This window comes from Falsiroseomonas bella (assembly GCF_003173615.1).
In the GTDB taxonomy this organism is placed as follows: Bacteria; Pseudomonadota; Alphaproteobacteria; order Acetobacterales; family Acetobacteraceae; genus Falsiroseomonas; species Falsiroseomonas bella.
Window position 1 is genome coordinate 1,445,893 of the sequence record NZ_QGNA01000001.1, and the last position, 113,161, is coordinate 1,559,053.

The window sequence follows — 113,161 nt, forward strand, 5'->3', positions numbered from 1 at the left end:
CGGGAAGCCGGCCTCCACCAGCCCGAAGATGGCGGCGGGCGGAATCGGGTGCAGCAGGCTGCGGGTGAAGCGATCCCCGCTCATCGGCGTGTAGGAGATCGTCGGGCGGTCGATGATGCCGGCGCCTGCACCGATCGTGCCGAGCCTGAAGGGCACGGCGGTGGTGCGGTCCGAACTGATGGCGGCCCCCGCCGAGACCTGGCCCTGCAGGGTATAGCCGCTGATGATCGAGGAGACGTCGAGAAAGGTCGGCGCGTCGCTGTAGCGCAGCCGCACGATGTTCAGCAGCGTCTGCTCCTTCCAGGACTCCCCGATCGCGGAAAGGTAGTCCGCCCGGTCGCGCACGATGGTCGCCGGGCCGATCGAGCCACATCCGGCAGCCCCGAGCACGCCGGCTGCGCCGGCGAGGCCACGGACGACGGCCCGCCGCCCGACGGCCGAAGGCGCCGGGCTGCGCGGTGCTCCGGTTCGGCTCCGCACGCTCAGGCCTCCTGCATCACGTCCGCACGGCTCGATGTCCTGGCACCAGGCATGGCATGCCTCTCGTTGCCGGATCGGTCACATCAGGCCGTCACGATAATGCAGCACCTCCTCGACCGACCTTGACCTGCAGCAAGCGTTGCGCCTCCCGGCAGCGACGGCCGGTGTCGCCGCGCACTTATTCCGTTGCGCAGGCGAAGCTTGCCGCGTTGTTCGGATCGCCGCCACGATACCGTGGCCAGGTCGGGTAGGCGCAGAGCGGGCGGGTGCGGCCGCGTGTCTCGCCGCGCGTGCCGTCGGTCACCGCCGCGCCGTCAGGCGGCGTGCCCTGCTCCACCCAGGCATCCAGGGCGGCGAGGCTTTCCCAGGTCGGCGAGAAGCGACCGCCGCCATGCGCCAGGCCCGCAAGCTCGTAGTACCGCATGAAGCGGTCCGTCGCCGCCTGGCCCATCCGCGCCACGACCGCCGCGTAGTTGCGCCGGTTCTCCAGCGGGCTGACGGAGGGATCGTCATGGCCCTGCAGCCAGATGATCCTGCCGCCCCGCGCGGCGAAGGCGGAGAAGTCCGTCGCCGTCGCGTCGAACAGCGCGGAGATCTCCCGGATGCGCTCCCGCAGCGGGCCGGGTGCCATCACGTCGAGCGTGCGGATGTCGAAGTCGCGGCCGTCATTCACGAAGTAGCGGAAGAACTGGTAGGCGCGATCCACGTGGTGCGCGTTCGGCCCGGAGCGCGGCGGGGCGAGCAGCTCCCGCTGGCTGCCGAGCTGCATCGCGATCCCCTCCAGGCTGTTGTAGCCGAGGTAGTCGGTCGCGCCGTTGGCGAAGGCGAAGGGCAGGCGATAGCCTTCGTGATACACGCGCATGGTGCGCTCGATCTGCGCCCCGGTCAGGCAGGCCTCCGGATTGCCGGTCTCGCCACCGCGGCAGCGCAGCGCCTCGAGCGCGGCGGCGGAGCCGCGCCGGCACGCATCGGGGTTGCTGACCAGCCCGTCCGCCACGCCGTCCAGCGCATCGCAGCGCGCAAGGGATTCGCGCGCGATGCGGCTGACCATCGCCGGCGGGATCCATCCGGCGGAACCGTCCTCGTAGACCGCCCGCGCCAGCATGGCGCCCCAGAGCCGCAGGCCCATGAAGCTCGCTGTCGGATACCAGGTGATCACGCCGTCATAGGCCTCGGGCCAGCGGATGGCGGCCGTCAGCCCTTCGCGCCCGCCGGTGGAGCCGCCGTTGAAGTAGACGCGCCGCGGCGCACGCCCGTAATGCGCGATTGCCACCTGGCGCACGGCATCGAGCGTCTTGCGGATGTGCTGGTAGCCGAAGTTGCGCAGCGCCTCCGCGTTCAGCGCGAAGGAGGCGTCGTCGGCGCTGGCGGATTGATGACCGGAATCGCCGGCAAAGGTCAGGAAGCCGCGCGCGAGCGGCGTCGGCGTGCCCGCCAGTCCGTGCCGCTCGAGGCCGGTCGTGGCGGGGATGCGGCCGTTGTAGCCGCCGCCGCCGAACTGCAGCGCCTTGCCGTTCCACTGCGCGGGCAGGTTGGCCTGGAACAGGATGGCCGGCGCGGCGGGATCCACCGGCCGGATCGCGCCCATGACACGGCAATAGGCTCCGTTCGCATCCGCGACGGCCGCCGCTTCCGTCACCTCCGCGCCGCCGGTCGGCAGGGTGATGTCGGCCGCCGCGATGCGCAGCCCGGCAAGGCCGGCGCAATCCGTGGTCTGCGCCGCCGCGCCCTGTGTCAGCAGGAAGGCCAGGGCCGCGCCCGCAAGCATCGTCCTCATCGCGTTTCCTCCTGTCCTTCGTGGCGTCAGTCGAGCAGCGGCAGCATCAGGCGACTTGCGCGGCCGGCATCGAGGAAGATCGTGTTCGTCGCGCAGCGCAGCCCGCGCGCCTCGCCCTCCGGCTCGCCGGTATTCGGGTTCACGTCGAAGCGCGGGAAGTTGGAGGAGGAGACGTCGAGCCGGATGCGGTGGCCAGCCAGGAACAGGTTGGCGATCGGCAGCGAGAGCCGCACGCGCCGCACCTCGCCCGGCTGCGAAAGGCGCGGTCGCGCGGGGTCCTCTGCATAGCGCAGGCGCATGATGGTGTCGCCGAGCAGCATCGCGTAGCCGCGCGGGTAGTCCGCCGAGGGCGGATGGACATCCACCAGCTTGACCGTGAAGTCCGTGTCCGGTGCGTCGGTGGCGACGAAGAGCTCGATCTCGACCGGGCCAACCACCTGCAGCGGCGCCGCGAGCGGCGGCGTCTGGAACACCACCACGTCGGCCCGCGACGCAAGCGGCAGATAGGGCGGCCGGCATCCGAAGAAGCCCGGCGCCTCCACCTGATCCTGGCTGCCGGGCGAGGCGATCGGCTCCAGGGAGGAGAAGCCTCCGCCGATGGTCGGCACCGGGTTCGCCGGATCGAAGCGGAAGCTGACCGGTGCGGCGCCCGCCGCCGGCGCGTCGCGGCGCAGCGCGCCGTCGCGGTGCAGGTGAAAGACGGTCGGCATCGCCCCGGGCAGCGGCCAGTCGGCCACGCTGATCCAGCGTCCGCCATGGTCGAGATGCCCCGCCGGCGTGCGTCTTCCGCTGCCGCCGCCCATGACGAAGACGCGCACCGTGGGTTCGCCGTCTGCCACGCCGCGCACGGCGTGGTCGAGGAAGCGCACGCGGTGCCGGTTCCAGTCTCCGGCCCAGGAATCGATCGGCGCATCCGGCCCGAAATCCACGTCGCCGAAGACGCGTGCGCTGCGCTCGCCATGCGTCCAGGGGCCGAGGATCAGGCGCTGCGGCCCTCGGCCCGCCTGCTTCAGGCCGCGATAGTTGCACGTCGCCGTCGCAGGATAGGGATCGAACCAGGAGGACATGTGCAGCAGGGCGGCGCGGCTGTAGGTTTCGTAGTACCCCTCGGCCCAGAGGCCGTTGCGCCGCCAGCCATCGTCGAAGGTGCCCGCGCGCCACTGGTCCAGCAGCACGCGCTCATAGGCCGGATGGTGGCGCAGCGGAGAATGGCCTTCGCGCCAGGGCGTGCGGGTGAACCAGGCGGCGAGGTCCTCGGCTTCCAGCGCCGCGCGCAGCACGGGATCGGCGGCGGCTTCGGGGGAGCGCCGCGCTTCGTTGAAGGCCCAGCTCGCCTGCTTCAGCTCGAAGGCGCCGTTTTGGCGGATGGCGTTGCGCCAGCCATTGTCGAAGCCGCCGGAATCCAGGATCTGCGCGACGAGGCCCGGCGGGTCGAGGCAGCCGAGCGCGGCGGCGGAATGCGCGCCATAGGACATGCCGATGGTCGCGATGCGGCCGTCGCACCAGGGCTGGCGCAGCAGCCACGCGCAGCTGTCGAAGCCGTCGGCGCCTTCGTTCAGGTATTTCTCGAAGACGCCGCCGGACTCGCCGCGCCCGCGGCAATCCTGCAGCACCACGGCATAGCCGGCGCGGGTGAAATGCGCGGCGAGGCGCGGCCCGTCCATCGGGTTCGGATCGGCCGCCGTGACCTCGACGCGGCGCGGCGCGTCGCGGCCATAGGGCGTGCGCTCCAGCACCACCGGGAAGGGGCCGCCGCCCTCGGGCAGGTAGAGGCTGGCCGCCAGATGCGCGCCGTCGCGCATCGGCATCCGCAACATGCGGTTCACCGCGCGACCCGCAGTCATGTCACCGCGCTACCCGCGCGAAGCGCACCGAGGTCTCGTCGAGCATGTTGGCGTCGTAGGCGACCTCTCCGCGCGACGCCCAGAAGGATTTCTGCCAGAGCAGCGGGATGATGCCCTGGTCCTCCATCCCGATCCGCGTCGCCGCCGCGAGCAACCGGTTGCGCTCGCCCTCGTCGAAGACCTCCAACGCCTTGGCGAGCGCCGCGTCGAACTCCGGGTTGGAATAGCGACCGCGATTCACGCCACCCATGCCTCGCGGCAGGTCGCGCGTGGCGAGCAGCCCGCGCAGGCCGTCTGCGGAATGCGGGCTCGCGCTGTTGTAGGCGAAGAGGAAGGCGGAGAAGCGCTGGTCGGTCGCCTGGCCGATATAGACGTTGAATGGCATGGTCACCACGCCGTTCACGCGGATGCCGCCGCGCGCCAGCATCTGCCCGATGGCTTGCGCCATCGCCGCATCCTGCGGGAAGCGGTTGTTGGAGGAATGGATGGTCAGGCCGAAGCCGTTGGGCCAGCCGGCTTCGGCCAGCAGCGCGCGGGCGCGCGCCGGATCATACGGCGTGGGCTGCAACGATGGATCGTAGCCGCCTTGGCCTTCCGGCACGATCTGCCCGGCTGGCACGCCGCCCCCGGACAGCAGGTTGTTCGCCAGCGCCTCGCGGTTGATCAGGTGCGAGATGGCCCGCCGCACCCGCGCGTCGCGCAGCGGGTTGCGCGTCATCGGCCGGCCTTCCGCATCGGTGACGAAGGGGCTTTCGTCGCGCGCGGAATCGAGCGCCATGTAGGCCATGCGGGGCGTCACGGTGGAGCTCACGCGGACGTTCCGGTCGCGCTGCAGCCGCGCCACGTCGCCGGAAGGCACGCCGTCAATCACCTCCACGTCCCCCGACAGCAGCGCGGAGATGCGCGCCGCGGGGTTGCTGATGAAGCGCACCGTCACGCGCTCGAAGTCGGAGGCGCCGCGCCAGTGCTGATCGTAGCGCCGGAGCTCCATCCGGTCGCCCGGCGTCCAGGAGACGAAGCGCATCGGACCGGTCCCGATAGCGGCCCGGCCGGCGTTGAAGTCCGAGGTGGACGCGCCCTGCGCCACGCCGCGGGAGACGATGTAGACTTGCCCGATCTGCTCGAGCAGCAGCGGCGTCGGCTGACGCGAGGTGACGCGGATGGTGTGCGCGTCCACCACGGTCATGCTCGCGACATCGCCCACGTTGCGCGCCCAGGAGGAGGGGCTGTTGGGCACGTCCTTCGCGCGCGTGAGCGAGAACACGACGTCCTCCGCCGTGAAGGGGGTGCCGTCGTGGAAGCGCACCCCCTCGCGCAGCCGGATCTCCCAGGTCAGCGGATCCAGCACGCGCCATGAGACGGCGAGGGAGGGGCCGATCGCCTGGTTCACGTCGAAGTTCAGCAGGCTGTCGTAGATGTTGCGCATGGTGGAGGCGTCGTTGCCCGCATTGTTGAAATGCGGGTCGATCGCGGCGTGCTCGGCCACGCGCGCCATGGTCAGGTCGCGCGACTGCCCCGGCGCCGGGACCAGTGCGAGCGAGGCTGCCAGCAGCCAGGGCGCCGCGCGCAGCGATGCGTTCATGGTCGTTCCTCCTTCCTCTCCCCGCTCGCTGGCGGAGGTCGTTCTTCCCAAATCGGATCAGCGCGTGGCGCGGCGCGCGGCCTCCTGCGGTGCCTGCGCGAAGCCGCCGTCGCGAACCAGTTCGTGCATCGCCCAGGCCAGCGCCGGGCGCGGATCGGTGCCGAGCGAGGCGGGCAGGATCCGCAGCGGCACGGAGGCCGCGGCGAGCCCGCCGAAGAGGCTGGAATCCATCCCTTCCCCGATCGCCGCCTGCAGGTCCGGCGGCAGCGCCGCCGGCCAGCCCGACAGGACCACGAGCGAGACGGGCATCACGTTCAGCACGTTACCGATCACCAGGCCGACGCCGTGCAGCGCATCGCGCAGCAGCGCCGTGCGGCGTGGCGTCATGCGCACCAGTGCCGGCCAGTCGTCGCCGGCCGCGATGAGCGCCGGCTCCGCGATGCCGCAGATGGCGGCCGCCGCGGTGGCGGAGGCGATCGCCTCCAGGCAGCCGAGATGGCCGCAGCGGCAGCGCGGCCCGTTCCGGTCCACCACGATGTGCCCGAATTCGATCGGCCGGATCGGCAGCGCCGCCGTGACCGGCTCGACCCAGGCCCCGCCGACGCCATGGCCGAGATGGACATAGAGGTGCCGCGTCTCGACCGGCGGGTTGCCCGGACCGCGCAACTGCATGGCGGCGCGCGCGGCGACCGAGTTGGCCAGCGCGACCGGCACCCCCGGGAAGGCCGATTGCAGCCGCGCCGTCAGCCAGGCGCTGTCGAGGGCCACGATCGGGTTGGGCGCTCCTGCCGGTTCGCGCAGGCCCGGTATGGAGGCCGCGACGCGCAGCGGCGCCGCGCCACGCTCGCGGAACCATGCCGCGAGCGCCGCGATGCCCGCTTCGAAGGCGCCGGTGATCGCAACGCAATCGGAGAGGGCGGGCAGGGGCAGGCGCTGATGGAACGCCACCTCCCCGGCGATGGAGGCGATGCCGAGGGCGAGACGCTCATTGGCGAGGTCGAGGCCCGCGACCCACTGGTCGGCGCGCAGCGAAACCATCTGGCTGGGGCCGCCGTGATAGGGCGCGGGGCGGCGGATCTCCTCCACCAGACCTTCGTCGCGCAGCTCCGCCACGATGCGGGAGATGCTCGCTTCGGTGAGGTGGCAGTCGGCCGCGAGCTGCGGACGGAACAGGCCGCCGGTCGCCAGAAGCCGCTCCAGCACCGCCGCGCGTGTCTGCCGCCTGGTCCGGAGCCGCTCCATCACCGCCTATTCTTACACAGAGTAAGAATGCTAGGTCTGGGCTCCGAGCGGAGTCAAGGACGCCGGCCAGGGGCCAGCGGCGGCCTCAGCCTTCCGCCGCGGCCCGCGCGTGATCCATCAGGCGGCGCGTCCGGTCGGCATCCCAGCGCAACAGCTCGTCGGATGCGGCGCCGCGCCGCATGAGCGAGGAGGAGACGATCACCCCCTGTGCCACGCCCAGGGCCTCGGTGACGTTCTGCTCCGTCACGCCGCCGCCGAGCAGGATCGGCACGCGCACTCCGGCGGCGCGGGCTGCGCGGATGCGGGCGAGACTGTCGGCGAAATCCGCGCCGGTCAGCACCAGCCCGTCGGCGCCGAGCGATTCGGCCCACAGGGCAGCGCGTTCCGGCTCGGTCGGCGCAAGCGGCAGGGTGGTGCGGTCGAAGACATCCGCCAGGATCGCGACACCGGGCGCCCGCGTCGCGCGATACGCGCGCGCCGCGACGGCCAGCGCGTGCTTCGGTCCCTCCGCGCCGACCACCGAGGCGACATAGACCTTGAGGCGCACGAAGCAGGCGCCCCCTGCGGCGGCGACGGCGAGCGGCGCTTCGGCGTCATGCGCCTGCAGGATGATCCCGAGGCGGAGTGCCGGGAATTCTGCGCGCAGCAGGCGGGCGAGGGAGGCCATGCGTGCCACCGTCTCCACCGTCGCGGTGCCGGATGCGCGAGTCTGGTCCTGCAGCTTGATGGCGGGCACGCCGGCATCGGCAAAGACGCGCGCATTCGCCAGCACATAGTCCTCGAGCCAGGCCTGCGACCGCGGCTCGACCACCGGGTCCGGCAGGTGCAGCGCGGCGACGACGAGCGGAGCGTGGCTGAAGAACGTGGCGGTCACGGCAGGCTCCTGGTGATCAGCTGTTCGATACGGGCGCGCCGCGCGGCGATCTGCTCCGGCGGCAGGGCGAGCGGCGCGAGCGCGCCCATGGCTTCGACCGCGCAGGCCCCTGCCACGAGACCGCGCGCCGCGGCCCGCGCGACCGGCTCGCCGGCAACGAGACCCGCCAGAACGCCGCCCGCGAAGGCGTCGCCGGCGCCGGTCGGATCAATCGCGGAGACCGGCAGGGCGGGCAGGGGCTGCGGCAGGCCATCCCGCGGATCGAGCAGCAGCGCGCCGGCAGCGCCAAGCTTCGCGAGCAGCACGGGCCCGTCCGGACGCGCCAGGCTCGCCAGCGCGGATGCCGGCGACAAGCCGGGCCGCAACGCCTGCAACTCGGCCTCGCTTGGCAGGAAGACATGGCAGGCGCCGAGCAGCGCCTCGAGCTGATCGGGCGACAGGCTGCGGGCCGTGAAGCCCGGGTCGAGCGTGACGATCAGGCCCCGCTGCCGTGCCGCACGTGCAAGCGCGAGTTGCGCCGCGGTGACACCGGGGGCGACATGCAGGCCCCGGGCGGACCACCAGATTGGCGGCACATGCTCGGGCAGCACCGGATGCGCGGCGCGGAAGGCGGCGTAGCCGGGGCGGTCGGGACGGGCTCTGAGATGGCACTCCCAGGCCTTGGCCGCGGCCGGGCTCACGCTTGCGCCGCGGATGCCGAAGGCGTCGGCCTCACGCAGGGATGCGTGCAGCCGGTCCACGCGGCTGCCGTCCGGGCGGTGAAAGAACCACTCGGGATCGGGCAGCGCCGCAGGTTCGATGCGGATGCCCGTGGCGTCCAGCGGCGTGCCGATGAGTTGATGCACCGGCCAGCCCTGCGGCACACGCGCGACGATGCCAGCCCGCGCGCCCATCAGCGTCGCACCGACCGCCGAATGGATCGCGTTTCCGCCGATCTGCGCCAGCGCCAGCGCGCCGTCCGCAGCGACGATGCAGTCGAGCGTCGCGCCGCCTGCGGTGAAGAGCTGCGGCGTCACGCGCCGGGATAGCCGAGCCCGGCCTCCGCCCGCGCGACCGCATAGGCGTGGGCCAGGTGATGCAGCGGAATGGTGGCGAGCAGCGGCATCAGCAGCGGATGCGCGGCGGGCAGAATCAGGTGGCGCTCGACGAGGCTCGCGATCTCCGCATCCGCGCTGCCGAGCAGCGCCAGCGTACGCCCGCCGACACCGGCGCCGACGATCGCCGCATCCAGCGCGCGCGAGCGCGAGGCGACGTCGGGCGCGATCAGCACAAGCGGATCGCCGTGCTTCTGCGCACGGTAGTGGTGCAGTTCCTCGAGCGGCCAGGCGACGGCATGGACAGGGCCGAGTTCACGGATCTTCGCCGCGCCGATCTCGGCTGTCGCATGGAAGGGGCCGGCGCCGCTGAAGGCGAGGAAGCCGGCGCGCGCGAAGGCGGCACCCGCTTCCTGCATCGGGGCGGCCGCGATCGCGCCCAGCCGGTCAGCCTGTTCCGGCAGCGCCGCGAGGGCGGTGCGCAGCGACGCATCGGGGCGGATCGCCTCGGCGGCGGCGACCAGCAGCGCGATGGTCGCGGTGGTCGCCTGGGTAGGCCAGCCGCGGCGCGTCGCCTGCACCAGCAGCGCCGCGTCGAAGCGCTGGTGCAGCGGCGAGCCGGCGCTGTTCGTGACGCCGACGGCCAGCGCGCCGCGCGCATGCGCGCGGTCCAGCGCCTCCAGGACGGCAGGCGTCGTGCCGCTGGAGGAGATGCCGAAGACCAGCGTGCCGGGCCCGGCATGCGCCGCCTCGTAGAGCGCCCAGTCCAGCGCCTGCACGCCGCAGGCTGGCACGCCGAGCCGCGCGCGGAAGGCCGCCGCGGCGATCCGCCCGGCCTGCCACGAATCGCCGCAGCCGGCGATCACCACCTCGGTGACCGGGCGCGCCGCGACGCGCGCGGCCAGCGCGCCGAGCGCCGGCGCCGCCTGGGCGAGCGTCGCGGCGATGGCCTCGCCCTGCGCCAGCATCTCGACCCGCGTGCGCTCGACGCGCGCGAGCCGCGCGGGGTCGCGCGGCGCATCGGTGGAGGGCTCGGCGCGCAGCTTCGCGAAGCGGGGATCCGGGCTCATCGGCCGAGCCGCTCCAGCCCGACGGTGCGGGCGATCACCAGCATCACGACGAAGGAGAGCATGATCTCCATCGCCGAGATCGCAGCGATGGCGGGCGTCGAATCGTTTTGCACGAGGTAGTAGAGCTCCACGGGAAGCGGCCTGCCGCGCACGTCGGAGGTGAAGAGCGCGACGGTGACGTTGTCGAAGGCCTCGATGAAGGTGAAGGCGGCCGCGGCGAGCAGCGCCGGGCCGAGCTGCGGCACGGTGACGCGCAGGAAGGTCTCGGCCGGCCCGGCGCCGAGATTGGCCGAGGCCTCGTCCAGCCGCGGATCGAGCCCCGCAAGCCGCGCCATGACGATGCGGATGGTGAAGGGGATGCAGAAGACGGTCAGCGCCACGACCAGCATGAGGTCGGAGGCGCGGAAGCCGACATAGGCACCGAAGAACAGCATCGCGATCCCGATCACCATCCCCGGCATCATCTGCGGCGCGAGCAGGAAGGCGTTGGCGCCGGCCTTGCCGGGAAAGGTGCCGCGCACCGAGGCGAAGGCGGCCGGCACGCCGAGCAGCAGCGCCGCCAGCATCACCAAGGTCGCGACCTCCAGGCTGACCAGGATGGAATCGGTCAGCTGCCGGTTCTCGAACACCGCCCAGTACCAGCGCAGCGAGAAGCCCGAGGGCGGGAAGCTGATGAAGGCCCGCGGCTCGAAGCTGATGGCGATGACGATGAGGCTCGGCGCGACCAGCAACAGCAGCGCGAATCCCGCGACCAGCCCCAGCAGCAGACCGCCGAGCCGGTCGATGGCGGGAATGGTGCGGCGGCGCTTCGTCGCGCCGGAGGCGCGCGGGCTCATGGCTTTGCCACCTCGTTCCAGCGCGCGAGCCGGTTGCCTAGGGCGACGATCGCGAGGACGAAGGCGAAGCAGGTGGACAGCAGGATCGTCGCCAGCACCGCGCCGCGCGTCCAGTCGAGCACCACCACCGTCTGCTCGTAGACCTGCACTGCGAGCGTGGAATAGGCGCCGCCGCCGAGCAGCTGGGGGACGATGAAGTTGGTGTAGGAGACGGCGAAGACCAGCGCCAAGCCGGCGAAGATGGCCGGCACGCTCATCGGCACGGTGACGCGGAAGAAGGTGCCGGTGCGGCTGGCGCCGAGGTTCAGCGACGCCTCCTCCAGCCGCCGGTCGCGCTCCGCCAGCACGGCCAGCAGCGGCAGCACCATGAAGGGCAGGTGAATCTGCGTCATGCCGATCAGCACCGCCCAGTCCGTGTTGAGAATGCGCAGCGGCTCTTCGATGAGACCGAGCGACAGCAGCGCCTGGTTGAGCATGCCGCGCCGTCCGCCGAGGATCACGATCCAGGCATAGGCGCGCACCAGCGCGCTGGTCAGCAGCGGCGAGATCACCGCCACCAGGATCAGCGTGCGCCAGATGCCTTTCGTCTCGGCGAAGAGGTAGGCGACCGGATAGGCGAGCAGCAGGCACAGCACCGAGGACACCACGGCCACCCAGAAGCTGCGCCACATCAGGCGCCAGACCAGGTCGTCCTGTAGTGCATGCAGCAGATGCGCGACGGTGAAGCTGTCGGGCTGGATGCGGCCGCGCTCGATGGTGAGGAAGCCGAAGGCCAGCAGCGTGACCATCGGCAGCAGGAGGAAGACGAACAGGAACACCAGCGCAGGGACGGCTGGCCAGATGCCACCGCCGTGCAGGATGCGGCGCAGCGGCGCCGGCCGGCGCGCGAGGGTCTCAGCCGGCATGCGGGATCACCGCGCAGCCCGCCGGATCGGCGATGCCGAGGCCGAGCAGCGTGCCCGCGGCAGGGGCCGCCTCTCCGGCGCGGCGTGGCAGCACGGCCCGCAGCGGCTCGGCGAGGCCCGCATCGAGCTCGAGTTCCATGGTCGGTCCATCGGCGGTCGCGAAGGCGACGCGACCATTCCAGACGACGCCAGGTGCGCCCGCAGCAAGCAGCCGGAGGTTCTCAGGCCGCAGCACCAGCGCGGCGGGGCCATCTGCGCGCGCCGCGGCCACGCCCGGCACGCCCTCCACGGCGCCGCCACGCACCGTCACCGGCACGACATTCGCGCGGCCGATGAAGGTTGCGACATAGGGCGTCGCGGGCCGGTCGTAGAGGTCGAGCGGTGCGGCGAGCTGCTCGATCCGCCCCTCCCGCATGACCGCGACCTGATCCGACAGCGTCATCGCCTCGGCCTGGTCATGGGTGACGAAGATGGAGGTGATGCCGACGCGCGAGATCAGCTTGCGCAGCTCCACCTGCATCGCCAGCCGCAGCTTGGCATCGAGCGCGTTGAAGGGTTCGTCCAGCAGCAGCACCTCCGGCTCCAGCACCAGCGCACGGGCGATCGCGACCCGCTGCTGCTGGCCGCCCGAGAGCCGCGCGGGGTAGCGGTCGGCGAAGCCGGCCAGCGCCACCGTCTCGAGCGCGGCGCGGACCCGATCAGCGATCTCGGCGCGCGGGCGGCGGCGCACCTTGAGGCCGTAGGCGACGTTCTCGGCCACCGTCAGGTGCGGGAACAGCGCGTAGTTCTGGAAGACGTAGCCCACCTGGCGGCGATTCGGCGGCAGCGTCGTGATGTCGCGGCCCTGGATGCGCACTTCGCCCTCATCCGGGTCGAGGAAGCCGGCGATGATGCGCAGCAGCGTGGTCTTGCCGCAGCCCGAGGCGCCGAGCAGCGTCAGCACCTGGCCACGCGCGATGGAGAGCGTGCAGTCCCGCAGCACCTGGTGTGCGCCGAAGCGCTTGCCGACGCCGGCGATCTCGATCTGTGTCATGGTTGGAACCCGAGCGCGGCAGGGCCCTGGGCGGTGACGGCGCGCGCACCGATGGCGACCGCGGCGCCGAGCGCCGCGTCCAGATCCTGCCCATTTGCAAGGCCGCCGGCGATTGCGCCGACCGTGGCGTCGCCCGCGCCGGTCGGGTCGACCACGGCGACCGGGGGCGGTGGGAATCGGCGCGGCGCCGCGCCGTCGGCGGGGAACAGCGCCAGACCTTCGGCGCCGCGCTTCTCCACCACGGCGCAACCGGAAAGCGGGCCGAGCAGCGCGATCTCCTCGCGGCTCGGCGCGAAGAGGAAGAGGCGCGGCAGCAGGGCGCGCAGCGCCTCGGGCTCGCGCCGCGCGAAGGCCTCACTGGTGTCCACGACGGCGCGCGCCGGCCCCGCTGCATCCAGCGCACGCGATGCCTGCCCGGATGGCATCGGGCAAAGGACGAGGACGTCGTCCGGTGCGAGTGGCCCCGGCGGGAGCGGCGGCGCCAGCGCCGCGGTGCGTTCCCACCAGGCGGCTTCCGCATGGTGCGCGGAGTCGCGCGTGCCATCGGCCGCGTAGTCGAGGCGCGCGCGCCGCGTCGGTCCCGCGCGCCGGATGCGCTGCGACAGGTCCACGCCGAGGCGTTGCGCTTCCGTATCCCAGGCCTCCGGCCAGTCCTCCCCGGCGGCGGCGAGCAGGGCGGTTTCCGCGCCGACGGCGCGCGCGCCGAGCGCGGCGTAGAGCGCGGCGCCGCCCGGCTGCTCACGCGCCACGCCATCCGGCCCGCGCACGCGGTCGATGGAGAGGTAGCCCATCACGAAGACGCGCCCCATGCGATCACTGGCCCGTGCCGATCAGGGAGCGGCGGGTCAGCATCCGGCTGACGCGGAAACGCGCCGCGTCGCCCTTCAGATGCGTGCGCGTGTCGGGATCGAGCCCGCCGGCCCGCGCCAGCCCATGCGCCAGCGCCTGCAGCGGGATCGCGGTGGCGAGCGGCGCGAGCGCCGGCGGGATGGCGGGCAGCGTCCACCGTCGTGTGGCCGTGGCCACGGGCGTCGCTTCGGTGTCCATCGCGAGGCAGCGCATGCCGAGTTCGGCCAGCGCCTCGCAGCTTTCCGTCGCGAGACGAGCGAGCGCTGGCTCGGCGGCGACGACGACAATGAGGTCCGTCACCGGGGTCGCCCAGTACTGGCTATGGGCGAATTCCTCGAGATCGGCGGACCAGGCCGGCACGCCGGTGAGTTCCACCAGCTTCGCCGCGCCGTACCGCACCGTGCCGGCATCGGCGCCGGCCGAGAGCAGGCGCACGCCGCTCGGTACGGCTTCCGTCACTTCGAAGGCGATGGCGGCGCGGATGGCCGGCAGCGCGGCGTGCAGCGCCTCCGCCGCCTCCGGTCGCCCGGCCGCGCCGGCTGCCAGCAGCATCAGCGCGGCGACCGTCGCCGTGTAGCTCGACGTGCCGCAGAGGAAGGGCGCGATGTCGGCGATGTCGAGCGAGATGCGGGCACCGGCGACCTCGCCCAACCGCCCGCCCTTGCCGTTGACCAGCGCGAGCAGTCGCGCGCCCATCCCCGAAGCAGCCTCTGCGGCGGCAACGGTGCGATCCACATTGCCGGACATCGAGATGGCGATCACGCGATCCGCCGCCGCCAACCGACGCGCCGACAGCAGCAGGTCGAGCGCGCCGAGCGGGCGCCAGTCCAGGCCGAGCTCGCGCGCGAACTCCGCCGCCGCTTCGGCGGCAAAGGCCCCGTCGCCGCAGCCTGCCACGAACAGGCGCCCGCCCGCGCCTGGTGCGAGCGTCGCACCGGCGGCGAGGAACTCCGGCGCGCGGGCCAGCAGGCCCGCGATCACCTCAGGCTGGCGCGCCATGTCGGCGCGCATCGGTCCCTGCATTGTCAGCTGAAGGTCCTGTCGAACTGTTCCAGGATGCGGCCGCGCACCGGAGCGATCTTGGACCAGTCCACGGACTGCAGCCGCGCAACCTCCGCCGGAGTCGAGGGCGTGTAGGGCTTCGCCGCGTCCGGCACCGCCACGCCGCGCACCGTTGGCCCGAAGAAGTAAGGCTCGTTCGCCGCGCGCTGCTGGTACTCGGGCGACAGGATCTCGTTCATCCACTCATGCACCAGCTCGGGATGCCGTGTGTTGGCGATCTCCGACATGAAGGAGAGCAGCGAAACCGGGCCGGGCGCGGGCTGGATGAAGCGGATCGGCAGCCCCCGCGCGGCCGCGCCGGCGACATCGTTGTTCCAGATCGGCGCGACGCCGATCTCCTCGCGCTCGAGCAGCTGCAGCAGGGCGGTGGGCGAGCGGCCGACCACCGGGCGCAGCGCGGCCAGCCTCTCCCAGGCCGGCGCGAGGTTGTCCTCGGACCCGCCGAACACCTTGGCGATGATCGCCAGGACCGCGAGGCCGAGGTTGGAGGAGGCGCGCGGGATCGCGACCTTGCCGCGGTAGTCGGCGTGCCAGAGATCCTCCCAGGAGGTAGGCTCGCGCCGCACCACGCGAGTGTTCCAGGCGATGCCCACCAGCGAATAGCTCGCCGGCACGCCGAAGCCGCCGGACTTCGCCATGAACTCCGGCACGACATTGGCCGCATTCGGCACCTTCGCCGGATCGAGGCGCGTGATGTAGCCCTCGCGCTGGGCGATCAGGTGCGGCGGCTCGCCATTCGGCATGGCGTCGAAGGGCGAATGGCCCTGCGCGGCCTTGATCTGCGCGACGATGTCCTGCGCCTCGCTCGGCACCAGGCGGATGCGCAGGCCGGGGTGGCGCGCCTCCATCCGGCGCGCGAGCCACTGGTGCGGCTCCTGCAGCTGGCCCGCGAAGGAGACGATGACGAGTTCGCGCGATTGCGCGCGCGCGACCTGCGGCGTGGCGAGCGCGGCCAGGGCGAGACCGCCGAGCGAGCGGCGGCCGAGAAGCGTGGTCATGTTCGGATGCCTCCTTGTTGGTTCAGCCGGCGAAGACGCGGTCGAATCGCTCGACCAGGCCGCCGCGCTGCGGCGCGATCGCGCCCCAGTCGATGGTCTGCAGGGCCAGCACCTCGGCCGGCGTCGAGGGGGTGTAGGGCCGCGCGGCCTCCGGCACCGTCACGCCGCGCACGGTCGGGCCGAAGAAATACGGCGCCCCGGCGGCGCGGGCCTGGTACTCGGCGGAAAGGATGCCATCGAGCCACTCGTTCACGAGGTCCGGATGCCGCGTCTGCGCGATGGCGGAGAAGAAGGAGAGGATCGCGATCGCGCCGGGCGCGGGCATCAGGAAGCGGATCGGCAGGCCCTTGTCGGCGGCCGAGGCCGTGTTGTTGTTCCAGAGCGGGGCGATCGCGATCTCCTCGCGTTCCAGCATCTGCGTCAGGATGGCCGGCGAGCGCGCGGCGCGCGGCTGCAGCTCGCGCAGCTTCTCCCAGCCCACGTCGAGGTTTCGCTCGCTGCCACCATGCGTCTTGGCGGCGATGGCGAGCGTCGCCAGGCCGAGATTGGAGGAGGTGCGCGCGATGCCGACCTTGCCGCGGTACTCGGGTCGCCAGAGATCGGCCCAGCTGGTTGGCGCGTTGCGCACCATCTGGCTGTTGTAGGCGATGCCGACCAGCGAATAGGTCGCCGGCACGCCGAAGCCGCCGGATCGCGCGAGAAGATCGGGGAAGACGTTGCCCAGGTTGGCGAGCGCGGCGTCGCTGCGCCGTGCGATGTAGCCCTCGGTCATCGCCGTGATGTGCGGCGGCTCGTCGTTCGGCATGGCGTCGAAGGGCGAATGGCCCTGCGCTGCCTTGATCTGCGCGACGATGTCCTGGCTGTCGGAGGGAACGAGCCGGATGCGCAGGCCGCGATGCCGGGCCTCCATCCGGTCGGCGAGCCAGCGATGCGGCTCGGAGAGGCGGCCGGGATAGGTGACGATCACCAGCTCGCGTGCGGCCTGGGCGTGGACGAGGCGGGAGACGGCGAGAAGGCCCGCGGCGGCGGCGCCGAGGCGGGCAAGCGAACGACGGGAGACGGACATCGGAACCTCCTGCGGTGACGACGTGTCGGCGCCGCGCAGGCGCGCGGCATCGTCCGGGCCCGACGGCCCGGCAACGTCATCAGGCCGTTCGGCGGGAGGCGGCGATCAGTGCCACATAGGCACGGCAGGAACGGGACGGCGCGGACCAAGCGCGGGCACGGCGGCGCCGTCCGCTTGGCTTGCTCCGATTCAGGGTGAAACGCCCGCGCGTCATCCTGTCATTCTTGTCATCCCGTTTGCGCCGGCGCAAGCATGCGCCTGCCTCGCACGGCGCCGCCGGGCGCGCCCTTGCCTGCGAGGCGAGCAGGAGCGTGCCAACCATGCCCGGAACGACGGCAGACGAGCCGGTCTCTCTCATCCTGCGCGGTGCGGCGCTGCTGGAAAGCTTCGGGCCGGACGACTCGCCCATCCTGCACCGCGACGCCGGGCTCGCCGTCGCGGCAGGGCGTGTCGCCGCCATCGCGCCCTTCGTCGAGCTCGCCGCCCGGCATCCCGGCGCGCAGGTGGTCGGCGACGCCGACACGGTCGTCATCCCGGGTCTCGTCAACGCGCATCACCATGTCGGGCTGACGCCGCTGCAACTCGGCTCGCCGGATCATCCGCTGGAGCTGTGGTTCGCGAGCCGGCTGGCGCTGCGCGACGTGGATCTGCGCCTCGACACGCTGTTCTCCGCCTTCGAGATGATCGCCTCCGGCGTCACCACCGTGCAGCACCTGCACAGTCGCGCGCCGGGCGGGCCGGAGCGGATCCTGGCGGCGGCGCAGGGCGTGATCGGCGCGTATCGCGAGGTGGGCATGCGCGCCTCCTACTCCATGGCGCTGCGCGACCAGAACCGGCTGGTGTACGAGGATGACGCCGCCTTCACCGCGCGCCTGCCGGAGGCGCTGCAACCCGCGATGCGCGACTATTTCGCGCGCTTCACCCTGCCGCTGTCCGAGCAGGTGGCGCTGTTCGAGGACATCCGCGCGCTGGCCGCGGGCGATCCGCGCATCGCCGTGCAGGTCGCGCCGGCGAACCTGCACTGGCTTTCGGATGCGGCGCTGGGCGCGGCGGCGGAGCTGTCGGCGAAGCACGACCTGCCGATGCACATGCACCTGCTGGAGACGCCCTACCAGAAAGCCTATGCGAAGCGGCGGACGGGTGGATCGGCGCTGGCCTTCCTGCATCGGCTCGGCCTGACGGGACCGCGGCTCACGATCGGCCACGGCGTCTGGATGACGGAGGCCGACATCGAGCTCTGCGCGCATGCGGGCACGCGCATCTGCCACAACTGCTCCTCCAACCTGCGCCTGAAATCCGGGACCGCGCCGGTGAACCGCTTCCTCGCGGCGGGGATCCCCGTTGCGCTCGGCATGGACGAGGCCGGCATCAACGACGACCGCGACATGCTGCAGGAGATGCGCCTGGCCCTACGTATGCACCGCGAGCCCGGGATCCACGCGCCGCATCCCTCGCCGGCGCAGGTGCTGCGCATGGCGACCGAGCACGGCGCCGGCACCACGCCCTTCGGTGCGACGATCGGGCGGCTTTCCGTCGGCTGCCATGCCGATGCCGTGCTGTTCGACTGGCCGCGCGTGACGCGGCCCTGGCAGAGCCCCGACATCCCGCTGGTCGATGTGCTGGTGCAGCGGGCGAAGACGGATGCGGTGAAGACCGTGCTGGTGGGCGGCGAGGTGGTGTATCGCGACGGCCGGTTCACGCGCGTGGATCGTGACGCCGTGCTCGCCGAGATCGCCGCGCGGATGGCCCGTCCGCTGACGGCGGAGGAGGAGGCGCGGCGGGACCTGGCACGCGCGGTCTTCCCGCATGTCAGCGCCTTCTACGACGGATGGCTGGACGGGCTCGGCGACGATCCGCACTACCGGCCGAGCGGGCGACGCTAACCCCCCGCGGCGATCCAGGCGCGCGCGATCTCGTCGCGCCGCGCCACCCAGATGCGGTCGCCGAGCGCGGCGAGCTTTTCGAGCACGCCCTCGAAGGCGGGGAAGCGGCCAGGGCGCCCGGCGATGCGGAGGTGGTAGCCGATGTTGAGCAGCCGCGGCTTGCCGCGCTCCGCCTCGGCCAGCAGCGTGGCCAGCGCGTCCTCGACATACTCCACCATCTCCCGCGCGCGGACGAAGCCGTTCGGGTGGAAGAACTTCATGTCGTTGCTGTCCAGCGCATAGGGCAGCACGACCAGGCCGCGATGTGCCCGGTCGCGATAGGGCAGGTCGTCGTCGAAGGCGTTGGATGTGTAGAGGAAGCCGCGTTCCTCCAGCAGCGCGCGCGTCCAGGCGCTCTCGCTGCCGCGGCAGAAGAAGCCGGCGGGCCGCACGCCGCAGGCCGCGTCGATCGCGTCGATGCAGCGATCGAGATCGTGCGCTTCCTCCGCCCGGTCGCGGTAGTCGGCATGCGGGCGCCAGCGCCAGCCATGCACGGCGGCCTCATGCCCGCGCGCCACCACCTCGCGCGCCTGCCGGGGCGCGCGCTCCACGGCGCGGCCGCACATCAGGAAGGTCGCGCGGATGCGGTGCCGGTCGAGCGCGTCCAGCATGCGCCAGAGCCCGGCGCGCATGCCATAGGCGAAGATCTGCTCCTGCCCGAGGTCGCGCACGCCGGGCTCGACGACGCTGATCACCTCGCCGATTCGCTCGCTCTGTGGGTCGCCGTCTCCAACCTGCTGCTCGGCGCCTTCCTCGAAGTTCACCACGACCGAGACGGCAAGCCGGGCGCCGTTCGGCCAGGCGATGTCAGGGTCCGACCCTCCGCGACCGACGAGATCGCGCATGATGCCTCCTGCTGCTGGCCGGCGTGCTGTAGCGCGCAGCGTGCAGGGCCGGAAGTGGCGGCGGCACCGGTCGCGTCAGGCGGTGCCGGCCATCTCCTTGAAATGCGCCATCATCCGGTCGGCATCCGCCTCCAGCCCGGTGAAGAGGCGGAACGCGCCCACGGCCTGGAAGACGGCCATGCCGCTGCCGTCGAGCGTGCGGCACCCGATCCGGCGCGCGGCGCGCAGCAGCTCGGTCTCCATGGGGAAATAGATGATCTCGGCCACCCAGAGCGAGGGGCGCAGCAGGCCGGGATCCAACGGCATGCCGGGCAACTTCGCCATCCCGACGGGCGTGCAGTTCACCAGCCCGTCCGCGGCGGCCAGGCTGGCGCCGAGGTCGGCCGCGGCCTCTGCGCGGCCGGCGCCGAAGCGCGTGCAGAGGCTGGCAGCCAAGGCTTCCGCGCGCGAAGCCTCCACGTCGTGCAGGCTGAGCCGGGCGATGCCCGCGCCGAGTAGCGCGTGGGCGACCGCGGCGCCGGCGCCGCCGGCGCCGAGCTGCACCACCGCACCGCGCGCCGCGTCCGGCAATCCACGACGGAAGCCCTCCGCGAAGCCCGAGCAATCGGTGTTGTGCCCGATCCTGCGGCCCTCTCGCAGAACCACCGTGTTCACCGCCCCGAGCGCCTCCGCATCACGGGACAGCTCGTGCAGCAACGGGATCACGGCCTGCTTGCAGGGATAGGTGATGTTGAGCCCCGCGAAGCCCATCCATTCCGCGGCGGTCAGCAGCGCGTCGAGCGAGTCCGGCCCCAGGCGGAGCCGGTCGAGATCGATCAGCCGGTAGACCAGGCGCAGCCCCTGAACCTCGCCCTCGCGTTCGTGCATGGCAGGCGTCAGGGAGGCCTGGATGCCGCTGCCGATCAGCCCGAGCAGTACGGAGCGCTGCCGCTGGGCACGCATCGCGCGCTGCACCATTCCGCTCAGCCCGCCGCCGCGTCGTCGAGTATCTCGCGCAGCGCGCGGATCGCAGTCGGGTAGCCGCGTGCGCCGAGCCCCGCGATGACCGCGGTGGCGACCGGAGAGACGAGCGAGCGATGATAGATCGGCTCCCGTCGGTGGATGTTGGAGATATGCAGCTCGATCACCGGGCCCTTGAACATCTTGAGCGCGTCGAGCAGCGGGATGGAGCTGAAGGTCAGGCCGGCCGGGTTGATGACGATGCCCGCGACCTCCTGGTCGGTCGCCTCGTGGATCCACTCGACCAGCTGGCCTTCGTAGTTGGTCTGGCGGAACACGATCGTGTCGTCGCCGGCCGCATGTCGGCACATCGCCTCGATTTCGACCAAGGTCGTGCGGCCGTAGATCTCGGGCTCGCGCTTGCCGAGGCGATTGAGGTTGGGGCCGTTCAGCATATGGATGGCTCGGGTCATGAGGCTACCTCGTCGGCATGCGGGCGAAGGCGGGGGGCGGCCGTCAGCCCTGGTAGCCGAGCTGCCGCGGCAGCCAGAGCACCAGCTCCGGCACGAAAGTGATCAGCATCAGCGCGGCGAGCAGGGCGGCGATGAAGGGCAGCGTGTCGCGCACCACGGCGCCGAGCGTGCTGTCGGACAGCTTGGCGACGATGAACAGCAGCAGGCCGTAGGGCGGCGTGATGAGACCGATCATCAGGTTCACCACCACGACGACGCCGAAATGCACCATGTCCACGCCCAGCGCCTGCGCGGTCGGGATCAGCACCGGCACCACGACCAGCAGGATCGTGCTGCCTTCCAGCAGGCAGCCCAGCACCAGCAGCAGAAGGTTCACCGCCAGCAGGAACTGCCAGTCCGCCATCTCCCATCCCGCTAGCAGGTTGCGCACCGCGGCGGGGATGTTCTCGCTCGCGATCACGTAGTTGAAGGCCAGCGCGCCGGCGATCAGCATGCCGATCGCGGCGGTGGATCGCGCGCTGCCCAGCACCGTTCGATACACCTCGCGCGCCGAGATGCTGCGATACAGCAGGGTCGAGACGAGGAAGGCATAGGCGGCGGCGACGGCGGCCGCCTCGGTCGGCGTCATCACCCCGCCATAGATGCCGCCCAGCAGGATCGCCGGCATCAGCAGCGCCGGAAGGGCTTCCCAGGTCAGGCGCGGCAGTTCGCGCAGCGGCACGCGCTCGGCCACCGGGAAGCCGTGCCGGTGCGCCATCCAGCTGTTGATGCCCATCATCGCCAACGCCATCAGCAGGCCTGGCACGACGCCGCCGAGGAACAGGTAGCCGATCGAGGAATCCGAGATCAGCGCGTAGAGCACCATGGGGATGGATGGCGGGATGATCGGGCCGATCACCGCCGTCGCCGCGGTGATCGCGCCGGCATAGCTCGCCGGATAGGCGCCGCCGCGCTTCATCATGTCGATCAGGATCTTGCCGCTGCCCGCGGCGTCCGCGATGGCGGAGCCCGACATGCCGGCGAAGATCACGCTCTGCACCACGTTCACATGGCCGAGGCCGCCGCGGAAACGGCCGACGAGCAGGTTGCAGAAGCGCAGCAGACGGTCGGTCATGGTGCCGGCGTTCATCAGACCCGCGGAGAAGATGAACAGCGGAACGGCCAGCAGGATGTAGCTGCCGTTCAGCCCGTTCAGCAGCTGCTCCGCCGCGATGGACATGTCCTGCCCCGAGGCGGCGAGGTAGATGATCGAGCCGGTGATCATGGACAGGCCGATCGGCAGGCCGAGCAGCGACAGGCCGATGATCGCCATCAGGGCGAGCGCGAAGGGGCTGTCGAGGCTCACGCGCCCGCACCCGTGGCACGCGCCCTGCCGGTGACGGCGCGCCAGACGATCCAGCCATGGCGAATGATCATGGCGACCGCGAAGACCAGATAGACGGAGAAGAGCAGGTCCATCCGGATGGCGAGATAGGTGGAGCGCTCCACCTTCATGAAGGTGACGTAGTCGTAGACGGCCGGCAGCGACCAGGCGAACACCGCCACCACGACCGCGCCGGTGATCGCATCGAACAGGCGGCGCACGCCCGCGGGCACGGCGCCGTGGATCAGGTCGAAGCGGATCTCCTCCTCCTCGGTGAGGACCAGGGCCGCTCCCCACAGGATGCCCCAGAACCAGGCGAGCGTGGAAACCTCGGTCGTCCAGCCGACCGGGGCGTTCATCGCATAGCGCATGAAGATCTGGACGACGAAGGCGATGAACATCGCCGCCAGCAGCGCGGCGAGCACGTCCTCGGCGCGCCGGCGGCCCCAGGCGAGGACGCGTCTTGCAAGGGAGGTCATCGGCGCGCCCCGGGGAACGGCGCGACCCGGAACGCCGGCGGCGCTCCGGGTCGGGTGGCGTCAGCGGACCGCGTTGATGCGCTCGAGGATGCCGCGCGGCCAGCTCTGCGACAGGGACGAGGCCAGGTAGCGGCGCTGCGCCTCCGCCCGGAAGGCATCGACGTTCGGCGCGTAGACCTCGAGGCCCTGGCCGCGGAAGAAGGTCACCATCTCCTGCTCCTGCTCGAGATGGCGCCGCGTGCTGAGGTCGATCGCCTTGTCCGCCGCGGCCTGCAGCGCCTGCTGCTGCGCGGGGGCGAGCCCGTCCCAGAAGCGGGCGGAGACGGAGAGCAGGTCGTAGGCGACGAGGTGGCTGGTCAGCACGAACTGCGTCGTGACCTCGTAGAAGCGCATGGTGCGGCTGGTCGGCAGCGGGTTGTCCTGCCCGTCCACCGCGCCGGTCTGCAGCGCCGTGTAGAGTTCGGCGAAGGCGACCGGCGTCGGGTTGGCGCCGAGCGCCTCGCCCAGGAACTGCCACGCCTCGCCCGGCGGCATGCGTAGCTTCATCCCGGCCATGTCCGCCGGCGTGGCGATGCGCTTGCGCGGCTTCAGGTTCACGTGCCGCGTGCCGAAGTAGAGCGGGCCGAGGATCTGCACGTTCAGCTGGTCGCGCACCATCTTCTTGAAGTCGGCGCCCACGTCGCCGGCGAAGACCTTGCGCATGTGATCGGCGTCGCGGAACAGGTAGGCCGAGGTCATCACGGACCAGGCGGGGATCTGCCGCGAGAAATCCTGCGGCGCGATGTTGGCCATCTCCAGGTTGCCGCGCTGCAGCGCGACCAGCTCCGTGCCCTGGCGGAAGAGCGAGGCGTTGAGATGCAGCTCGACCTCGAACTCGCCCTGCAGGTCGGTTGCAAAGCCGCGCATCGCCTCGGCGCGGATGTCCTGGTCCGAGAAGACGGCGGCGAAGCGCAGGCGACGGCGCGCCTGGGCGCCGGCCGGCAGCGCGGCCCCTGCCGCAAGCGCCGCCGCGCCCGTGATGGCTGCACGACGTCCGATGAGCGCTCGCATGCGCGTCCTCCCCTTGCGAGACATGCTTGGTCGCGCCGGCAGCGCGGCCGGGCGACTGCCGCGGACGCTAGTCGCAGCGGATCGCGTGATCAATAGTCATTCCAGGGAATGTCCGCTATTTTGCAATTCGTTGGATGAACCGGGCGCCGCCCGCCCGGCGAAACAGGAGGAAACATCGCTTGCCCGCACGGCAGGACGGCCATCCGGCGCAAGAAGTCGGCAGCAGCAGCGAGGCGGCGTATCGCCGCATCCGCGCCGATGTCGTGCTCGGGCGCCTGGCGCCGGGCAGCAAGCTCGGGCTCGACGGGTTGCGCCGCATCTACGGCGTCGGCATCGGCACGCTGCGCGAGGTGCTGAACCGGCTGGTCTCCGAAGGACTCGTGGTGGCCGAAGGACAGCGCGGATTCGCGGTGGCGCCGGTATCCCCCCAGGAATTCCGCGAGGTTGCGGCGCTGCGCCTGCTTCTGGAACGCCACGCCATCGCGCTGTCCTTCGCCGCCGGCGACCTGGACTGGGAAGGGCAGGTCGTCGGCGCACATCACAAACTGGCGGTGCTGGAGCGGCGCCTGCTGGCGGGCGAGTCCACCGATCCCGCCCTGTGGAAGCGGCATGACCGCGAGTTCCACGCGCTGCTGATCGCCGCCTGCGGCTCCACGGCACTGCTCGACACCTACGCGGCGGCCTACGACCTGTTCCTGCGCTACCAGATGGTCGCGGTGGTGTTCCGCGGCGCCGTCGCGGCCGACCAGCATGCCGCGCTGCTCGCCTGCGCCCTGGCGCGCGACAGCGCGGGCGCCTGCCGCGTGTTGGAGGACCATGTGCAGGGCTGCGTGGATCACGTCATCCGAAGCGGCGCCCTTGCGCCCTTTTCGGGCGGCCGAAGGCGGCGGACGCCGACCGGCGCCGGTGTTCCGCGACGCGTCGCCCGCCCATGAGCGCGTCCCCGAGCCGCACCGACATGCAAGCGGCATCCGAGCAGGCCGGCGAGCGCGCCTATCGGCTGATCCGCGCGGACATCCTTTCCGGCGTGCTGGCACCCGGGCGCAAGCTGAAGCTCGACAGGCTGCGCGACCTTTACGGCGCCGGCATCAGCACGCTGCGGGAAGCGCTGAGCCGGCTGGCCGCCGAGCGGCTGATCCTCGCCGAGGGCCAGCGCGGCTTCGAGGTGGCGCCCTTCTCGGCGACGGACCTGCGCGAACTCGCCGGCCTGCGGCGGCTGCTGGAGGGCCATGCGCTCGAACACGCCTTCCGCGCCGGCGACGTGGAGTGGGAGGCGCGCATCGTCGCTGTTCATCACAAGCTGTCGCAGATGGAGGATAAGCTGCGTGGAGGCGACGACGGCGCCATCGAGCCCTGGCGTCGCTTCGATTCGCAATTCCACCAGACGCTCATCTCCGCCTGCGGCTCCCGCACGCTGATGGCGACCCATGCGGCCGTGTTCGACCGCTACCTGCGCTACCAGAACCTGGCCCTCGGCTTCCGCGGCGACATCGCCATGCGCGAGCACCAGGCGCTGCGCGACTGCGCGTTGCGGCGGGATGCGGCGGCCGCGCGCAAGGTCCTCGCCGAGCACATCCTCGGCGGGGTGGAGCACGCGCTGGCCAGCGGCGCGCTGTAGCGCCGACGAGAGCGCGGCGGCCGCCGCGGCACGCGGGCAGGTCTGTATGCAGCCGCACACAATTGCGCTAAAAGACCCCCGGAGCGCGACGACACGACCGCGCCCGGAAGGGGGAAACCGCATGTCCAGCACTGCGGCGCAGACGGAGCGTGGCGCCAGGACGGAATATGGCGTCGCCGCACTCGGGCTCGGCGTGACAAGGGCGCTCGGCGGCTTCATCGCCGGGCTGCGTTTCGAGGATCTGCCGCCGGCCGTGGTGCATGAGGCGCGGCGCGGGGTGCTGGACTGGATCGGCTGCGCGCTCGCGGCAAGCCGGCATCCCACCATCCGCATCCTTCTGGACACTTTCGAAGCGACGGGCTCGCCCGCGGTCGCGACCGTGCTGGGTCAGGGCGGCCAGGGCGGGAAACGGCTCGGGCTGCTGGATGCGCCGGTGGCGAACGGCCAGATGGGCCATCTGCTGGACTTCGACGACACGCATATGGGCGGCGTCGTGCTGCACACCTCCTCCCCGCTGCTGGCCGCGCTGCTGGCGCTGGCCGAGCACCGTCCGGTGAGCGGGCGCGACCTGGTCACGGCCTATGTCGCCGGCTTCGAGGCCGGGGTGCGCGCCGGGCAGGGGGCGCCCGCGCATCACGACGGCGGATGGCACCTGACGGGCACGCTCGGCGCAATCGCAGCCGGGGCCGGCAGTGCGCGGCTGCTCGGGCTGGATGCAACGCAGGTGACGCATGCGATCGGCATTGCGACGACGCAGGCCGCCGGCATGCAGCAGAACCGCGGCACGATGTGCAAGTCGTTCCATGCCGGCAAGGCGGCGGCCTCCGGCGCGCTCGCGGCGCTGCTGGCCGCGCGCGGCTTCAACAGCTCCGACGAGATCCTGGAAGGCAAGCGCGGCTTCATCCGCATCTACAGCACGAGCTCGGCGCCGGAGCGCATCACGGATGGCCTCGGCGAGCGCTTCGAGATCGCGCGCAACGGCTACAAGCCCTATGCCTGCGGCATCGTGCTGCACCCACTGATCGACGCCATGATCGCGCTGCACGACAGCGCCGGCATCCCGGCCGCGCAGGTCGCGCGCGTGGAACTTCAGGTGCATCCGCATGCGGTGAAGATCACCGGGGTGGACGATCCGAAATCGGGACTGATGTCGAAGTTCAGCATCAACCACTCGGCATCCGTCGCCTATCTCGACGGCACGGCGGGCATCGCGCAGTACAGCGATGCGCGCGCTGGCGCGGCTGATGTGCTCGCCTTCCGGCCGAAGATCGAGGTTCGCACCGTCGAGACGTTCCGCAAGGACCAGGCGCATGCGACGCTGGTCGCCACCGACGGGCGCCGCTTCGAATCGCCCGTCGCCCACGCCTCCGGCACGGTGGACAACTCGATGTCGGACGCCGCACTGGAGCGCAAGTTCCTGGGCAATGCGACGGAAGCGCTCGGCGAGGATCGCGCGCGCGCCGTCGCGGCGCGGGTCTGGACGCTCGACGAGGCCGCGGACATCCGCGACCTGCTCGCGCTCTGCGCCTGAACATGGCCCGCCGCTTGGACCGCGACGTGCTGGCCGGCGTCGTCCTGGCCGGGCTCGGCGGCTACGTCGCCTGGCGGGCGCTCGGATGGGACATCCTGACCGAGGACGGACCGGGGCCGGGCTTCTTCCCGCTCGGCTACGGGACGCTGATGGTGGCGCTCTCCGCCCTTCTGGTGCTGCGCGCGCTGCTGCAGCCGCGCCCCGCCGAAGAGGAAGCGGATCCCGGCGGCCACTGGCGCGCGCTCGCAACCTGGGCGGCCTTCGCGGGCGCGGCCTTCGTGATGCAGTGGATCGGCTTCGTCGCCGGCTTCGCCCTGCTCTCCGCCTTCGTCGTGGTTTTCGTCTTCGAGCGCGGCTGGGTGCGTGGCGCGGTGGTCGGGTTCTCCGCCGCCGCCGTCTTCTGGCTGGTCTTCGAGCGGCTGATGGGTGTCGGCCTGCCGGCCGGCCCTTGGGGCTTCTGAGCGATGGAGACCTTCGCAGCCCTCGGGCATGGCTTCGCCGTCGCGCTGCAGCCGGTCAACCTGTTCTGGTGCTTCGTCGGCTGCTTCCTCGGCACCATCGTCGGCGTGCTGCCCGGCCTCGGCCCCGCGGCGACCATCGCGCTGCTGCTGCCGCTGACCTTCGGCATGGATCCGACCGGCGGGGTCATCATGCTGGCGGGCATCTATTTCGGCGCGAAATACGGCGGCTCCACCACCTCGATCCTGCTGAACATCCCGGGCGAGGCGTCTTCCGTCGTCACCTGCCTCGACGGCTACCAGATGGCGCGGAAGGGGCGCGGCGGGGCGGCGCTCGGGATCGCGGCGATCGCCTCCTTCGTCGCGGGAACCTTCGGCATCGTGGCGCTGACGCTGCTCGCGCCGCCCATCGCGGAGTTCGCGCTCAGCTTCTCCTCGCCCGAGTATTTTGCGCTGATGGTCCTCGGCCTCTCGCTGGTCGTGGTGCTTGGCGGGTCGTCGCTCCTGAAGGCGCTGCTGTCGCTGCTCTTCGGGCTGTGGCTGACCAGCATCGGCACCGACCTCTTCACCTCGCAGAGCCGCTTCACCTTCGGATCCTCCTTCCTGCTTGGCGGCATCGACTTCATGGTCATCGCGGTCGGCGTCTTCGCCATCGCCGGCGTGATGGAGAGCATCCGCGCGCGGGAGGAGAACACGCCGATCCCGGTGCCGAACCGGCTGCGCGAGCTGATGCCCTCCTGGGCGGAGCTGAAGGCCTGTCGCTTCGCCTTCCTCAACGGCTCGGTCACCGGCTTCATCGTCGGCGTGCTGCCGGGCGCGGGCTCTGCGATCGCATCCTTCATCGCCTATGGCGTGGAGAAGGCGGTCTCCCGCCACCCCGAGAAGTTCGGCACCGGCGTGCCCGAGGGCGTCGCCGCGCCGGAGGGTGCGAACAACGCCGATTCCGGCGGTGCGATGGTGCCGCTGCTGACGCTCGGCATCCCGGGCGGCGGCAGCACGGCGATCCTGCTCTCGGCGCTGGTGGTCTGGGGCGTGAAGCCCGGGCCGCTGATGATGACGGAGAGCCCGGAGGTCTTCTGGGGCCTGATCGCCAGCCTCTACATCGGCAGCGTGATGCTGCTGGTGATGAACCTGCCGCTTGTGCCGCTTTTCGCGCAGATCCTGCGCATTCCGGTCTATGTGCTGTTCCCGCTGATCTTCGGCCTGGCGCTGGTCGGCGCCTTCGGCGTCTCCGACAACCCGATGAACCTGATGCTGCTCGCGGGCTTCGGGCTGCTCGGCTACGTCATGGCGCAGTTCGGCTTCCCGCCCGCGCCGCTGATCCTCGGCTTCGTGCTCGGCGACGCGATGGAGCGCGCTGTGCGCCAGTCGCTCACGATGTCCATGGGCGATCCGGCGATCCTGGTGGAGCGACCGCTTTCGGCCGTGATGCTCGGGCTCGCCGTGCTCGTCCTGATCTCGCCGCTGCTCGGCCGGCTGCTGCGCCGGCGGCGGGCGGGTGCAACAGCATGACTGCAATGCCAAGGGAGGACCACATGCAGCGTCGTCATCTTCTCGCCGCCGGGGGCACGCTCGCGCTCGCCGGCCTCGTCCGGCCGGCGCGTGCCGCCTGGACGCCCTCGCGTCCGATCGAGTTCGTGGCGCATAACGGCCCGGGCAGCGGCCCGGATGTCTTCGCCCGCGCGCTGATTTCCGCCATCGAGCAGGACAAGATCTACGAGGGTCGCATGCAGGTCGCCAACCGCGTCGGCGGCGGCGGCGCCACGGCGATGAACTACATCATGGAACGGCGCGGCGACCCGCATGTGGTCGGCGTGTGGACCAGCCTCTGGATGTCGCTGCCGCTGGTGCAGGCCGAGGCGCGGTCCCAGGTCACCGACATGACCGCGATCGCGCGCGTCGCCATCGAGCCCGCAGTCGTCATCGTGCGCGGCGATTCGCCCTATCGCAGCCTTGCGGACTTCATCGAGGCGGCGAAGGCACGCCCTGGCCAGGTGCGCCAGTCCGGCGGCTCGCCCACCGCGCGCGACGCGCTGGTGCGGCAGTTGCTGATGGCGCATACCGGCGCACGCTGGGCCTTCATCTCCTTCCCCTCGGGCGGCGAGCGGATGTCCGCGCTGCTCGGCGGCCATGTGGACATGATGATCGCCGAGCCCGCCGAGATCCGCGAGCAGGTGCGCGCCGGCCGGCTGCGCATCCTGGCCACCGCGACGGCGACCCGCCTGCCGCTGCTGCCGGACGTGCCGACGCTCGCCGAGGCCGGCTTCCCGATCAACGACGTCATCCAGGCCCGCGGCCTGGTGGCGCCGCCCGGCATCCCGGAGGAGGCGGTCGCCTTCTACGGCGATCTGTTCCGCCGCATGTCGGAAGGGCCGGCCTGGGCCAAGTATGTCGAGGACAACCAGCTGCAGAGCGCCTTCCTCTCGCCTGCGGACACCGCCGCCTTCTTCCGGGACTACCAGGTGCAGTTGCGAGACGTGCTGCAGACCGGCGGCGTGCGGCTGGCGCGCTGACCTTGATCGAGCCGCTGGCCGCGCTGGGCGTCGGCGTCGCCGCCTACGGGACGGCGATCGTCGGCGGCCTGGCCGGCTACGGCACCAACCTGCTGATGCCGATCGCCCTGGTTCCGGTGGTCGGCGCGGCGGCGGCGATCCCGATCCTCGCGGTGTCGGGACTGTTCAACAACGGGTCGCGGCTGGTGATCTTCCGCGATCGCGTGGAGTGGCGGCCGGTGCTGCCGCTGACGCTGGCGGCGATCCCGTCCTGCTTCGTCGGCGCCTGGCTGTTCACGCTGCTGAGCGGGCCGCAGGTGGCGCTGCTGCTCGGCGCGACGCTGTTCGCCACGGTGCCGCTGCGGCGCTGGCTGCGGGGAAGACGGCTCAACATCGGCACGCTCGGCATCGTGCTCCTCGGTGTCGTCTTCGGCCTCGTCACCGGCGGCACGCCGGGCGGGGGCGTGGTGCTGACGGCGGCACTCGCCGCGATCGGGCTTGCGCCGCAATCGGTCGTCGCGACCGATGCCGCGATCTCGCTGGTGGTGGGCCTGGTGAAGGTCGCGACGTTCCAGGCGTTGGGCGAGCTGCCGGCGGCGTCGTGGGTGTTCGCGCTGGTGATCGGGCTGATCGCCATCCCCGGCGTGATGACCGCGCGCTGGCTCAGCGACCGCATGAGCGTGTCGCTGCACGGCACCATCCTGGAAGCGGCGATCCTGACCGGGGGCGCCATGCTGGTGCTGCGCGGCCTGGGCTGGGTGTAGGGAAAGGGAAGCATCATGGCCGCATCGGCCTCGCAGCCGCTGTCGGACGAGATCGTCGCGCTGGCCGGCCACATCGCCGCGGCCGGCACGCGCCCGCTGCCGGAGGAGGTCGCGCGCAAGACGCGGCTGCACCTGCTCGATACGCTCGGCGCCATCGTCTCCGGCACGCAGCTGCCGGCCGGGCTGCTCGGGGCGCGCTTCGCGGCTTCGACCGGTGGCGCGGCGGAGGCGCTGGCGGTCGGCGCCGGTGCGCTGCTGCCCGCCGCGCAGGCCGCCTTCGCCAACGCCATGGCCGCGCATGGCGACGAGACCGACGACAGCCACCTCGCCGGGCGCTGCCATCCCGGCTGCGCGATCGTGCCCGCCGCGCTCGCTGTCGCGGAACGCGTGGATGCGGACGGTGGGGCGCTGCTGCGGGCCATCGCGCTCGGCTACGATGTCTGCGTGCGCGTCAACCTCGCCCTCGGCTTCCCGCCGCCGGCCAAGGCGAAGCACAGCACGCACAGCATCGGCCCCGCCTTCGGCGCGGCGGCCGCCTGCGCGGCGCTGCTCGGCTTCGACGAGCGCCAGGTGCGGCACATGCTGTCCTACTCGGCGCAGCAGGCCAGCGGCATCCCCTTCTGGAACCGCGACGCGCACCATGTGGAAAAGGCCTTCGACTTCGCCGCCATGCCGGCGCGCAACGGCACCCTTGGCGCGCTGATGGTCGCTTCGGGCTTCACCGGCGTCGAGGATCCGCTGGGCGGGCCGCACAACCTCTTCGCCGCCTTCGCCGAGAAGCCCGATCGTGCGGCGCTGGTAGACGGCCTCGGCACGCGCTTCGAGATCATGCGCGCCTCCATCAAGAAGTGGTGCGTCGGCAGCCCGATCCAGGCGGTGCTGGATGCGATCGTCGCGATCACCGGCGGCGCGCCGCAATCGCCCGACACCATCGAGGCGGTCACCATCACCATGCCCGACGACCGCATCCACATCGTCAACGACCGCGCCATGCCGGATGTCTGCGTGCAGCACATGGCGGCCATCGTGCTGCTGGACGGCGGCGCCAGCTTCGCCGCCGCGCATGACGTGGACCGGATGCAGGACCCCGCGGTGCGCGCGCTGCGCGGCCGCATGACGCTGGTGCCGAGCCCGGAGCTCACCCTTGCCGTGCCGGCCCGCCAGGCGATCGTGGAGATCGTCTTCGCGGGCGGCACGCGCAAGCGCCACCATGCCGTGGCCGTGCGCGGCACGCCGGAGAACCCGATGACGGAGGCGGAGGTCGAGGCGAAGGCGCTCGATCTCTGCGCGCCGCTGCTCGGCGATGCCCGCGCCGCCACGCTGGTCGAGGCGGTGCGCGGCCTGGAAGGCCGTCGCGCGCGCGACCTCCGCCCCCTGTTGCACCTGATCGCCTCGCCGGAGAGCCACCCATGACCACCACCCCCATGCTCGGGCATGTCGCGCTGATCACCGGCGGCGTGCGCCGCATCGGCCGCGCCTGCGCCCTCGCGCTCGCCGAGGAAGGCGCCGACATCGTGCTGCACGCGCGCAACTCGCGCGAGGAGGCCGAGGCGGTCGCGCGGGAGGTGGAGGCGCTGGGCCGCCGTGCCCTGGTGCATCTCTGCGACATCACCGACGAAGCCGGCGTGGAGGCGATGTTCGCGGAGATCGACCGCGCCTTCGGCCGGATCGATATCCTGGTGAACAACGCCGCGCTGCGCGCCGAGGCGCACTTCACCGAGATGAGCTACGCCGAGTGGAAGCAGATCACCGGGGTCATCCTGGACGGCGCCTTCCTCGCTTCCCGCGCCGCGCTGCGGCGGATGGCCCCGCGCGGCTACGGACGGATCGTCAGCATGGGCGGCGTCTCCGCCCATCTCGGCGCGAAGGAGCGCGCGCATGTCGGCACCGCGAAGGAAGGGCTGATCGGCTTCACGCGCGCGCTGGCGGTGGAATTCGCCGCGCAGGGCATCACGGTGAACTGCGTCATCCCCGGCAAGATCGGCGGCAAGCGCGCGGCGACGGCAGGCAAGGGCATCGCCGGGATGCCGCTCGTCGGCCGCGAGGGCGTGCCGGAGGACGTCGCGGAAGTTGTGCGCCTGCTGTGCCGGCCAGCGTCCTCCTTCATCACGGGCCAGAGCATCCATGTGAATGGCGGGCTCTTCCTGCCGTGACCGCGCCATCCCGCGGCGGGACTGACGCGCCCATCGAGGCCGGGCCGGAGGATGCAGGCCTCTCGCGGGCCGAGCGCGTCTATCGCCACCTGCGGGCGGGCATCCGCGCCGGCGCCTACCGTCCGGGTCAGCGCCTGCGCGAGACGCAGTTGGCGGCCGCGCTCGACACGAGCCGCACGCCGGTGCGCGAGGCGATCCGCCGGCTCGAGGCCGACCGCCTGGTGGAGGACGTGCCGGGGCGCGGCCTGGCGGTGGCGCGGCTGGACCAGGATCGGGTGCGCGAGCTCTACCAGTTCCGCATGGCGATCGAGGGCGCGGCGGCCGAGATGGCCGCGCTGCACGCCACCGCGCTCGACATCGCGGAGCTGTCCGACCTGCTCGAGCAGATGCGGACCGCCGCCGGGGATTCCGCGCGCGCCGCCCATCTCAACCGCCGCTTCCACGAAGGCATCTACCGCGCGGCGCGGAACTCCTTCCTCAGCCATGCCATCGCCGCCATGACCGATTTCATGGCGCTGCTGCCCGGCACCACCTATGCCCTGCCGGGGCGTGCCGCCGAGGTCGTGGAGGAGCATGAGCGGGTGCTGCGCGCCATCGCGGAGCGCGACCCGGAAGAGGCCGCGCGGGCCGTGCGCGCGCACATCCAGAAGGCGGCGCAGTTCCGGCTGCGGATGACGGGTGCCGAGGAGCTGGCCGGCGTCACGACGGCCGGGTGAGGCCCCGCTCCTGCGCCGTGGCGCGGGCCAGCGTCAGCTCCGCTTCGAAGCCGTCCGACCGCCCGCGCGCCGGCGAATGCAGCGCAAGACCGGCGCCCAGCTGCTCGGCGATGGTGTGCACGATGGACAGGCCTAGGCCCGAGCCCTTGCCGCCATAGGACACGAAGCGCCGGTGCAGGATGGCAAGCCGCTCCGGCGGAACGACCGGCCCGGCATTGGTCACGCGCACCACGCCCTCTGCAGTGACCGCGACCTCCACCGCCGACTCCGGCGAACCGTGGCGCAGCGCGTTCTCGATCAGGTTCCGCAGCGCGATCGCCAGTGCGTCGAGGTCGGCCAGCACCGGCAGCTCCGCCAGGCCGCCATCGTCAAGGCGCAGCCGCGTGCCGACGCCGGGCCGGGCGCGGAACTCCTCCACCAGCAGATCCAGCGCCATCATCAGGTCCACCCGCTCGCGGCGCTGCGCGACGCCGGCCTCGGCCCGCGCCAACTGCAGCAGCTTCTCGAGCCGTGCGCCGAGCCGCCCGAGGCTGGCGGCCAGCTCCTCGGCCTCGCGGCGCGCATGGCCGTCCGGTGGCAGATGGGCGGCCAGCAGCTGCGCCTGCGCGAGGCCGGCCGCCACGGGCGTGCGCAACTCATGCGCGGCATTGGCGCTGAAGCTGCGCTCCGCTTCCAGCGCCTGGCGCAGCCGCTGCAGCAGCTGGTTCACGTCGTCGCCGATCGAGGCGAGCTCCGCGGGCAGATGCCCGATCGGCAGCGGGTCGAGGTTGGCGCCGCCGCGCCGCTCGATCTCCGCCTGCAGGCTGCGCACCGGCGCGAAGCCGCGCCTGACAGCCAGCGGAACCAGCACCAGCGCCGCAAGCACCAGTGCGAGCAGCGGCGCGAGCAGCCGCACCAGGGTCGGGCGGATGGTGTGCAGGCGGTGGTCGGGCGGCTCCGCCAGGGTGATGACGTAGCGGCCGTCCGTGCTCGGCTCGCTGTAGAGCCGCGCGCCGGCGATCGTGGTGAAGCCGACCGGCGGCGGCGGCGCCTCGGCTGCGCCATGCGAGCGCATCATCAGCCGGCCATCCGCGGCGTAGAGCCGCCAGGTGATGTATTCGTCATGGGGCGTCGCGTCGGTGATCACGACCGGATGCGGCCCGACCCCGTCAAGCTCCCCGCCATAGCGCCGCATGAGGTCCGGCAGCATGATCTGCGCATGCTCGGACAGGATGCTGTCGAACACCTCGTTCATCTCGCGCACGACCACGAGGCTCGCCGAGATGGCGGAAAGCACCCAGAGCAGCAGCAGGCCTGCCGCCAGCGAGACACCGAGCCGCCCGGCCATGCTGCGCGGCCAGGCCGCGCGCAACAGGCGCCTCATGCGCGGGCGCGGTAGCCGACGCCGCGCAGCGTGTCGATCAGCCCCGGGCCGAGCTTGCGGCGGATGCGGCTGATATAGACCTCCACCGCGTTGCTCTCGACCTCCGCGCCGTAGCGGTAGATCGCCTCCTCGATCTGCTCGCGGGATACGGCCGCGCCGGGACGCTGCAGCAGCCGCTCCAGGATCGCCCATTCGCGCGCCGTCAGCGTCACCTCCTCCCCCGCCACGCTGGCCCGCCGGTCCTCCAGGTCCAGCACCACCTCGCCGGCGCGGAAGGCGCGGTCGGGATGGGTGCCCGCGCGCCGCGTCACGGCCTGCACCCGCGCCAGCAACTCGCCCAGGTCGAAGGGCTTCACCAGGTAGTCGTCGGCGCCCGCCTTGAGGCCCTCGATGCGGTCGGAGATCTGGTCGCGCGCGGTCAGCACGATGACGGGGCGCCAGTCGCCGCGGTCGCGCAGCGCGCGCAGCACATCCAGACCGTTGCCGTCCGGCAACCCCACATCGAGCAGCACCAGGCAGTGGCCGGGGGCGCGCAGCGCCGCCTCGGCATCGGCCCGGCTTCCCACGAGGTCAACCGCGTGCCCGGCCAGCGTCAGGTGTTCGCGCACCGCGCGGCCCAGCGCCGGGTCATCCTCGACGAGCAGGATCCTCATCCCTCGGTCGAACTCTCCCCGTTTCAGGGTGGCGTCAGGTTGTGCGCCTAGCAAGCCCCGGAAAGTGCCCGGTAAGGGCGAGGAAGGATTCGAGCATGCCGCTACCCGTCACCAAGGTGTTCCTCGTCGGTGCGACGGCTGGCAGCGGCGGCTATGTGCTGACGCCGGAGGAGACCGGCGACATGGCCTATGTCGCCACGGGCTTCCCCTCGGCTTCCTGGGTCACGACAATCGGCGACATCGACGGCGACGGCATTGCCGAGATCGTGGCCGGCGTGCCCGGCAACGGCGACCAGGAGATCGGCGGCGGGCGCGTCTATATCGAGATGGGCGGCGCCGCCGGCGGCTCCTCCTTCAAGCTCGGCGACAACCTCACCTCCATCCGCCTGGACGGCGCCTTCCCGGACGACCACGTCGGCAGCGCCGTCGCCGCGACCGGCGACATGAACGGCAACGGCCTGCAGGAACTGCTGGTCGGTGCGCCGGAGGCGGACCGCAACGGCGAGACCGATTCCGGCGTCGCGTATCTCTTCTTCACGCCAACCGCACCGGGCAGCACCGACCTCAAGGACCTCGACGACGCCGGTTCGAATGAAGGCTTCGCCATGTTCGGCGAGGCCGGCGGCGACATGGCGGGCTACGCCGTGGCGGGCATCGCCGACCTCAATGGCGACGGCCGTGCCGACCTCGTGGTCGGCGCGCCGGGCAGCGACGCGGGCGGCACGGATGGCGGCGCGGCCTACGTGGTCTGGGGCAAGGCGACCCGGGCGGGGGTGGAACTCGCCAATGTCGCGGCGGGCACGGGCGGCTACCGCATCACGGGCGTGGCGGGCGAGGCGGCTGGCTCGGCGCTGGCGACGCTCGGCGACCTGAACGGCGACGGCAAGGCGGAGATCCTGGTCGGGGCGCCGGGCGCCGATGGCGGCGCCGGTGCGGCCTATGTCGTGTTCGGGAAGGGCACGACGGCCGAGGTGGACCTCGCGGATGTCGCCGCCGGCACCGGCGGCTTCCGCATCACGGGCGCGAACCCCGGCGAGGCGGCCGGGATGCGCCTCGCCGCGCTCGGCGATGTCAACGGCGACGGGCTTGCCGACATGCTGCTCGGCAGCACCGGGCTGGCCTATGTCGTGTTCGGCAAGGCGGACACGGCGGAGGTCTCGCTGGCGGACGTGGCCAATGGCCTGGGCGGCTTCGCGATCCTTCCCGAGTCCTGGGGCGACCTGGACGACATCGCGGTGGCCGGCGGCGGCGACCTGAACCGCGACGGCGTCAACGACATCGTCATCGGCGCCTCCCACAACGGGGAGGGCGGGTTCGACGCTGGCGCGGTCTATGTCGTGTGGGGCGGCGGCAGCGGCACGGTGGATCTCGCCATGATCGCCGAGGGTGCGGGCGGGGCGAAGGTGGTCGGCAGCGCCGGCAGCTACACCGGCAGCAGCGTCGCGGTGGCACCCGACCTCGATGGCGATGGCGCGGCGGACCTGGTCATCGGCTCGCCCGGCGCCGCGCTGGAGCAGGTGAGCATCCTCTACGCGCCCGACAGCTGGCAGCCCGACGACAACGTCTACGGCACCAATGGCGACGACCTGCTCGGCGCGGGCAGCGGGAGCCGGCACCTGGTCGGCGAGGGCGATGACAGCATCTACGCCTTCGCAGGCGCGGATTCGATCAGCGCGGGCGGCGGCCACGACCTTCTCGACGGCGGCGCCGATGCCGACACGATGCGCGGCGGCGCGGGCGACGACGTGTATGTCGTGGACGTTGCCGAGGACGTGGTGCTGGAAGAGGCGGGCGGCGGCGCAGACACGGTGGATGCCACCGTCAGCTATATCCTGGGTGACGGGGTGGAGGCGCTGCGGCTGACCGTGGCGGGCCTGGCCGGCACGGGCAATGCCGGCGACAACCTGCTGTTCGGCAGCACCGGCGACGACACGCTGGAAGGCGCCGAGGGTGCCGACACGCTCGCGGGCGACGCCGGCAACGACAGCCTGGATGGCGGCGCCGGCGCGGACAGCATGGCGGGCGGCACGGGCAACGATGCCTATGCCGTGGACGACGCCGGCGACGTGATCGAGGAAGCGCCGGGCGCCGGCGCCGACACCATGGTGGCGAGCATCGAGACCGCCTTGGGCACGAATCTCGAGGTGCTGGTGCTGGCAGGCGCCGCGCATGCGGGCAGTGGCAACGACGGCGCCAACACGCTGGTCGGCGGCGCTGGCGACGACAGCCTCAGCGGCCTCGGCGGCGGCGACAGCCTGGTCGGCGATGGCGGCGATGACCGGCTGGACGGCGGCACCGGCGCGGACAGCATGGCCGGCGGCGCCGGCAACGACCTCTACATCGTGGACAACCTGCTCGACCGCGCGATCGAGGCGGCGGGCGGCGGCGCGGACACGGTGGTCTCCGCAGTGGACTTCACGCTCGGCACGGAGGTCGAGGCGTTGGTGCTGACCGAGCCCGGCCACAAGGGCATGGGCAACGCGCTCGGCAACGCGATCACCGGCACCTCGGGCGCGGACACGCTCGATGGCGCGGGCGGCGCCGACACCCTCGCGGGCGGCGCGGGCGACGACGTCTATGTCGTGGACAGCGGCGCCGACGCGATCGTCGAGGACGCGGCGGGCGGGCATGACCTGGTGCGCAGCGCCGTCACCTACGTGCTGGGCGCCGAGCTCGAGGACCTGGTGCTCACCACTCCCGGAGTTTCCGGCACCGGCAATGCCGGCAACAACGCCCTCACCGGCACGGCTGGCGGCGACACGCTGGACGGGGCGGGCGGCGACGACACGATGACGGGCGGCGGCGGCAACGACGCCTACCGCGTGGACGGCGCCGGCGACATGATCGTGGAAGCGGCGGGCGGCGGCGCCGACACCGTCTTCGCCTCCTTCGACACGACCCTGGCCGCCGATGTCGAGGTGCTGGCGCTGGAAGGCGAGGCGCATCACGCGACCGGCAACGAGGGCGACAACCGGCTGATCGGCGGCGTGGGCGAGGATTCGCTCGAAGCGCTCGGCGGCGCCGACACGCTGGATGGCGGCGCGGGCGCGGACACCATGGCCGGCGGCCTTGGCGACGACACCTATGTCATCTCCGATCCCGGCGATGTCGTGCTGGAACTGCCGGGCGAGGGCTTCGACACCGTCGTGGTCTCGACCGACTGGGTGCTCGCGGACGGCATCGAAGGCGTGCAGCTGGTGGGCAGCGGCCATGTGCTGACCGGCAATGCCGGCGCCAACACGCTGAGCGGCAACAGCGGCGACGACACGCTGGATGGCGCATCGGGCGACGACATCCTGCTCGGCGGCGACGGCAACGACGTGCTGGTCGGCGACGATGGCCTCGACACGCTCTCGGGCGGCAGCGGCGACGACCGGTTCGAGCTGCATGGCAGCGCCGCGCATGTCGAGGACTTCCTCGGCGAGGACACGATCGACGCCTCGGACGCGCTCGGCGACAGCTATATCGACCTCTCCGGCGACACGCAGACCGAGATCGAGGACCAGCTCTGCGACTTCGGCCAGGGCGGCAGCACCGCGGGACCGCTCGACCTGCAGTTCCTGCAGGACCTGACCGGTTCCTTCGGCGATGACATCGCCATGGTGCGCTCGCTGGTGCCGCAGATCGTCCTGGCGTTGCAGACGGTGCAGCCGAACAGCACCTACGGCGTCTCCTCCTTCCGCGACAAGGCCTTCGGCGGCTTCGGCAATGTCGGCGACTGGGTCTACCGGCAGGAGACGGCGCTCGCGAACGACACCGCCGCGCTGCTCGCCAGCTACACGGCGATGGCCGCGGGCGGCGGCGCGGACGGTTCGGAAGCGCAGATCGAGGCGCTGATGCAGCTTGCGCTGCATGTCACCGATGTCGGCTTCCGCACCAACTCCGCGCGCTTCGTGGTGCTGTTCACGGATGCTTCCTACCACGCCGCGGGCGACGGCCTCGCGGCCGGCATCCCGCTGCCCAACAACGGCGACGGCGTGCTCGACGGGACGCCCCCCGGCACCGGCGAGGACTATCCCGCCATCGCCCAGGTCAAGGCGGCGCTGGAAGCGGCCAACATCATCCCGATCTTCGCGGTCGCCGGCGGCTTCGTCGGCGACTACCAGAACCTCGTCACCCAGCTCGGCCGCGGCGCCGCCGTGACGCTCTCGGCCGACAGCTCCAACGTGGTGAGCGCCATCACCACGGGCCTCACCGCCGTGACCCAGACGCGCATCGAGGATGCCTGGGGCGGCGAGGGCGCCGACACGCTGAAGGGCAATTCCGCGGCGAACGAGCTGCGCGGCGCCGCCGGCAATGACAGCCTGGACGGCGGCGAGAATGACGACACGCTGATCGGCGGCGACGGCGCTGACACCATGGCGGGCGGCGGCGGCATCGACATGGCCTGCTTCGACCTCGACTGGAAGGAGTACGAGATCGGCCGCGACAGCGTCTCCGGCGCGTGGAGCCTCACCCATGCCGGGCTGACGGCCGTCGTGACGTCCGACGTGGAGACCCTGCGCTTCGGCGCCGGCCCTGCCGCGCTGGTCGTGGACCTCGTCGCCGCCGCCGATGCCGTGGCCTCCGCGGCGCCCGTCATCGCCACCGTGACCGAAGCGGGCACGGACGAGGATGCCGACCCGGCGACACTGCAACTGGCCGAAAACCTGCCGGCCGGCACGGTGGTCGCGCTGCTGGTCGCCACCGATGCGAACCTCCCGATGGGCGACGCGCTGTCGGCCGCGCTGGTGCTGGGCGACGGCACGCCGGACCTCGCCTCGCCCTTCGAGCTTGTCGCCGTCGCCGGAGGCTGGGAGCTGCGCAGCACCGCGCCGCTGGACTTCGAGACCTCGCCGGGCTTCACGCTGCGCCTCGCCGTAACCGATCTGGCCGGGCATGTGGCGACGCAGGATGTCACCGTGGGTGTCCTCGACGTGGAGGAAGGCATCTTCGGCACGGCGGACGCCGACAGCCTCGCCGGCACCGCGCTCGACGACCTGATGCGCGGCCTCGGCGGCGGCGACACCCTTGTCGGCCAGGCTGGTGCGGACACGCTGGATGGCGGCACCGGTGCGGACAGGATGGCCGGCGGCGCGGGCAACGACGAATACCGCGTGGACGACATTGCGGACCGCGTCCTGGAGACGCGCACCGGCGGCGCCGACACGGTCTGTTCCGCCCTGAGCTGGACGCTGGGCGCGCACCAGGAAGACCTCGTCCTGACCGGCGACGCCGCGATCGACGGCACCGGCAACGATCTGGCGAATGTCATCACCGGCAACGACGCCGCGAATGTGCTGACGGGCGCCGGGCGTGCGGACACGATGGCGGGCGGCGGCGGCGACGACCTCTACCTGGTGGACGCGACCGACTTGCTGGTCGAGCAGCCGGGCGGCGGACACGACACGGTGGTGGCGAACGCAACCTTCGCACTCGCCGACAACATCGAGGATCTGCGCTTCAACGGCAGCGCCAATGTGCGCGGCGACGGGAACGCCGAGAACAACTCGATCCGCGGCAATGTCGGGAACAACCGCCTCGTCGGCTATGACGGCGACGACACGCTCTTCGGCAGCCTCGGGAACGACACGCTGCAGGGGGGCGAGGGCGCGGACAGCCTGGTCGGCAGCGAAGGCGTGGATCGCCTCGATGGCGGCAATGGCGACGACACCTATGTCATCGCGGATGCCGACCTGGTGGTCGAGCTGCCGAATGCCGGCATCGACACAGTGCTGAGCGCGATCAGCTACGTCCTGCCGGGCGCGGTGGAGAACCTGTCGCTGCTCGGTACCCACGATCTCTCCGGCATCGGCAACGCGCTGGCGAATGTGCTGAACGGCAACAGCGGCGCCAACCTGCTGCGCGGCCTGGGCGAGGCCGATCGTGTCTCGGGCGGTGGCGGCGCGGACACGATGGATGGCGGGCTCGGTGCGGATACGCTGACGGGCGGCGGCGGCTTCGACCGGTTCCTGTGGCAGGATCCGGGGGAGGGGGCGGATATCGTGACGGATTTCCGCAGCGGCGAGGACCATGTCGCCTTCCGTACTGGCGGCTTCGGCGGGCTTGCGGTCGGCGCCCTGGATCCCGCGCATTTCGCGAAGGATGCACCGGGCGCGGCGCTGCCGCAGTTCGTCTATGAAGAGACGACCGGCACGCTGACCTGGGATGCGGACGGCACGGACGTGGGTGAGGCGTTCACCATCGCCGTCTTCGCGAACCTGCCCATCCTCGGCGCCGCGGATATCCAGCTGATCGCGTGACGGCGCAGGGCGCGCCGCCGCCCGCCCGCTGGCGGGCCGGATCAGAAATGCTCGCCGCGCAGCACGCTACAATCGGAGATCGCGACGATGGCCGGCCGCGCGCCGAGCAACTCGTCCCGCGCTTCCGCCACGCGCTGCGCCACCGCTTCGGAGGCGATGCACAGGATCAGCACGTTGTCGAAGACGCCGCCCGGGTCGCCGCCGCGGCGGAGCCCCTGACGGCCCTTGCCCGACAACACCGGCTGGATGGTCCAGCCCGGCGCGCCGAGCCGGTCCAGCAGGTCCGTCACCGCCTCCGCCTGGACGGCCTCGACGACGATCTCGATGCGCTTGCGTGCGTGCAGCATGCCGGTGCGGATCCTATCCCACGGCCAGGCCCGCCACCCAGAGGTAGAGCGGGATGCCGAGCACGATGTTGAAGGGGAAGGTGATTGCGACGGAAAGCGTAACATAGACGCCCGCATCGGCCTCCGGCAGCGCCAGCCGCATCGCCGCGGGCACCGCAATGTAGGAGGCCGAGGCCGCAAGCGTCATCATCAGCGCCACCCCGCCCAGGCTGAGACCCGCGAAAAGCCCCGCCCCCAGCCCCGCGGCCGCGCCGATCAGCGGCATCACCAGGCCGAAGACGACGAGCCGCGCGCTCAGCCGACCCGGCGCGGCCCGCAGCTGCCGCGCGGCCAGCAGCCCCATCTCCAGCAGGAAGAGGCAGAGCGCGCCTGGGAACAGCCCCTCCACGAAGGGCGCGAGCTGCGCCTTCTGCCCCGCGCCGCCGATCCAGCCGATCAGGAAGGAGCCGAGCAGCAGCACGACCGAGCCGTTCAGCAGCACCTCCCGCGCGAGGTGGCGCTTGCCGCGCACCGCGCCCTGCCGCCCGCGCCGCGCGAGCAGCAGCGCCGTCAGGATCGCCGGCGTCTCCATCGCCGCGAGCACCGCCGGCATGAAGCCCTCGGAGGCGATGCCGGCCGTCGTCAGCGTGCCGGCGGCCGCCGCATAGGTGACGACCGAAACCGAGCCGTAATGCCCCGCCACCGCCGCCGCCGTCACGCGGTCGAGCCGCACCGGCCCGCGCAGCAGCGCATAGGCGGGCAGCGGCAGCAGGAAGGAGAGGGCGATGCCCAGCGCCAGCGCGCCGAACAGCCCCTCCGACGCGCCAGGCGCGGCCAGCGCCATGCCGCCCTTCAGCCCGATCGCGAGCATGAGATAGAGCGACAGCGCCTTCGCCACCGCGTCCGGCACGGCGAGATCCGATCGCGCCAGCCCCGCCGCGAGGCCGAGGCCGAAGAACATCACCGGCAGGGGGATCAGCAGCGAGAGGGAGGACAATCTGGTTTCCTTGGCGCCCCGCTTGCCATGCGCGGCGCGCGCTCAAGGCCTCATTGCGCCGCCGGCGTCAAGCGCCGGCCGGTGCGGCGCCGACGGGCATTGGCACGGCGCCCGTCTGCTTCGATGCTGCGGGCCGAACGTCCATCAGCACAGCGAGCAGGCCACTGCCCATGTCCATCGACCTCATCCGCCTGACCGCAACCCAGGCCGTGCAACTGCTCCGCCGCGGCGAGGTCTCGCCGCTCGACCTGATCGAGGCCGCCGCCGCCCGCATTGCGGACGTGGAGCCGGCGGTGAACGCACTGCCGACGCTCTGCCTCGATCGCGCGCGGGCGCATGCCGCGCGCCTGATGCGGGGCGAGGGGCGGGAGCTGGAAGGCGCGCCGGGCTGGCTCGGCGGCCTGCCCGTGACGATCAAGGACCTGACCGACGTGGCGGGCGTGCGCACCACCTATGGCTCGCCGATCTTCGCGGACCATGTGCCGACGGAGTCGCACCCAGTCGTGAAGCGGATCGAGGCGCGCGGCGGCATCGTGATCGCCAAGTCCAACACGCCGGAATTCGGCGCCGGCGGCTCGACCTTCAACGAGGTGTTCGGGCGCACGCGCAATCCCTGGAACACCGCGCTGACCTGCGCGGGCAGCACCGGCGGCGGCGCCGTTTCGGTCGCGACCGGGGAGGCGTGGCTGGCGCAGGGCACCGACCATGCCGGCAGCCTGCGGCGGCCCGGCACCTATTGCTCCGTGGTCGGGCTGCGGCCCACGCCTGGCCGGGTGACGCGCGGCACGCCGAACAACCTGTTCTCGCCGCTGACCGTACAGGGGCCGATGGCGCGCACCGTGGCGGATGTCGCGCTGTTCCTCGACACCATGGCCGGCTGGTGCCCGCTCGATCCGCTGACCTGCGACGCGCCGGCCATGCCCTATGCCCAGGCGGTGACGGAAGCCGAACGCCACCGGCCGCGCCGCATCGCGTACACGCCCGATTTCAACGGCAAGCTGGCGGTGGACCGCGAGACGCGCGCGATCTGCGCGCGCGCCGTCCGCCGCTTCGAGGAGCTGGGCTGCATCGTGGAGGAGGCGGCGCCCGATCTGGGTGACTTGGTCGAGGCCTTCCTGGTTCTGCGCAGCCAGGCCTTCGTGGTGGATCGCGAGTTGCAACTGCAGGCGATGCGCGACCGGCTCAAGCCCGACATCATCTGGAACACCGAGCTCGGCCTGTCCGCTACGCCCAGCCGGCTCGCCTGGGCCGACCGCGAGCGCGCGGCCTTCTACCGGCGGATGGCGGCGTTGTTCTCGCAGTACGACGTGCTGATCACGCCCGGCGCGCCGACGCCCGCCTTCGACGTGATGCTGCGCAATCCCCCCAGCATCGCGGGCGTGAAGCTGGAGCACTACATGGCCGGCTCGATGCTCAACGCCGCGATCACCATGGCCGGCTGCCCGGCGGTGGCGGTGCCATGCGGCTTCGACCAGTACGGGCGCCCCATCGGCCTGCAGATCGCCGCGCCACCCCATCGCGAGGAGGTGGCGCTGCGCGCCGCGGCGCTGTTCGAGGGCCTTTCGGGCCTGGACCGCCTGCTGCCGGTGGACCCGCGCCCGGGTGAGGTGCCGCCGCCCGAAGCGTAACGGGCGCTCAGCCTTTCGGCTTGTCCCCCGGCAGCGGAATGCCGGTCAGCGCCTGCCAGACGCGGATCACGAAGCCGTCGTCGGCGCGGCCATGGCCCATGGCGCTGGCCGCAGTGAAGAGTTGCTGCGCCTGGCTGGCCAGCGGCACCGGATGGTTCAGGCCGCGCGCCATCTCCGCCACCAGGCCGAGATCCTTGACGAAGATGTCCACCGCGCTGCGCGGCGCGTCATCGCCTTCCAGCACGCGGGCCATGCGGTTCTCGAACATCCAGGAATTGCCGGCGGCGCTGGTCACCACGTCGTAGAGCTGCCGCGGATCGGCGCCAGCGCGGATGCCGAGCGCCATCGCCTCCGCCGCCACCGCGATATGCACGCCGGCGAGAAGCTGGTGCACCACCTTCACCGTTGCGCCGATGCCTGGCGTATCGCCCAGCCGCCAGACCTTGGACGCGACGGCATCCAGCACCGGCTGCGCACGCTCGAAGGCGGCAGCGCTGCCGGATGCCATCACGGTCATTTCGCCGCTCGCCGCCTTGGCAGCGCCGCCGGAGACGGGCGCATCCAGATACAGCAGGCCGCGCGCTTCCGCCGCCGCAGCCAGGCGCCGCGCATCGTCGGGCGACATGGTGGCGGAGGAGATCACGACGCCGCCCGGCGCCATGCGCCCCGCGCAGCCGGCCTCGCCGAACAGCGCGGCCTCGGTCTGCGCGGCATTGACCACCAGCAGCAGCACCGCCTCGGTGCCCTGCGGGATCTCCGCCGGGCTGGCGCAGGCGGCACCGCCGGCGGCGACAAAGTCGGCGCGCGCGGAGTCCCGCAGGTCGCAGCCGGTGGTGGCGAGCCCCGCGCGCAGGCAGGACTTCGCCGCGCCCATTCCCATGGCCCCAAGGCCGATCACCGCAACATTCATGCGCCCTGCTCCTCCGACCGCGGCAGACTCGCCCCCGCGGCCGGTCAGCGCAAGACGAGCACGCCGATCTGCACGACGGCGGCGACGACCATCAAGACCAGGACGATGCGGCTGAGCGTGGAGATGGGCGGCATGGCTCGCCAGATGGTGCGCCCGGGGCGGTGCCGGAAGGGCCCGGCCCGCGCTATGCTGGCCCCGACGGGGCAGGAGGGCCGGCTTGCGCGACGACCGGATCGAGCCGCAATGGCTGGACGCCTTCGAAACCGTGCTGCGCCTGTGCAGGGCCGCGCCCAACGAGCCGGTCTGCGTTCTGGCGGAAAGCCAGTCCCGCGCGCTGAACCAGGACCTTGCGGAACTCGCCGCGCGTCGCCTGGGCTGCCGGCCCTTCCGCGTGGTGGTGCCGACGCCGCCGGCGGCCGCGATGCCGATGCGCTCCACCGGCGCTTCGCGCGCCTTGCAGGGCCATCCCGGCGCGCTGGCGGCGCTGAAGGCCTCGCCGCTGATCCTCGATCTCACGCTGGAAGGGCTGCTGCACGCGCCGGAGCTGAAGGAAATCCTGGCGGCCGGCAGCCGCGTGCTGATGGTCAGCGACGAGCATCCCGAGGTGCTGGAACGGCTGGTCCCGCGCGCGGAGGACCAGCCGATGGTCAAGGCGGCGCTGGCGAAGCTGCGCGCGGCGAAGCGCATGCGCGTGACCAGCGCAGCGGGCACCGACCTCGATGTGGTGCTGGAGGGTGCGCCGAGCGCCGGCGTCTGGGGCTGGACGGACCGGCCCGGCACCGTCGCGCATTGGCCCGGCGGTGTGGTCGTCGCCTTCCCGCGCGCCGGCACGGTGAACGGCACCTTGGTGCTGTCGCCTGGCGACGCGAACCTCACCTTCAAGCGCTACGTCGAAAGCCCCGTGCGCCTGATCCTGCGCGACGATCACATCGTTTCCGTGGAAGGGGAGGGCGCGGATGCGCGGCTGATGCGCGCGCATCTCGCCGCATGGGGCGAGCGCAGCGCCTATGCCGTCAGCCATGTCGGCTGGGGCCTCAATGCCCGCGCGCGGCGGGAGGCGCTGCTGTTCCACGACAAGCGCGACGTGAACGGCACGGAGCTGCGCGCCGCGGCGGGGAACTTCCTGTTCTCCACCGGCGCCAACGAATTCGCCGGGCGCTACACGGAAGGCCATTTCGACATCCCCGTCTTCGGCTGCACCATCGCGCTGGACGGCGAGGACGTGGTTCGCGAAGGAGAGGTGCTGTGACGGTCGTTCTGCTGCATGGGATCGGCGGGCCTTCCTGGGGCGACCTGCTGCCGGATGCGATGCATTGGCCGATGCCCGGCTTCTGCGGCACGCCCGCCCTGCCGGAGATGACCTTCGCGGCCCTGGCCGATGCGCTGATGGACTCGCTCGACGTCAACATCGTCCGCCAGGCGGTTCTGGTCGGGCATTCGATGGGCGGGATGCTCGCGCAGGAAGTCTATGCGCGCTTCCCGCATCGCGTGTCGAAGATGGTTCTCTACGCGACGACGCCGGCCTTTGGCGGGCGAGATCCCGCCTTCGCGGAAGCCTTCCTCAAGGCGCGGCTCGGCCCGCTGGAAGGCGGGCGCACGATGGCGGAGGCGGCGCCCGAGATGCTCGCCGGCATGTTCGAGCCCGGCGCCGATCCCGACGCGATGCCGCGCGCGATTGCCGCGACCGCCGCCGTGCCGGCGGAGGTCTATCGCGACACGCTGCGCTGCCTGACCACCTTCGACCGCCGCGCCGACCTGCCGAACATCGCCGTGCCGACGCTGCTGATCGCCGGCGAGCGCGACCAGGCGGCGCCGCTCAAGACGATGCAGCGCATGGCGGAGACCATCCCCGGATCGCGCCTGGTGGTGATCCCGGGCGCCGGCCACATGGTGCATCTGGAACGCCCCGCCGAGTTCCGCGCGGCGCTGCTGCCCTTCCTGGCGGAATGACGCGGATGGACGCCCCGATCTTCGATCCCGCCGCCTTTCGCCTCACGGCCGAGGAAGCGGCGCTGACTGCCAAGGCGCGGGAATTCGGTGCGCGCGTGCTGGCGCCGCGCGCCGCGCGCTGGGACCGCGAGGCGTCCTTCCCCACCGACAACTACCGCGACATGCATCGCGAAGGGCTGCTCGGCATCTGCATCCCCGCCGATGAGGGTGGGCTCGGCGCCGGGTTCCGCGCCTATTGCCTGACGGCGGCCGAGCTCGGCCGCTATTGCGGCGCGACGGCGCTGACCTGGAACATGCATGTGTGCAGTACGCTGTGGACCGGCGCGCTGACCGAGGATCTGGAGATGGAGGCGGACACGCGCGCGGTGCATCGCCGCCGCCGCCGCATCCACTACGACCGCATCCTGCGCGACGGCGCGGTGTATTCGCAGCCCTTCTCCGAAGGCGGCGCGGCGGCGGCGGGCGCGGCGGCCTTCGGCACCACGGCGCGGCGCGTGGATGGCGGCTTCCTCGTCAACGGCAAGAAGATCTTTGCAAGTCTTGCCGGCCATGCCGAATACTACGGCATCCTCTGCACCGAGCAGCATGACGAGCAAAAACTCTCGCGGCGGGACACGCTGTATCTCGGCGTGCCGGCAACCGCGCCCGGCGTGACGGTGGAGGGCGAGTGGGACCCGCTCGGCATGCGTGGAACCGTCTCGCGCAACCTGCTGTTCAAGGATGTCTTCGTGCCGGAGGACGCGGCGCTGATGCCGGCGGGCCTCTACTTCCAGGCCGCGTCGCGCTGGCCGCACATGTTCCTGACGCTCTCGCCGACCTACATGGGCCTGGCGCAGGCCGCCTATGATTTCTGCGTGCGCTATCTGCGCGGGGAGCAGCCAGGGACGCCGCCGGTGAAGCGGCGCATGTATCCGACCAAGCAGATCGCGGTGGCGCAGATGCGCGTGATGCTGGAAGCCACCAAGGCGCTGTGGTTCCAGGTGATCACCGAGGCCGGCCCTGATCCGACGAAGGAGCAGATGCTGCGCGCGCTGGCCGCGCAGCACACGGTAATGGAGAACGCCAACGCGATCGCGACGCTCGCCATCCGCACCTGCGGCGGGCAGTCCATGCTGAAGTCACTGCCGCTGGAGCGCATCTACCGGGACAGCCGCTGCGGCGCGCTGATGCTGCCCTGGACCGCCGAGCTCTGCCTGGACCGCATCGGGCGGGAAGCCCTGTACGAGAAGGGCGAGACGGACTGATGCTGTGGCGCTGGCCCGAACGCCACGCGGACCACGCGCCGGATCGCGTCGCGCTGCGCTTCGAAGGCCAGGCGATCACCTGGCGGGATTTCTCGTGCGCGGTGGAGGACGCCGCGGCCGCGCTCTCCGCGCGGGGTGTCGGGCATGGCGACCGTGTCGGCTTCCTCGGCCACAACCATCCGGCGCAGCTGTTCCTGCTCTTTGCCTGCGCGCGGCTGGGCGCTATCCAGGTGCCGCTGAACTGGCGTCTCGCGGCGCCGGAATGGCATTTCATCCTGGCCGATTCCGGCACGCGGCTGCTCTGCGCCGCGCCGGAGATGTTGCGCTCCGCGCAGGAAGCGGCGCCCGAAGGCTGCGCGGTGGCGGATGCGACGGCGCTCGGCAGCGGTGAGCCGGCGACACCCATCGGCTGCGACGACGATCCCCTGCTGCTGGTCTACACCTCCGGCACCACGGGCAGGCCGAAGGGCGCGCTGCTGGACCAGCGGGCGCTGCTGTTCAACGCTCTGAACGCGCGGCATGGCTTCGACCTCACTTCGGCCGACCGCGTGCTGACGGTGCTGCCGCTGTTCCATGTCGGCGGGCTGAACATCCAGACCACGCCGGCGCTCTATGCGGGCGCGCAGGTAACTTTGCTTCCGCGCTTCGATCCAGGCGCCTTCTTCGATGCGGTCGAGCAGCAGCGGCCGACGCTCTCGCTCGTGGTGCCCGCGGTGATGCAGGCGCTGGTGGCGCATGCGCGCTGGGCGTCCGCGGATCTCTCCTCGCTGCGCGCGGTGGGCGCCGGATCCTCCGACGTGCCGATCCCGCTGATCGAGGCGTTCCACGCGAAGGGCGTGCCGGTGCAGCAGGTCTATGGCGCGACGGAAACCTGCCCCATTGCCATCCTGCAGACGCGTGCGGAGGCGCTGGCCACGCCCGGCTCCATCGGCCGCCCCGCCATGCATGCCGAGTGCCGCCTGGCGTCGAGCGGCGAGATCGAGGTGCGCGGCCCGGCCGTGCTGCGCGGCTACTGGAAGCGCGACGATGCGCTGCGCGACGGCTGGTTCGCCACCGGCGACATCGGGCGCGTGGACGAGCACGGCCGCTGGTGGTTCACCGACCGCCTCAAGCACGTGATCATTTCGGGTGGCGAGAACATCTATCCCGCCGAGGTGGAGCGCATGCTGGCCTCCGCGCCCGGCGTGGCGGAATGCGCCGTGGTCGGCCGCCCCGATCCGAAGTGGGGCGAGGTGCCCGTCGCCGTCGTCGTGCCGGCGGCCGAGAACTTTGATGCCGCGAGCGTGCTCGCGCATTTCGAAGGGCGCATCGCGCGCTTCAAGCATCCGCGCGCGGTCGTCACGCTGCCGGCGTTGCCGCGCACCGCGCTGGGCAAGGTGGCGGTCGCGGAACTGCGCGCGATGGTTAGCCGAGCAGGCTGATCCGGTGCTGGAAGCTGGCGCTCGCGCCGGGCTCCAGCACCTGGACCGCGGGCTTGCGGCGAAAGTCGGTCGGCTGCCCGGTGAAATCGGCGTGCCCCGCCCAGGGCTCGATGCACAGGAACTCGGCGCCCGGCTTCATCCAGATGCCGAGCTGTTCGAAGCCCTGCCACGCCACCTCCAGCCCCGGTGCGCCGGGGGCGGTGAAGCGCACATGCCGGCTGGCCGGCGCCAGCAGCACCAGCGCGCCGGTCTCGAACAACGCATCGTCCAGCGGCAGCGTGCGGCCATGCGCCGGAAAGGGCTGCGGCGTGGGATCGAGCAGGCCAAGGCTGCCGGGCCGATACACCGGCCCGCTCTCCTCCTGCTCGAACTCCAGGCGATGCGCGGTTTTCGGGCCCGCGCCCGGCAGCGGCCAGCAAAAGGCCGGATGCGCGCCGACGCAGAAGGGCAGGGGCGCCTCGCCTGGATTGATCACGGTGTAGCCGATGGCGAGGCTCGCCTCATGCACGGCGTAGGAAACTTCGAGCCGGAAGGGGAAGGGATAGGCGGCATGCGTGGCCGGGTTGTCACGCAGCCGAAAGCGACAGGCGGCCGGGTCGCACTCGACAAGCTCGAAAGGCAGGTCGCGGGCGAAACCGTGCTGCCCGATCGGGTGACGCGCTTCGCCCAGCCTCAGCACGTCGTCATGCAGCCGGCCGACGATGGGGAACAGGATCGGCGCGTGGCGCGGCCACGCCTCGCCGGCCTGCCACAGGAATTCCCGGCCTGCGGCATCGCGCAGGCTGCACAGCTCGGCCCCAAGCGGCTTCACCCGGGCAATCAATGCGCCGATGCCGATCTCGACGATCCCGTCTTGACCTTCCCGCGCGGCCTGTATCTCTCGTGCCATGGCTCGCCTCGCTCTTCCGTGGAGATTGCCTAGCCTGCGCCTTGCCCCCCGCCAAGGCGCGGCGTTCCTGCTTGCCCTTCTGTTGGCGGCCGGCTGCTCCCCCGTCGTGCTGCCGGCAGGGCCGGCCACCACCGCGCCCGGCCTGCGGGAGGACGCGATCATCGCCACCGACGGCGCCGCGCTGCCGCTGCGCCGCTTCGCGCCGGAAGGGCCGCCGCGTGCCGTGCTGCTGGCGCTGCACGGCTTCAACGACCATTCCGGCAACTTCCTCACCGACAGCATCGCGGCGCTGAACGCCGCCGGGCTGCTGGTCTATGCCTATGACCAGCGCGGCTTCGGGCGGGCACCGAACCGCGGCTACTGGGCCGGCGCCGAGACGCTGGCCGCGGACGCCGCCGATGCCGCGCGGCTGCTGCGCCGTCGCCATCCGGGCCTGCCGCTCTACATGCTCGGCGAGAGCATGGGCGCCTCTGTCGCCATCCTCGCGGGCGCTGGCGCGGTGCCGCCGCCGGTGGATGGCTATGTGCTGCTGACGCCGGCGATCTGGTCGCGGGAGGCGATGAATCCCTTCATGCGCGGCGGGTTGTGGCTGGTCTCCCGCACCATCCCCGCGGTGCCCTTCCAGGGCGGCGTCGGCGGCGTGGTGGCGAGCGACAATCCTGCCGCGCTGCGCCGCCTCGGCCGGGATCCGCTCGTCATCCGCAACACGCGCGTGGATTCCGCGGTTGGCCTCGTGGACCTGATGGACGCCGCCGTGGCCGCGTTGCCGATGTGCTGCCGCACCGCCAACGGGCAGCGCGTGCCGGCCCTGATGCTGATCGGCGCGCAGGACAGCGTCGTGCCACCTTTCGCCAGCCGTTCGGCGCTCGGCCGATTGCCGCCGGAGGCGCGGCCGCGCCTCGTCGTCTATGCCGGCGGATACCACCTGCTGCTGGCTGGCCGGGAGCGGGCGACCGTGGTGGACGACATCCTCGCCTTCCTCGCCGCCCCGGACGGGCCGCTCCCCTCGGGCGCCGACGAGAATGCCGCGCCCTGGATGGCGGCGCAGCCGCTGCCGGTCCCGGCGCGCCCAGCGGGCGACGGCTTCAGTCCAGACTCCTGAGCACGGCGTAGAGGTCGTTCTTCGCCTCGAAGCCGATGCCCGGCACCTCGGGCATCGCCACGCGGCTGTCGCGCACCGGCACGTCGTCCGCGAAGCCGCCGAACGGAGCAAAAACCTCCGGGTAGCTTTCGTTGCCGCCGAGGCCGAGCCCGACCGCGATGTTCAGCGCGAACTGGTGCCCGCCATGCGGCACGCAGCGCCGCGGCGACCACCCATGCTCCACCAGCATCTGCAGCGTGCGCAGGTATTCGACCAGGCCGTAGGACAGCGCGGGGTCGAACTGCAGGATATCGCGGTCCGGCCGCAGCCCGCCATGCCGGATCAGGTTGCGCGCATCCAGCATGGAGAACAGGTTTTCTCCTGTTGCGATCGGCGGCCCGTAATGCTCGGCGAGCGTCGCATGGGTGCTGTAGTCCAGCGGGTCCAGCGGCTCCTCGTACCAGCGCAGGTTGAAGGGGCGCAGCGCCGCGGCGTAGGTCAGCGCGGCGTGCAGGCCGAAGCGGCCATTCACGTCCACGCAGAGCTTCGATCCGTCGCCGCCGAGCAGCTTCAGCACCGCTTCAATCCGCGCGAGGTCTTCGGTGAGCGCCTCCTTCAGGCCGGTGCCGGGCGCGCCGCCGATCTTCATCTTCACGGTGGAATAACCCATGCCGAGGTAGCGCTTCATCTCCTCGACCAGCTGGTCCACGCCCTTGCCGGGATAGTAGTAGCCGCCGGCGGCGTAGACCCACGCCGCGTCGTCCGCCTTTCCGCCATTGTAGCGATCCGCGAGCAGACGCCAGAGCGGCACCCCCTCCAGCTTTGCGGCCGCATCCCACAGCGCCATGTCCAGCACGCCGACGGCGACGCTGCGCTCGCCATGGCCGCCGGGCTTTTCGTTCTTCATCATCGCGGCCCAGGCCCCGGCCGGATCGAGACGGCCCTGCGCATCGGTCACCTGGGCCTCCGTCGCCTCCGTCAGGCGGGGCACGAAGCGTTCCGCCAGCAGGCCGGGCTGCGCATAGCGGCCGTTGGAATTGAAGCCGTAGCCCGTCGCGCGCTTCCCGTTGCCTTCGACCGTCACCGCGACGATCGAGGCCGTCATCTTGGAGAAATCGATATAGGCGTTGGCGATGGCGCTGCTGATCGGGGCGACGCCCTGCTTCACGCTGACGATGCGCATGCGGTCCTGTCCTGGCTTTCCGCCCCCCTTGTCGCCCCGCCCCCGCCGGCCGCACAAGAGGTCGCCGAGGAGACACCGATGAGCGACATCCTGCACGAGACGCGCGGCCCCGTGGCCTGGACCACGCTGAACCGCCCCCAGGCCCGCAACGCCATGACCTTCGCCATGTACGAAGGCCTGTTCGAGCAGGCGAAGGCGGTGGCGGAGAACCCGGCCATCCGTGCCTGGGTCATCACCGGCGCCGGCGGCAAGGCCTTCGCGGCGGGCACGGACATCAGCCAGTTCAAGGAATTCCGCACCGGCCAGGACGCGCTGGACTACGAGGCTCGGATCGACCGCGTCCTGTCGGCCATCGAGGATTGCCCGAAGCCCGTGATCGCAGCCATTGCCGGCGCCTGCACCGGCGGCGGGCTCGGCATCGCAGGCGTCTGCGACCTGCGCATAGCCGCGGCCAATGCGCGCTTCGGCCTGCCCATCGCGCGCACCCTCGGCAATTGCCTGTCCATGGCGAACTACGCGCGCTTCGCCGCGCTGATCGGCCCCGCGCGCGTGAAGGAGCTGGTCTTCACCGCCCGGCTCGTGGAAGCCGACGAAGCGCTGAAGGCCGGCCTTGTCTCCGAACTGCTGGAGACGCCGGAAGCGCTGGAGGCGCGCGCGATGGAACTCGCCACCCACATCGCCGGCCTCGCGCCGCGCACGCTGACGGCGACGAAATTCGCGCTGAAGCGCCTGCGGCAGGCGGCCGGCACGATCCATGGCGACGACCTGGTGACCATGTGCTTCGGCAGCCAGGATTTCCAGGAAGGCGTGAAGGCCTTCCTGGAGAAGCGCGCGCCCAACTGGACCGGGAACTAGGCGTTCCGGCCCAGCACCTCGCTGTTGACCACCACGTCGGGATCGAGGGTTCCGGCGAAGAAGCCCAGCACCGCTGCGGCGCTTTCCAGCGCCATGCGCCGCAGCCCTTCCTGCGTGCTGGCCGCGACATGCGGCGTCAGGACCAGGTTGGGCGCGGAGAGCAGGGCGATCGGCGTCTCCACCGGCTCCTCCTCGAACACGTCGAGGCCGGCGGCGGAAAGATGTCCCTCGGTGAGCGCCGCGGCGAGCGCCGCCTCCTCTACCAGCGTGCCGCGCGCGGTGTTCACCAGCACCGCGCCGCGCTTCATGCCGCGCAGGAAAGTCGCATCCACCATGCCGCGGGTTTCCGCGTTCGAAGGACAATGCAGCGTGACGATGTCCGCCTCCTTTACCGCGGCGGCGAGGTCCTCCACCGGCGCGTAGCCAGCGCCGCGGATGGTGCCCTTCGGCATGTAGGGATCGCGCACCAGCACGCGCATGCCGAAGGCCTGGCAGAGCCGCGCGACGCGCGTGCCGATGCGGCCGAAGCCGAAGACCAACACGGTCTTCCCTGCCAGCTCGAAGCTCGGCAGGTTCGCCTGCCCGCCCCAGACGAAGCCGCGCACATTCGCGTCGTAGCCGCGCAGCTTGCGCATGCTGGCCAGCATCAGCATCAGCGCGTGCTCCGCCACGCTGACGGCGTTCGCTTCCGGCGTGATGGTCAGCGGGATCTTTCGGCGCGTCAGCGCGGGCACGTCGATGATGTCGTAGCCGACGCCGTGGCGGGCCAGGATCTGCAGGCGGGAGCAATGCGCGAGGAAGGCCTCGTCCACGCGGATGGTGCGCAGGATCAGCGCATCCGCGTCCGGCAGGCGTGCCGCCAGCCCGGCAGGGCTGCGATCGGCCAGCGTCTCCAGCGTGAAGCCCGGCGTCGCGCGGATCACCGCCTCCGCATCCGGGTGGATGGGGTGGGAGCAGATCACATGCGGCATGCGTCCGCCTTCAGAGCTGGTGATGCGCGGCAGGCCCGAGCACGGCCTCGCGGAAGCGCGCAGTGAGATAGGCGCCCTCGCGCGGCGGCAGCACCAGCGGATGGTTACCTGGCGCCACCTTGACGTTGGCAAACAGTGGCGCCGTCGTCGCATGGATCGCCTGGCGCAGCGGCCCGAGCTCCTGCGCGCCATGCACCACGCGGGAATCCGCGATGCCGGCGCCGCGCGCGATGGCGGCGAGGTCCACGCCGTGGCGTGTCGCTGTCTCCTGCCCGCCGGTCTCGCTGTAATGCTCGTTGTCGAGCACCACGACGGAAAGATTGGCCGGCTTCTTCACCGCGATGGTGCAAAGCGCGCCGAGGCCCATCAGCATCTCGCCATCGCCGGTGATCACCAGCACGCGGCGCTGCGGCTGCGCCAGCGCGAGGCCGAGGCCGAGCACCGCCGCCCCGCCCATGCCGCCCCAGAGCGGAAAGTTGTTCGGGCAATCGCCCGCTGCCGTGATGTCCCAGGCCGAGGCGCCGAGCCCCGCCACCACCAGCAGGTCGCCGCGATCCTCCAGCAGCGCCCGCACCACGTCGCGTCGGTCTAGCATCGCCCTCAATCCTTGCCGAAGGTCTTGGCGCCGATCAGCCGCTGCCCGAGCAGCGCCGCGGTCGGGCGATAGGTGTTGAAGGCGAGCCTGATCACCGCATCCACCACCGCCGGCACGTCCTGCGGCACGTCGGCGCGGCGCACCAGCGTGCCCATCGCCTCCAGCGTCGGCTGCACGGCGTTGCCCATCGGGATCTGCGCCGGGTTGAACTCCCCGAAGTCGCCGCGCATCGTCACGATCATCGGCAGCGGCGCACGATGCAGCACCGGCAGCGAGAGCATGTTGATGCAGTTGCCGACGCCGGAGGACTGCATCAGCAGCACGCCCTTCGCGCCGCCGAGCCAGGAGCCGACGAGCATCGCCACGCCCTCCTCCTCGGTGGTGAGGGTCACGACCGTCATGGCGGGGTCGGCCAGGCAGCGGCGGATCAGGCGCGCATGGCCGGCATCCGGCACCAGGGCCACATGCGTGATCCCGTGGGCCTTGAGGATATCGAAGATGCGGTCCGGCCAATCGGCCGCCGCATCGGGGCGCATTTCCAGCGCGTCGCGGTCCATCCCGGTCCTCCCGAAGCGGGCGCATCCTTGGGCGGGGTCATGCGGGCTGGCAAGACGGGGCGGCCGGTGGCATCTGTGGCGGCATGGGCTTCGCGCACACCGTGGGCGGCACCCGCCACGTCTTCCCCGACCTCCGCACCCTGCTGGCGCGGGCCACTCCCTCGCGCTCGGGCGACGTGCTGGCCGGGGTCGCGGCGGAGAGCGCGGCGGAGCGCGTGGCGGCGCAGCGCGCCCTGGCCGACCTGCCGCTGCGCCATTTTTTGGCCGAGGCGGTCGTTCCGTATGAGGCGGACGAGGTCACGCGGCTGATCCTGGACAGCCACGATCCGGCCGCCTTCGCGCCGGTGGCGCACCTGACCGTCGGCGGCTTCCGCGACTGGCTGCTGGGCGAGGCAGATAGCACCGCGCTGACCGCCCTGGCGCCCGGCCTGACGCCCGAGATGGTCGCCGCCGCCAGCAAGATCTGCCGGCTGCAGGACCTGGTCGCCATCGCCGCCAAGTGCCGGGTCACTACGCGCTTCCGCAACACCATCGGCCTGCCCGGAACGCTCTCGATCCGGTTGCAGCCGAACGATCCCGTGGACGACCCGAAGGGGGTGGCCGCGCAGATCCTGGACGGCCTGCTGTTGGGCGCGGGCGATGCGGTGATCGGCGTGAACCCCGCCACCGACAACGTGGACAATCTCTGCCGCCTGCTGGAGATGCTGGACGGCGTGCGCGCGCGGTTCGACATCCCGACGCAGACCTGCGTGCTCGCGCATGTCACGACCACGCTGCTGGCGATCGAGCGCGGCGCGCCGGTGGACCTGGTGTTCCAGTCCATTGGCGGCACGCAGAAGACCAACGAAAGCTTCGCCGTCTCGCTGGCGCTGCTGAAGGAAGCGCGGGAGGCGGCGCTGGCCTTGAGGCGCGGCACGCTCGGCGACGACCTGATGTATTTCGAGACCGGCCAGGGCAGCGCGCTCTCGGCGGAGGCGCATCACGGCTGCGACCAGCAGACCATCGAGGCGCGCGCCTATGCCGTGGCCCGCGCCTTCTCGCCGCTCCTGGTGAACAGCGTCGTCGGCTTCATCGGCCCGGAATACCTGTTCGACGGCAAGCAGATCACCCGCGCGGGGCTCGAGGACCATTTCTGCGGCAAGCTGCTCGGCCTGCCGATGGGAGTGGATGTTTGCTACACCAACCACGCCGAGGCCGACCAGGACGACATGGATGCGCTGCTGACGCTGCTCGGCGTCGCCGGTGTCACCTATGTGATGGGTGTGGCGGGCGCGGATGACGTGATGCTCGCCTACCAGTCCACCTCCTTCCATGACGGTCTCTATGCGCGGGCCGCGCTGGGAAAGCGCCCTGCACCGGAATTCGCCGCCTGGCTCGAGCGCATGGGCATCGCGGACCGCACGCTGGAGGCGCTGCCGGCGCCGATGACGGATTTGCTGCGATGAGCACGCCCGTGCTGTGGCGCGACCTGCGCCGCTACACCCCGGCGCGCGTCGCGCTCGGCCGCGCCGGGAATGCGCTGCCGACCGCGGCGCATCTCGATTTCCAGGAAGCGCATGCACGGGCGCGCGACGCGGTGTGGTCAGGCCTCGACGCGCCGGCGCTTGAAGGCGCGGTTGGCGCCTTGGGCGTTCCCGTGCGCCGCGTGGCGAGCGCGGCGCCCGACCGGCGCAGCTACCTGCTGCGACCCGATCTCGGGCGGCGCCTGGCGGATGGCGAAGCGGCGCGGCTGGCCGAAATCGCTGCGCCCGGCAGCATCGCGGTCGTGCTGGCCGACGGGCTCTGTGCCACCGGGGTGCAGGCGCATGCGCCGCCGCTGCTCGCCGCGCTGCTGCCGGGGCTGCGCGCGGCGGGCTGGCAGCTGGCGCCGGTCGTCATCGCGACCCAGGCCCGCGTGGCGCTTGGTGATGCCGTCGGCGAGGCGCTGCAGGCCGCCGCGGTCGCCGTGCTGATCGGCGAGCGGCCGGGCCTTTCGGCGACCGACAGCCTCGGCTGCTATCTCACCTGGGCGCCGCGCCGTGGCCGCACCGATGCCGAGCGAAACTGCATCAGCAACATCCGCCCCGAGGGCCTGCCGCCCGAGGCTGCCGCGCGCAAGCTGCTGTGGCTGCTCGATGCCGCGCGCCGGCTCGGCCAGACCGGCGTGGCGCTGAAGGACGAGGAACCGGCCGCCCCGCTCGTCGCGCCGCAGCCGCAGGATCGGATCGGCGGCACGCCGTAGCCGGCTGTTCAGGATGTTCGCGAACGCGAACATCGGGGCGTTCGCGCGTTCGCGCCGCTGAACGCGCACGGGCCGCTCCGGATTTCTAAGCAATTGATTTTACAGGCTTTGACGCGCCGCGCGGCCTGGCACGTCTCTTGAAAAGTGGGCAGCGATGAGCATCGCCCCGTCCCTCGCGCTCGGCCTTCCGCTCGGCCTCGGCCTGGCAGGCGCCATTGCGGCCACCATGATGAAGCGCGGCGTGGCGCAGGCCGGCGCCGCCGTCGCCGCGCTGGCCTTCCTGCTCTACCTGCTCGCCGCGCCGGGCGTGACCGAGACCACCGACCTGCGGTTCGGCTTCTGGTCCGTCCCCTCCCTCGGCGTGGTCGGCGGGCTGCGCCTGGACGGCCTTTCGTTGGTCTTCGTGCTGCTCATCACCGGCATCGGCGCGCTCGTTCTGCTCTATGCCAGCCGCTATTTGAAGGGCGATACGCGCCTGCCGCGCCTGGTCACGCTGCTGTTGATCTTCATGGTCGCGATGCTCGGCGCCGTCACGGCGGACGACGTCGTCACGCTCTTCGTCTTCTGGGAGCTGACGAGCCTCGCCTCCTTCTTCCTTGTGGCCTACGACCATGAGAAGCCCGGCGCGCGGAAGGCGGCTCTGCAGGCGCTGCTGGTCACCGGCGGCGGCGGGCTGGCGCTGCTCGCCGGCCTGATCCTGGTGGCGATGGCCGCCGGCACCACCAGCCTCTCCGGCATCATCGCGGCGCGGGAAGCGGTGCTGGCGCATCCCGCCGCCATCCCCGCGATGCTGCTGGTCGTGCTCGGCTGCTTCACCAAGTCGGCGCAGTTCCCCTTCCAGTTCTGGCTGCCGAACGCGATGGCGGCGCCCACGCCGGTCAGCGCCTATCTGCACTCCGCCACCATGGTGAAGCTCGGCATCTACCTGCTGGCGCGGCTCAATCCGGTCTATCAGCACGAGGCGTTCTGGCAGGAACTGCTGACCACGGCCGGCCTGCTCACCACCGCCGTGGGCGCGATCTACGCGCTGCGCGAGAGCGACCTGAAGCGCGTGCTGGCCTGGACCACCGTCACCGCGCTCGGCTCGCTCACCATGCTGATCGGCCTGGCGCCCGCGCTCTCGGCCACGGCTGCGGTCACTTTCCTGCTGGTGCATGCGCTCTACAAGGCGGCGCTGTTCCTGGTCGCCGGCATCGTGGACCACGAGACCGGCACGCGCGATGCCGCCGCGCTCGGCGGGCTGCGCCGCGCCATGCCGCTGACGGCGCTCGCGGCCGTGCTCGCCGCGCTCTCTATGGCGGGGCTGCCGCCCTTCGTCGGCTTCGTGGCGAAGGAGATCATCTACGAGGCGAAGCTCGCCACCGGCGGTGCGGCGGGGCTGTTCGCCAGCATCGGCTTCCTGGTCAACGCCGCGATGGTCGCCATCGCCGGGCTGCTTTCCTGGCGGCTCTTCTTCGGCCCGCTGCGCCCGACGCCGGCGACGCCGCATGATCCGCCGAAATCCATGCTGGCCGGCCCGATCCTGCTGGCCGGGCTCGGCCTGCTGGCCGGCGCAGCACCCTCCCTTGTCGGCGCGTGGCTGGTGGATGGCGCGGTCGCCGCGATGCTCGGCGCGCCGGCGGCGGTGCCGCTCAAACTGTGGCACGGCTTCACGCCCGTGCTGGCGCTGAGCGCGGCGACCATCGCGCTCGGCCTGCTGCTGCTGCTCGCCTGGGGGCGCCTGATGCCGCGGCTGCGCCGCGCATCTGCCTTCGACCGCTTCGACACCGCGCGCCTCTATGACCGCGCGCTGGCAGGGCTCGTCGCCTGGGCCGAGGGCACGACGCGGCTGGTGCAGCATGGCAGCCTGCGCGGCTACATGCAGGTGCTTCTGCTGGTTGCCGCGCTCGGCCCGCTGGCCGTGCTGGTCGCGCGCGGCGGGCTCGACCTGCCGGAGGCCGCGCCGCTTGATTTCCGCGCCCTGGCATTCCTGCCGATCGCGCTCGGCGCCATCGCGGCGGCGGTCGCCCGCGGCACCCTGGCCGCGGTGATGGCGACCGGCTTGGTCGGCTTCGGCACGGCGCTGGTCTTCCTGACGTTCGGCGCGCCGGACGTGGCGCTGACGCAGTTCACCGTGGAGGTGCTGCTGATCGTCATCCTCGCGACGGTGCTGATCCGCCTGCCGGTGCGTGCGCGCGATGTCCGCACGGGGCGCCAGCGCACCGTGGATGCCGCGGTGGCGGGCGCGCTCGGTCTCTCGGTCGCGCTGGTGCTGCTCGCCGTCCTGGCCGCGCCCTTCGATCCGCGCCTCGGCGAATGGTTCGGCGCGGAGAGCGTGCCCGGCGGCCACGGCCGCAACGTGGTGAACGTGATCCTGGTGGATTTCCGCGCGCTGGACACGCTCGGCGAGATCGCGGTGCTCGCCATCGCCGCCTTCTCGGTGATCGCGCTGCTGCGGGCTTCCGGCCGCGGCGCCCGGGTGGGGAGCTGAGTCATGGACGCATCGTTGATCCTCCGCGTCTCCGCGCCGCTGCTGCTCTGGGTGCCGGCAATCGTCTCGCTCTACCTGCTGATCCGCGGCCACAACGAGCCGGGCGGCGGCTTCGTGGGCGGGCTTGTGGCTTCGGCAGGGCTCGTCTTCTTCGTCATCTCGCGCGGGCGGCAGGCGGCGCTGCGCGTCATGCGCGTGCCGCCGGCCGGCTGGTGCGGCATCGGCCTGCTGCTCGCGGCGGGCAGCGGCCTGCTGGCCTGGATCGATCCCGCCGCGGGCTACCTGACGCATCGCTGGTGGTTCCCGGACGTCGGCTTCAAGGTGCCGCTCGGCACCGCGCTGCTCTTCGATGTCGGCGTGTACCTCACCGTGATCGGCACGATCACGGCGATGGTCTTCGCCCTGGTGGACGAGGACTGAGCCGATGGAAATCGCCCTTCCCCTCGCCATTGGCGTGCTCGTCGCCGCGGCCGCCTATCTGCTGATGGCGCGCGACCTGCCGCGCGGGCTGCTCGGCTTCGTGCTGCTCGGCACCGCCGCCAACCTGACCATCTTCGCCGCCGGCCGCATCGGCACGATGACGCCGCCGCTCGTTGCACCCGGTGCGCAGGCGCTGGAGGCCGGGGCGGCCAACCCGCTGCCGCAGGCGCTGGTGCTGACCGCCATCGTCATCGGCTTCGGCCTCGCTTCCTTCGCGCTGGTGCTGCTGCGTCGCGCCCATGCCGAATTCGGCAGCGTGATGTCCGAGGACATGCAGGAAGCCGAGCCGCCCCTCGCCGCCGCGCCGCCCGCCGAGCCGGCGCCGACGCCCCCGCCCGCGCGCCCGCGACCTGTGCCGGCCCCCGCCGCGCTGCGGGAGGTTGTGTGATGCGCCAGATCCTTCTCGTCGCGCCGATCCTGATCCCGCTTGCCGCCTGTGCGATCACCGCGCTGCTGTGGCAGCGGCCGGAGGTGCAGCGTCGCATCGGCGTCGCCGCCGCCGCGCTGCTGTTCCTCTCCACCCTCGCCCTGCTGGCGGAGGTGGTGACGGGCGGCATGGTCGTCGGGCAGATGGGCAACTGGCCGGCGCCCTTCGGCATCACGCTGGTCGTGGATCCGCTCTCCGCCGCCATGCTGGTGATCACCGGGCTGATGGCCCTGGCAGTGGCCGTATACGCCATGGGCCCGGGCGCGGCGGAGCGCGACCGCGCCGGCTTCCAGCCGCTGTTCCACGCGCTGGTCATGGGTGTGGCGGGCGCCTTCTCCACCGGCGATCTGTTCAACCTCTATGTCTGGTTCGAGGTGATGCTCATCGCCTCCTTCGGCCTGCTCGTGCTGGACCGCACGCGCGAGCAGCTGGATGGCGGGCTGCGCTACGTGATGCTGAACCTGGTCGGCACCACCTTCTTCCTGCTGGCGGTCGGGCTGGTCTACGGGCTGACCGGCACGCTGAACCTGGCGGACCTCGCGCGCGTCGCGCCGCAGGTGGAGAACCAGGGCGCGCTGGCCGCGGCAGCGGTGCTGCTGCTGATCTCCTTCGGCGCCAAGGCCGCGGTCTTCCCGCTGTTCAACTGGCTGCCCGCCGCCTACCACACCGCGTCCATGCCGGTGGCGGCGATCTTCGCCGCGCTGCTGACGAAGGTCGGCGTCTACGCGATCATCCGCGTCTTCACGCTGGTCTTCGCGCATGACCAGGCGCTGTTCGGCCCGATCATCGGCGTGGTCGCGATGCTGACGATGGTGGTCGGCGTACTCGGCGCCGCGGCGCATTACGACGTGCGGCGCATCCTGAGTTTCCACATCATCAGCCAGATCGGCTATATGCTGGTCGGCGTCGCGCTGATGACGCCGCTCGCGCTCGCCGGCGCGGTGCTCTACATCGTCCACCACATCGTGGTGAAGGCGAACCTGTTCCTGGTCGCCGGCGCGATGCAGAAGGTCGGCGGCTCCTTCGCGCTGGCGAAGCTCGGCGGGCTCTGGGCCACGCGCCCGCTGCTCGGCCTGATGTTCCTGATCCCCGCGCTCTCGCTCGCCGGCATCCCGCCGCTCTCCGGCTTCTGGGGCAAGCTCGTCGTCATCCGCTCCGGCTTCGAGGCGGAGGCCTGGCTGCTCGCCTCCGTCGCGCTCGCGGTCGGACTGCTGACGCTCTACTCCATGGTGAAGATCTGGAACGAGGCCTTCTGGAAGGCCGCGCCGGCCGAGGCCGCTGCGCACCAGCCGGCGCCGGGCGAGTGGGGCCGCATGCAGCGCTTCGCCACCTTCGCGCCTATCGTCGCGCTCTGCGCCGTCACGCTGACGATCGGCCTCTGGACCGAGCCCTTCGCCGCCTTTTCGCTCGCCGCGGCCGAGGCGCTGCTGGACCGCGAGGCCTATATCGCCGCGGTGCTCGGCACCGCGCCGGTCCAGCTTGCGGAGGCCGTGCGATGAGACGCGCCTTCGCCTGGCTGCGTGTGGCGGCCACCTTCGTCGTGGAGCTCGCCAAATCCACCTGGGCGACGATCCGCGCCGTGCTGGGCCCGACCGAGCGGCTGCGCCCGGCGATCCTGGCGGTGCCGCTCGATGTCCGATCGCCGGCGGGGACCGTGCTCTTCGCCGACATGGTCACGCTGACGCCCGGCACCACCAGCCTCGACGTCTCGCCGGATGGACGCACGCTCTACGTCCATGTGCTGCACGCGCCCGACCATGCGGAGGCGATCGACGGCATGAAATCCACCCTCGAGGCCCGCGCGCGGGAGGTGCTGCCATGAGCGAGCTCGTCATCCTGGCGGCCAAGGCGGCTGCGCTGATCGTGGCGCTCGGCCTGGTGCCGGTGGCGTGGCGCCTGATCACCGGCCCGTCCTCGGCGGATCGCGCGATCGCGACCGACATGCTCGGCCTGATCGGCGTGTGCCTCGCCGCGCTGACCGCGCTGGTTGCGGGCCATGCCGCCTTCCTCGACATCGCGCTCGGGATCGCGCTGGTCGGCTTCCTCGCCGCAGTCGCCTTCGCGCGCCTGCTCGAGCGCGCCAGCGTGAAGCCCGCGACGGAGCCCGCGGAATGAGCGACCTCATCGAGATCCTCGCCGCCTTCCTGCTGATCGCCGGCGCGTCCGTCGTGGCGCTTGCGGCGCTCGGCGTCGCGCGCCTGCCGGATCCGTTCAGCCGAATGCATGCGGCGGCGAAAGCGGGCGTGGGCGGGGCGGGGCTGCTGCTGCTCGGCGCCGGCCTCGCGCTCGGCACGCCGGGCGCGATCCTGACCGCGATCGCCGCCGTCGCCTTCCTCGTGCTGACCGCGCCCATCGCCTCCCACGCGCTGGGCCGTGCCGCCTATGTCGCCGGCGCGCCGCTTGGCGCCGCCTCGGTCGCCGACGCGCTCGCCGGCGTTCTCGACCGCGGCGTCTTCGACATCGACCCCGCCCGCACGGCGCGGCGTCGCCCCCTCCCGCGTGACCTCCTGCCGAAGGACAACGCCATGACCGCGATCCCGGAGTTCCGCCGGGCGGCCGATCCGGCCAGCCGCGGCGCGCCCGCCGCCGATGCCGCGGCGATCCGCCGCATCCTCTGCTGCCTCGTCGGCGGCGCCGCCCAGCGCGAGGCCACCGAGGCCGCGCTGGAGATGGCGCGCGGCACCGGCGCGCAGCTCACCGGCCTCTCCGGCGCGGGGCTGGAGCCGCGCGCCTGGCGCGGCCCGCTGCCGGTCGGCGGCGCCTTCTGGTCCAGCTGGCTCGCTTCCAGCAGCCGCGCCCGCATCCGGCAGAGCTGCGCCGCCGCGCTGGACGAGTTCCAGTCCCTCGCGGCCGGATCGCCGGATCTCGACATCGTCGCCCGCCATGAGGAGACGGAGGCCAGCGCGCTGGCCCGCCTGCTCGCCGGGCAGGACCTGGTGGTGCTGCCCGCCGGCGCCGGCCCGCATGGCGCTGAGGCCGAGCCGGGCATGGAGATCGCGGCCTCTCTCGCGCGGGCGCGCGTCGCGCCGGTGCTGCGCGTGGCGCGGCGGCCGGGGGATGTTCGCGCGGTGCTGCTGCTGGTCGGCAGCTCTCCTGCCTGCGGCGCGCTCGCGGCCGGGCTGCTGCGCACCGGCCTCTGGCAGGGCGCGCCGGTCGCCATCCTGCCGGTCGGCGATGATCGGCCGGGCGTCGCCGAGATGGTGTCCGCTCAGGCGGAACTGCTGCGCGCGCATGGTCGCAAGGTGACCGTGCTCGCCTCGCTCGACCTCGACTTCGAGCAGGAGGAGCTGCGCCGCCTGCTCTCCCGCTACGACGGGGCGGTGATGTCACGTCTGTCGAACCGGCATGGCGGGTTCTTCGACAGCATCCGCAACTGCGCCTTCGAGACCACGGCCGACACGGTGCCCGTCATCCTCTTGCCGTGAGGCGGGGCGGCCGGTAGGGGCGCGGGGAAGCGCGACCCCATATGAGCCGGCGATGACTGCCGACCGCCCACTTCCCGAAGGCGCCTCGCGCCGGCCCGCCATGCTGCCGCCCGCGCTGCGCCTGCCCGCGGCGGCGGGCGCGCTGGTGTTTGCGGTGGCGGTGGGCACCACCCAGGTCGCGCTGCTGGTGACGAACCGGCAGGCCGACCAGCAGCTGGAACAGCTCGGCAAGGTCTATCTGGACGGCATCGCCGCCAGCGTGCGCGCCGGGCTGGAGGCAGGGGACGGCGCCTATGTCGCCGATCGCTTCGCCCGAGCCTTCACCGAGCAGCGCGGCGTCGCGGAGCGCGGCCTCTTTGCCTTCGGGCCGGACGGCACGCTGCTCGCCCGCCATGGCGATCCCGCACTGCCGGAAGCGGTGGCGGCCGGCCTGCCCGAGAATGGCTGGCGGATGGACGAGGAGGCAGGCACCGCCTGGGCCGCGCGGCGCGTGGACGGCGCGGGCCGCATCGTCGCCGCGCTCGACATCGGGCCTTTGCTCGAATCGCGCAGCCGCCTCTCCTGGACCATCGTGCTGGTGGATCTTGCGCTGGCCGGAATCTTCGCCGCGCTGACCTGGCTCGTGCTCGGCCGGGTGGGGCGCCCGCTCCGGGCGCTTGTCGCCGCGCTGTCGGAGGGCGCGCGGCGTGCGCCGGCGCCGCTCTCGGACGTGGTGGTGGCACAGGCCGATGCGCGCAGCGCCGCGGTGCTCCGCGCCTACAATCACATGGTGGACGGCGTGAGGGAGCGCGAGCGGCTGGCCAACGAGCTGGCGGACCGGGAACAGGCCGCGGCGCTCGGGCGGCTTGCGGCCACCGTCGCGCATGAGGTGCGCAACCCGCTCGGCGGGCTGTCCACCGCCGTCTCCACCCTGCGTCGCTTCGGCGACGACCCCACGGTGCGGGAGGAGGCGCTGGGCTTCCTCGACCGCGGCATCGGCGCCCTGGACCGCATCGTGACGAGCACGCTGAACCTCTATCGCCCGGAGGACGACCGGCGCCTGACGCGCACCGACCTCGAGGATCTGGCGCAGCTGGTGCGCCCGGCGGCGGCGCGTGGCGGCGTCGGGCTCGATGTCGCGCTGGACCTGCCGGGGGGCGAGATCGGCGTCGGCGCCGGCGGCGTGCGACAGGTGCTGCTGAACCTGCTGCTGAACGCCTGCGAGGCGACGCCGCGCGGCGGCGCGGTCGGGTTCCGCGCATGGCTCGAAGCGGACGCGCTGGCCTGCGAGATCGCCGATGCTGGCCCGGGCCTCGGCGCCGCGGAAGCCGCGCGGCTGGCCGGGCAGGGGGAGGCGCCGCAGGGCTCGCGCCGGCTTGGCCTCGGCGTGGTGGTCGGGCTGCTCGGCAACCTCGATGCGCGGGCCTCGGTCGCGGAGCGGCCGGGCGGCGGCACGCTGATCCGGCTCTCCATTCCCCTGACATCGGCGGGCGCCCCGGCATGAGCACGCCGAAAGTGGTGCTGGTCGTGGAGGACGACCCGGTTCTTGGCCCCGCTTTGGTGCAGCGGCTTCGACTGGAAGGTTATCGGCCGCGCCTTGCCGAGACAGGCGCGGCGGCGCTGCGGGAGGCGGCGGCGCTGGCGCCCGATGCGGTGCTCAGCGACATCCGCCTGCCGGACATGTCGGGCGAGGAGGTATATCGCCGCCTGCTGGCGGAATACGGCGCCCTGCCCGCCTTCTTCATGACCGCCTTCGGCGAGGTGGCGCAGGCCGTGCGCCTGGTTCGCGCCGGCGCGCGCGATTACCTGACGAAGCCCGTGGACGTGGACCGGCTGATGGTCGCGCTGCGCGCGGCGCTGGCGGCCGATCCGCAACCCGAGGCAGACGCGCCGCCGCTTGGCGTCTCGCCCGCCATGCGCACCGTTGAGGCGACGCTGCGCAAGGCGGCGCGGGTGGATGTGCCGGTGGTGCTGACCGGCGAGACGGGTGTCGGCAAGGAAGTGGCGGCGCGCTTCCTGCACGCCGCCTCGCCGCGTGCGGCGCAACCCTTCGTCGCGGTGAACTGCGCCGCCATCCCGGCGGAACTGGCGGAGAGCACGCTGTTCGGCCATGAGCGCGGCGCCTTCACCGGCGCGGTCGCGCGCAATGTCGGGCTGGTGGAGCGCGCGGGCGCGGGCACGCTGTTGCTGGACGAGGTGGCGGAACTCGCGCCCGACCTGCAGGCCAAGCTGCTGCGCCTGGTGCAGGAGCGCAGCTTCCTGCCGGTGGGCGCCGCCGCGGAGCGGCCCTTCGCCGCCCGGATCGTCTGCGCCACCCATGCCGACCTGGCGGAGCGCGTGCGCGCCGGCGCCTTTCGCGAGGACCTGTTCTTCCGCCTCAATGTGATCGGGGTGGCGGTGCCGCCGCTGCGGCGCCGGCCGGAGGATGTTCCCCTGCTCGCCGCGCGCCTTCTGGCGGATGCGGTGGCCCGCTTCGGCCTCGGCCCGCGCCGGCTGCCGTCGGCGGCCATGGCGGCGCTGGCCGAGCATGACTGGCCCGGCAACATCCGTGAGCTGCGCAACCGGATCGAGCGCGCCGTCGCGCTGGCCGAGGGCGAGGAGCTCAAGGCTGCCGACCTCTTTCCCGAGGCGGCGCTGGAGCCGCCGCCCGCTGCCACGCCCGCGACGTTGGACACGGCATTGGGCGATGCCGCGCGCGCCGCGATCCGCGACGCGCTGCGCCGTTCCGGCGGCAGCCGCGCCGGCGCCGCGCAGCTGCTCGGCATCTCCCGCACCACGCTTTGGAAGCGAATGCGGGAACTGGGCCTCGGCGAGGAGGGCTGAGCCCGTTATCTGAGCGACTGATTCACCGCTTCGGCGACTCTGCCTTCGCGGATCAGGCGCTACCCGAAAATGTCGGCGGGCGAGTCCGCGCGCAGGCTGTCGCCGAGCTCGCGGCCGAGCCGCGCGGCGTCGGCCGCGGCGCCGCACATCCGCCGTTTCAACAGGAAGGAGCCATCGGCGCGCGCGACGAGGCCGGTCAGTTCCACGTTGCCATCCGCCTGCAGACGCGCATGACCGCCGATCGGCGTGCGGCAGGAGCCGTCGAGCTCCGAGAGCAGCGCGCGTTCCGCACGGCTGGCGACCGCTGCCTCGGCATCCTCGATGATCGAGAGCAGCTCCCGCAGCTCGGCGTCGTCGGCCCGCACCGTCACGCCGACGATGCCCTGGCAGGCGGCGGGCACCATGACCTCGGGATCCAGCACGCTGCCGGCCTCATGCGCCATCTCAAGCCGCCGCAGCCCGGCGAGCGCGAGCAGCGAAGCCTGCGGCCCGCCCTCGCCGCGCACCTTGGCCAGGCGCGATCCGACATTGCCGCGGATCATCTCCACCTGCAGGTCGGGGCGCGCATGCAGCAGCTGGCTCTGCCGGCGGACGGAGGCGGTGCCGACCAGCGCGCCGCGCGGCAGGCAGGCGAAGGGATCCCCGGCGTCCGGCGCGTGGCATTCGGGACCGAGCACGATGGCATCGCGCGGATCCTCGCGCCGCAGCGTGCAGGCCAGCACGATGCCGGGCGGCAGCTCCGTCTCCAGGTCCTTAAGGCTGTGGACCGCGAAGTCGATGCGGCCATCCGTCAGCGCCTCGTGGATCTCCTTCGCGAACAGCCCCTTGCCGCCGATATCCGCCAGGCGCTTGTCCTGGATCTTGTCGCCGGAGGTCGCGATCACATGCTCCTCGAAGGCGTTGACCTCGCGCAGCAACGGGCAGACGCGCTGGATCAGGCCGAGGAAGTGCCGCGTCTGCCACAGCGCGAGCGGCGAGCCGCGTGTGCCAACGCGCAGCGGCAGCGCCCGCGTCGTGCCGTGGCGATGCGGGGAGCCGCCGCCCGTGGCGCGGGCGTCGAGGGCGGCATCGAGCGAAGAGAGGCGCATCAGTCAGTCACTCCAGCGGGTCGCGCGCGGCTCATGCGCGGGCGAACCCGAACAGGTGGGCCAGATCCTTGAAGAAGATCCGCACATGCGCCAGCGGATCGCGGCGCACGAGCTCCTTGTTCATGTAGCTCTGCCAGGTCAGGCGCTGGACGTCCTTGTCCTCGCAGATCTTGACGAACTTCTCGCGGCGCTTGTCCGACGAGTACCAGAAATACTGCATGATCCCGAGGATCCAGAAGACGCGCCCGTGCTGCTTCATGAAGCGCTTGCGCGCCAGGCCGAGCGCGGCCGGATTGCCGGAGGCGCAGAACGCCTCAGCCGCCTCCGCGGCAAGCCGCCCGCCGAGCATCGCGTAGTAGATGCCCTCGCCGGAGGCCGGCGCGACCACGCCGGCGGCATCGCCGGCCAGCAGCACGTCCCGTCCGTTGTCCCATTTCTTCAGCGGCTTCAGCGGGATGGGCGCGCCTTCGTGGCGGATGGTGCGCAGCTTGTCGAAGCCGGTCGCGCGCCGCAGGTCAGCGACGGCGCCGCGCAGCGCAAAACCCTTGTGCATGGAGCCGGTGCCGATGCTCACCTTCTCCCCATGCGGGAAGATCCAGGCGTAGAAGTCGGGCGAGAGCTTGCCCTGGTAGTACACGTCGCAGCGGTCGGCGTCGTATTTTGTGACCTCGCCCTGCCGCGGCGCCTCGACGATCTCGTGATAGGCGAAGACGCACTTCACCTTGTCGGCGCCCGGCACGGCCTGCTTGCCGACCTGGCTGCGTGCGCCATCGGCGCCGATGACGAGGCGTGCCCGCACACGCGTAAGCGGCGCGGAGTCGGGCGAACCCTTCTCCCGGTACTCCACAACGGCCACGCCGTCGGGATCGCGCGCGAGGGTCTCAAAGCTTCCGGTCGCCCGTGTCGCGCCCGCCTCCGCCGCGCGAACCCGGAGAAACTCGTCGAAATCCTCGCGGTCCACCATGCCGACATAGCCGCCGGTGTCGATCGGCATGTCCACTTCCTTGTCGGCGGGCGAGACCATCCGCGCCGAGGTGATCCGCGCCACCAGCAGATGTGCCGGGATGTCGAAGTCGCGGATCAGCCGTGGCGGGATCGCGCCGCCGCAAGGCTTGATGCGCCCTGCCTTGTCCAGCAGCAGCACGCTGCGGCCATTGCGGGCCAGGTCATACGCGGCCGTCGCGCCGGAAGGCCCGCCCCCCACCACCACGACATCGAAGGTCTCGTCCTGCATCCTTCGTCTGCTCCTAGGGTGAGGCCGGTGCGGCCTGGGCGAAGTCGTCGCGGCGCATTGCCACGTCCTGGCCGATGCGCAGCGCCAGCAGCGCCGCGGCGAGGAACAGCGCGGCGTCTGCCAGGAAGACCACGCTGAAACCCCCGGCGATGCTGCCCGTGGCGAGGCGCCCGAGATCCAGCACCACCGTGCCGAGGAAGCCGCCGAGGCCGAAGGCGATCGCCTGCGCCGCGCCGAACATGCCCATGCGCACGCCTTCGCGTCCGCGTCGGCCCTGCGCCACGAGCTGCATCATCGCGGCGATAGCGGCGGCGGCGAACAGGCCGTTGGCCACGCCCAGCGCGAAGAAGGCGAGCCGCAGCGGGAAGGCGCCGCCGCGCACGCCGGCGAAAGCGAGGGTCAGCAGCACGCAGCAGGCGACCACGCAGCCGCCCAGGATCCAGCCCCGCAGCATCCGGATGCCGCCTTTCGCAAGGCTGCCCAGGATCGCGATGGCGATCATGCCGGCCAGCACGCCGCCATGCTGCACCGAGGACAGCCGCGTGGACTCGCCGAGCGTCATGCCGAAGACCGCGCCGGCGAAGGGCTCCAGGATCAGGTCCTGCGCGCTGTAGGCCAGCATCGAGACGAAGACGAAGAGGGTGAAGTGCCGCGCCGCGGGCTCCGACCAGACTTCCGCGAGTGCCGTGCGGAAGGCGGTTGGTGCCGCGCGCTCCGTCCGCGCGGCCTGGCCGCGCCCCTCGATGCCCGCCACGGCGAGGATGCTGACGAAGAAGGCGATGACGGAGACCGCCGCCGTCACCGTGATGAGCCGTTCCGCCGTGTAGGGATCGAGCAGGCGACCGGTGGTCGCCGTCGTCACGACGAAGCCGGCGATCATCATGATCCACACGATCGAGGCCGCCGCCGGCTTGCGCGCCGGCGCCACGCGCGACGCCAGCAGCACCAGCAGCGACGTGCCCGCCGCGCCGACGCCGAGCCCGACCAGCAGGAAGCCCAGCACCGCAAGCAGGATGCCCGGCACCAGCGCCGTGCCCATCCAGGCCGTCGCCGCCGCGGCCACAACGCCGCCCAGTCCGAGCACCGCCATACCGCCGATGATCCAGGGCGTGCGCCGGCCGCCCTGGTCGGAGCCATGCCCGAGCCGCGGCCGCAGCATCTGCACGGCATAGTGCAGAGCGACCAGCGCGCCCGGCAGCATGGCCGGCAGCGCGTGCTCCACCACCATCACCCGGTTCAGCGCCGCCGTGGTCAGCACCACCACGGCACCGAGCGAGGTCTGCACCAGGCCGAGGCGCAGGATGCCGAGCCAGCCGAGGGGTGCTTGCGTCGTCATGGCGCCAGCGCCACCGAGCAGGTCATCATGCCGGTCACGAACAGCGTGACGCCCGCGCCGTTGTACCAGGGCGCCAGGCCACGCGGATCGGTCAGCCACTTGCGCATCGAGAGACCCTGCAGCGCCAGCACCACCGTGACGATCCCGGCCGCGATCGGATGACCCCAGGCCAGCAGCAGCGCGACCACCAGCATCTGCGGCACCGCCATGATCCAGCAGGCGGCCAGCGCCGCGCGTTCCGGCCCCAGCATCACCGGCAGCGACCGCAGCCCGAAGCGCCGATCGCCCTCGATGGACTTGAAGTCGTTGATCGTCATGATGCCATGCGCCGCAAGGCCATAGAGCACAGCAACCGCCACCACGCGGGGATCGGGCGCCATGCCGGACAGCACCGCGGCACCGGTGATCCAGGGCAGTGACTCGTAGCTCAGCCCGCAGGCCAGCGGCCCCCAGATGCCGCTGCGCTTCAGCCGCAGCGGTGGCGCGCTGTAGATCCAGGCAAGGATGCAGGCCAGTACCGTCGCCCCGAATCCCCAGGGCCCGAGCAGCGCGCCCACCACGAGCGACACGCAAGTCCAGCCGATCGCGACATAGAGGCCCCAACGACCCGGCATGCGGCCCGAGGGGATCGGCCGATGCGGCTCGTTCACCGCGTCTACATGCCGGTCGAACCAGTCGTTCACCGCCTGGCTCATGCCGCAGACCAGCGGTCCCGCGAGCAGCACTCCGAGCATCGCCAGCGGCCAGCGCTCCGCCAGCGAGGCGCCGGAGGCGACGACGCCGCAGGCGAAGGCGAACATCGGCGGGAACCAGGTGACCGGCTTCAGCAGCTCCAGCACCACGGCCGGCGAGGGCCGCGTGCGGGGCGTGGTGGTGCCGGAAATCCCTGCCTCGCCGGACATGGCGTCCTCAGCCCTCCACATGGTCGTCGGGGCCGAGATCGCCGAGGCCGTAGCGCCGCAGCTTCACATAGAGGCTCTGCCGGCTGAGCCCGAGCATCTCCGCGGCCGAGGCCCGGTTGTCGCCCGTCAGGTCCAGCGCCGCCTCGATGCATAGGCGCTCGATCGCATCGGTCGCCTCCCGCACCAGATCCTTGAGCGGAACGCGGCCGATCAGCTCGGTCAGTTGCTCGACCGAGCGCGTCGCGCCGTTGGCCGTGCGCGGCGCCGGCTTCGTGCGCGGCCCGATGTCGCGCACCAGGAAACCGTAGGAGGGCTCGCCGCCATGCTGGACGGCGACGGCGGAAACCTCGACCTCGGTCATCGCGCCGAGGTCGCCGCGCAAGGTGGTGGTGAAGAGCCGGACGGAGCCGCGGCTGCGGAGCGTGGCGAGCAGGACGTCGAGCTCGACCCCCTGGCGCCCCATCCAGCGTTCGAGGGACATGCCGCGCGCCTGGTCCTCGGCGCCGATCTGCACCATGTCGAGGAAGGCGGCATTGGCGCTGATGATGCGGGCATCCTGGTCGGTGACGACGAAGGCGTCGGGGGCGCCGTCGATCACCTTCAGCAGCCGCGCGCCAAGCCCCGTCTCTTCTTCGGATGCGCCCGCGGCGGCGTCCGTCTCGAGCCGTACGAGGAACAGGATGCTGCCTTCCTGGCGGAAGGTCGCGGCGGACACCGTGACGTCCGGCCCTTCCTCGAACAGCTTCGCGCGCATGTCGTCCGCCCGGCCTGCATTGCGCAGCGTCGTCAGCAGCGATTGCAGGGATGCGCGGTCCGACATGGCGAACAGCTCGGGCAGCGGGCGGCCGGTGAGCCGGCGCGTGGCGCCCGCAAACAGCCGCTGCGCGGACGGGTTCGCCTCCAGCACCCTGAGCGACTCCGAATCCAGCACGAGCAGCGGATCCACCGACATCTGGAACAGCAGCCGATAGCGCGTCTCGGCCTGGCGCAGGCGGGAATAGTCGCGCTCCAGCGACTGCTGCACCTCGACCAGGCGCTGCTGCAGCTGCGAGAGCGGGCGCAGGTCCCGCCCGAACACGACGCGGCGCCCGGCGCGCCCGAGCGGGGCGACCGAGCAGAGGATCGGCACCGTGGCGCCTTCCGCGAGCACGTGGTTCACGTGGCGCCAGCGCGGCGCGTCCTGCGGCGGAGCAGGATCCAGCAGCGCCTCGACCTTGCCGCGGCTGTCGCGGCTGACCGTGTCGATCCATGCGCGCCCGAGCCAGGAGCCGCCATTCCCGAGGTCGCTCGCCAGCTCGTCGCTGCCGAAGCCGACATCGCGGATGGCGCCAGCCTCATCAAGCACGAGCGCAACGTCCGCCGAGGCGACGACCAGCCCCGACACCGCTTCGGCGTCGAGGTGTCCGACCGACGTCTTGGGGGCTTTGAACGCCTTCACACCGCATCCCGTCCTTCATGCCGGGGGACCCCTCTGCAATCCGTCCTCCTGGTCGCCAATCCGAAAAGAAACCAGCACGATCAAAATCCAGGCGCCTCGACGCCTCATGTCTCCTGTGTGAGCAGGGCCAGCAACGTCTCCGCCTTCAGCACCGCCTGCTGCCCGTCCGTCGCCGTGGCGTCCGCACCGACCAGCGCCGCCAGCTCGGGCCGCTCCGCGAAAGGCAGGCCGCCGACCATGACGCCGAGGCCCGGGTTGCGCGTCGCACGCCGGATGTCGTGGATCAGCGCCGCAAGGGCCTCGACCCTGCTGTCGCAGGTGAGCGAGAAGCCCACCATGCTGAACCACTGCTTGCGCGTGGTCGCCACGATCTCCCGTGCGGATGCGCCGGTGCCGCTGATCACCTCCCAGCCCTGCCGGCGGAAGAACTCGCCGACGATGAGAAGGCCGAGGCTGTGCTGCTCGCCCGGAACCGGCGCCAGCAGGATGCGCCGCACGCCACCATGGCGGCCGCGGCGTGGCTCGAAGGCGTGACTGTTCTCCAGCACCAGCTGCTGCAGGCAGCACAGGCCGACGGTGACGCTGGTGAAGTCGCAGCGGTCCTCCGACCACATCTCGCCAAGCCGGCGGGCCGTGGGTGCCAGGAGTTCGAGATAGATCCGCGGCAGCGAAACGTCGCGCGCGCGCAACCGGCCGACGAAGGCCGCAGCGGCGGCGAGCTCACCCGTCATCGCGATGCGGGCGAGTTCTTCGACTTCCTCGGCCGTGGGGCCTGGGCCGGCTTCGTGGCCGGCGGTGTCCGGTCCGACATTCCGCGCCAGGACGAGCCGGGGAATGACTTCCGCCTCCAGCGCCTTTGCGAGCCAGGCGACATGCCGCCGCTCCGCGCCTTCGCCTGCCGGGCGCAGGCCTGTCTCGGATGCGGACGCCAGCGCCACGGGCGACGCGGGGGAGAACCCCGACGTCACCACGGACATGGATTGGCCCCCGCTCTCGGTCATCTCCACCAGTGGCTCTCCAGCAGCCATGGGTTTCGAGGTCATCGCCCTCTCCCGCTGATGACTGTCACGATCGCGGCTCGGAATGTCAATCCCGATTTACGTCAATGAAGCTTGACACCTGCGACGCTGTGTCTCTAGCCTTCCTCTACGAAGCGCGACGTGGGGAGAAACATGCGGAAGTGCCCTGCCCAAGATGCCGAAAGTGGGCGGCCTTTCGAACCGAGCTTCCGCAGCCTGCCGTTCCTGGCGGTAGGCAGACCCGCGCGACGCACAGCGGACCGCCATTGACCGAGGGTTGTCAAGCAATGCTTACAACTACCCGCCTCCGCGGCGTGATCGACGCCCTTGACAGCGCCCCCTGGGGTGCCGCCTCGGGCCGCCGTTGCCCGCGGACGGGCCAGCCGCAGCCGGCCCTCTACACGGCGGAGGAGCGTCGCCGCCGCGACGCCTCTCCCTGGACCATGGTGCAGGGCGTCCTGGCCCCACTGCAATTCGCCGTCTTCCTCGTCAGCCTGGGCCTCGTGCTGCGCTACCTCGCCACCGGCGACGGCCTGGCCACCGCCACCGGCTCGGTCGTGGTGAAGACGCTGGTGCTCTACACGATCATGATCACCGGCTGCATCTGGGAGAAGGAGGTGTTCGGCCGCTGGCTGTTCGCCCCGGCCTTCTTCTGGGAAGACGTGTTCAGCATGCTCGTGCTGGCGCTGCACACGGCCTATCTCGTGGCCGTCTTCGCCGGCATCGGCGACGGGCAGGGCCAGATGCTGCTCGCCCTTGCCGCCTACGCCGCCTATGTCGTCAATGCCGTGCAGTTCGTGCTGAAGCTGCGCGCCGCCCGACGGCAGGAAGCGCGCATGCCGTCGCTCGACGGGATGCAGGCCACATGAGCCTCGCCGCGGCTGAGCCCGCTGCCGTCGCCGGTTGCGTCACGCGCCCGGTGCTGCGAGAGCGGGGACAGCACGAGGTCTTCTGCGGCCTCACCGGCATCGTCTGGCTGCACCGCAAGATCCAGGACGCCTTCTTCCTGGTCGTCGGCAGCCGCACCTGCGCCCATCTGCTGCAATCCGCCGCCGGCGTCATGATCTTCGCCGAGCCGCGCTTCGCCACCGCCATCATCGACGAGCGCGACCTGGCGGGCCTTGCCGACTGCAATGACGAGCTCGACCGCGTCGTCGCGCGGCTGATCGAGCGGCGGCCCGACATCCGCATGCTGTTCCTCGTCGGCTCCTGCCCGTCGGAGGTGATCAAGCTCGATCTCTCCCGCGCCGCGCAGCGCCTGTCGCGCCGCTTCATGCCGAAGGTCCGGGTGCTGAGCTATTCGGGCAGCGGCATCGAGACCACCTTCACCCAGGGCGAGGACGCCTGCCTCGCCTCCCTCGTGCCGGAAATGCCGGCCGAGCCCGGCACCGCGCGCTCCCTGCTGGTCGTGGGTGCGCTGGCCGAGGTGGTGGAGGATCAGATGATCCGCCACTTCGCCGCCCTCGGCGTCGGGCCCGTGCGCTTCCTGCCGGGCCGCCGCGCGGCGGAACTGCCCGCCATCGGCCCCGGGACGCGGATCCTGCTCGCGCAGCCCTTCCTTGGCGACACGCTGCGGGCGCTGGAGTCGCGCGGCGCGAAGCGCATCGCGGCCCCGTTCCCGCTGGGCGTCGAAGGCACCAGCGCCTGGCTGCGCGCCGCGGCCGTGGAGTGGGGCTGCCCGGAGGCCCGCATCGCGGAGGCGCTGGCCGCCGGCGAGGCGCGCGGCCGAGCCGCCCTTGCCCGCCACCGGGAGGCGCTGGCCGGCAAAAGCATCTTCTTCTTCCCGGACAGCCAGCTGGAGATCCCGCTGGCCCGCTTCCTGTCGCGTGAGCTGGGCATGCAGCTCACCGAGGTCGGCACGCCCTATCTGCATCGCGAGATCATGGCCGAGGAGGTCGCACTGCTGCCCGACTCCGTCCGCCTCTCCGAGGGCCAGGACGTGGACCGGCAGCTGGATCGTTGCCGCGCGGCGGCGCCGGATCTGACCGTCTGCGGCCTCGGCCTCGCCAACCCGCTGGAAGCCGAGGGCATGGCCACCAAGTGGTCCATCGAGCTCGTCTTCACGCCGATCCAGGGCTACGAGCAGGCAGGCGACCTCGCCGGCCTGTTCGCGCGCCCGCTCGATCGCCGCGCCAGGCTGGAGCTGTAGCCATGCAGCTCGCCGTCTGGACCTATGAAGGTCCGCCCCATGTCGGCGCAATGCGCATCGCCACCGCGATGCGCGACGTGCACTACGTGCTGCACGCGCCGCAGGGCGACACCTATGCCGACCTGCTCTTCACGATGATCGAGCGGCGCGCTGCGCGCCCGCCCGTCACCTACACCACCTTCCAGGCGCGCGACCTCGGCGGCGACACGGCGGAGCTGTTCAAGACCGCGGTGCGCGACGCCTATGAGCGTTTCAGGCCGCAGGCCATGCTGGTCGGCGCCTCCTGCACGGCGGAACTGATCCAGGACGATCCCGGCGGCCTTGCGAAGACGCTCGGCCTGCCCATCCCGGTCGTGCCCCTGGAGCTGCCTTCCTACCAGCGGAAGGAGAACTGGGGCGCGGCCGAGACCTTCTACCAGCTCGTCCGCGCCATGGCCGGCCCGCATGCGCCGCCGCCCGGGACGAAGCGCTTGCCCGGCCGGCGCTGCAACATCCTCGGACCGACCGCGCTCGGGTTCCGCCACCGCGACGACATCGCCGAAGTGCGGCGCCTGCTGGAAGCGATGGGCGTCGAAGTCTGCGTCGTGGCGCCGCTCGGTGCCACGCCCGCGGATCTCGCGCGGCTCGGCGAGGCCGATTTCAACGTGGTGCTGTATCCCGAGATCGCGGGCCAGGCCGCCTCCTGGCTCAAGCGCAGCTTCGGCCAGCCCTGCACGACGACGGTGCCGATCGGCGTCGGCGCGACGCGCCGCTTCTGCGCGGAAGTGGCGGCGCTGGCCGGCCTTCCGGCACCCTCGGACGACGTGGCGCTTCGCATGCCCTGGTACTCGCGCTCGGTGGACAGCACCTATCTGACCGGCAAGCGCGTCTTCATCTTCGGTGATGCGACGCATGCCATCGCCGCCGCCCAGGTCGCCGCCAAGGAGCTGGCCTTCGAGGTGGTCGGCCTCGGTACCTACAGCCGCGAATTCGGCCGCGAAGTGCGGGAAGCAGCGAAGGCCCACGGCATCGAGGCGTTGGTCACAGACGACTACCTGGATGTGGAGGCGGCAATCGCCGCCGCGCAGCCGGAGCTCGTGCTCGGCACGCAGATGGAGCGCCATGTCGCCAAGCGGCTCGGCATCCCCTGCGCGGTGATCTCGGCGCCGGTGCATGTGCAGGATTTCCCGGCGCGGCACTCGCCGCAGATGGGCATCGAGGGTGCGAACGTCCTGTTCGACACCTGGGTGCATCCCCTGATGATGGGCCTCGAGGAGCATCTGCTGACGATGTTCCGCGACGACTTCGAATTCCATGACGGCGCGGCCCCTTCGCATCTCGGTGCGAAGGCGTCCGGGCCGGCCGAGCTGGGCAACGGGAGGGCGCCCGCCGCGCCGTCCGTGCCCGCGCCCGCGGCGGTGACTCCCCACGCCGTCGCGGGCGACCCTATCAGCTGGGGCGCGGAAGCCGAGCAGGAGCTGAAGAAGATCCCGTTCTTCGTGCGGGGAAAGGCCCGCCGGAACACCGAGCGCTTCGCCGCGGAACGCGGCATCGGCGTGATCACGCTCGAGACGCTGTACGATGCCAAAGCCCATTTCGCGCGCTGAGGTCCCGGTGGTCCGCGTGGCGATCGTCACGATGGACAGCCACCTCGCGGGCGCGATGCTGCAGGCGCGCGGCGACCTGGCGCGCGAGATGCCGGGGCTGCAGCTGGTCGTGCATGCGGCGGACCGCTGGTCCGGCGACCCGGGGGCTCTGGTCGCCTGCCACGAGGACATCGCACAGGCGGACATCGTGATCGCGGCGATGCTGTTTCTCGAGGAGCATATCGCGGCGGTGCTGCCGGCCCTCGCCGCGCGCCGCAACGCCTGCGACGCGATGGTGTGCATGCTCTCGGCCGGCGAAGTGATGAAGCTCACGCGACTCGGGCGGTTCGACATGGGCGCCGAGGCCACGGGCGTGATGGGGCTGCTCAAGAAGCTGCGTGGGGCGAAGAAGGGCGGCGGCTCTTCGGGCCAGGGACAGATGCGGATGCTGCGCGAGCTGCCGCGGCTGCTGCGCTTCATCCCGGGCACGGCGCAGGATGTCAGGGCCTACTTCCTGGCCCTGCAGTATTGGCTTGCGGGCAGTCGCGCGAACCTCGCCAACATGGTCCGCCTTCTCGTGAACCGCTACGCGACGGGTCCCCGGAAGGCGCTGGCCGGCACGCTGAAGGTGGCCCCGCCGGAGCACTACCCCGAGGTCGGCCTTTATCACCCCGCAGGCGCCGTGCGCGTGGCGGAGAGGCTCGAGCAGCTGCCGGCTATGGCCGGCGCCACCGGCACCGTGGGCCTGCTCATCATGCGCAGCTACGTCCTTGCGGGAAACGCCGCGCATTACGACGGCGTGATCGCCGCGCTGGAAGCACGCGGCCTGCGAGTGATCCCCGCCTTCGCCTCCGGCCTCGACAACCGTCCCGCCGTCGAGCGCTTCTTCATGAAGGATGGCGTTCCGACGGTGGACGCCGTGGTCTCGCTCACCGGCTTCTCGCTGGTTGGCGGACCGGCCTACAACGACAGCCACGCCGCGGAGGAACTGCTCGCGCGGCTCGACGTGCCCTATGTCGCCGCGCATCCCCTGGAATTCCAGACGATGCGCCAATGGCAGGCCGATCCGCGCGGCCTGCTGCCGGTGGAGGCGACGATGATGGTCGCCATCCCCGAGCTCGATGGCGGCATCTGGCCGATGACCTATGGCGGGCGCTGCGGTGCCGATGCGCAGGGCAAGACCTGCCCGGGCTGCGACGGCGTTTCCTGCCAGCGCGACATGCGCGCCCATCCCGAGCGGGCGGATCGCCTGGCGGATCGGGTCGCGCGCCTGGTCGCGCTGCGCCGCGCCGAGCGCCGCGAGCGCAAGGTGGCGATGGTGCTGTTCAGCTTCCCGCCGAATGCCGGGAATATCGGCACCGCGGCCTACCTCGGCGTCTTCGAATCGCTGCACAACACGCTGCGCGCGATGGCCGATGCGGGCTATGGCGTGGAGGTGCCGCCGAGCCTGGAGGCGCTGCGCGAGCGCGTGCTGCACGGCAACGCCGCGCAGTTCGGCGCGATCGCCAATGTCGCCGCGCGGATCGGCGCCGACGACCATGTGCGGCGCGAGCGCCACCTGGCCGAGATCGAGAAGCAGTGGGGTCCGTCGCCCGGCCGCGCGCAATCCGATGGGGCGAGCATCCACGTGCTGGGCGCGCAATTCGGCAATGTCTTCGTCGGCATCCAGCCCGGCTTCGGCTGGGAGGGCGACCCGATGCGCCTGCTGTTCGAGCGCGGCTTCGCGCCGACCCACGCCTTCAGCGCCTTCTATCGCTGGATCCGCGAGGATTTCGGCGCCCATGCCGTGCTGCATTTCGGCACCCATGGTGCGCTGGAGTTCATGCCGGGCAAGCAGGCAGGCCTTTCTGCCGAGTGCTGGCCGGACCGGCTGATCGGCGAGCTGCCAAATTTCTACCTCTATGCCTCCAACAACCCTTCCGAGGGGATGCTGGCGAAGCGGCGCGCGGGTGCGGCCCTGATCTCCTACCTGACGCCGCCCGTGGCGAATGCCGGCCTCTATCGCGGCCTGCTCGACCTGAAGGCTTCGCTCGACCGTTGGCGCGGCCTCGACCCGGAATGCGACCCGGCGGCGCGCGATACGCTGGCCGAGCTTGTGCAGGTGCAGGCCGCCGCGGTGGATCTCGCGCCCGCCGAGCCTGCCTGGACGGCGGGCGAACTGGATGGCCGCGTCGTCGCGCTGACGGAAGCGCTGCTGGAACTGGAATACACGCTGATCCCGCACGGGCTGCACGTGATCGGCGGCGTGCTGACGCCGGAGCAGCGTGCGCAGACGCTCGACGCCGCGGGCGTCACCGACGCCGCCGAGCGCGCGCGGCTGGAGTCGCTGCTGGCGACCGACCCCGAACTGCCGGCGATCCTGCACGCGCTGGATGGCGGCTATATCCGCCCCGCGCCGGGTGGCGACCTGCTGCGCAGCACGGCCGTGCTGCCGACGGGGCGCAACCTGCACGGCTTCGATCCCTTCAAGATTCCCTCGGCCTTCGCCGTGCAGGATGGCGCACGCCAGGCCGACCGCCTGCTCGCGCGCCACACCGAAGGCGGAAAGCCGCTGCCGGAGACGGTCGCGATCGTGCTCTGGGGCACCGACAACCTGAAGACCGAGGGCGGCCCGATCGCCCAGGCGCTGTGGCTGATGGGCGCAGAGCCCCGGCATGACAGCTACGGCCGCGTCTCCGGCGCGAAGCTGATCCCGATGGAGAAGCTTGGCCGCCCGCGCATCGACGTGATGGTGACGCTTTCCGGCATCTTCCGCGACCTGCTGCCGCTGCAGACGAAGCTGCTGGCCGAGGCGGCGCTGCTCGCCGCCCAGGCCGATGAGCCGGCCGAACAGAACTACATCCGCAAGCACGCGCTCGACTTCCAGGCGCAGCATGGCGGCGAGATCGAGCAGGCCGCGCTGCGGGTCTTCGGCAATGCCGAGGGCGCCTATGGCGCGAACGTCAACGGCATGATCGACGCCGGTGTCTGGACCGACGAGGACGAACTCGCCGAGACCTATGTCCGCCGCAAGGGCTTCGCCTATGGCGTGGACGGCAAGCCGGCGCGGCAGGACCAGGTGCTGGGCCATCTGCTTGGCAGCGTCGAGGTAACCTATCAGAACCTCGACAGCGTCGAGGTCGGCCTGACCACGATCGACCAGTATTTCGACACGCTCGGCGGCATCAGCCGCGCCGTCCGCCGTGCGCGCAATGGCGCGGAGGCGACCGTCTATGTCGGGGACCAGACGCGCGGCGAGGGCACGATCCGCACCGTGGCGGAGCAGGTGGCGCTGGAGACCCGCACCCGCGCTCTCAATCCGAAGTGGTTCGAGGCGCTGCTCGCGCACGGCTACGAAGGCGTCCGCCAGATCGAGGCGCAGGTGACGAACACCATGGGCTGGTCGGCGACCACCGGTCAGGTCGCGCCCTGGATCTATCAGCAGCTCGCGCAGACCTACATGCTCGACCCCGAGATGCGGGCGCGGCTGGCGAAGCTGAACCCGACCGCCTCGGTGCGCATCGCGAACCGCCTGATCGAGGCGCATGAGCGCAGCTACTGGCAGCCGAGCGAGGACACGATCGAGGCGCTGCGCCGCGCCGGCGAGGAACTCGAGGACCGGCTGGAGGGGATTGCCGTGGAGATGGCTGCATGACCGTGATCATGAGACCGCCGCCGAACTCATCCTCCTCCCGCCTCGGCGACGGCGAGGGCTCGGTGCAGGTTCACGCAGACCCGGCCGCGAAGATCGAGGGCGCGACCGTCTTCGCGATCTACGGCAAGGGCGGCATCGGCAAGTCCACCACCAGTTCCAACCTCTCGGTCGCATTCAGCAAGCTCGGCAAGCGCGTGCTGCAGATCGGCTGCGACCCGAAGCACGACAGCACCTTCACCCTGACCGGGAAGATGATCCCGACGGTGATCGACGTGCTGGATTCCGTCGGCTTCCATGCCGAGGAGCTGCGCGCCGAGGACTTCGTCTTCGAAGGCTACAACGGCGTGCTCTGCATCGAGGCGGGCGGGCCGCCGGCCGGAACCGGCTGCGGCGGCTATGTGGTGGGCCAGACGGTGAAGCTGCTGAAGGAGCATCACCTGCTCGAGGAGACGGACATCGTCATCTTCGACGTCCTTGGCGACGTGGTCTGCGGCGGCTTCGCTGCGCCGCTGCTGCATGCCGATCGCGGCCTGATCGTCGCCGCCAACGACTTCGACAGCATCTTCGCGATGAACCGCATCGTCGCGGCCATCAAGGCGAAGTCGGTGAATTACGGCGTGCGGCTCGGCGGCGTCATCGCCAACCGCTCGCGCGAGACCGACCAGATCGAGAAGTTCAACGCGGTGTCCGGCATGAAGACGCTGGCGCATTTCCCCGATCTCGACGTGATCCGCCGCTCGCGGCTTGCGAAGAAGAGCCTGTTCCAGATGGACGACTCCAATCCGGACGTGAAGGCCGCGCAGGACGAGTATCTGCGGCTCGCCGCCTCGCTCCTCGCCGGCGTCACGCCGCTCGAGGCCGCGCCGCTGAAGGACCGCGAGATCTTCGACCTGCTGGGTTTCGACTGATGCCGACCCTCACCTACGAGACGCGCCGCGGCGAGCTGCACGAATACTTCGACCGGACGGCACTTCGCGCCTGGGAGCGCCTGACCTCGGACGCGCCGGTGTCCGGCATCCGCGCCACTGTGCGTGCCGGCCGCGATGCGATGCGCGCGACGCTGCTCTCCTGGCTGCCGCCGGACCTGACGGGGCGGCGGGTGCTTGATGCCGGGTGCGGCACCGGCGCGCTGGCGATGGAAGCCGCGCGGCGCGGCGCGCATGTGGTTGCGGTCGACATCGCCCCCGGCCTGATCGAAATCGCGCGCCAGCGCAGCGCGGAACTGCGGGAACCCGGCCGTATCGACTTCCTGGCCGGCGACATGACCGACCCGGCGCTCGGCCTCTTCGACCATGTCGTCGCGATGGACAGCCTGATCCACTATCGGCCCGAGGACACGGTGCGTGTGCTGGCCGGCCTGGCGGCGCGAACCACCGGCTCGATCGCCTTCACCTTCGCGCCCCGCACGGCGCTGCTCTCTGCGATGCATGCGGCGGGCCGCTTCTTTCCGCGCGGCGACCGCGCGCCCTCCATCGTGCCGGTCGGCGAGGCGCGCCTGCGCCGGCTGATCGCGCAGGACACTGCATTGGCCGGTTTCGCCCCGGGCCGCCACCGTCGCATCGCCTCCGGCTTCTACACCTCCCATGCCTTGGAGCTGTGCCGCCGATGAACCGCTTCGAGGCCAAGATCGCGAACATCTGGACGAAGGTCGGCAGCGAGCTGCTGCCCTTCGCGGATGTCACCTCCAAGGAGCTGTCCTGGCCGAAGCTGCTGCGCCTTTCGCTGTTCCAGATCTCCTGCGGCATGACGGCTGTGCTGCTGATCGGCACCTTGAACCGCGTGATGATCGTGGAGCTTCAGGTGGCCGCGGGGCTGGTCGCGACCATGCTAGCCCTGCCGCTGGTCTTCGCGCCGCTGCGCGCGCTCATTGGGTTCAAGTCGGACACCCACCGATCCGTGCTGGGATGGCGGCGCGTGCCCTATATCTGGATCGGTACGACCTGGCAGTTCGGCGGGCTGGCCATGATGCCCTTCGCGCTGATCGTGCTCTCGGGCGACACCTGGGCGCCGCCCTGGGCGGGCCAGTTGGCTGCGGCTATCGCCTTCCTCATGGTCGGCGCCGGGATGCACACGGTGCAGACGGTAGGCCTGGCGCTGGCCACCGACCTGGTGCCGGAGAAGGAGCAACCGAACATCGTGGCGCTGCTGTCGCTGATGCTGCTGGTCGGCATGGTGATCTCGGCGCTGCTGTTCGGCCTGCTGCTCGCGGATTTCAGCCAGCTGCGTCTGATCCAGGTGATCCAGGGCTGCGCCGGAGCGACGCTGATCCTGAACCTCGTCGCGATCTGGAAGCAGGAAGCGCGCAACCCGGAACGCACGCAGGGCGCGCAGCAGGGCGATCCCGGTTTCCTCGAAAGCTTCCGGATGCTGCGCGCCAGCGGGCCCTGGGACCGGCGCCTGCTGGCCTCCGGGCTCGGTTTCGCAGGCTTCGCGATGCAGGACGTGCTGCTCGAGCCTTACGGCGGGCAGATCCTCGGGCTCGGCGTCGGCGCCACCACGGGCCTGACGGCGCTGCTTGCAGGTGGCAGCGCGGTCGGCTTCGTGATGGGCGCGCGCTGGCTCTCGCGCGGGGCGGATGCGCATCGGCTCGCCGCCTATGGCGCGCTGACGGGCGCGGCGGCCTTTGCCTTCGTCACGTTGGCGGGCGTGGTCGAGTCGCGCGGGCTCTTCGCGCTCGGCTCGCTCTGCATCGGGCTCGGCGGCGGACTGTTCGCCCATGCGACGTTGACGGCCTGCATGCGCCTGGCCCCGCCGAACCAGATCGGGCTCGCGCTCGGGGTCTGGGGCGCGGTGCAGGCGACCGCCGCCGGCCTTGCGATCGGCGCTGGCGGCGTGGTGCGCGATGCGATCAGCGCGCTGGCCGTCTCCGGTGCGCTTGGCGACGCGATGTCCGGTCCGGGCACCGGCTACTACGCGGTCTACATCTTCGAGATCGGCCTTCTCTTCTTCACCCTGGCCGTGGTCGGCCCGCTCGTGCGCGGCACGGGCGCGCCCCGCACTCGACCGCGACCACAATCAGGATCCGGCATGGCCGGGTCCGCGCACGTCTGACGGCTCAACGCTCTGCTCAACGGAGGTCCACCATGCAGGCGCCGACAACGGTCTTCCAGGACCTGGCAGCACTCTCGCTCTACATCTTCTACGCCTTCTTCTTCCTGCTGGTGCTCTGGCTGCACCGCGAGGGCAAGCGCGAGGGCTACCCGCTGATCTCCGACCGGGAAGGCCGCGAGCTGCGCGCCCCGATCGAGGGCTTCCCGGCCACGCCGGAGCCGAAGCGCTTCATCATGGCGCATGGCCATCACGACGTCCTCGCTCCCGGCCCGCGGGAGGAGCGGGACATGGACCCGCTGATGACCGCCTATGACCCGTTCCCGGGCGCCTCGCAGGTGGCGACCGTGGATCCCATGCAGGCGGGCATCGGCGCCGCCTCCTACTCGCTGCGCGCCGACACGCCCGACATCACCTGGGACACCCAGGAACCGAAGATCGTGCCGCTCCGCGCCGCGCCGGGTTGGCACATCGCGGAGGGAGACCCTGAGATCCGCGGCCGGCCCGTCTTCGGCCTGGACGGCAAGATCGCCGGGACGGTGGTGGATCTCTGGGTCGACAAGTCCGACGTGCTGCTCCGCTACGTCGAGGTCGAGGCCATCGGCAGCGGCAAGCGCGTGCTGATCCCGATCGGCCTCGTGCATTGGTGGGGCGACGGCCCGGTGAAGTGCGACACCGCGACCTGCGCACAGATCGCCGCGGCACCGACCACGGCGCACCCCGAGCGCGTGACGCTGCGCGAGGAGGACCGCATCAGCGGCTACTTCGGCGGCGGCGAGCTCTACGCCACGCCCGAGCGCGCAGAGCCGCTGGCATGAGCACGTCGCATCGCCCCACCTTCAGCGAGCACGACAGCGAGCCGGTGCCCGGCCTGCCCGGGCCGCTGCCGGACGGCGAAGCGATCCTCTGGCAGGGCCGTCCGAGCTGGCGGGGCATTGCCCGCCGCGCCATGCACCTCCGCGCGCTCGCACTCTACTTCGCGGTGCTGGCCATCTGGCGCGCGGCGCTGCAGTCCGCGGACGGCGCAGGCCTGGCCGAGGCCGCGCAGGGGATGGGCTTCATCCTGCTGCTGGGCATTGTGCCGATCGCCCTTCTTGCGGGCTATGCCTGGTTGTCGGCGCACAGCACGATCTACACCGTGACAACGCGGCGGATCGTGGTGCGCACCGGCGTCGCGCTGCCGATGACGGTCAACATCCCCTTCGCGGTGATCGGCAGCGCCGGCGTGGCGCAGCACGCGGACGGCACAGGCGACATCCTGCTGCAGGTGATGCCCCCGCACCGGATCTCCTGGCTGGCGCTTTGGCCGCATACCCGGTCCTTCCGCGTCATGCGGCCGCAGCCGATGCTGCGCGCCGTGCCGCAGCCGGACAGCGTGGCGCAGATCCTGGGCCGGGCTCTGGCATCGGCGGCGGCGATGCCGGTGCAGCCGATCGCCGGGCGCAAGGCGAACCAGGCGGCCGAGCGTCCGGCCGAGGCGATGGCCTAGGCCATGGCGCAGGCGCTCTCCCGTCCGGCCTTCCTGCCCCGCGGCATGCTGCTGGCCGCCGTGGCCGTCGTGGGCGGCACGCTGCTGCTCGCCTCGCTCGGCCACCGGGCGCCGGTGAACCCCGCGGTGACAGGCGAAAGGCCCGTCGCCACGCGCGACCTGCGCTTCGCCGATCGCGACGACGGCGCCGTGGTGGTCAGCGATGCACGCAGCGGCGCCGTGATCGAGGTGCTGCCGGGTGGCAGCGAGGGCTTCGTGCGCGGCGCCATGCGCGGCCTGGTGCGGCAGCGCCGGATCGCCGGGCTCGGGCCCGACCTGCCCTTCCGGCTCAGCACCTGGCCCGATGGCCGCATCACGCTTCTTGATACGGCGAACGGCAATGCGATGGAGCTGCACGCCTTCGGCAGGACCAATGCGGAGGCATTCCTGAAACTCTTGGCAACCGGGGAGTAAAGCCATGACGGACCACTGGGGAGTGGGCCGGGCGATCTTCGGCGGAAAGACCGTCGAGGTGCCTTGCACAGTGGAGATAGAACGGACGGCGGACTACTTCTTCGCCAATGCCATCCCGGAAGGGATCGATCTGCGGCCGGGCGACCGCGTGCTGGTGCACGGCGCGCCCGACCGCATCGAGTTCGGCGAGAAGCTCGCCTTCGCCACCACCGCCACCGTCTACCTGGCAGGCCCGCTGGAGCGGTTCTGGACCCGCTGGTCGGCGCTGTTCGAGCTCACCGAGCTCTATCACTGCGGCTTCGAGCCGAAGGAGGCCGCGGCATGAACGCGATGACGCCGGCGGGTCGCCCGTCCTCCTCTTCCGAGACAACGAAGATGGCGATGACCGAGACGGTCCTCTCGCCGCGCTTTTACACCACCGACTTCGCCGCCATGGACGCGATCAGCGTCGAGCCGGTGCGGGAGCAGTGGGACAAGCTGATGGCGGAGTTCCACGCCGATCCGAACAGGGGCCACTTCATCCGCACGGCCGAGTTCGACGAGTTCGACATCGAGAGCCTGCCCGTGCCGCTGCAGAAGGAGTTCCTGGAGTTCCTGGTCAGCAGCGTGACCGCGGAATTCTCGGGCTGCGTGCTCTATGCCGAGATCAAGAAGCGGGTGACGAACCCGGACATGAAGGATCTGTTCGGCGTGATGGCGCGTGATGAATCCCGCCATGCCGGATTCATCAACGACACGCTGAAGGACATGAAGGTCGGCGTGGATCTCGGCTTCCTGACGAAGGCGAAGAAGTACCACTACTTCCAGCCGAAGTTCATCTTCTACGCGACCTACCTGTCGGAGAAGATCGGCTACGCCCGCTACATCACCATCTTCCGCCAGTTCGAGCGGCGCCCGGAGCTGCGCATCCACCCGATCTTCAAGTGGTTCGAGAAGTGGTGCAACGACGAGTTCCGCCACGGCGAAGCCTTCGCCCTGCTGATGCGCGCCAACCCGGATCTGGTGAAAGGCGTGAATCGCTACTGGGCGCGCTTCTTCCAGCTTGCAGTCTTCGCCACCATGTATGTGCGCGATCATGCGAGGCCGGAATTCCACAAGGCGCTGGGGATGGACGCGACCGAATACGACATGCGCGTCTTCCGCATCACGGAGGAAATCTGCCGCCAGGTCTTCCCGGACACGCTGGACGTGGACAACCCCGCCTTCCTCCGCAACCTGCAGCGCCTGAACACGATCGCCGAAGGGTTGGGGCGCGCCAAGGCGCAGGGCGGCGTTGTCGGCAAGGCGAAGCAGGCCGCGCTCTCGGCCGCAGCGGCTGCGGTCTTCGCGCGGCTCTACCTGATGCGTCCCCGGCGCCATGCGCTGCCGGACGACGCGCGCCTGTCGCCGGCCTGGTAGGGCAGGGGCGCCGACATGGCCGAATACGGGCTTCCCGCGCTCTTCACCCTCCTGCTCTGGTGGTCGAGCACCGGCTTGATCATCTACCTGGACGGGCTGCGGCGGGAGACGTTCCGCTGGACCATGCTCGGCGCCACGACCCTGCTGCTCGCCGGCCTGTTCGGGCTGCATGCCGTGGCCCAGGACACCGGCGTGGCCGCGGCCTGGCTCGGCTTCGTCTGCGGCGTGCTGTGCTGGGCCTGGATCGAGATCGCCTTCCTGACCGGCGTGGTGACCGGGCCGCGGCGGACGCCGATCCCGCCTGACCTCTCCGGCTGGCCGCGCTTCAAGGCGGCGGTCGCGGTGATCCTCTGGCACGAACTGGCGATCGTCGCGATGGCGGCGGCGATCCTGACCTTGACCTGGGGCGCACCGAACCAGATTGGCACCTGGACCTTCCTTGCCTTCTGGGCCATGCGGCAGAGCGCGAAGCTGAACCTGTTTCTCGGCGTGCGGAATCTTTCCGAATCCTTCCTTCCGGACCACCTCCGCTATCTGGAGAGCTACTTCGCGCGCCGCCGGATGAACCTCCTGTTTCCCTTCTCCGTCGTGGCGGGCCTCGTCGCGGCCACCATGCTCGTCCTGGCGGCGGTCTCGCCCGACGCGACGCGGCATGAGGCCGTGGGCTTCACGCTGCTCGCCTCGCTCGTCGTGCTCGGGCTGCTCGAGCATGTCTTCATGGTCCTGCCGATCCCGGCCGATGCGCTGTGGCGCTGGGGCCTGGCGTCGCGCACGCGGGAGGGGCGGCAGGAACCGTCCGGCGCGGCATGAACGAACCGCGCTTGATCCCGATCAACGCGGGCGCGCCGCGCGCCTGCCAGCCTTCCTGTCGCGCTGCGCCGCCGCGCCAGGGACAGTTCCGCTCGGCGTCATCCAGTGACTGGGGGCCACGATGAACTATGAAAGCTTCTTTCGCGCGCAGCTCGATGGTCTCCGGCGGGAGGGTCGCTACCGCGTCTTCGCCGATATCGAGCGCCAGGCGGGCAGCTTCCCGCGTGCCATCCGCCATGATGCCGGCCGTGCGCGCGAGGTGACGGTATGGTGCTCCAACGACTATCTCGGCATGGGCCAGCATCCGAAGGTGCTCGCCGCGATGCATGCCGCGCTCGACCGTTACGGCGCCGGCGCCGGCGGCACGCGCAACATCTCCGGCACCAACCACGAGCATGTCCTGCTGGAGCGTGACCTGGCCGACCTGCACGGCACCGAATCGGCGCTGTTGTTCAACTCCGGCTACATGTCGAACTGGGCGACGCTCTCCACCCTCGCCTCCCGCATGCCCGGCTGCGTCATCGTCTCGGACGAGATGAACCACGCCTCGATGATCGAAGGGATGCGCCACTCCCGTGCCGAGCGCCGGCTGTTCCGCCACAACGACGTCGCCGACCTGCGCCGCGTGCTGGCCGAGCTTCCGCCCGACGCCCCGAAGCTGGTCGCCTTCGAATCGGTCTACAGCATGGATGGCGACATCGCGCCGATCGCCGCGATCTGCGACGTGGCCGATGAGTTCGGCGCCATGACCTATTGCGACGAGGTGCATGCCACCGGCCTCTATGGTGCGCGCGGCGGCGGCATCACGGAGCGGGACGGCGTGGCGCACCGCGTCACTGTCATCGAGGGCACGCTCGCCAAGGCCTTCGGCGTGATCGGCGGCTACATCGCCGGCAGCACGGCGATGTGTGACTTCGTGCGCAGCTTCGCCTCCGGCTTCATCTTCTCCACCGCGCTGCCGCCCGCCGTCGCGGCCGGCGCCCGCGCCGCGATCAACCACCTGAAGCAGAGCAGCGCGGAGCGCGAGGGGCTGCAGGAACGCGCGCGGACGCTGCGCCGCCGCCTGGACGCGATCCAGGTGCCGCATCTCGACAATCCCAGCCACATCGTGCCGGTGATGGTCTATGACCCCGTGCAGTGCAAGGCGATCAGCGACATCCTGCTGGACCACTACGGCGTCTATGTTCAGCCCATCAACTACCCGACGGTGCCGCGCGGCACGGAGCGGCTGCGCATCACGCCCGGCCCGGTGCACAGCGACGCCGACATGGACCACCTGGTCGCGAGCCTGGAGGCGGTTTGGTCGCAATTCAGCCTGAGGCGGGCCGCCTGATGGACGCCACCGGTTCCCAGGGGAGGGGAGCCGGGCGGGCCGCGGAAGTCCAGGACAGCGCCGCGGCAGGTCCGATGCAGTCGCGCAGGGCGGCGAAGCCCGCGGCGCGACCGGTGTTTCCCTTCTCCGCCATCGTCGGCCAGGACGAGATGAAGCTCGCCCTGCTGATCGCCGCGGTGGATCCCGCGCTCGGCGGCGTGCTGGTCTTCGGCGACCGCGGCACGGGCAAGTCCACCACGGTGCGCGCCCTGGCCGCACTGCTGCCGCCCATGCAGGCGGTGGCCAGCTGCCCCTTCGCCTGCGATCCCGCGCGCCCCGCGCAGCTCTGCGAAGCCTGCCGCGCGGCGCCGCGCCGCGTCGCCGTCAGTGTGCCCGTGCCGGTGGTGGACCTGCCGCTCGGCGCCACGGAAGATCGCGTGACAGGCGCGCTGGATATCGAGCGTGCGCTGGCCGAAGGCGTGAAGGCCTTCGATCCAGGGCTGCTCGCCCGCGCGCATCGCGGCTTCCTCTACATCGACGAGGTGAACCTGCTGGAGGACCACCTGGTGGACCTCCTGCTCGATGTCGCCGCCTCGGGCGAGAATGTCGTCGAGCGCGAGGGCATCTCCATCCGCCATCCCGCCCGCTTCGTGCTGATCGGCAGCGGCAACCCGGAGGAGGGCGAGCTGCGCCCGCAGCTCACCGACCGCTTCGGCCTGGCGGTGGAGGTGCGCACGCCGCAGGACCTGCCGACGCGGATCGAGGTCGTGAAGCGGCGCGATTCCTTCGACCGTGATCCGAAGCGCTTCTGCGCGGGGTGGGCGAAGGAAGAAGCGGCGACGCGCAAGCGCCTTCTGGCCGCGCGGCGCCTGCTGCCGAAGGTGAAGGTGCCCGAGGCCACGCTGGAAGCCGCGACGCGCCTCTGCCTCGCCCTCGGCACCGACGGGCTGCGCGGCGAGCTCACGCTGATGCGCGCCGCCCGCGCGCTCGCGGCGCTCGACGGTGATCGCGAGGTCACGCTGACGCATCTGCGCCGTATCGCCTCGCCCGCGCTGCGGCATCGGCTGCGGCGCGATCCGCTCGACGAATCCGTCGCCGCGACGCGGGTGGAGCGCGCCTTGGCCGAAGTGCTCCCGGCGTGACCACGCCCGGCACGGGCGAAGGCGGCAACACAGCCGCCGACATCGTGCAGGCCGCGCTGCTGCTGGCCGTGGATCCCGTCGGCCTCGGTGGTGCGGTGCTGCGCGGCCCGCCCGGAGCCGCGCGCGACGCCTGGCTTGCCACGATGCGCGCCGCCCTGCCGCTCGGCACGCCCTGGCGCCGCCTGCCGCTCGGCGTGCCGGACAGCCGGCTGCTCGGCGGCCTTGATCTTTCTGCGACCCTCGCGGCCGGCAGACCGATCGCGGAGCGCGGCGTCCTGGCGGAAGCAGACGGCGGCATCGTCCTCGCCGCGATGGCGGAGCGCATGGAGACTGCGACCGCGGCGCGCATCTGCGCCGTGATGGATGCCGGCGCCGTGGTGATGCAGCGCGACGGCCTGTCGGACCGGCTGCCCGCGCGCTTCGGACTGGTGGCGCTGGACGAAGGCATCGCGCCCGAGGAAGTCGTGCCCGCCGCGCTGCGCGCGCGCCTCGCCTTCCATATCGCGCTGCCTGAGTCCGCTCCTGCCTCAGCCGGGAGTGACAGAGCGACGCAGGATGCCCGCGCCCTCCTGCCCCACGTCACCCTTGACGACGACGTCGCGGAAGCCCTCTGCGCCGCCGCCGCAGCGCTCGGCATCGACGATCCCCGCGCGCCGCTCTTCGCGTTGCGCGCCGCACGCGCTGCCGCGGCACTGGCTGGCCGCCTCACCGTGAGCCGCGACGACGCCAACCTCGCCGCGCGCCTCGTCCTGGCTTCGCGCGCCACGCGCCTGCCGGCACATGAGGAGGAGCAGCCGGAGCAGCCCCCGCCCGAACCGCCGCCGCCCGACACCAGCGCGCAGAACGAGGACCAGCCCGATCGCGGCCCCGATGAGCGCGACCTGCAGGAGATGCTGGTCGCCGCCGCCCGCGCCGCGCTGCCCGCCGGCCTGCTCGAGGCGCTGCAGCTGCGCGATGCCGCGCGCAAGCGCAACGGCGCGGAGGGCAAGGCCGGCGCGCGGCGCGACCAGGCGCAGCGCGGCCGTCCCGTCGGAACCCGCGCGGGGCAGCTCCGTTCCGGCGCGCGCCTCGCGCTGGTGGAGACGCTGCGCAACGCCGCGCCCTGGCAGCCGCTCCGCCGTCGCGAGCGTCCGCACGGCCCGCCGATCCAGGTGCGGAAGGAGGACATCCGCCTGCGCCGCTTCCGTCACAAGGCCGGCACGACGGCGATCTTCGTCGTGGACGCATCCGGCTCCGCCGCGTTGCATCGTCTGGCGGAGGCGAAGGGCGCGGTGGAGATGCTGCTGGCGGATTGCTACGTGCGGCGGGACCAGGTGGCGGTGGTCGCCTTCCGTGGCCAGCGCGCGGAGGTGCTGCTGCCGCCCACGCCCTCGCTCGTGCGCGCGAAGCGCAGCCTCGCCGGCCTGCCCGGTGGCGGGCCGACTCCGCTCGCCTCCGGCATGGAGGCCGCCGCCGCCATCGCCGCCGACTCCACGCGGCGCGGCCGCACGCCGCTGCTCGTCCTGCTGACCGACGGCCGCGCCAACATCGCGCGCGACGGCACACAGGGAAGGCCCGCGGCGGAAGCGGATGCGCTCGCCGCCGCGGCGCCGATCCGGCTGGCTGGCATCCCGTCGCTGCTGGTGGACACCGCGCCGCGCCCGCATCCCTTCGCGAAGCGCGTGGCGGAGGCGATGGGCGCGCGCTACCTGCCGCTGCCCGCCGCCGATTCCGCGCGGCTTTCCGGCGCCGTCGCCGCCGCCAGGCCTGCGTGACCCATGGTGGACCGCCCCAACTGGGAGCGTGACGGCCGAGACTGGCCGAACCGCGAGCACAGCCGCTTCGTCACCGCCGCCGGGCTGCGCTGGCATGTGCAGGTGGCGGGGGACGGCCCGGACCTGCTGCTGCTGCATGGCACTGCCGCCGCGACGCATTCCTGGCGCGACATGCTGCCACTGCTCGCGCCGCATGTCCGCGTGATCGCGCCCGACCTTCCGGGCCACGGCTTCACCGACCTGCCGCCCGCGCAGCGCCTGTCGCTGCCCGGCATGGCGGCCTCCGTCGCCGCGCTGCTGCAGGCGATGCAGGTGCGGCCGGTGCTGGTCGCGGGCCACTCCGCTGGCGCCGCGGTGGCGCTGCGCCTGGCGCTGGACGGCCGGATCGCGCCCGAGGCCGTCGTGGCCTTCAACGGCGCGCTGCAGCCGCTCGGCGACCGGCACGCGGCCTTCTTCACCCGCGCCGCGCGCATGCTGGCCGGTCTGCCCTTCGTGCCCAACCTGATGGCCTGGCGCGCCTCCAACCGCGCGGTGGCGGAGCGGCTTCTGATGGACACCGGCAGCCGCATCTCCGCCCGCGGCGTGGACCTCTATGCACGGCTGTTCCGCCACACCAGCCATGTCGCCGCCGCACTCGGCATGATGGCGAACTGGGACCTGCAGCCGCTGCTGCGCGACCTGCCGCGGCTGCAGCCGGCGCTGGTGCTGGCGGTCGGCACCAACGACCGCTCCGTCCCGCCTGCCCAGGCGGAGCGGGTGCGCGCACGCCTGCCCGCGGCGCGGATCGTGAAGCTCCAAGGCCTCGGCCACCTGGCGCATGAGGAGCAGCCGCAGCAGGCAGTGGACCTGCTGCTGGCGGAGATCCGCGCGTTCGAGGCAACAAGCATCTCGCCCTCGGTGTCAGAGTTGCCTTACAGTCGGACAGGGTGACGCGGAGGCGATGCCGATGCCGTTCGATGCGCCGGAGACCGTGCATGCGGATCTCGCCGCCTGCCGGGGCCTGTTGGCCGGCGGTTCGAAATCCTTTGCCGCGGCCGCGCGCCTGCTGCCGCGCCGCATCGCGGAGCCCGCGACGGCGCTCTACGCCTTCTGCCGGATCGCCGACGACCTGATCGACGAAGGCGGCGGCGCCGCCGGGATGGAGGAACTCACCGCTCGGCTGGATGGCATCTATGCCGGGGAGCCCGCGGCCCATCCGGCTGACCGCGCCTTCGCTCGAGTGGTCGCCCGCTTCGCGATCCCCCGCGCCCTGCCCGAGGCCCTGTTGGAAGGCCTGGCCTGGGATGCCGAGGGCCGGCAATGCCCGGACGAGCCCGCGCTGGAAGCCTATGCGGCCCGCGTCGCCGCCGCGGTCGGTGCCATCATGACGCTGCTGATGGGCGTGCGCGCGCCGGCGGCCCTCGCGCGGGCCTGCGATCTCGGCGTGGCGATGCAATACACCAACATCGCGCGCGACGTGGGTGAGGATGCGCGCAACGGCCGGCTCTATTTGCCGCATGACTGGCTGCGCGCGGAAGGGATCGAGCCGCGCGACTTTCTGGCCGCGCCGGCCTTCTCGCCCGCGCTCGGCCGCGTCGTCGCGCGACTGCTGCGCCAGGCGGACCTGCTGTATCGCCGCGCCGAGTCGGGTGTCGCGTTGCTGCCGCGCGATTGCCGCGCCGGGATCGGCGCGGCGCGCCTGATCTATGCCGAGATCGGCCGGCAGGTGGAGCGGCAGGGGCTCGATTCCGTCGCGCGCCGCGCCGTGGTGCCGCGCCACCGCAAGCTGCGGCTGATGGCCCGCAGCCTCGGCCTGCCGGCGCCCCGCGCGGCCGACATCGCCGCCCCGCCGCTGCCCGGGACGGACTTCCTGGTCCGCGCCGTCGAGGCGATGCCGGAGGAGGCCGCCCCGTGGCCTGCCGGCGGGTTCCGGGACCGTCTGCTCTGGGCGGTGGACCTCTTCGGCCGTCTCGACAACGCGACAGCCATGACTGTCAGGACAACTTGACACACATCAAGGTCAGGGACGCCCGCTTCGGGTGAGGCTGCCCCATTCCGGCCGGTTGCCGGGGGGAGCGTTCCGATGCGCATCGTCCTGATCCACCCCAACTACCATTCCGGCGGCGCCGAGATTGCCGGCAACTGGCCGCCTGCCTGGGTCGCCTATCTCTCCGGCTACCTGAAGGCCGAGGGCTTCTCGGACATCACCTTCATCGACGCGATGACGAACCACCTGAGCCATGACCAGGTGCGCAACCGTCTGCTGGATCTGAAGCCCGACGTGATCGGCGCCACCGCCATCACGCCGGCGATCTACGAGGCCGAGGCGCTGCTGAAGCTCGCGAAGGAGACCTGCCCGAACGCGGTGACGGTGCTCGGCGGCATCCACGGCACCTTCATGTATCCGCAGGTCCTGGCCGAGGCGCCCTGGATCGACTGCGTCGTGCGCGGCGAGGGCGAGCAGGTGCTGACCGACCTGGTGCGCTGCGTGGACGAAGGCCGCTGGCCGGCCGAGCGCGGGAGCGTGAAGGGCATCGCCTATGCCGAGGACGGCAAGGTGGTCGCCACCCCCGCCTGCCCGCCGATCAAGGACGTGGACCGCATCGTCGCCGACTGGGGAATCCTCGACTGGTCGAAATACATCTACATCCCGATGAACACGAAGGTCGCGATCCCGAACCTGGCGCGCGGCTGCCCCTTCACCTGCTCCTTCTGTTCGCAATGGAAATTCTGGCGCGACTACCGCGTGCGCGACCCGAAGAAGGTGGTGGACGAGATCGAGGACCTGGTGCGCAACCACGGCGTCGGCTTCTTCATCCTGGCCGACGAGGAACCGACGATCCACAAGAAGAAATTCGTCGAGTTCTGCGAGGTGTTGATGGAGCGCAACCTGCCCGTGCTCTGGGGCATCAACACCCGCGTCACCGACATCCTGCGCGACGAGGCGCTGCTGCCGCTGTACCGCAAGGCGGGCCTGATCCATGTCTCGCTCGGGACGGAAGCCGCAGCGCAGCTGAAGCTCGACATGTTCAACAAGGAGACGACGGTCGCGCAGAACAAGAAGGCCATCCAGCTGCTGCGCCAGAACGGCATCGTGGCCGAGGCGCAGTTCATCGTAGGCCTCGACAACGAGACGCCGGAGACTCTGGAAGAGACCTATCGCATGGCGCTCGACTGGGATCCGGACATGGCGAACTGGGCGATGTACACGCCCTGGCCGTTCAACGACCTCTTCAAGGAGCTGGGCGACAAGGTCGAGGTGTTCGACTTCTCGAAATACAACTTCGTCACGCCGATCATGAAGCCGGAGGCGATGGACCGCGCCACGCTGCTCGATCGCACGATGAACAACTACCGCCGCTTCTACCTGCGCAAGACCTTCCTGGGGTACCCGTGGATCCGCGACAAGGTGAAGCGGAAATACATGCTGGGCTGCCTCTGGGCCTTCGCGAAATCCGGCTTCCAGCGGACCTTCTACGACCTCGGGAAGGTCGGCTACTGGGGGCCGCAGTCGAAGAAGAACGTGGACTTCCACTTCGACGAGAGCCGCACGCTGACCGCCGAGGCCGCGCGCGCGCCGCACAACGCCATGTGGAAGACGATGCACCGCCCGAAGGTGAAGCTGCCCGCGGCGAATGCGGCGGCCGCCAAGGCATGCGGCGGCGGCACCGAGCAGCTGGTGGAGGAGGACGAGAGCGCGCGCATGGAGCCGGAGGTCATCAAGGCCTGCGGCGGCGGCACGCAGCAACTGCCCGAATCCGTGAACAGCCCGACGCGGGACTGATCCCTTGTCTCTCTCCCCTGCTGGCGGGGGCTTCGACGCCAAAGGCGTCGGAGGCCGAAGGCTGGTCGGGGTGGGGGCTGCGCCGACTACACGAATGCAGGCAAGCCTGACCGAAGCGGGCCGCATCGGCCCCAACGCCGTGACTCGCCTTGCCGAGGCGCTCGGTCCCGCGGAGGCGCCGGGAATCTTCGCGGCGGCGGGGCTGTCCCATCGCCTCGTCGACCCGCCCGGCCGCATGGTGCCAGAAGCGGAGGTCACCGCGCTGCATCGCGCCGCGCGCCGTCTTCTTGGTGAGGCCGAAGCCGAGCGCGCTGCGCGGGAGGCCGGCCGTCTCACCGCGCTGTACCTGCTCGCCAACCGCATCCCGCGCCCGCTGCAGGCCGTGCTGAAGCGCCTGCCGGCGGGGCTCGCGGCGCGCATCCTCACCGGCGCCATCGGCCGCCACGCCTGGACCTTCGCCGGCAGCGGCCGCTTCCGCGTGCTGCCCGGCCGGCCCATGCGCCTCGAGGTCGCGGGCGGCCCCATCCCGCGCGCGGGCGAGGCCGACCACCCGGTCTGCGGCTACTACGCCGCCACCTTCGAGACGCTGTTCCGCGCCCTGGTCAGCCCGCGAACGCAGGTGGCGGAGGTCGCCTGCGAAGCCATGGGCGCCCCCGCCTGCGTGTTCGAGCTGCGCTGGTAAAGGCTAGACAACCACGGCGCGGTACAGGTGCCAGGTCGCGTGCCCCAGCACCGGCAGCACCACCGCCAGCCCGATGAAGAGCGGCAGCGATCCCAGCAGCAGCAGCACCGCGACGATCAGCCCCCAGCCCGCCATGGGCAGCGGGTTCATCGCGAAGGCGCGTGCTGAGGTCGCCACCGCCTCCGCCACGCCGCCATCGCGGTCGAGCAGCATGGGGAAAGAGATCGCAGTCAGCACGAGCACCGCCGCGGCGAAGCAGAAGCCGACCAGGTTGCCGAGCCAGATCATCCGCCAGCCCTCCGGCGTGCCGAACAGCGCCTCCTGCACCGGCATGCCCGGCGGCAGATGGCCGAGCGTCGCCGCAAAGATCGCATCCGCCGCCCAGAGCCACAGCAGGAACACGCCCACCAGCAGCAGGCCGAGCGCAAGGATGGACCCGATCGCCGGTGAGCGCAGCACGTCGAACACATTCCGCCAGCTCGCTTCCTGCCCGCGCTCCCGCCGGCGGCTGATCTCGTAGAGGCCGAGCGCCGCCACCGGCCCGACAAGGGCGAATCCCGCCGCCATCGGATAGAACAGGTGCATCGCGTCACCGCCCGCCGCGAGCGTCGCGGCGACGAGCCCGATCGCCGGATACAGCACGCAGAGGAAGAACAGCTGCGTCGGCGCCTGCAGGAAGTCGCTCCATCCGCGCCGCAGCGCGGTCCAGAGTGCCGCCGTCCCGATGCGTCGCAACTCGGGACTGGCCGTCTTCGCGTGGGCGGCCGTCCTCAGCACCTCATCCATGCACGCCTCCTTCCCTTCACGGGCGGGTGCCGCGCGTCCAAGGCGCCTGGCGCCCGCTGCGCCACGACATGGCGCGCCGCCCGAGATCGTGGGCTCACAAGGCTGCGAGATAGCGGCCAGCCGAAAGCCATTGACTTCAGTGTCAAGAAAGACTGACAGTTAGTGCTGACAGGACCGATTGACGGTCGGCTGCCCTCGTGCCGGTTCGTCCGCGCGCGCAGGGCGCCGCCAAGGGAGCCATCGCATGGATGTCGCCGCGCGCATCGAGTCCAGCCTCGCCGATGCCGTCCTGCTCGCCGAGGCGAGCGGCGCGCCGCCGCGCCTGGCCGCGGCGATGCGCCATGCCGTCTTCCCCAAGGGCGCCCGCATCCGCCCGCGCCTGACGCTGGCCGTGGCAGGCGCCTGCGGCGACGACCGCCCGGCCCTCGCCTCGGCCGCCGCCGCCGCGATCGAACTGCTGCACTGCGCAAGCCTCGTCCATGACGACATGCCCTGCTTCGACGATGCCGAGACGCGGCGCGGCAAGCCGAGCGTGCATCGCGCCTTCGGCGTGCCGCTGGCCGTGCTCGCCGGCGATGCGCTGATCATCCTGGCCTTTCAGACGCTGGCGCGCGTCGCCACTGTCGCGCCGGAACGCCTTGGACCCGTCATCGCCGCCGTGGGCGACGGTGTCGGCGTGCCCTTCGGCATCGTCGCCGGGCAGGCCTGGGAGTGCGAGCCGAAGGTCGATCTCTCCGAATACCAGCGGCAGAAGACCGGCGCTCTCTTCGCCGCCGCCACCGTCGCCGGCGCCGCGGCCGCCGGCCATGCGGAGGCGGAAGCCTGGCGCCTGCTCGGCGACCGGCTGGGCGAGGCCTACCAGGTCGCCGACGACCTGCGCGATGCGGTGGAGACGGAGGAAAGCCTCGGCAAGCCGGTCGGCCGCGACGCCGTGCTCGGCCGGCCGAGCGCCGTCGCCGAATTCGGGCTCGACGGCGCGGTCGCGCGCCTGCGCCACCTCAGCGAGGCCGCCGTCGCCGCGATCCCCTGCTGCCCGGGCCAGGCGATGCTGCGCGCGCTGATGCTGCAGGAAGCGCAGCGCCTGGTGCCCCGAAAGCTTGCCACCGCCGCATGAGCGCCACGGCCGGCCTGAACGCGGCGATGCCACCCGGCTGGCGTGACCGCTTCCGCGCCTGGCGCGAGGGCCTGACCGCCTCGCCGGGCTTCCGGCGCTGGGCCGCGCGCTTCCCGCTGACGCGCCCCTTCGCGCGCCGCCGCGCGCGTGCGCTGTTCGATCTCTGCGCCGGCTTCGTCTATTCGCAGGTGCTGCTGGCCTGCGTGCGGCTTCGGCTGTTCGACCTTCTCGAGCAGGGGCCGATCACGGAGGCCGCGCTCGCAAGCCGCACGCAGCTGCCGCCGGAGGCGCTGGAACGCCTGCTGCGTGCCGCCGCGGCGCTGGATCTGGTCGCCCGGCGCGAGGATGGCAACTGGGCGCTGGGTCCACTCGGCGCGGCGATGATCGGCAATCCGGGCATCGCCGCGATGGTCGAGCACCATGCGCTGCTCTACGGCGATCTTGCCGATCCGGTCGCGCTGCTGCGCCGGCCGCGCGGGGGCAACGCGCTTTCCGGGTATTGGGCCTATTCCGGCGCGGAAGCGCCGCAGGCGCTCGGGCGCGAGCGGACGCAGGACTACACCGCGCTCATGGCGGCCTCCCAGCCGATGGTCGCGGAGGAGGTGCTGGCCGCCTACGACTTCCGGCGTCACCGCTGCCTGCTGGATGTCGGCGGCGGCAGCGGCGCCTTCCTGGCCGCCGTTGCGGCCGCGGCGCCCGATCTTCGCCTGATGCTGTTCGACCTGCCCGCGGTTGCCGAGCAGGGGCGGGAGCGCTTCGCGCGCCTCGGTCTCGCGTCGCGCGCCAGCGTGCATGGCGGCGACTTCACCACGGATCCGCTGCCCGAAGGCGCCGACCTCGTGAGCCTGGTGCGCGTGCTGCACGACCATGACGATGCGGTGGTGCTGTCGCTGCTGCGCCGGGTGCGCGCTGTGCTGCCGAAGGGCGGCCGGCTGCTGATCGCGGAGCCGATGTCCGGCACGCCGGGCGCCGAGCCCGCCGGCGACGCCTACTTCGGCTTCTACCTGCTTGCCATGGGCCGCGGACGTCCGCGCCGGCCGGACGAGCTGCAGGCGTTGCTCGCCTCCGCCGGCTTCGCCTCATCCCGCCTGCTTCCGACCCATACGCCGCTGTTGACGCGCGTGATGATCGCGGAAGCCGGCGCGCCGTGAACGATCGGTGTCAATTATGCTTGACAGTAAATTCTGTCAGGCTACCCTGACGATCCGCAGAAGCCCGGAACCCACGGTGGACACGCTCGCTGTCGTCCTCGAAGCACCCGAAACGCTTGCACTCAGCAGGCTGGATCTCGTCGCCCCGGGCGATGAGGACGTGGTGGTGGATGTCGAGTTCAGCGGCATCAGCACCGGCACGGAGCGCCTGCTCTTCACCGGCCGCATGCCGCCCTTCCCCGGGATGGGCTATCCGCTGGTGCCCGGATACGAATCCGTCGGCCGCGTGGTCGGCGCCGGCGCCGCGGCGTCACGTCGCGTCGGAGAGCATGTCTTCGTGCCCGGTGCGCGCTGCTTCGCACCGCGGGACGGGCAGCCGGTGCGCGGCCTTTTCGGTGGCGCGGCGCGGCGCCTGGTGGTGCCATCCGCGAAGACGGTTCCGGTCGCGGAGTCGCTCGGGGCCGATGCCGTCCTGCTGGCCCTCGCCGCCACCGCGCAGCATGCGATCGCGCCGGGCGCCGTGCCGCCCGATCTCGTCATCGGCCATGGCGTGCTGGGGCGCCTGATCGCGCGCATCGTCGTCGCGATGGGCGCGCCCGCACCGACCGTGTGGGAACTGAACCCGGCGCGCAGCGACGGCGCGCGCGGCTACCAGGTGGTGTCGCCCGACGACGATCCGCGGCGGGACTATCGCTGCATCTGCGACGTCAGCGGCGACTCCGGCATCCTCGACACGCTGGTGCAGCGCCTCGCGCCCGGCGGCGAGATCGTGCTGGCGGGCTTCTACAGCGCGCCGCTCAGCTTCTCCTTCCCGCCTGCCTTCATGCGGGAGGCGCGGATCCGCATCGCCGCCGAATGGCGCGAGCCCGACCTCATCACGGTGCAGGCGCTGATCGCCGATGGCCGCCTGCCACTCGATGGTCTCGTCACGCATCGGCGTGACTTCGCGTCCGCGCCGGACGCCTACCGGACCGCCTTCGAAGATCCGGGCTGCCTCAAGATGGTTCTCGACTGGAGGGACTGCCAATGAACGCCCCTGCCGGCTTCCAGCCGAACCGCGACACCCAGGCCAGCATGACCGAGAAGCTGCGCGAGGAAGCCGCGCAGGGCCCCGACCCCGTGCACACCGAGCCTGCGAAGAAGCAGACGCAGGTGATCGCCATCTACGGCAAGGGTGGCATCGGCAAGTCCTTCACGCTGGCCAACCTCAGCTACATGATGGCGCAGCAGGGAAAACGTGTCCTGCTCATCGGCTGCGACCCGAAGAGCGACACGACATCGCTGCTTTTCGGCGGCAAGGCATGCCCGACCATCATCGAGACCAGCTCGAAGAAGAAGGCGGCGGGCGAGCCGGTCGTGATCGGCGATGTCTGCTTCAAGCGCGACGGCGTCTTCGCCATGGAGCTCGGCGGGCCCGAGGTCGGCCGCGGCTGCGGTGGCCGCGGCATCATCCACGGCTTCGAACTGCTCGAGAAGCTCGGCTTCCACGAATGGGACTTCGACTTCGTCCTGCTCGACTTCCTGGGCGACGTCGTCTGCGGCGGCTTCGGCCTGCCGATCGCGCGCGACATGTGCCAGAAGGTCATCATCGTCGGCTCGAACGATCTGCAGAGCCTCTATGTCGCGAACAACGTCTGCTCCGCGGTGGAATACTTCCGCAAGCTCGGCGGCAATGTCGGCGTCGCGGGCCTAGTGATCAACAAGGACGACGGCACCGGTGAGGCGCAGGCCTTCGCGGATGCCGCCGGCATTCCGGTGCTCGCTGCGATCCCGGCGAACGAGGACATCCGGCGCAAGAGCGCGAACTACGAGATCGTCGGCCGGCCCGATGGCGAATGGGGTCCGCTGTTCCAGGCGCTCGGCGTGCAGGTGGCGGAGGCGCCGCCGCTTCGGCCTACGCCGCTGACGCAGGAAGGGCTGCTCGGCCTGTTCAAGGGCGATGTGGTGGGCCGCGACGTGGTGCTGCAGCCCGCGAGCCAGGAAGACATGCGCGCGGCGGGTGTCGTCGCGAAGCCCTCCCTCGAAGTGGTCTACGAGGGCGCCTGATGGACACGCTCCCTCCCACCAGCGCACCGCCGCCCGTCGAGGGCTCCGGCTGCCACGGCGGCCGGGACACGATGGAGGCGGCCGCGCGCGCCGCCGGCAAGAGCGAGACGATGGATCGCCTTGCGAAGGACTATCCGCGCGGCCCGCATGACCAGCCGCAGAGCATGTGCCCGGCCTTCGGGTCGCTCCGCGTCGGCCTGCGCATGCGGCGCGTGGCGACGATCCTCTCGGGCAGCGCCTGCTGCGTCTACGGCCTGACCTTCACCAGCCATTTCTACGGCGCGCGGCGCACGGTGGGCTACGTGCCGTTCAATTCCGAGACGCTGGTGACCGGCAAGCTGTTCGAGGACATCCGCGACGCGGTCCACGAGACGGCGAAGCCGGAGGACTACGACGCAGTCATCGTGACGAATCTCTGCGTCCCGACCGCCTCCGGCGTGCCGCTCGAGCTACTGCCGAAGCAGATCAACGGCGTGCGCATCATCGGCATCGACGTGCCGGGCTTCGGCGTGCCGACCCATGCCGAGGCGAAGGACGTGCTCTCCGGCGCGATGCTGCGCTATGCGCGCACCGAGGCCGAGGCCGGCCCCGTCGCGCGTCCGCGCAACCTGGTGGAGGGCGAGCGCACCATCGCGCTGATCGGCGAGCTCTTTCCCGCGGATCCCATGGGCATCGGCGCGCTGCTCTCCCCGATGGGCCTTGGCCTGGCGCCGCAAACGCCGGCGCGCGAGTGGCGCGATCTCTATGCCGCGCTGGACGCGGTCGCGGTCGCCGCCGTGCATCCCTTCTACACCGCGAGTATCCGGGAGTTCCGCGCCGCCGGACGCCCGGTGGTCGGCTCCGGCCCCGTCGGCGTCGAAGGCACAGCGGCCTGGATGGACGCGATCGCCAAGGCCGCCGACGTGCCGGCCGCGATGCTGGACGCCGCCAAGGCGCGCATGCTGCCCGCGATCAAGGGCGCGATGGCGGCCGCGCCGATCAAGGCGCGCATCACCGTCTCCGGCTACGAGGGCAGCGAACTGCTCGTCGCCCGCCTGCTGAGCGAGGCTGGCGCCGAGGTGCCCTATGTCGGCACGGCCTGCCCGCGCACCGAATGGTCCGATCCCGACCGCGAATGGCTCGAGGCCCGCGGCACGCATGTGCAGTACCGCGCGAGCCTTGAGCAGGACGTCCACGCGATGCTGGACGCGAAGCCCGATCTCGCGCTCGGCACCACGCCGCTGGTGCAGAAGGCGAAGGAGCTCGGCATCCCCGCGCTCTACTTCACGAATATGGTCAGCGCGCGGCCGCTCTTCGGCCCCGCGGGCGCAGGCTCCATGGCCGGCATCGTCGCCGCGCAGACCGGCGGGCGCGAGCGCTTCGCGCGCATGGTCTCCTTCTTCGAGGGCGTCGGCACGCCCGACCGCGCCGGCTACGGCTTCAAGACCAAGCCCGAGGATCCGCCCGGCTTCCGCGAGCGGCAGCGCAAGCTGCGCGCGGCGAAGGCCAAGGCCGAAGAGGCGGTGGGGAGCTAGCGCCATGCTCGTCCTCGACCATGACCGGGCAGGCGGCTACTGGGGGGCGATCTACGCCTTCTCGGCGATCCGCGGGCTGCGCGTGGTGATCGACGGGCCGGTGGGCTGCGAGAACCTGCCCGTCACGGCGGTGCTGCACTACACGGATGCGCTGCCGCCGCACGAGTTGCCGATCGTGGTGACTGGCCTCGACGAGGATTCGCTGTCGCAGAACGGCACCGAGCCCAACCTGAAGCGCGCCGCGGCAAGCCAGGACCCGGATCTGCCGGCCGTGGTCGTCACCGGCTCGATCGCGGAGATGATCGGCGGCGGCGTGACGCCGCAGGGCAGCAACCTGCAACGCTTCATCTGCCGCACCATCGACGAGGACCAGTGGCAGGCCGCGGACCGCGCCATCATGTGGCTCTGGACCGAGTTCGGCGCCAAGGGCCGCAAGGTGCGCGCGCGCAATCCGAAGCTCGGCGAGAAGCCGCGCGTCAACATCATCGGGCCGATCTACGGCACCTTCAACATGCCCTCCGACCTCGCGGAGATCCGACGCCTGGTCGAGGGCATCGGGTGCGAGGTGAACCTGGTCTTCCCGCTCGGCAGCCATGTCGAGGACATCGCGAAGCTTCCGGATGCGGACGTCAACATCTGCATGTACCGCGAATTCGGTCGCAAGCTGTGCGAGGAGCTCGACCGCCCCTGGCTGCGCGCGCCGATGGGGCTGTTCGCGACCACGAACTTCCTGAGCAAGCTCGGCGAACTGACGGGCCTCGACCCGGAGCCTTTCATCGAGCGTGAGAAGCACACCACCATCAAGCCGCTGTGGGATCTCTGGCGCTCCGTCACCCAGGACTTCTTCGCCAGCGCCTCCTTCGCGGTGGTCGCGACCGAGACCTACGCGCGCGGCCTGCAGCGCTTCCTGGGCGAGGAGATGGGCGTGCCCTGCGCCTTCGCCTTCGCGCGCAAGGCCGGCGAGAAGCCAGACAACGCCGCGGTGCGGGACGCGATGAAGAAGTCCCCGCCGCTGGTCCTGTTCGGCAGCTACAACGAGCGGATGTACGCAGCGGAGCTGCGCAGCCGGACGATGTACATCCCGGCCAGCTTCCCGGGCGCGATCATCCGGCGCAGCACGGGCACGCCCTTCATGGGCTACGCCGGCGCCACCTACATCGTGCAGGAATACTGCAACGCGCTCTTCGACGCGCTGTTCCACATCCTGCCGCTCGGCACCGATCTCGACCGCGTCGAGCCCACGCCGGTGCGCCCGGCCGAGGTATGGGACGAGGAGGCGGTTTCCCTCCTCGACCGCCGCGTGGAAGCGGAGCCTTTCCTGCTCCGCATTTCCGCCGCGAAGCGCCTGCGCGAGCAGGTGGAGAAGGCAGCACGCACTGCTGGGGAGCAGCGCGTCACAGCGGACCGTGTCGCAAGCACGCTTTCGGAGAGCGTCGCATGACTGATCCGCTCCCCAGATCCCGCACCTCGAACCGGACGGCGCCTGGCGCCTCCCGGCTCCTGGCGCGGGTACGCCATGGCGGTTCGCCGCCTGGCAACCCGGCCGCGCGGGGTCTGCGCGGTAACGGCCGAGAGGCCAATAGGAGGCTCAAGGTATGGCCGACGGTTCGCGAACCGGCCTGACTGAGGGCGAAGCGCGCGAGATCCACCGCCTGTTGATCCAGGGGTGGGCATTCTCGGTCTTCGCTTCCATGGGCGCCCACATCCTGGTGTGGCTGTGGCGTCCGCTCGTCTACGGAAACCAGATCGTCCCGCCGGACTGGCGCTTCTTCTGATCGGACGGGAAGGAGAGACAGCCCATGCACAAGATCTGGATGGTAGTTGATCCGCGACGCTCGCTGTTCCTGGCGATGATCGCGGTGATCGCCGTGGCGACGATCCTGCACTTCGTCGTCATGAGCTCCCCCCGTTACTGCGACCACTGGGGGTGGTGCGCGACGTCGCCGACCTTCGTGCCCGGTCAGCCGGTCATCAGGTAGGCGGTCGCCGATGTCGATCCGCGGTAGCGGGTGGAGACCAACCGATCCCGCAGCAGGCATGCATAGCAATATGCGCCCGCTGCGGTGCGGCGGGCCTCGCCCGCTGCCGGGGACGACGCAAGGGTTGGGCAGCGTGATGCCTGGCCAGGATGGGAGCCACATTCCATGGCAATGCTGACCTTCGAACGCAAATACCGCGTCCGCGGAGGGACGCTGGTTGGCGGGGACCTCTTCGATTTCTGGATCGGTCCCTTCTGGATCGGCTTCTTCGGGGTCACGACGGCGTTCTTCACCGCAGTTGGCACGGCGCTCATTTTCATGGGCGCGGCCAAGCAGGGCACGTTCAACCCCTGGCTCATCAACATCCCGCCGCCCGACCTCGCCTACGGCCTGCGGCTGGCGCCGATGTACGAAGGCGGGCTGTGGCAGTGGATCACGATCTGCGCCATCGGTGCGTTCGTCTCCTGGGCGCTGCGCCAGGTGGAGATCAGCCGCAAGCTCGGCATGGGCTACCACATCCCGGTCGCCTACAGCGTCGCGGTCTTCGCCTATGTCACGCTGGTGGTGATCCGGCCGGTGCTGATGGGCGCCTGGGGGCACGGCTTCCCCTACGGCATCTGGAGCCACCTCGATTGGGTGTCGAACGTCGGCTACCAGCACCTGCACTTCCACTACAACCCGGCGCACATGATCGCGGTGACGTTCTTCTTCACCACGGTGCTTGCGCTGGCGATGCATGGCGGCCTGGTGCTGTCCGCCGTCAACCCGCCGAAGGGTGACGTGGTGAAGGCGGCCGAACACGAGAACGCATACTTCCGCGACCTGATCGGCTACTCGATCGGCACGCTCGGCATCCACCGCCTCGGCCTGTTCCTGGCGCTTTCCGCCGGGTTCTGGAGCGCGGTGTGCATCGTGATCAGCGGACCCTTCTGGACCCGCGGCTGGCCCGAATGGTGGGGCTGGTGGCTCAACCTGCCGATCTGGCGCAACATCCACTAGGGGGGGCGAGACACAATGAGTGCCGTCGTCGTCTACCAGAACATCTTCACCCGCATCCAGGTCCGCCCGCCCGAGCCCTATCCCGGCGTGCCCCTGCCGCGCGGCGATGCCGCGCGGGAAGGCGGTGGAGGCTTCGTCCACCTGTTCGGCCGGCTCGGCGATGCGCAGGTCGGGCCCATCTATCTCGGCCTGCTCGGCGTCGTGTCGATCTTCTTCGGCACGCTGGCCTTCGTGATCATCGGCCTGAACATGCTGGCCTCCGTGCAGTGGGACATCATCCAGTTCGTCCGCCAGCTCTTCTGGCTGGCGCTCGAGCCACCGCTGGCCCAGCACGGGCTGCGCTTCCCGCCGATGCGCGAAGGCGGCTGGTGGTTGGTCACGGGCTTCTTCCTGACGATCTCCATCCTGCTCTGGTGGGCACGCACCTATCGCCGGGCGATCCAGCTTGGCCTGGGCACGCATGTCGCCTGGGCCTTCGCGGCGGCGATCTGGCTCTACCTGGTGCTCGGCTTCATCCGCCCGATCGCCATGGGCAGCTGGAGCGAGGCGGTGCCCTTCGGCATCTTCCCGCATCTCGACTGGACCGCGGCCTTCTCGATCCGCTACGGCAATCTCTTCTACAACCCGTTCCACGCGCTCTCGATCGTCTTCCTCTACGGCTCCACGCTGCTCTTCGCGATGCATGGCGCCACGATCCTGGCGCTGGGCCGCTACGGCGGCGAGCGCGAGATCGAGCTGATCGTGGATCGCGGCACGGCGGCCGAGCGCGGCGCCCTCTTCTGGCGCTGGTGCATGGGCTTCAACGCCAGCTTCGAGAGCATCCATCGCTGGGCCTGGTGGTTCGCGGTGCTGTGCCCGCTGACCGGCGGCATCGGCATCCTGCTCACCGGCACCGTCGTGGACAACTGGTACCTCTGGGCCGTCGAGCGTGGCTTCGCGCCCGAATACCCGCAACTCTGGGCGCCGGTCCTTGACCCGGCCCTGGTGCAAGGAGCACCGCGATGAGGCCGCTCAAGCTAAGCTGGACCTGGCAGGCGCTGATCGCCATCGCGGCGCTGCTGGTCGGCTACGTGCTGGTGACCAGCTTCGAGCGCCCGCCCGTGAGCACGGCGCAGATCGGCTACCGTGGCACCGCCATGCAGCAGCTGCAGAACCCGCGCACCGTCCGCCAGGTGGCGGCGCGGAACGTCCTGCCGGAGGCGCAGCCGCCGGCGGACCCGCCGACGGACGACGCGGACAAGGCCTCGGCCGTCTACCAGAACGTCCAGGTGCTGGGCGAGCTCAGCAACGCCCAGTTCCTGCGCCTGATGCAGGCGATGACCGAGTGGGTGGTGCCTGCGGCGATCCGCGAGGAAGGGAATGGCTGCAACTACTGCCATAACCCCGAGAACCTCGCCTCTGACGAGATCTACACGAAGGTGGTCGCGCGCCGCATGCTGCAGATGACGCGCACGATCAACGAGGACTGGACCACGCACGTCGCGCAGACCGGCGTCACCTGCTACACCTGCCATCGCGGGAATGCGGTGCCGGCGAATGTCTGGACGACCTTCACCGACAACCGCTCGGGCCTCGTCGGCCCGACGGGCCAGAACCGCGTGGCACCGGCGGCGAACCTCTCCTCGCTGCCCTACGACCCGTTCACGCCCTTCCTGCTCAACGACCAGGACATTCGCAACCTGAGCACCACCTGGCATCCCGGCAGCAACCCCGACAACATCCGCATCAGCGAGTGGACCTACTCCCTCATGGTGCATATGTCGCAGGGGCTCGGGGTGAACTGCACCTTCTGCCACAACAGCCGCGCGTTCGGCAGCTGGGAGCAGAGCCCGCCACAACGCCTCACCGCGTGGCACGGCATCCGCATGGCGCGGGCGGTGAACAACACCTACATGCAGCCGCTGTCGCAGACCTTCGCGGCGCATCCCTGGGGTCCCGAGCAGTACATGAACGGGCCGCGCCGGGTCGGCGAACTTCACGCAGACGCCCTGAAGGTGAACTGCGCCACCTGCCACCAGGGCGTGAACAAGCCGCTGCTTGGCCAGCCGATGCTGCGGGACTACCCGGAGCTCGGCATGGTGAACCGGGCGCCGCCCCGCACCGCCGCGGCGGAGCCCGCCGCGCAGGCCTCCCGCAACTAGGGACGCCGCGCGCATGAAACGCTGCCGGCCGGCGCGCCCTTGCAGGGGCTCGCCGGCCGCGGCACATCCGGGCGCCGCCCATGACGACGCTCGCGACCTATCTCGGCCTCTTCGCCGCCGCCTTTGGCGCCGCCTCCATCCTGCCGATGCAGTCGGAGCCGCTGCTGGTGGCGCTGCTGATCCTGGGCGACCAGTCGCCCTGGGCGCTGGTGGCGGTGGCGAGCCTCGGCAACACGCTCGGCTCCTGCCTGAACTGGCTGCTCGGCCGCTGGGTGGAGCATTACCGCGACCGGCGCTGGTTCCCGGTGCCGCGCGACAAGCTGGCACGGGCGGAAGGCTGGTACCATCGCTGGGGGCGCTGGTCGCTGCTCATGAGCTGGGCGCCGATCATCGGCGATCCGCTGACGGTGATCGCCGGCGTGCTGCGCGAGCCCTTCTGGAGCTTTCTGGTGCTTGTCGCGATCGCCAAGACCGGCCGCTACGTGACGCTTGCGCTGATCACCCTCGGCTTCACCTGAACGGAGGCCCGCCATGCTCGACGCGATGACCGATCCACGGCCGCATGCGGTGGTCATCGGCTCCGGCTTCGGCGGCCTGGCCGCGGCCGTGCGGCTCGGCGCGCGCGGCTGGCGCGTGACGGTGCTCGAGAAGCTCGATGCGCCGGGCGGCCGCGCCTATGTGTTCCGCCAGGACGGCTTCAGCTTCGACGCCGGCCCGACCATCATCACGGCGCCGTACCTGCTTGAGGAGCTCTGGGAGCTCTGCGGCCGGAGGATGAGCGACGACGTCACGCTGCGTGCGATGGACCCGTTCTACCGCATCCGCTTCGACGACGGCACGGTCATGTCCTGCTCCGCCGATCCCGAGGCGACACGGGCCGAGGTCGCGCGCATCGCACCCGAGGACCTCGCCGGCTTCGAACGCTTCATGCGCGACTCGGAGGCGATCTACCGCGTCGCCTTCGGCCAGCTTGCGGACAAGCCGTTCCACAGCTTCGGCGCGCTGCTGCGCGCGGCCCCGGACATGATCCGGCTGCAGGGCTACCGCACCGTCTTCGGCAAGGTCGGGGACTATTTCCGCAATCCTAAACTTCGCATCGCCTTCAGCTTCCACCCGCTGCTGATCGGCGGGAACCCGATGACCACCACCGCCTATTACTGCCTGATCGCGCATCTGGAGCGGATGCACGGCGTGCACTACGCGATGGGCGGCATGGGCGCGCTGGTGAACGGCATTGCCGGGCTGATCGACGGCCTCGGCGGCCGCATCCGCTGCAACGCGGAGGTGGCGGAGATCCTGGCCGAGAACGGCCGTGCCACCGGCGTGCGTCTTGCCGATGGCGAGCGCATCGCTGCCGACATCGTCGTCTCCAACGCTGATGCGGGCTGGACCTATTCGAAGCTGCTGGCCAAACACCCGCGCCGCCGCTGGACCGACCGAAAGGTGGCGCGCGCGCGCTACTCCATGAGCCTCTTTGTCTGGTACTTCGGCACCAACCGCAAATTCGACGACGTCTACCACCACACCATGGTGCTCGGCCCACGCTATGAAGGCCTGCTGCAGGACATCTTTGCCCGCAAGCACTTGGCCGACGACTTCTCGCTGTATCTGCACCGGCCGACCATGACGGATCCTTCCTTGGCGCCACCCGGTTGCGACGCCTTCTACGTGCTGTCCCCGGTGCCGCATCTCGGCAGCGGCGTGGATTGGGGCACGCGCGCCGAACCCTATCGCGCCGCGATCCAGAAGCGGTTGGAGGACACGGTCATGCCCGGCCTGGGCGAGTCCATCGTCACTTCCCGCATGCTGACGCCGCAGGATTTTCGGGATCGCCTGCTGTCGGTGAACGGCGCCGCCTTCTCGCTGGAGCCGCAGCTCTTCCAGAGCGCCTGGTTCCGCCCGCACAACCGCAGCGAGGAGCTGGAGGGTCTCTACCTGGTCGGCGCCGGCACGCATCCCGGCGCGGGCGTGCCCGGCGTGATCAGCTCCGCCCGCATTCTCGACCAGCTGGTGCCGGAAGCCGTCGCCTTCCGGCGCTGAGCCTCAGGCCGGCGCCGGCAAGCGCACCGCGCGGCGCGCGCCGCCGCCGAGATCCTCCAGCACCCGTGCAGCGGCCAGCCGGCCCGACATCGCCGCCATCGGGATGCCCGCGCCAGGATGCACCGACCCGCCGGCGCAGTAGAGGCCGGGCAGCCGCGTGACGCCGCCAGGCCGCGCGAAGGTGCCCGTCGCGCCATGGCCGGCGCGGCCATACAGCGCGCCCCCTGAAGCGGGGAACAGCGCATCGAAGCCGGTCGGCGTGCTCGCCGTCGCGTTGTCCAGCGCCACCTCCAGCCCGCAGGCGCGCAGCAGGTCCAGCGTGCGCCGCGCAAGTGCCGGAAGCTCCGGCACGAAGTCGCGGGTGTCGCCATCCGGCGGCGCATTGATCAGCAGCAGCAGCCGCTCGGCCATGCCGGGCTGCACCTCGCCCACGCCGCGATCCTGCGCGCAGACATAGACCGTGGGCGCCGCGCAGATGTCGCGCCGGCGGAAGATCGCGCGAAACTCCTCGGCGTAGTCCTCCGCGAAGAAGACGTTGTGGTGCAGCAGCGAGAAGCCGCGCGTCGGCGTGCTCACGCACCAGGTCACGGCGGAAAGCGAGCGCGCGGCATCCGGCGTATCCGGCGCGGCGCCGCGGGCGCCTCCGCCCAGCATCCCGCGCGCCAGCGCCGCGACGTCGCCGTTGAACAGCACGGCATCGGCGGCGATCTCCTCGCCACCGGCGAGCCGCACGCCGCAGGCGCGGCCATCACGAACCAGGATCTCGTCCACATGCGCGCCGAAGCGGAAGCGCGCACCCTGTCGCTCGGCCAGCGCCTGCAGCGCCTGCGCCACCCGCACCATGCCGCCGCGCACCAGCCACACGCCGTCCTGCTCGACATGCGCGATGAGCATCAGCGTCGCTGGCGCCAGGAAGGGCGAGCAGCCGGTATAGGTGGCATAGCGCCCGAACAACTGTCGCAGCCGCGCGTCCCGGAAATGGTCGCCGAGCGCCGACCACATGCTCCGCCAGGGCGCAGTGCGCCACAGC

At 71.4% G+C, this 113,161-nt stretch carries 102 protein-coding genes (2 of these 102 running past the window's edge); 63 read left to right on the forward strand and 39 right to left on the reverse strand.

Features of this window, described 5'->3' with window-relative positions; all coding sequences use genetic code 11:
- The 15 genes from DFH01_RS06825 to DFH01_RS06895 form a co-directional block, all read right to left on the reverse strand.
- Positions 1-480: the 5' portion of a hypothetical protein gene (locus DFH01_RS06825; protein ID WP_146217005.1), read on the reverse strand. 657 nt of this gene lie to the left of the window's left edge; 480 of the gene's 1,137 nt are visible here — the first part of the coding sequence; it begins with the start codon at positions 478-480; the stop codon falls past the left edge of the window.
- A gap of 178 nt (positions 481-658) precedes the next feature.
- Entirely contained in the window at positions 659-2,257 is a 1,599-nt protein-coding gene (locus tag DFH01_RS06830) for a tannase/feruloyl esterase family alpha/beta hydrolase (RefSeq protein ID WP_109869574.1), read from the reverse strand.
- A 26-nt stretch (positions 2,258-2,283) separates the two neighbouring features.
- Positions 2,284-4,101, reverse strand: coding sequence for a CocE/NonD family hydrolase (locus tag DFH01_RS06835; RefSeq protein WP_109869575.1), 1,818 nt, complete (start codon positions 4,099-4,101; stop codon positions 2,284-2,286).
- Between the two features lies 1 nt (position 4,102).
- On the reverse strand, positions 4,103-5,683 hold the full coding sequence (locus DFH01_RS06840) for an ABC transporter substrate-binding protein (protein ID WP_109869576.1): 1,581 nt from the start codon (positions 5,681-5,683) through the stop codon (positions 4,103-4,105).
- A 57-nt stretch (positions 5,684-5,740) separates the two neighbouring features.
- Positions 5,741-6,925 carry an ROK family transcriptional regulator gene (locus DFH01_RS06845; protein WP_109869577.1) on the reverse strand — a complete coding sequence of 395 codons (1,185 nt, stop codon included), beginning with the start codon at positions 6,923-6,925 and terminating at the stop codon, positions 5,741-5,743.
- Between the two features lie 85 nt (positions 6,926-7,010).
- Positions 7,011-7,799 carry a BtpA/SgcQ family protein gene (locus DFH01_RS06850; protein ID WP_109869578.1) on the reverse strand — a complete coding sequence of 263 codons (789 nt, stop codon included), beginning with the start codon at positions 7,797-7,799 and terminating at the stop codon, positions 7,011-7,013.
- Positions 7,796-8,815, reverse strand: coding sequence for a carbohydrate kinase family protein (locus tag DFH01_RS06855; RefSeq protein ID WP_109869579.1), 1,020 nt, complete (start codon positions 8,813-8,815; stop codon positions 7,796-7,798). Before DFH01_RS06855 ends, DFH01_RS06850 begins: the two co-directional genes overlap by 4 nt.
- A complete protein-coding gene (locus DFH01_RS06860; protein WP_109869580.1) occupies positions 8,812-9,903 on the reverse strand; it encodes an SIS domain-containing protein in 1,092 nt (363 codons plus the stop codon). The genes DFH01_RS06855 and DFH01_RS06860 overlap by 4 nt, the downstream gene beginning before the upstream one ends.
- On the reverse strand, positions 9,900-10,739 hold the full coding sequence (locus DFH01_RS06865) for an ABC transporter permease (RefSeq protein ID WP_109869581.1): 840 nt from the start codon (positions 10,737-10,739) through the stop codon (positions 9,900-9,902). The genes DFH01_RS06860 and DFH01_RS06865 overlap by 4 nt, the downstream gene beginning before the upstream one ends.
- Positions 10,736-11,644, reverse strand: coding sequence for an ABC transporter permease (locus DFH01_RS06870; protein ID WP_109869582.1), 909 nt, complete (start codon positions 11,642-11,644; stop codon positions 10,736-10,738). The genes DFH01_RS06865 and DFH01_RS06870 overlap by 4 nt, the downstream gene beginning before the upstream one ends.
- Positions 11,634-12,677, reverse strand: coding sequence for an ABC transporter ATP-binding protein (locus tag DFH01_RS06875; protein ID WP_109869583.1), 1,044 nt, complete (start codon positions 12,675-12,677; stop codon positions 11,634-11,636). The genes DFH01_RS06870 and DFH01_RS06875 overlap by 11 nt, the downstream gene beginning before the upstream one ends.
- A complete protein-coding gene (locus DFH01_RS06880) occupies positions 12,674-13,486 on the reverse strand; it encodes a carbohydrate kinase family protein (protein WP_109869584.1) in 813 nt (270 codons plus the stop codon). The genes DFH01_RS06875 and DFH01_RS06880 overlap by 4 nt, the downstream gene beginning before the upstream one ends.
- A gap of 4 nt (positions 13,487-13,490) precedes the next feature.
- On the reverse strand, positions 13,491-14,525 hold the full coding sequence (locus tag DFH01_RS06885) for an SIS domain-containing protein (protein ID WP_158287638.1): 1,035 nt from the start codon (positions 14,523-14,525) through the stop codon (positions 13,491-13,493).
- A 26-nt stretch (positions 14,526-14,551) separates the two neighbouring features.
- A complete protein-coding gene (locus tag DFH01_RS06890; protein ID WP_109869586.1) occupies positions 14,552-15,586 on the reverse strand; it encodes an ABC transporter substrate-binding protein in 1,035 nt (344 codons plus the stop codon).
- A 22-nt stretch (positions 15,587-15,608) separates the two neighbouring features.
- Positions 15,609-16,652 (reverse strand): extracellular solute-binding protein, encoded by a 1,044-nt coding sequence (locus DFH01_RS06895; RefSeq protein WP_109869587.1) that lies wholly within the window; start codon positions 16,650-16,652, stop codon positions 15,609-15,611.
- 320 nt (positions 16,653-16,972) lie between these two features.
- Here DFH01_RS06895 and DFH01_RS06900 point away from each other — a divergent pair, with 320 nt between their 5' ends.
- On the forward strand, positions 16,973-18,535 hold the full coding sequence (locus tag DFH01_RS06900) for an amidohydrolase family protein (RefSeq protein WP_109869588.1): 1,563 nt from the start codon (positions 16,973-16,975) through the stop codon (positions 18,533-18,535).
- Here DFH01_RS06900 and DFH01_RS06905 read toward each other — a convergent pair.
- From DFH01_RS06905 to dctP, 6 genes are all read right to left on the reverse strand, one after another.
- A complete protein-coding gene (locus DFH01_RS06905) occupies positions 18,532-19,419 on the reverse strand; it encodes a polysaccharide deacetylase family protein (protein WP_199231142.1) in 888 nt (295 codons plus the stop codon). The two genes, DFH01_RS06900 and DFH01_RS06905, sit on opposite strands and share 4 nt — an antisense overlap.
- Positions 19,420-19,494: 75 nt before the next feature.
- Entirely contained in the window at positions 19,495-20,361 is an 867-nt protein-coding gene (locus DFH01_RS06910; RefSeq protein WP_109869973.1) for a shikimate dehydrogenase, read from the reverse strand.
- 20 nt (positions 20,362-20,381) lie between these two features.
- A complete protein-coding gene (locus tag DFH01_RS06915; protein WP_109869590.1) occupies positions 20,382-20,831 on the reverse strand; it encodes a type II 3-dehydroquinate dehydratase in 450 nt (149 codons plus the stop codon).
- A 43-nt stretch (positions 20,832-20,874) separates the two neighbouring features.
- Positions 20,875-22,176, reverse strand: a complete 1,302-nt coding sequence (locus DFH01_RS06920) for a TRAP transporter large permease (RefSeq protein ID WP_109869591.1) — start codon at positions 22,174-22,176, stop codon at positions 20,875-20,877.
- Entirely contained in the window at positions 22,173-22,673 is a 501-nt protein-coding gene (locus DFH01_RS06925; RefSeq protein WP_109869592.1) for a TRAP transporter small permease, read from the reverse strand. Before DFH01_RS06925 ends, DFH01_RS06920 begins: the two co-directional genes overlap by 4 nt.
- Before the next feature lie 60 nt (positions 22,674-22,733).
- A complete protein-coding gene (dctP, locus tag DFH01_RS06930; RefSeq protein ID WP_109869593.1) occupies positions 22,734-23,723 on the reverse strand; it encodes a TRAP transporter substrate-binding protein DctP in 990 nt (329 codons plus the stop codon).
- Between the two features lie 179 nt (positions 23,724-23,902).
- Here dctP and DFH01_RS06935 point away from each other — a divergent pair, with 179 nt between their 5' ends.
- The 10 genes from DFH01_RS06935 to DFH01_RS06980 all read left to right on the forward strand — a co-directional run bounded on the left by DFH01_RS06935 (position 23,903) and on the right by DFH01_RS06980 (position 33,455).
- Positions 23,903-24,658: a GntR family transcriptional regulator gene (locus DFH01_RS06935; protein WP_233255993.1), complete on the forward strand. Its 756-nt coding sequence runs from the start codon at positions 23,903-23,905 to the stop codon at positions 24,656-24,658.
- Positions 24,659-24,681: 23 nt separating this feature from the next.
- Positions 24,682-25,341 (forward strand): GntR family transcriptional regulator, encoded by a 660-nt coding sequence (locus DFH01_RS06940; protein ID WP_109869595.1) that lies wholly within the window; start codon positions 24,682-24,684, stop codon positions 25,339-25,341.
- 121 nt (positions 25,342-25,462) lie between these two features.
- Positions 25,463-26,872, forward strand: coding sequence for an MmgE/PrpD family protein (locus DFH01_RS06945; protein WP_158287639.1), 1,410 nt, complete (start codon positions 25,463-25,465; stop codon positions 26,870-26,872).
- 2 nt (positions 26,873-26,874) lie between these two features.
- Positions 26,875-27,333, forward strand: coding sequence for a tripartite tricarboxylate transporter TctB family protein (locus DFH01_RS06950; protein WP_109869597.1), 459 nt, complete (start codon positions 26,875-26,877; stop codon positions 27,331-27,333).
- 3 nt (positions 27,334-27,336) lie between these two features.
- Positions 27,337-28,842, forward strand: coding sequence for a tripartite tricarboxylate transporter permease (locus DFH01_RS06955; protein WP_109869598.1), 1,506 nt, complete (start codon positions 27,337-27,339; stop codon positions 28,840-28,842).
- Between the two features lie 23 nt (positions 28,843-28,865).
- Complete coding sequence (locus tag DFH01_RS06960) at positions 28,866-29,843, forward strand: Bug family tripartite tricarboxylate transporter substrate binding protein (protein WP_158287640.1); 978 nt, start codon at positions 28,866-28,868, stop codon at positions 29,841-29,843.
- Between the two features lie 2 nt (positions 29,844-29,845).
- Positions 29,846-30,586, forward strand: a complete 741-nt coding sequence (locus tag DFH01_RS06965) for a sulfite exporter TauE/SafE family protein (RefSeq protein ID WP_158287641.1) — start codon at positions 29,846-29,848, stop codon at positions 30,584-30,586.
- A gap of 15 nt (positions 30,587-30,601) precedes the next feature.
- Positions 30,602-31,999, forward strand: coding sequence for an MmgE/PrpD family protein (locus DFH01_RS06970; protein WP_109869600.1), 1,398 nt, complete (start codon positions 30,602-30,604; stop codon positions 31,997-31,999).
- Entirely contained in the window at positions 31,996-32,739 is a 744-nt protein-coding gene (locus tag DFH01_RS06975; protein ID WP_109869601.1) for an SDR family NAD(P)-dependent oxidoreductase, read from the forward strand. Before DFH01_RS06970 ends, DFH01_RS06975 begins: the two co-directional genes overlap by 4 nt.
- Positions 32,736-33,455, forward strand: a complete 720-nt coding sequence (locus DFH01_RS06980) for a GntR family transcriptional regulator (RefSeq protein ID WP_158287642.1) — start codon at positions 32,736-32,738, stop codon at positions 33,453-33,455. The genes DFH01_RS06975 and DFH01_RS06980 overlap by 4 nt, the downstream gene beginning before the upstream one ends.
- On the opposite strand, the gene DFH01_RS06985 is transcribed toward DFH01_RS06980, so the two are convergent.
- Complete coding sequence (locus DFH01_RS06985) at positions 33,439-34,818, reverse strand: sensor histidine kinase (protein WP_109869603.1); 1,380 nt, start codon at positions 34,816-34,818, stop codon at positions 33,439-33,441. The genes DFH01_RS06980 and DFH01_RS06985 overlap by 17 nt on opposite strands.
- The gene (locus DFH01_RS06990; RefSeq protein WP_109869604.1) at positions 34,815-35,471 is read right to left on the reverse strand and encodes a response regulator transcription factor; all 657 of its coding nucleotides are present in this window, start codon (positions 35,469-35,471) and stop codon (positions 34,815-34,817) included. Before DFH01_RS06990 ends, DFH01_RS06985 begins: the two co-directional genes overlap by 4 nt.
- A gap of 95 nt (positions 35,472-35,566) precedes the next feature.
- Between DFH01_RS06990 and DFH01_RS06995 the strand changes: the two genes are divergently transcribed.
- Complete coding sequence (locus DFH01_RS06995; protein ID WP_109869605.1) at positions 35,567-41,713, forward strand: FG-GAP-like repeat-containing protein; 6,147 nt, start codon at positions 35,567-35,569, stop codon at positions 41,711-41,713.
- A gap of 41 nt (positions 41,714-41,754) precedes the next feature.
- Here DFH01_RS06995 and DFH01_RS07000 read toward each other — a convergent pair whose 3' ends face one another.
- Positions 41,755-42,060, reverse strand: coding sequence for a P-II family nitrogen regulator (locus tag DFH01_RS07000; RefSeq protein ID WP_109869606.1), 306 nt, complete (start codon positions 42,058-42,060; stop codon positions 41,755-41,757).
- Between the two features lie 13 nt (positions 42,061-42,073).
- Complete coding sequence (locus DFH01_RS07005; protein WP_233255994.1) at positions 42,074-43,036, reverse strand: sodium-dependent bicarbonate transport family permease; 963 nt, start codon at positions 43,034-43,036, stop codon at positions 42,074-42,076.
- 170 nt (positions 43,037-43,206) lie between these two features.
- On the opposite strand from DFH01_RS07005, the gene DFH01_RS07010 reads away from it, so the two are divergent.
- Positions 43,207-44,664, forward strand: coding sequence for an amidase (locus DFH01_RS07010; protein WP_109869607.1), 1,458 nt, complete (start codon positions 43,207-43,209; stop codon positions 44,662-44,664).
- A 7-nt stretch (positions 44,665-44,671) separates the two neighbouring features.
- Here the strand turns inward: DFH01_RS07010 and ltnD are convergent, their stop codons facing one another.
- Positions 44,672-45,574 carry an L-threonate dehydrogenase gene (gene ltnD / locus DFH01_RS07015; RefSeq protein ID WP_109869608.1) on the reverse strand — a complete coding sequence of 301 codons (903 nt, stop codon included), beginning with the start codon at positions 45,572-45,574 and terminating at the stop codon, positions 44,672-44,674.
- Positions 45,575-45,791: 217 nt separating this feature from the next.
- Here ltnD and DFH01_RS07020 point away from each other — a divergent pair, with 217 nt between their 5' ends.
- From DFH01_RS07020 to DFH01_RS07035, 4 genes are read left to right on the forward strand one after another with little or no spacing between them, the layout of a single operon-like run.
- On the forward strand, positions 45,792-46,823 hold the full coding sequence (locus DFH01_RS07020) for a 2,5-dihydroxypyridine 5,6-dioxygenase NicX family protein (RefSeq protein ID WP_109869609.1): 1,032 nt from the start codon (positions 45,792-45,794) through the stop codon (positions 46,821-46,823).
- Complete coding sequence (locus tag DFH01_RS07025) at positions 46,820-47,524, forward strand: alpha/beta fold hydrolase (protein WP_158287643.1); 705 nt, start codon at positions 46,820-46,822, stop codon at positions 47,522-47,524. The genes DFH01_RS07020 and DFH01_RS07025 overlap by 4 nt, the downstream gene beginning before the upstream one ends.
- A gap of 5 nt (positions 47,525-47,529) precedes the next feature.
- Positions 47,530-48,768 (forward strand): acyl-CoA dehydrogenase family protein, encoded by a 1,239-nt coding sequence (locus DFH01_RS07030; RefSeq protein WP_199231144.1) that lies wholly within the window; start codon positions 47,530-47,532, stop codon positions 48,766-48,768.
- Positions 48,768-50,189 (forward strand): AMP-binding protein, encoded by a 1,422-nt coding sequence (locus DFH01_RS07035; protein WP_109869612.1) that lies wholly within the window; start codon positions 48,768-48,770, stop codon positions 50,187-50,189. Before DFH01_RS07030 ends, DFH01_RS07035 begins: the two co-directional genes overlap by 1 nt.
- On the opposite strand, the gene DFH01_RS07040 is transcribed toward DFH01_RS07035, so the two are convergent.
- Positions 50,173-51,078 carry an aldose 1-epimerase family protein gene (locus tag DFH01_RS07040; protein WP_109869613.1) on the reverse strand — a complete coding sequence of 302 codons (906 nt, stop codon included), beginning with the start codon at positions 51,076-51,078 and terminating at the stop codon, positions 50,173-50,175. The genes DFH01_RS07035 and DFH01_RS07040 overlap by 17 nt on opposite strands.
- 82 nt (positions 51,079-51,160) lie before the next feature.
- Between DFH01_RS07040 and DFH01_RS07045 the strand changes: the two genes are divergently transcribed.
- Positions 51,161-52,180 (forward strand): alpha/beta fold hydrolase, encoded by a 1,020-nt coding sequence (locus DFH01_RS07045; protein WP_158287644.1) that lies wholly within the window; start codon positions 51,161-51,163, stop codon positions 52,178-52,180.
- Here DFH01_RS07045 and DFH01_RS07050 read toward each other — a convergent pair.
- Positions 52,164-53,342, reverse strand: a complete 1,179-nt coding sequence (locus tag DFH01_RS07050; RefSeq protein ID WP_109869615.1) for an enolase C-terminal domain-like protein — start codon at positions 53,340-53,342, stop codon at positions 52,164-52,166. The genes DFH01_RS07045 and DFH01_RS07050 overlap by 17 nt on opposite strands.
- A gap of 78 nt (positions 53,343-53,420) precedes the next feature.
- Between DFH01_RS07050 and DFH01_RS07055 the strand changes: the two genes are divergently transcribed.
- Positions 53,421-54,197, forward strand: a complete 777-nt coding sequence (locus tag DFH01_RS07055) for an enoyl-CoA hydratase/isomerase family protein (RefSeq protein WP_109869616.1) — start codon at positions 53,421-53,423, stop codon at positions 54,195-54,197.
- Here the strand turns inward: DFH01_RS07055 and DFH01_RS07060 are convergent.
- From DFH01_RS07060 to DFH01_RS07070, 3 genes are read right to left on the reverse strand one after another with little or no spacing between them, the layout of a single operon-like run.
- Positions 54,194-55,168, reverse strand: a complete 975-nt coding sequence (locus DFH01_RS07060) for a hydroxyacid dehydrogenase (RefSeq protein ID WP_109869617.1) — start codon at positions 55,166-55,168, stop codon at positions 54,194-54,196. The two genes, DFH01_RS07055 and DFH01_RS07060, sit on opposite strands and share 4 nt — an antisense overlap.
- A gap of 10 nt (positions 55,169-55,178) precedes the next feature.
- Complete coding sequence (locus tag DFH01_RS07065; protein WP_109869618.1) at positions 55,179-55,763, reverse strand: thiamine pyrophosphate-dependent enzyme; 585 nt, start codon at positions 55,761-55,763, stop codon at positions 55,179-55,181.
- Positions 55,764-55,768: 5 nt separating this feature from the next.
- Complete coding sequence (locus tag DFH01_RS07070; protein WP_109869619.1) at positions 55,769-56,320, reverse strand: thiamine pyrophosphate-binding protein; 552 nt, start codon at positions 56,318-56,320, stop codon at positions 55,769-55,771.
- Positions 56,321-56,403: 83 nt separating this feature from the next.
- On the opposite strand from DFH01_RS07070, the gene DFH01_RS07075 reads away from it, so the two are divergent.
- The 11 genes from DFH01_RS07075 to DFH01_RS07125 all read left to right on the forward strand — a co-directional run bounded on the left by DFH01_RS07075 (position 56,404) and on the right by DFH01_RS07125 (position 68,145).
- Positions 56,404-57,765, forward strand: a complete 1,362-nt coding sequence (locus DFH01_RS07075; protein WP_109869620.1) for an ethanolamine ammonia-lyase subunit EutB — start codon at positions 56,404-56,406, stop codon at positions 57,763-57,765.
- Positions 57,762-58,541 carry an ethanolamine ammonia-lyase subunit EutC gene (gene eutC / locus DFH01_RS07080; protein WP_109869621.1) on the forward strand — a complete coding sequence of 260 codons (780 nt, stop codon included), beginning with the start codon at positions 57,762-57,764 and terminating at the stop codon, positions 58,539-58,541. The genes DFH01_RS07075 and eutC overlap by 4 nt, the downstream gene beginning before the upstream one ends.
- A gap of 154 nt (positions 58,542-58,695) precedes the next feature.
- Positions 58,696-61,011 (forward strand): hydrogen gas-evolving membrane-bound hydrogenase subunit E, encoded by a 2,316-nt coding sequence (gene mbhE / locus DFH01_RS07085; protein ID WP_109869622.1) that lies wholly within the window; start codon positions 58,696-58,698, stop codon positions 61,009-61,011.
- Positions 61,012-61,014: 3 nt separating this feature from the next.
- Complete coding sequence (locus DFH01_RS07090; protein WP_109869623.1) at positions 61,015-61,431, forward strand: MnhB domain-containing protein; 417 nt, start codon at positions 61,015-61,017, stop codon at positions 61,429-61,431.
- A gap of 4 nt (positions 61,432-61,435) precedes the next feature.
- Positions 61,436-61,879: an NADH-quinone oxidoreductase subunit K gene (locus DFH01_RS07095; RefSeq protein WP_109869624.1), complete on the forward strand. Its 444-nt coding sequence runs from the start codon at positions 61,436-61,438 to the stop codon at positions 61,877-61,879.
- Positions 61,879-63,417, forward strand: coding sequence for a Na+/H+ antiporter subunit D (locus DFH01_RS07100; protein WP_109869625.1), 1,539 nt, complete (start codon positions 61,879-61,881; stop codon positions 63,415-63,417). The genes DFH01_RS07095 and DFH01_RS07100 overlap by 1 nt, the downstream gene beginning before the upstream one ends.
- Complete coding sequence (locus tag DFH01_RS07105) at positions 63,414-63,740, forward strand: Na+/H+ antiporter subunit E (protein ID WP_109869626.1); 327 nt, start codon at positions 63,414-63,416, stop codon at positions 63,738-63,740. Before DFH01_RS07100 ends, DFH01_RS07105 begins: the two co-directional genes overlap by 4 nt.
- Entirely contained in the window at positions 63,737-64,033 is a 297-nt protein-coding gene (locus tag DFH01_RS07110; protein WP_109869627.1) for an MrpF/PhaF family protein, read from the forward strand. The genes DFH01_RS07105 and DFH01_RS07110 overlap by 4 nt, the downstream gene beginning before the upstream one ends.
- Positions 64,030-65,343, forward strand: a complete 1,314-nt coding sequence (locus tag DFH01_RS07115; RefSeq protein WP_109869628.1) for a cation:proton antiporter — start codon at positions 64,030-64,032, stop codon at positions 65,341-65,343. The genes DFH01_RS07110 and DFH01_RS07115 overlap by 4 nt, the downstream gene beginning before the upstream one ends.
- A gap of 52 nt (positions 65,344-65,395) precedes the next feature.
- Positions 65,396-66,826 (forward strand): sensor histidine kinase, encoded by a 1,431-nt coding sequence (locus DFH01_RS07120; protein ID WP_158287645.1) that lies wholly within the window; start codon positions 65,396-65,398, stop codon positions 66,824-66,826.
- Positions 66,823-68,145: a sigma-54-dependent transcriptional regulator gene (locus DFH01_RS07125; protein WP_109869630.1), complete on the forward strand. Its 1,323-nt coding sequence runs from the start codon at positions 66,823-66,825 to the stop codon at positions 68,143-68,145. Before DFH01_RS07120 ends, DFH01_RS07125 begins: the two co-directional genes overlap by 4 nt.
- A 59-nt stretch (positions 68,146-68,204) precedes the next feature.
- On the opposite strand, the gene hemC is transcribed toward DFH01_RS07125, so the two are convergent.
- The 6 genes from hemC to DFH01_RS07155 all read right to left on the reverse strand — a co-directional run bounded on the left by hemC (position 68,205) and on the right by DFH01_RS07155 (position 75,186).
- Positions 68,205-69,233: a hydroxymethylbilane synthase gene (hemC, locus tag DFH01_RS07130; protein WP_109869631.1), complete on the reverse strand. Its 1,029-nt coding sequence runs from the start codon at positions 69,231-69,233 to the stop codon at positions 68,205-68,207.
- A gap of 31 nt (positions 69,234-69,264) precedes the next feature.
- Complete coding sequence (locus DFH01_RS07135) at positions 69,265-70,467, reverse strand: geranylgeranyl diphosphate reductase (RefSeq protein WP_109869632.1); 1,203 nt, start codon at positions 70,465-70,467, stop codon at positions 69,265-69,267.
- A 13-nt stretch (positions 70,468-70,480) separates the two neighbouring features.
- Positions 70,481-71,803 (reverse strand): BCD family MFS transporter, encoded by a 1,323-nt coding sequence (locus DFH01_RS07140; protein WP_109869633.1) that lies wholly within the window; start codon positions 71,801-71,803, stop codon positions 70,481-70,483.
- Positions 71,800-72,705, reverse strand: a complete 906-nt coding sequence (chlG, locus tag DFH01_RS07145; RefSeq protein WP_109869634.1) for a chlorophyll synthase ChlG — start codon at positions 72,703-72,705, stop codon at positions 71,800-71,802. Before chlG ends, DFH01_RS07140 begins: the two co-directional genes overlap by 4 nt.
- A 7-nt stretch (positions 72,706-72,712) precedes the next feature.
- Complete coding sequence (gene ppsR / locus DFH01_RS07150; protein WP_109869635.1) at positions 72,713-74,143, reverse strand: transcriptional regulator PpsR; 1,431 nt, start codon at positions 74,141-74,143, stop codon at positions 72,713-72,715.
- 104 nt (positions 74,144-74,247) lie between these two features.
- Positions 74,248-75,186, reverse strand: a complete 939-nt coding sequence (locus DFH01_RS07155; protein ID WP_109869636.1) for a cobalamin B12-binding domain-containing protein — start codon at positions 75,184-75,186, stop codon at positions 74,248-74,250.
- Between the two features lie 290 nt (positions 75,187-75,476).
- Here DFH01_RS07155 and bchF point away from each other — a divergent pair, with 290 nt between their 5' ends.
- The 20 genes from bchF (at position 75,477) to bchJ (ending at position 98,361) form a co-directional block, all read left to right on the forward strand.
- A complete protein-coding gene (gene bchF / locus DFH01_RS07160; RefSeq protein ID WP_233255995.1) occupies positions 75,477-76,031 on the forward strand; it encodes a 2-vinyl bacteriochlorophyllide hydratase in 555 nt (184 codons plus the stop codon).
- Positions 76,028-77,311, forward strand: coding sequence for a ferredoxin:protochlorophyllide reductase (ATP-dependent) subunit N (locus DFH01_RS07165; RefSeq protein WP_109869638.1), 1,284 nt, complete (start codon positions 76,028-76,030; stop codon positions 77,309-77,311). Before bchF ends, DFH01_RS07165 begins: the two co-directional genes overlap by 4 nt.
- A gap of 2 nt (positions 77,312-77,313) precedes the next feature.
- Positions 77,314-78,897: a ferredoxin:protochlorophyllide reductase (ATP-dependent) subunit B gene (gene bchB, locus DFH01_RS07170; RefSeq protein ID WP_109869639.1), complete on the forward strand. Its 1,584-nt coding sequence runs from the start codon at positions 77,314-77,316 to the stop codon at positions 78,895-78,897.
- Positions 78,872-82,510: a magnesium chelatase subunit H gene (locus DFH01_RS07175; protein WP_109869640.1), complete on the forward strand. Its 3,639-nt coding sequence runs from the start codon at positions 78,872-78,874 to the stop codon at positions 82,508-82,510. The genes bchB and DFH01_RS07175 overlap by 26 nt, the downstream gene beginning before the upstream one ends.
- 8 nt (positions 82,511-82,518) lie before the next feature.
- Positions 82,519-83,418, forward strand: a complete 900-nt coding sequence (bchL, locus tag DFH01_RS07180; protein WP_199231145.1) for a ferredoxin:protochlorophyllide reductase (ATP-dependent) iron-sulfur ATP-binding protein — start codon at positions 82,519-82,521, stop codon at positions 83,416-83,418.
- The gene (bchM, locus tag DFH01_RS07185) at positions 83,418-84,119 is read left to right on the forward strand and encodes a magnesium protoporphyrin IX methyltransferase (RefSeq protein ID WP_109869642.1); all 702 of its coding nucleotides are present in this window, start codon (positions 83,418-83,420) and stop codon (positions 84,117-84,119) included. The genes bchL and bchM overlap by 1 nt, the downstream gene beginning before the upstream one ends.
- Positions 84,116-85,561, forward strand: a complete 1,446-nt coding sequence (locus DFH01_RS07190; RefSeq protein ID WP_109869643.1) for a PucC family protein — start codon at positions 84,116-84,118, stop codon at positions 85,559-85,561. The genes bchM and DFH01_RS07190 overlap by 4 nt, the downstream gene beginning before the upstream one ends.
- A gap of 32 nt (positions 85,562-85,593) precedes the next feature.
- Entirely contained in the window at positions 85,594-86,376 is a 783-nt protein-coding gene (gene puhA, locus DFH01_RS07195) for a photosynthetic reaction center subunit H (RefSeq protein ID WP_109869644.1), read from the forward strand.
- Positions 86,373-87,047, forward strand: coding sequence for a photosynthetic complex putative assembly protein PuhB (gene puhB, locus DFH01_RS07200; protein WP_109869645.1), 675 nt, complete (start codon positions 86,373-86,375; stop codon positions 87,045-87,047). The genes puhA and puhB overlap by 4 nt, the downstream gene beginning before the upstream one ends.
- A 3-nt stretch (positions 87,048-87,050) precedes the next feature.
- Positions 87,051-87,500 carry a photosynthetic complex assembly protein PuhC gene (gene puhC / locus DFH01_RS07205; RefSeq protein WP_109869646.1) on the forward strand — a complete coding sequence of 150 codons (450 nt, stop codon included), beginning with the start codon at positions 87,051-87,053 and terminating at the stop codon, positions 87,498-87,500.
- 4 nt (positions 87,501-87,504) lie between these two features.
- Positions 87,505-87,825, forward strand: coding sequence for an O2-dependent cyclase accessory protein (locus DFH01_RS07210; protein ID WP_109869647.1), 321 nt, complete (start codon positions 87,505-87,507; stop codon positions 87,823-87,825).
- Complete coding sequence (gene acsF / locus DFH01_RS07215) at positions 87,822-88,898, forward strand: magnesium-protoporphyrin IX monomethyl ester (oxidative) cyclase (RefSeq protein ID WP_109869648.1); 1,077 nt, start codon at positions 87,822-87,824, stop codon at positions 88,896-88,898. The genes DFH01_RS07210 and acsF overlap by 4 nt, the downstream gene beginning before the upstream one ends.
- 15 nt (positions 88,899-88,913) lie before the next feature.
- Entirely contained in the window at positions 88,914-89,708 is a 795-nt protein-coding gene (gene puhE, locus DFH01_RS07220) for a putative photosynthetic complex assembly protein PuhE (protein WP_109869649.1), read from the forward strand.
- A 121-nt stretch (positions 89,709-89,829) separates the two neighbouring features.
- Entirely contained in the window at positions 89,830-91,041 is a 1,212-nt protein-coding gene (gene hemA, locus DFH01_RS07225) for a 5-aminolevulinate synthase (RefSeq protein WP_109869650.1), read from the forward strand.
- Positions 91,042-91,115: 74 nt separating this feature from the next.
- Positions 91,116-92,162 carry a magnesium chelatase ATPase subunit I gene (bchI, locus tag DFH01_RS07230; protein WP_109869651.1) on the forward strand — a complete coding sequence of 349 codons (1,047 nt, stop codon included), beginning with the start codon at positions 91,116-91,118 and terminating at the stop codon, positions 92,160-92,162.
- The gene (locus DFH01_RS07235) at positions 92,159-93,916 is read left to right on the forward strand and encodes a magnesium chelatase subunit D (RefSeq protein WP_109869652.1); all 1,758 of its coding nucleotides are present in this window, start codon (positions 92,159-92,161) and stop codon (positions 93,914-93,916) included. Before bchI ends, DFH01_RS07235 begins: the two co-directional genes overlap by 4 nt.
- A 3-nt stretch (positions 93,917-93,919) precedes the next feature.
- Positions 93,920-94,846 carry an alpha/beta fold hydrolase BchO gene (gene bchO / locus DFH01_RS07240; RefSeq protein WP_109869653.1) on the forward strand — a complete coding sequence of 309 codons (927 nt, stop codon included), beginning with the start codon at positions 93,920-93,922 and terminating at the stop codon, positions 94,844-94,846.
- A gap of 16 nt (positions 94,847-94,862) precedes the next feature.
- On the forward strand, positions 94,863-95,903 hold the full coding sequence (locus DFH01_RS07245; RefSeq protein ID WP_109869976.1) for a phytoene/squalene synthase family protein: 1,041 nt from the start codon (positions 94,863-94,865) through the stop codon (positions 95,901-95,903).
- 75 nt (positions 95,904-95,978) lie between these two features.
- Entirely contained in the window at positions 95,979-97,679 is a 1,701-nt protein-coding gene (gene bchE / locus DFH01_RS07250) for a magnesium-protoporphyrin IX monomethyl ester anaerobic oxidative cyclase (protein ID WP_109869654.1), read from the forward strand.
- A 94-nt stretch (positions 97,680-97,773) separates the two neighbouring features.
- Complete coding sequence (bchJ, locus tag DFH01_RS07255) at positions 97,774-98,361, forward strand: bacteriochlorophyll 4-vinyl reductase (RefSeq protein ID WP_109869655.1); 588 nt, start codon at positions 97,774-97,776, stop codon at positions 98,359-98,361.
- A gap of 3 nt (positions 98,362-98,364) precedes the next feature.
- Here bchJ and DFH01_RS07260 read toward each other — a convergent pair whose 3' ends face one another.
- Positions 98,365-99,147, reverse strand: a complete 783-nt coding sequence (locus DFH01_RS07260; protein ID WP_109869656.1) for a DUF2189 domain-containing protein — start codon at positions 99,145-99,147, stop codon at positions 98,365-98,367.
- A gap of 244 nt (positions 99,148-99,391) precedes the next feature.
- Here DFH01_RS07260 and DFH01_RS07265 point away from each other — a divergent pair, with 244 nt between their 5' ends.
- From DFH01_RS07265 to DFH01_RS07325, 13 genes are all read left to right on the forward strand, one after another.
- Positions 99,392-100,261, forward strand: a complete 870-nt coding sequence (locus tag DFH01_RS07265; RefSeq protein WP_109869657.1) for a polyprenyl synthetase family protein — start codon at positions 99,392-99,394, stop codon at positions 100,259-100,261.
- Positions 100,258-101,412, forward strand: coding sequence for a methyltransferase (locus DFH01_RS07270; protein ID WP_109869658.1), 1,155 nt, complete (start codon positions 100,258-100,260; stop codon positions 101,410-101,412). Before DFH01_RS07265 ends, DFH01_RS07270 begins: the two co-directional genes overlap by 4 nt.
- A 76-nt stretch (positions 101,413-101,488) precedes the next feature.
- Entirely contained in the window at positions 101,489-102,442 is a 954-nt protein-coding gene (gene bchC, locus DFH01_RS07275) for a chlorophyll synthesis pathway protein BchC (RefSeq protein ID WP_109869659.1), read from the forward strand.
- The gene (locus DFH01_RS07280; RefSeq protein WP_442899690.1) at positions 102,439-103,458 is read left to right on the forward strand and encodes a chlorophyllide a reductase iron protein subunit X; all 1,020 of its coding nucleotides are present in this window, start codon (positions 102,439-102,441) and stop codon (positions 103,456-103,458) included. The genes bchC and DFH01_RS07280 overlap by 4 nt, the downstream gene beginning before the upstream one ends.
- Complete coding sequence (bchY, locus tag DFH01_RS07285; RefSeq protein WP_109869660.1) at positions 103,458-104,972, forward strand: chlorophyllide a reductase subunit Y; 1,515 nt, start codon at positions 103,458-103,460, stop codon at positions 104,970-104,972. Before DFH01_RS07280 ends, bchY begins: the two co-directional genes overlap by 1 nt.
- A 4-nt stretch (positions 104,973-104,976) precedes the next feature.
- Positions 104,977-106,413: a chlorophyllide a reductase subunit Z gene (gene bchZ, locus DFH01_RS07290; protein ID WP_109869661.1), complete on the forward strand. Its 1,437-nt coding sequence runs from the start codon at positions 104,977-104,979 to the stop codon at positions 106,411-106,413.
- A gap of 154 nt (positions 106,414-106,567) precedes the next feature.
- The gene (locus DFH01_RS07295; protein WP_109869662.1) at positions 106,568-106,747 is read left to right on the forward strand and encodes a hypothetical protein; all 180 of its coding nucleotides are present in this window, start codon (positions 106,568-106,570) and stop codon (positions 106,745-106,747) included.
- A gap of 24 nt (positions 106,748-106,771) precedes the next feature.
- Positions 106,772-106,951, forward strand: a complete 180-nt coding sequence (pufA, locus tag DFH01_RS07300; protein WP_109869663.1) for a light-harvesting antenna LH1, alpha subunit — start codon at positions 106,772-106,774, stop codon at positions 106,949-106,951.
- 165 nt (positions 106,952-107,116) lie between these two features.
- Entirely contained in the window at positions 107,117-107,950 is an 834-nt protein-coding gene (gene pufL / locus DFH01_RS07305) for a photosynthetic reaction center subunit L (RefSeq protein WP_109869664.1), read from the forward strand.
- Positions 107,951-107,965: 15 nt separating this feature from the next.
- Positions 107,966-108,955: a photosynthetic reaction center subunit M gene (pufM, locus tag DFH01_RS07310; RefSeq protein ID WP_109869665.1), complete on the forward strand. Its 990-nt coding sequence runs from the start codon at positions 107,966-107,968 to the stop codon at positions 108,953-108,955.
- The gene (gene pufC, locus DFH01_RS07315; RefSeq protein WP_109869666.1) at positions 108,952-110,091 is read left to right on the forward strand and encodes a photosynthetic reaction center cytochrome PufC; all 1,140 of its coding nucleotides are present in this window, start codon (positions 108,952-108,954) and stop codon (positions 110,089-110,091) included. Before pufM ends, pufC begins: the two co-directional genes overlap by 4 nt.
- An 80-nt stretch (positions 110,092-110,171) precedes the next feature.
- Positions 110,172-110,609, forward strand: a complete 438-nt coding sequence (locus DFH01_RS07320) for a YqaA family protein (protein WP_109869667.1) — start codon at positions 110,172-110,174, stop codon at positions 110,607-110,609.
- Between the two features lie 13 nt (positions 110,610-110,622).
- On the forward strand, positions 110,623-112,131 hold the full coding sequence (locus DFH01_RS07325; RefSeq protein ID WP_109869668.1) for a phytoene desaturase: 1,509 nt from the start codon (positions 110,623-110,625) through the stop codon (positions 112,129-112,131).
- Positions 112,132-112,134: 3 nt separating this feature from the next.
- Here DFH01_RS07325 and crtD read toward each other — a convergent pair whose 3' ends face one another.
- On the reverse strand, positions 112,135-113,161 hold the 3' portion of the coding sequence (gene crtD, locus DFH01_RS07330; protein ID WP_109869978.1) for a 1-hydroxycarotenoid 3,4-desaturase CrtD. Its footprint extends 485 nt past the window's final position; the window shows 1,027 of its 1,512 coding nt (coding positions 486-1,512); the start codon falls outside the window, past its right edge; the stop codon is at positions 112,135-112,137.

What these genes read in the sequence shown, in the direction of transcription:
- DFH01_RS06830 (WP_109869574.1), bottom strand. Translation starts at nt 2,257, where the DNA reads ATGAGGACGATGCTTGCGGGCGCGGCCCTGGCCTTCCTGCTGACACAG.
- DFH01_RS06835 (WP_109869575.1), bottom strand. Translation starts at nt 4,101, where the DNA reads ATGACTGCGGGTCGCGCGGTGAACCGCATGTTGCGGATGCCGATGCGC.
- DFH01_RS06840 (WP_109869576.1), bottom strand. Translation starts at nt 5,683, where the DNA reads ATGAACGCATCGCTGCGCGCGGCGCCCTGGCTGCTGGCAGCCTCGCTC.
- DFH01_RS06845 (WP_109869577.1), bottom strand. Translation starts at nt 6,925, where the DNA reads ATGGAGCGGCTCCGGACCAGGCGGCAGACACGCGCGGCGGTGCTGGAG.
- DFH01_RS06860 (WP_109869580.1), bottom strand. Translation starts at nt 9,903, where the DNA reads ATGAGCCCGGATCCCCGCTTCGCGAAGCTGCGCGCCGAGCCCTCCACC.
- DFH01_RS06865 (WP_109869581.1), bottom strand. Translation starts at nt 10,739, where the DNA reads ATGAGCCCGCGCGCCTCCGGCGCGACGAAGCGCCGCCGCACCATTCCC.
- DFH01_RS06870 (WP_109869582.1), bottom strand. Translation starts at nt 11,644, where the DNA reads ATGCCGGCTGAGACCCTCGCGCGCCGGCCGGCGCCGCTGCGCCGCATC.
- DFH01_RS06875 (WP_109869583.1), bottom strand. Translation starts at nt 12,677, where the DNA reads ATGACACAGATCGAGATCGCCGGCGTCGGCAAGCGCTTCGGCGCACAC.
- DFH01_RS06880 (WP_109869584.1), bottom strand. Translation starts at nt 13,486, where the DNA reads ATGGGGCGCGTCTTCGTGATGGGCTACCTCTCCATCGACCGCGTGCGC.
- DFH01_RS06885 (WP_158287638.1), bottom strand. Translation starts at nt 14,525, where the DNA reads ATGGCGCGCCAGCCTGAGGTGATCGCGGGCCTGCTGGCCCGCGCGCCG.
- DFH01_RS06890 (WP_109869586.1), bottom strand. Translation starts at nt 15,586, where the DNA reads ATGACCACGCTTCTCGGCCGCCGCTCGCTCGGCGGTCTCGCCCTGGCC.
- DFH01_RS06895 (WP_109869587.1), bottom strand. Translation starts at nt 16,652, where the DNA reads ATGTCCGTCTCCCGTCGTTCGCTTGCCCGCCTCGGCGCCGCCGCCGCG.
- DFH01_RS06900 (WP_109869588.1), top strand. Translation starts at nt 16,973, where the DNA reads ATGCCCGGAACGACGGCAGACGAGCCGGTCTCTCTCATCCTGCGCGGT.
- DFH01_RS06905 (WP_199231142.1), bottom strand. Translation starts at nt 19,419, where the DNA reads ATGCGCGATCTCGTCGGTCGCGGAGGGTCGGACCCTGACATCGCCTGG.
- DFH01_RS06910 (WP_109869973.1), bottom strand. Translation starts at nt 20,361, where the DNA reads ATGCGTGCCCAGCGGCAGCGCTCCGTACTGCTCGGGCTGATCGGCAGC.
- DFH01_RS06915 (WP_109869590.1), bottom strand. Translation starts at nt 20,831, where the DNA reads ATGACCCGAGCCATCCATATGCTGAACGGCCCCAACCTCAATCGCCTC.
- DFH01_RS06925 (WP_109869592.1), bottom strand. Translation starts at nt 22,673, where the DNA reads ATGACCTCCCTTGCAAGACGCGTCCTCGCCTGGGGCCGCCGGCGCGCC.
- dctP (WP_109869593.1), bottom strand. Translation starts at nt 23,723, where the DNA reads ATGCGAGCGCTCATCGGACGTCGTGCAGCCATCACGGGCGCGGCGGCG.
- DFH01_RS06940 (WP_109869595.1), top strand. Translation starts at nt 24,682, where the DNA reads ATGCAAGCGGCATCCGAGCAGGCCGGCGAGCGCGCCTATCGGCTGATC.
- DFH01_RS06945 (WP_158287639.1), top strand. Translation starts at nt 25,463, where the DNA reads ATGTCCAGCACTGCGGCGCAGACGGAGCGTGGCGCCAGGACGGAATAT.
- DFH01_RS06950 (WP_109869597.1), top strand. Translation starts at nt 26,875, where the DNA reads ATGGCCCGCCGCTTGGACCGCGACGTGCTGGCCGGCGTCGTCCTGGCC.
- DFH01_RS06955 (WP_109869598.1), top strand. Translation starts at nt 27,337, where the DNA reads ATGGAGACCTTCGCAGCCCTCGGGCATGGCTTCGCCGTCGCGCTGCAG.
- DFH01_RS06960 (WP_158287640.1), top strand. Translation starts at nt 28,866, where the DNA reads ATGCAGCGTCGTCATCTTCTCGCCGCCGGGGGCACGCTCGCGCTCGCC.
- DFH01_RS06970 (WP_109869600.1), top strand. Translation starts at nt 30,602, where the DNA reads ATGGCCGCATCGGCCTCGCAGCCGCTGTCGGACGAGATCGTCGCGCTG.
- DFH01_RS06975 (WP_109869601.1), top strand. Translation starts at nt 31,996, where the DNA reads ATGACCACCACCCCCATGCTCGGGCATGTCGCGCTGATCACCGGCGGC.
- DFH01_RS06985 (WP_109869603.1), bottom strand. Translation starts at nt 34,818, where the DNA reads ATGAGGCGCCTGTTGCGCGCGGCCTGGCCGCGCAGCATGGCCGGGCGG.
- DFH01_RS06990 (WP_109869604.1), bottom strand. Translation starts at nt 35,471, where the DNA reads ATGAGGATCCTGCTCGTCGAGGATGACCCGGCGCTGGGCCGCGCGGTG.
- DFH01_RS06995 (WP_109869605.1), top strand. Translation starts at nt 35,567, where the DNA reads ATGCCGCTACCCGTCACCAAGGTGTTCCTCGTCGGTGCGACGGCTGGC.
- DFH01_RS07000 (WP_109869606.1), bottom strand. Translation starts at nt 42,060, where the DNA reads ATGCTGCACGCACGCAAGCGCATCGAGATCGTCGTCGAGGCCGTCCAG.
- DFH01_RS07010 (WP_109869607.1), top strand. Translation starts at nt 43,207, where the DNA reads ATGTCCATCGACCTCATCCGCCTGACCGCAACCCAGGCCGTGCAACTG.
- ltnD (WP_109869608.1), bottom strand. Translation starts at nt 45,574, where the DNA reads ATGAATGTTGCGGTGATCGGCCTTGGGGCCATGGGAATGGGCGCGGCG.
- DFH01_RS07030 (WP_199231144.1), top strand. Translation starts at nt 47,530, where the DNA reads ATGGACGCCCCGATCTTCGATCCCGCCGCCTTTCGCCTCACGGCCGAG.
- DFH01_RS07035 (WP_109869612.1), top strand. Translation starts at nt 48,768, where the DNA reads ATGCTGTGGCGCTGGCCCGAACGCCACGCGGACCACGCGCCGGATCGC.
- DFH01_RS07040 (WP_109869613.1), bottom strand. Translation starts at nt 51,078, where the DNA reads ATGGCACGAGAGATACAGGCCGCGCGGGAAGGTCAAGACGGGATCGTC.
- DFH01_RS07050 (WP_109869615.1), bottom strand. Translation starts at nt 53,342, where the DNA reads ATGCGCATCGTCAGCGTGAAGCAGGGCGTCGCCCCGATCAGCAGCGCC.
- DFH01_RS07055 (WP_109869616.1), top strand. Translation starts at nt 53,421, where the DNA reads ATGAGCGACATCCTGCACGAGACGCGCGGCCCCGTGGCCTGGACCACG.
- DFH01_RS07060 (WP_109869617.1), bottom strand. Translation starts at nt 55,168, where the DNA reads ATGCCGCATGTGATCTGCTCCCACCCCATCCACCCGGATGCGGAGGCG.
- DFH01_RS07065 (WP_109869618.1), bottom strand. Translation starts at nt 55,763, where the DNA reads ATGCTAGACCGACGCGACGTGGTGCGGGCGCTGCTGGAGGATCGCGGC.
- DFH01_RS07070 (WP_109869619.1), bottom strand. Translation starts at nt 56,320, where the DNA reads ATGGACCGCGACGCGCTGGAAATGCGCCCCGATGCGGCGGCCGATTGG.
- DFH01_RS07075 (WP_109869620.1), top strand. Translation starts at nt 56,404, where the DNA reads ATGGGCTTCGCGCACACCGTGGGCGGCACCCGCCACGTCTTCCCCGAC.
- eutC (WP_109869621.1), top strand. Translation starts at nt 57,762, where the DNA reads ATGAGCACGCCCGTGCTGTGGCGCGACCTGCGCCGCTACACCCCGGCG.
- mbhE (WP_109869622.1), top strand. Translation starts at nt 58,696, where the DNA reads ATGAGCATCGCCCCGTCCCTCGCGCTCGGCCTTCCGCTCGGCCTCGGC.
- DFH01_RS07090 (WP_109869623.1), top strand. Translation starts at nt 61,015, where the DNA reads ATGGACGCATCGTTGATCCTCCGCGTCTCCGCGCCGCTGCTGCTCTGG.
- DFH01_RS07095 (WP_109869624.1), top strand. Translation starts at nt 61,436, where the DNA reads ATGGAAATCGCCCTTCCCCTCGCCATTGGCGTGCTCGTCGCCGCGGCC.
- DFH01_RS07100 (WP_109869625.1), top strand. Translation starts at nt 61,879, where the DNA reads ATGCGCCAGATCCTTCTCGTCGCGCCGATCCTGATCCCGCTTGCCGCC.
- DFH01_RS07105 (WP_109869626.1), top strand. Translation starts at nt 63,414, where the DNA reads ATGAGACGCGCCTTCGCCTGGCTGCGTGTGGCGGCCACCTTCGTCGTG.
- DFH01_RS07110 (WP_109869627.1), top strand. Translation starts at nt 63,737, where the DNA reads ATGAGCGAGCTCGTCATCCTGGCGGCCAAGGCGGCTGCGCTGATCGTG.
- DFH01_RS07115 (WP_109869628.1), top strand. Translation starts at nt 64,030, where the DNA reads ATGAGCGACCTCATCGAGATCCTCGCCGCCTTCCTGCTGATCGCCGGC.
- DFH01_RS07120 (WP_158287645.1), top strand. Translation starts at nt 65,396, where the DNA reads ATGACTGCCGACCGCCCACTTCCCGAAGGCGCCTCGCGCCGGCCCGCC.
- DFH01_RS07125 (WP_109869630.1), top strand. Translation starts at nt 66,823, where the DNA reads ATGAGCACGCCGAAAGTGGTGCTGGTCGTGGAGGACGACCCGGTTCTT.
- hemC (WP_109869631.1), bottom strand. Translation starts at nt 69,233, where the DNA reads ATGCGCCTCTCTTCGCTCGATGCCGCCCTCGACGCCCGCGCCACGGGC.
- DFH01_RS07135 (WP_109869632.1), bottom strand. Translation starts at nt 70,467, where the DNA reads ATGCAGGACGAGACCTTCGATGTCGTGGTGGTGGGGGGCGGGCCTTCC.
- DFH01_RS07140 (WP_109869633.1), bottom strand. Translation starts at nt 71,803, where the DNA reads ATGACGACGCAAGCACCCCTCGGCTGGCTCGGCATCCTGCGCCTCGGC.
- chlG (WP_109869634.1), bottom strand. Translation starts at nt 72,705, where the DNA reads ATGTCCGGCGAGGCAGGGATTTCCGGCACCACCACGCCCCGCACGCGG.
- DFH01_RS07155 (WP_109869636.1), bottom strand. Translation starts at nt 75,186, where the DNA reads ATGACCTCGAAACCCATGGCTGCTGGAGAGCCACTGGTGGAGATGACC.
- DFH01_RS07165 (WP_109869638.1), top strand. Translation starts at nt 76,028, where the DNA reads ATGAGCCTCGCCGCGGCTGAGCCCGCTGCCGTCGCCGGTTGCGTCACG.
- bchB (WP_109869639.1), top strand. Translation starts at nt 77,314, where the DNA reads ATGCAGCTCGCCGTCTGGACCTATGAAGGTCCGCCCCATGTCGGCGCA.
- DFH01_RS07175 (WP_109869640.1), top strand. Translation starts at nt 78,872, where the DNA reads ATGCCAAAGCCCATTTCGCGCGCTGAGGTCCCGGTGGTCCGCGTGGCG.
- bchL (WP_199231145.1), top strand. Translation starts at nt 82,519, where the DNA reads ATGAGACCGCCGCCGAACTCATCCTCCTCCCGCCTCGGCGACGGCGAG.
- bchM (WP_109869642.1), top strand. Translation starts at nt 83,418, where the DNA reads ATGCCGACCCTCACCTACGAGACGCGCCGCGGCGAGCTGCACGAATAC.
- DFH01_RS07190 (WP_109869643.1), top strand. Translation starts at nt 84,116, where the DNA reads ATGAACCGCTTCGAGGCCAAGATCGCGAACATCTGGACGAAGGTCGGC.
- puhA (WP_109869644.1), top strand. Translation starts at nt 85,594, where the DNA reads ATGCAGGCGCCGACAACGGTCTTCCAGGACCTGGCAGCACTCTCGCTC.
- puhB (WP_109869645.1), top strand. Translation starts at nt 86,373, where the DNA reads ATGAGCACGTCGCATCGCCCCACCTTCAGCGAGCACGACAGCGAGCCG.
- puhC (WP_109869646.1), top strand. Translation starts at nt 87,051, where the DNA reads ATGGCGCAGGCGCTCTCCCGTCCGGCCTTCCTGCCCCGCGGCATGCTG.
- DFH01_RS07210 (WP_109869647.1), top strand. Translation starts at nt 87,505, where the DNA reads ATGACGGACCACTGGGGAGTGGGCCGGGCGATCTTCGGCGGAAAGACC.
- acsF (WP_109869648.1), top strand. Translation starts at nt 87,822, where the DNA reads ATGAACGCGATGACGCCGGCGGGTCGCCCGTCCTCCTCTTCCGAGACA.
- puhE (WP_109869649.1), top strand. Translation starts at nt 88,914, where the DNA reads ATGGCCGAATACGGGCTTCCCGCGCTCTTCACCCTCCTGCTCTGGTGG.
- hemA (WP_109869650.1), top strand. Translation starts at nt 89,830, where the DNA reads ATGAACTATGAAAGCTTCTTTCGCGCGCAGCTCGATGGTCTCCGGCGG.
- bchI (WP_109869651.1), top strand. Translation starts at nt 91,116, where the DNA reads ATGCAGTCGCGCAGGGCGGCGAAGCCCGCGGCGCGACCGGTGTTTCCC.
- bchO (WP_109869653.1), top strand. Translation starts at nt 93,920, where the DNA reads ATGGTGGACCGCCCCAACTGGGAGCGTGACGGCCGAGACTGGCCGAAC.
- DFH01_RS07245 (WP_109869976.1), top strand. Translation starts at nt 94,863, where the DNA reads ATGCCGTTCGATGCGCCGGAGACCGTGCATGCGGATCTCGCCGCCTGC.
- bchE (WP_109869654.1), top strand. Translation starts at nt 95,979, where the DNA reads ATGCGCATCGTCCTGATCCACCCCAACTACCATTCCGGCGGCGCCGAG.
- bchJ (WP_109869655.1), top strand. Translation starts at nt 97,774, where the DNA reads ATGCAGGCAAGCCTGACCGAAGCGGGCCGCATCGGCCCCAACGCCGTG.
- DFH01_RS07260 (WP_109869656.1), bottom strand. Translation starts at nt 99,147, where the DNA reads ATGGATGAGGTGCTGAGGACGGCCGCCCACGCGAAGACGGCCAGTCCC.
- DFH01_RS07265 (WP_109869657.1), top strand. Translation starts at nt 99,392, where the DNA reads ATGGATGTCGCCGCGCGCATCGAGTCCAGCCTCGCCGATGCCGTCCTG.
- DFH01_RS07270 (WP_109869658.1), top strand. Translation starts at nt 100,258, where the DNA reads ATGAGCGCCACGGCCGGCCTGAACGCGGCGATGCCACCCGGCTGGCGT.
- DFH01_RS07280 (WP_442899690.1), top strand. Translation starts at nt 102,439, where the DNA reads ATGAACGCCCCTGCCGGCTTCCAGCCGAACCGCGACACCCAGGCCAGC.
- bchY (WP_109869660.1), top strand. Translation starts at nt 103,458, where the DNA reads ATGGACACGCTCCCTCCCACCAGCGCACCGCCGCCCGTCGAGGGCTCC.
- bchZ (WP_109869661.1), top strand. Translation starts at nt 104,977, where the DNA reads ATGCTCGTCCTCGACCATGACCGGGCAGGCGGCTACTGGGGGGCGATC.
- DFH01_RS07295 (WP_109869662.1), top strand. Translation starts at nt 106,568, where the DNA reads ATGGCCGACGGTTCGCGAACCGGCCTGACTGAGGGCGAAGCGCGCGAG.
- pufA (WP_109869663.1), top strand. Translation starts at nt 106,772, where the DNA reads ATGCACAAGATCTGGATGGTAGTTGATCCGCGACGCTCGCTGTTCCTG.
- pufL (WP_109869664.1), top strand. Translation starts at nt 107,117, where the DNA reads ATGGCAATGCTGACCTTCGAACGCAAATACCGCGTCCGCGGAGGGACG.
- pufM (WP_109869665.1), top strand. Translation starts at nt 107,966, where the DNA reads ATGAGTGCCGTCGTCGTCTACCAGAACATCTTCACCCGCATCCAGGTC.
- pufC (WP_109869666.1), top strand. Translation starts at nt 108,952, where the DNA reads ATGAGGCCGCTCAAGCTAAGCTGGACCTGGCAGGCGCTGATCGCCATC.
- DFH01_RS07320 (WP_109869667.1), top strand. Translation starts at nt 110,172, where the DNA reads ATGACGACGCTCGCGACCTATCTCGGCCTCTTCGCCGCCGCCTTTGGC.
- DFH01_RS07325 (WP_109869668.1), top strand. Translation starts at nt 110,623, where the DNA reads ATGCTCGACGCGATGACCGATCCACGGCCGCATGCGGTGGTCATCGGC.